This is a genomic window from Flavobacterium cyclinae, assembly GCF_021172145.1.
Lineage (GTDB): Bacteria > Bacteroidota > Bacteroidia > Flavobacteriales > Flavobacteriaceae > Flavobacterium > Flavobacterium cyclinae.
Genome location: NZ_CP089095.1, coordinates 1,786,879 through 1,902,221, shown reverse-complemented (window position 1 = coordinate 1,902,221; position 115,343 = coordinate 1,786,879). Strand labels below are relative to the sequence as shown.

At 31.6% G+C, this 115,343-nt stretch carries 105 protein-coding genes, 2 tRNA genes and 1 pseudogene (2 of these 108 only partly in view); 62 read left to right on the top strand and 46 right to left on the bottom strand.

Features of this window, described 5'->3' with window-relative positions:
- The 4 genes from LOS86_RS08855 to secA all read left to right on the top strand — a co-directional run.
- Positions 1 to 29 carry the end of a PPK2 family polyphosphate kinase gene (locus LOS86_RS08855; RefSeq protein WP_231841745.1) on the top strand. The gene continues 853 nt to the left of window position 1, outside the view, so 29 of the gene's 882 nt are visible here — the last part of the coding sequence; the start codon falls outside the window, past its left edge; the stop codon is at positions 27 to 29.
- Positions 30 to 109: 80 nt separating this feature from the next.
- Positions 110 to 679 carry a cob(I)yrinic acid a,c-diamide adenosyltransferase gene (locus LOS86_RS08850; protein WP_231841744.1) on the top strand — a complete coding sequence of 190 codons (570 nt, stop codon included), beginning with the start codon at positions 110 to 112 and terminating at the stop codon, positions 677 to 679.
- A 167-nt stretch (positions 680 to 846) separates the two neighbouring features.
- A complete protein-coding gene (locus LOS86_RS08845) occupies positions 847 to 1,068 on the top strand; it encodes a DUF2795 domain-containing protein (RefSeq protein ID WP_002986941.1) in 222 nt (73 codons plus the stop codon).
- A gap of 86 nt (positions 1,069 to 1,154) precedes the next feature.
- Positions 1,155 to 4,502, top strand: a complete 3,348-nt coding sequence (secA, locus tag LOS86_RS08840) for a preprotein translocase subunit SecA (RefSeq protein WP_231841743.1) — start codon at positions 1,155 to 1,157, stop codon at positions 4,500 to 4,502.
- A gap of 71 nt (positions 4,503 to 4,573) precedes the next feature.
- On the opposite strand, the gene LOS86_RS08835 is transcribed toward secA, so the two are convergent.
- Positions 4,574 to 5,773: an LETM1-related biofilm-associated protein gene (locus tag LOS86_RS08835; protein ID WP_231841742.1), complete on the bottom strand. Its 1,200-nt coding sequence runs from the start codon at positions 5,771 to 5,773 to the stop codon at positions 4,574 to 4,576.
- Between the two features lie 2 nt (positions 5,774 to 5,775).
- Positions 5,776 to 8,565 carry an excinuclease ABC subunit UvrA gene (gene uvrA / locus LOS86_RS08830; RefSeq protein ID WP_231841741.1) on the bottom strand — a complete coding sequence of 930 codons (2,790 nt, stop codon included), beginning with the start codon at positions 8,563 to 8,565 and terminating at the stop codon, positions 5,776 to 5,778.
- A 345-nt stretch (positions 8,566 to 8,910) separates the two neighbouring features.
- Here uvrA and LOS86_RS08825 point away from each other — a divergent pair, with 345 nt between their 5' ends.
- The 12 genes from LOS86_RS08825 (at position 8,911) to LOS86_RS08765 (ending at position 30,813) form a co-directional block, all read left to right on the top strand.
- A complete protein-coding gene (locus tag LOS86_RS08825) occupies positions 8,911 to 10,983 on the top strand; it encodes a T9SS type A sorting domain-containing protein (RefSeq protein ID WP_231841740.1) in 2,073 nt (690 codons plus the stop codon).
- Between the two features lie 109 nt (positions 10,984 to 11,092).
- Complete coding sequence (locus tag LOS86_RS08820; RefSeq protein ID WP_231841739.1) at positions 11,093 to 13,903, top strand: helix-turn-helix and ligand-binding sensor domain-containing protein; 2,811 nt, start codon at positions 11,093 to 11,095, stop codon at positions 13,901 to 13,903.
- Positions 13,904 to 14,157: 254 nt separating this feature from the next.
- A complete protein-coding gene (locus LOS86_RS08815) occupies positions 14,158 to 17,274 on the top strand; it encodes a glycoside hydrolase 5 family protein (RefSeq protein ID WP_231841738.1) in 3,117 nt (1,038 codons plus the stop codon).
- A 16-nt stretch (positions 17,275 to 17,290) separates the two neighbouring features.
- Positions 17,291 to 18,706, top strand: coding sequence for an Ig-like domain-containing protein (locus LOS86_RS08810; RefSeq protein ID WP_231841737.1), 1,416 nt, complete (start codon positions 17,291 to 17,293; stop codon positions 18,704 to 18,706).
- A 33-nt stretch (positions 18,707 to 18,739) separates the two neighbouring features.
- A complete protein-coding gene (locus LOS86_RS08805) occupies positions 18,740 to 19,552 on the top strand; it encodes a glycoside hydrolase family 16 protein (protein WP_231841736.1) in 813 nt (270 codons plus the stop codon).
- Between the two features lie 99 nt (positions 19,553 to 19,651).
- The gene (locus tag LOS86_RS08800; RefSeq protein WP_231841735.1) at positions 19,652 to 23,128 is read left to right on the top strand and encodes a 1,3-beta-D-glucan phosphorylase, GH149 family; all 3,477 of its coding nucleotides are present in this window, start codon (positions 19,652 to 19,654) and stop codon (positions 23,126 to 23,128) included.
- 12 nt (positions 23,129 to 23,140) lie between these two features.
- Positions 23,141 to 24,433: a glycosyl hydrolase family 17 protein gene (locus LOS86_RS08795; protein WP_231841734.1), complete on the top strand. Its 1,293-nt coding sequence runs from the start codon at positions 23,141 to 23,143 to the stop codon at positions 24,431 to 24,433.
- Position 24,434: 1 nt separating this feature from the next.
- The gene (locus LOS86_RS08790) at positions 24,435 to 25,922 is read left to right on the top strand and encodes a glycoside hydrolase family 30 protein (protein ID WP_231841733.1); all 1,488 of its coding nucleotides are present in this window, start codon (positions 24,435 to 24,437) and stop codon (positions 25,920 to 25,922) included.
- 14 nt (positions 25,923 to 25,936) lie between these two features.
- Positions 25,937 to 27,376 (top strand): MFS transporter, encoded by a 1,440-nt coding sequence (locus LOS86_RS08785; RefSeq protein WP_231841732.1) that lies wholly within the window; start codon positions 25,937 to 25,939, stop codon positions 27,374 to 27,376.
- Positions 27,377 to 27,391: 15 nt separating this feature from the next.
- Positions 27,392 to 28,312 carry a glycoside hydrolase family 17 protein gene (locus tag LOS86_RS08780; RefSeq protein WP_231841731.1) on the top strand — a complete coding sequence of 307 codons (921 nt, stop codon included), beginning with the start codon at positions 27,392 to 27,394 and terminating at the stop codon, positions 28,310 to 28,312.
- Between the two features lie 10 nt (positions 28,313 to 28,322).
- Entirely contained in the window at positions 28,323 to 30,020 is a 1,698-nt protein-coding gene (locus LOS86_RS13675) for a family 16 glycosylhydrolase (RefSeq protein ID WP_309508757.1), read from the top strand.
- Between the two features lie 208 nt (positions 30,021 to 30,228).
- The gene (locus LOS86_RS08765; protein ID WP_231841730.1) at positions 30,229 to 30,813 is read left to right on the top strand and encodes an RNA polymerase sigma factor; all 585 of its coding nucleotides are present in this window, start codon (positions 30,229 to 30,231) and stop codon (positions 30,811 to 30,813) included.
- A 227-nt stretch (positions 30,814 to 31,040) separates the two neighbouring features.
- On the opposite strand, the gene LOS86_RS08760 is transcribed toward LOS86_RS08765, so the two are convergent.
- Positions 31,041 to 31,391: a DUF2200 domain-containing protein gene (locus LOS86_RS08760; protein ID WP_231841729.1), complete on the bottom strand. Its 351-nt coding sequence runs from the start codon at positions 31,389 to 31,391 to the stop codon at positions 31,041 to 31,043.
- A complete protein-coding gene (locus tag LOS86_RS08755) occupies positions 31,392 to 32,039 on the bottom strand; it encodes an endonuclease III domain-containing protein (RefSeq protein WP_231841728.1) in 648 nt (215 codons plus the stop codon).
- 63 nt (positions 32,040 to 32,102) lie between these two features.
- Here LOS86_RS08755 and bcp point away from each other — a divergent pair, with 63 nt between their 5' ends.
- A complete protein-coding gene (gene bcp / locus LOS86_RS08750) occupies positions 32,103 to 32,555 on the top strand; it encodes a thioredoxin-dependent thiol peroxidase (RefSeq protein WP_231841727.1) in 453 nt (150 codons plus the stop codon).
- A gap of 35 nt (positions 32,556 to 32,590) precedes the next feature.
- Here bcp and LOS86_RS08745 read toward each other — a convergent pair whose 3' ends face one another.
- From LOS86_RS08745 to LOS86_RS08730, 4 genes are all read right to left on the bottom strand, one after another.
- A complete protein-coding gene (locus tag LOS86_RS08745) occupies positions 32,591 to 33,436 on the bottom strand; it encodes a hypothetical protein (RefSeq protein WP_231841726.1) in 846 nt (281 codons plus the stop codon).
- Between the two features lie 19 nt (positions 33,437 to 33,455).
- Complete coding sequence (kdsA, locus tag LOS86_RS08740; RefSeq protein WP_231841725.1) at positions 33,456 to 34,274, bottom strand: 3-deoxy-8-phosphooctulonate synthase; 819 nt, start codon at positions 34,272 to 34,274, stop codon at positions 33,456 to 33,458.
- A gap of 104 nt (positions 34,275 to 34,378) precedes the next feature.
- The gene (locus LOS86_RS08735; RefSeq protein ID WP_231841724.1) at positions 34,379 to 34,828 is read right to left on the bottom strand and encodes a 2-dehydro-3-deoxyphosphooctonate aldolase; all 450 of its coding nucleotides are present in this window, start codon (positions 34,826 to 34,828) and stop codon (positions 34,379 to 34,381) included.
- Position 34,829: 1 nt separating this feature from the next.
- A complete protein-coding gene (locus tag LOS86_RS08730; protein ID WP_231841723.1) occupies positions 34,830 to 35,324 on the bottom strand; it encodes a DUF4199 domain-containing protein in 495 nt (164 codons plus the stop codon).
- Between the two features lie 96 nt (positions 35,325 to 35,420).
- On the opposite strand from LOS86_RS08730, the gene LOS86_RS08725 reads away from it, so the two are divergent.
- The 6 genes from LOS86_RS08725 to ytxJ all read left to right on the top strand — a co-directional run bounded on the left by LOS86_RS08725 (position 35,421) and on the right by ytxJ (position 39,771).
- Positions 35,421 to 35,987, top strand: coding sequence for a YeeE/YedE family protein (locus LOS86_RS08725; protein WP_231841722.1), 567 nt, complete (start codon positions 35,421 to 35,423; stop codon positions 35,985 to 35,987).
- A gap of 2 nt (positions 35,988 to 35,989) precedes the next feature.
- Complete coding sequence (locus LOS86_RS08720; protein ID WP_231841721.1) at positions 35,990 to 36,403, top strand: DUF6691 family protein; 414 nt, start codon at positions 35,990 to 35,992, stop codon at positions 36,401 to 36,403.
- Positions 36,404 to 36,480: 77 nt separating this feature from the next.
- Positions 36,481 to 36,747 carry a heavy-metal-associated domain-containing protein gene (locus LOS86_RS08715; RefSeq protein WP_231841720.1) on the top strand — a complete coding sequence of 89 codons (267 nt, stop codon included), beginning with the start codon at positions 36,481 to 36,483 and terminating at the stop codon, positions 36,745 to 36,747.
- A 131-nt stretch (positions 36,748 to 36,878) separates the two neighbouring features.
- A complete protein-coding gene (gene yaaA, locus LOS86_RS08710; protein WP_231841719.1) occupies positions 36,879 to 37,637 on the top strand; it encodes a peroxide stress protein YaaA in 759 nt (252 codons plus the stop codon).
- Position 37,638: 1 nt separating this feature from the next.
- Positions 37,639 to 39,198, top strand: coding sequence for a protein adenylyltransferase SelO (locus tag LOS86_RS08705; protein ID WP_231841718.1), 1,560 nt, complete (start codon positions 37,639 to 37,641; stop codon positions 39,196 to 39,198).
- A 237-nt stretch (positions 39,199 to 39,435) separates the two neighbouring features.
- Positions 39,436 to 39,771, top strand: a complete 336-nt coding sequence (gene ytxJ, locus LOS86_RS08700) for a bacillithiol system redox-active protein YtxJ (RefSeq protein WP_231841717.1) — start codon at positions 39,436 to 39,438, stop codon at positions 39,769 to 39,771.
- A gap of 5 nt (positions 39,772 to 39,776) precedes the next feature.
- Here ytxJ and LOS86_RS08695 read toward each other — a convergent pair whose 3' ends face one another.
- A complete protein-coding gene (locus LOS86_RS08695; protein WP_231841716.1) occupies positions 39,777 to 40,442 on the bottom strand; it encodes a response regulator in 666 nt (221 codons plus the stop codon).
- A gap of 2 nt (positions 40,443 to 40,444) precedes the next feature.
- Positions 40,445 to 42,085, bottom strand: coding sequence for a tetratricopeptide repeat-containing sensor histidine kinase (locus tag LOS86_RS08690; protein WP_231841715.1), 1,641 nt, complete (start codon positions 42,083 to 42,085; stop codon positions 40,445 to 40,447).
- A gap of 140 nt (positions 42,086 to 42,225) precedes the next feature.
- Between LOS86_RS08690 and LOS86_RS08685 the strand changes: the two genes are divergently transcribed.
- Positions 42,226 to 43,599, top strand: coding sequence for a hypothetical protein (locus tag LOS86_RS08685; RefSeq protein WP_231841714.1), 1,374 nt, complete (start codon positions 42,226 to 42,228; stop codon positions 43,597 to 43,599).
- A 56-nt stretch (positions 43,600 to 43,655) separates the two neighbouring features.
- On the opposite strand, the gene LOS86_RS08680 is transcribed toward LOS86_RS08685, so the two are convergent.
- Together LOS86_RS08680 and LOS86_RS08675 are read right to left on the bottom strand one after the other, a co-directional pair.
- Positions 43,656 to 45,692, bottom strand: a complete 2,037-nt coding sequence (locus LOS86_RS08680; protein ID WP_231841713.1) for a M48 family metalloprotease — start codon at positions 45,690 to 45,692, stop codon at positions 43,656 to 43,658.
- 85 nt (positions 45,693 to 45,777) lie between these two features.
- Complete coding sequence (locus tag LOS86_RS08675; protein ID WP_231841712.1) at positions 45,778 to 46,338, bottom strand: DUF6642 family protein; 561 nt, start codon at positions 46,336 to 46,338, stop codon at positions 45,778 to 45,780.
- A 201-nt stretch (positions 46,339 to 46,539) separates the two neighbouring features.
- Here LOS86_RS08675 and LOS86_RS08670 point away from each other — a divergent pair, with 201 nt between their 5' ends.
- The 4 genes from LOS86_RS08670 (at position 46,540) to eptA (ending at position 51,178) form a co-directional block, all read left to right on the top strand.
- Positions 46,540 to 47,376, top strand: a complete 837-nt coding sequence (locus tag LOS86_RS08670) for a DUF4328 domain-containing protein (protein WP_231841711.1) — start codon at positions 46,540 to 46,542, stop codon at positions 47,374 to 47,376.
- Between the two features lie 201 nt (positions 47,377 to 47,577).
- Positions 47,578 to 48,681, top strand: coding sequence for a serine hydrolase domain-containing protein (locus LOS86_RS08665; RefSeq protein WP_231841710.1), 1,104 nt, complete (start codon positions 47,578 to 47,580; stop codon positions 48,679 to 48,681).
- Positions 48,682 to 48,903: 222 nt separating this feature from the next.
- Positions 48,904 to 49,665, top strand: coding sequence for a phosphatase PAP2 family protein (locus tag LOS86_RS08660; RefSeq protein ID WP_231841709.1), 762 nt, complete (start codon positions 48,904 to 48,906; stop codon positions 49,663 to 49,665).
- Complete coding sequence (gene eptA / locus LOS86_RS08655; protein WP_231841708.1) at positions 49,646 to 51,178, top strand: phosphoethanolamine--lipid A transferase EptA; 1,533 nt, start codon at positions 49,646 to 49,648, stop codon at positions 51,176 to 51,178. Before LOS86_RS08660 ends, eptA begins: the two co-directional genes overlap by 20 nt.
- A gap of 56 nt (positions 51,179 to 51,234) precedes the next feature.
- Here the strand turns inward: eptA and ribB are convergent, their stop codons facing one another.
- From ribB to LOS86_RS08600, 11 genes are all read right to left on the bottom strand, one after another.
- A complete protein-coding gene (ribB, locus tag LOS86_RS08650; RefSeq protein ID WP_231841707.1) occupies positions 51,235 to 52,368 on the bottom strand; it encodes a 3,4-dihydroxy-2-butanone-4-phosphate synthase in 1,134 nt (377 codons plus the stop codon).
- Between the two features lie 4 nt (positions 52,369 to 52,372).
- Positions 52,373 to 53,833: an LptF/LptG family permease gene (locus tag LOS86_RS08645; protein ID WP_231841706.1), complete on the bottom strand. Its 1,461-nt coding sequence runs from the start codon at positions 53,831 to 53,833 to the stop codon at positions 52,373 to 52,375.
- 10 nt (positions 53,834 to 53,843) lie between these two features.
- Positions 53,844 to 54,488 carry an outer membrane lipoprotein periplasmic chaperone LolA1 gene (lolA1, locus tag LOS86_RS08640; RefSeq protein ID WP_231841705.1) on the bottom strand — a complete coding sequence of 215 codons (645 nt, stop codon included), beginning with the start codon at positions 54,486 to 54,488 and terminating at the stop codon, positions 53,844 to 53,846.
- Positions 54,489 to 54,495: 7 nt separating this feature from the next.
- Complete coding sequence (locus LOS86_RS08635; protein WP_231841704.1) at positions 54,496 to 57,021, bottom strand: DNA translocase FtsK; 2,526 nt, start codon at positions 57,019 to 57,021, stop codon at positions 54,496 to 54,498.
- 33 nt (positions 57,022 to 57,054) lie between these two features.
- Positions 57,055 to 57,429 (bottom strand): diacylglycerol kinase, encoded by a 375-nt coding sequence (locus tag LOS86_RS08630; RefSeq protein ID WP_231841703.1) that lies wholly within the window; start codon positions 57,427 to 57,429, stop codon positions 57,055 to 57,057.
- A gap of 121 nt (positions 57,430 to 57,550) precedes the next feature.
- Positions 57,551 to 58,048: a thiol peroxidase gene (gene tpx, locus LOS86_RS08625; protein ID WP_231841702.1), complete on the bottom strand. Its 498-nt coding sequence runs from the start codon at positions 58,046 to 58,048 to the stop codon at positions 57,551 to 57,553.
- 64 nt (positions 58,049 to 58,112) lie between these two features.
- Positions 58,113 to 58,757, bottom strand: coding sequence for an alpha/beta hydrolase (locus LOS86_RS08620; protein ID WP_231841701.1), 645 nt, complete (start codon positions 58,755 to 58,757; stop codon positions 58,113 to 58,115).
- 39 nt (positions 58,758 to 58,796) lie between these two features.
- Positions 58,797 to 59,117: a DUF4870 domain-containing protein gene (locus LOS86_RS08615; protein ID WP_231841700.1), complete on the bottom strand. Its 321-nt coding sequence runs from the start codon at positions 59,115 to 59,117 to the stop codon at positions 58,797 to 58,799.
- Between the two features lie 10 nt (positions 59,118 to 59,127).
- Positions 59,128 to 60,387: a dihydroorotase gene (locus tag LOS86_RS08610; protein ID WP_231841699.1), complete on the bottom strand. Its 1,260-nt coding sequence runs from the start codon at positions 60,385 to 60,387 to the stop codon at positions 59,128 to 59,130.
- Positions 60,384 to 62,309 carry a vWA domain-containing protein gene (locus LOS86_RS08605; RefSeq protein WP_231841698.1) on the bottom strand — a complete coding sequence of 642 codons (1,926 nt, stop codon included), beginning with the start codon at positions 62,307 to 62,309 and terminating at the stop codon, positions 60,384 to 60,386. The genes LOS86_RS08610 and LOS86_RS08605 overlap by 4 nt, the downstream gene beginning before the upstream one ends.
- Before the next feature lie 413 nt (positions 62,310 to 62,722).
- Positions 62,723 to 64,069, bottom strand: a complete 1,347-nt coding sequence (locus LOS86_RS08600; RefSeq protein ID WP_231841697.1) for a DEAD/DEAH box helicase — start codon at positions 64,067 to 64,069, stop codon at positions 62,723 to 62,725.
- Between the two features lie 121 nt (positions 64,070 to 64,190).
- On the opposite strand from LOS86_RS08600, the gene LOS86_RS08595 reads away from it, so the two are divergent.
- Entirely contained in the window at positions 64,191 to 66,017 is a 1,827-nt protein-coding gene (locus LOS86_RS08595; protein ID WP_231841696.1) for a BamA/TamA family outer membrane protein, read from the top strand.
- A 169-nt stretch (positions 66,018 to 66,186) separates the two neighbouring features.
- On the opposite strand, the gene hemN is transcribed toward LOS86_RS08595, so the two are convergent.
- Positions 66,187 to 67,551, bottom strand: coding sequence for an oxygen-independent coproporphyrinogen III oxidase (gene hemN / locus LOS86_RS08590; protein ID WP_231841695.1), 1,365 nt, complete (start codon positions 67,549 to 67,551; stop codon positions 66,187 to 66,189).
- A gap of 143 nt (positions 67,552 to 67,694) precedes the next feature.
- Here hemN and trxA point away from each other — a divergent pair, with 143 nt between their 5' ends.
- The 4 genes from trxA to LOS86_RS08570 all read left to right on the top strand — a co-directional run bounded on the left by trxA (position 67,695) and on the right by LOS86_RS08570 (position 69,054).
- On the top strand, positions 67,695 to 67,997 hold the full coding sequence (trxA, locus tag LOS86_RS08585; protein WP_231841694.1) for a thioredoxin: 303 nt from the start codon (positions 67,695 to 67,697) through the stop codon (positions 67,995 to 67,997).
- Positions 67,998 to 68,037: 40 nt separating this feature from the next.
- A complete protein-coding gene (locus LOS86_RS08580) occupies positions 68,038 to 68,427 on the top strand; it encodes a rhodanese-like domain-containing protein (protein ID WP_231841693.1) in 390 nt (129 codons plus the stop codon).
- A 13-nt stretch (positions 68,428 to 68,440) separates the two neighbouring features.
- Positions 68,441 to 68,653, top strand: coding sequence for a YgaP family membrane protein (locus tag LOS86_RS08575; RefSeq protein ID WP_231841692.1), 213 nt, complete (start codon positions 68,441 to 68,443; stop codon positions 68,651 to 68,653).
- 68 nt (positions 68,654 to 68,721) lie between these two features.
- On the top strand, positions 68,722 to 69,054 hold the full coding sequence (locus tag LOS86_RS08570) for a tRNA-binding protein (RefSeq protein ID WP_231841691.1): 333 nt from the start codon (positions 68,722 to 68,724) through the stop codon (positions 69,052 to 69,054).
- A gap of 53 nt (positions 69,055 to 69,107) precedes the next feature.
- Here the strand turns inward: LOS86_RS08570 and LOS86_RS08565 are convergent, their stop codons facing one another.
- On the bottom strand, positions 69,108 to 69,482 hold the full coding sequence (locus LOS86_RS08565; protein WP_231841690.1) for a PUR family DNA/RNA-binding protein: 375 nt from the start codon (positions 69,480 to 69,482) through the stop codon (positions 69,108 to 69,110).
- Between the two features lie 69 nt (positions 69,483 to 69,551).
- Positions 69,552 to 71,318 (bottom strand): ABC transporter ATP-binding protein, encoded by a 1,767-nt coding sequence (locus LOS86_RS08560; RefSeq protein WP_231841689.1) that lies wholly within the window; start codon positions 71,316 to 71,318, stop codon positions 69,552 to 69,554.
- A gap of 192 nt (positions 71,319 to 71,510) precedes the next feature.
- Here LOS86_RS08560 and LOS86_RS08555 point away from each other — a divergent pair, with 192 nt between their 5' ends.
- The 4 genes from LOS86_RS08555 (at position 71,511) to yajC (ending at position 74,405) form a co-directional block, all read left to right on the top strand.
- The gene (locus LOS86_RS08555) at positions 71,511 to 72,614 is read left to right on the top strand and encodes a Glu/Leu/Phe/Val dehydrogenase dimerization domain-containing protein (RefSeq protein WP_231841688.1); all 1,104 of its coding nucleotides are present in this window, start codon (positions 71,511 to 71,513) and stop codon (positions 72,612 to 72,614) included.
- Positions 72,615 to 72,697: 83 nt separating this feature from the next.
- A complete protein-coding gene (gene nusB / locus LOS86_RS08550; RefSeq protein WP_231841687.1) occupies positions 72,698 to 73,639 on the top strand; it encodes a transcription antitermination factor NusB in 942 nt (313 codons plus the stop codon).
- An 11-nt stretch (positions 73,640 to 73,650) separates the two neighbouring features.
- On the top strand, positions 73,651 to 74,109 hold the full coding sequence (locus LOS86_RS08545) for a DUF1573 domain-containing protein (RefSeq protein WP_231841686.1): 459 nt from the start codon (positions 73,651 to 73,653) through the stop codon (positions 74,107 to 74,109).
- Positions 74,110 to 74,135: 26 nt separating this feature from the next.
- Complete coding sequence (yajC, locus tag LOS86_RS08540) at positions 74,136 to 74,405, top strand: preprotein translocase subunit YajC (RefSeq protein WP_231841685.1); 270 nt, start codon at positions 74,136 to 74,138, stop codon at positions 74,403 to 74,405.
- A gap of 66 nt (positions 74,406 to 74,471) precedes the next feature.
- Here the strand turns inward: yajC and LOS86_RS08535 are convergent, their stop codons facing one another.
- The 9 genes and pseudogenes from LOS86_RS08535 to porX all read right to left on the bottom strand — a co-directional run bounded on the left by LOS86_RS08535 (position 74,472) and on the right by porX (position 82,915).
- Positions 74,472 to 76,712 carry a M20/M25/M40 family metallo-hydrolase gene (locus LOS86_RS08535; protein WP_231841684.1) on the bottom strand — a complete coding sequence of 747 codons (2,241 nt, stop codon included), beginning with the start codon at positions 76,710 to 76,712 and terminating at the stop codon, positions 74,472 to 74,474.
- Positions 76,713 to 76,816: 104 nt separating this feature from the next.
- Complete coding sequence (pepT, locus tag LOS86_RS08530) at positions 76,817 to 78,061, bottom strand: peptidase T (RefSeq protein ID WP_231841683.1); 1,245 nt, start codon at positions 78,059 to 78,061, stop codon at positions 76,817 to 76,819.
- A gap of 193 nt (positions 78,062 to 78,254) precedes the next feature.
- Positions 78,255 to 78,437, bottom strand: coding sequence for a GIY-YIG nuclease family protein (locus LOS86_RS08525; protein ID WP_231841682.1), 183 nt, complete (start codon positions 78,435 to 78,437; stop codon positions 78,255 to 78,257).
- Positions 78,438 to 78,571: 134 nt separating this feature from the next.
- Positions 78,572 to 78,751 (bottom strand): annotated as a pseudogene (locus tag LOS86_RS13700) (GIY-YIG nuclease family protein); the annotation flags it as partial.
- Positions 78,752 to 78,858: 107 nt separating this feature from the next.
- A tRNA-Val gene (locus tag LOS86_RS08520) sits at positions 78,859 to 78,933 on the bottom strand.
- 223 nt (positions 78,934 to 79,156) lie between these two features.
- Positions 79,157 to 79,543, bottom strand: a complete 387-nt coding sequence (locus LOS86_RS08515; protein WP_231841681.1) for a DUF4258 domain-containing protein — start codon at positions 79,541 to 79,543, stop codon at positions 79,157 to 79,159.
- A 59-nt stretch (positions 79,544 to 79,602) separates the two neighbouring features.
- Positions 79,603 to 80,799 (bottom strand): alanine dehydrogenase, encoded by a 1,197-nt coding sequence (locus LOS86_RS08510; RefSeq protein ID WP_231841680.1) that lies wholly within the window; start codon positions 80,797 to 80,799, stop codon positions 79,603 to 79,605.
- Positions 80,800 to 80,898: 99 nt separating this feature from the next.
- The gene (gene tsaE, locus LOS86_RS08505; protein WP_231841679.1) at positions 80,899 to 81,312 is read right to left on the bottom strand and encodes a tRNA (adenosine(37)-N6)-threonylcarbamoyltransferase complex ATPase subunit type 1 TsaE; all 414 of its coding nucleotides are present in this window, start codon (positions 81,310 to 81,312) and stop codon (positions 80,899 to 80,901) included.
- A gap of 49 nt (positions 81,313 to 81,361) precedes the next feature.
- Positions 81,362 to 82,915, bottom strand: a complete 1,554-nt coding sequence (gene porX, locus LOS86_RS08500; protein WP_231841678.1) for a T9SS response regulator signal transducer PorX — start codon at positions 82,913 to 82,915, stop codon at positions 81,362 to 81,364.
- Between the two features lie 132 nt (positions 82,916 to 83,047).
- On the opposite strand from porX, the gene LOS86_RS08495 reads away from it, so the two are divergent.
- From LOS86_RS08495 to sucD, 8 genes are all read left to right on the top strand, one after another.
- Positions 83,048 to 84,283: an HD domain-containing protein gene (locus LOS86_RS08495; RefSeq protein WP_231841677.1), complete on the top strand. Its 1,236-nt coding sequence runs from the start codon at positions 83,048 to 83,050 to the stop codon at positions 84,281 to 84,283.
- Between the two features lie 77 nt (positions 84,284 to 84,360).
- On the top strand, positions 84,361 to 85,374 hold the full coding sequence (gene lpxD, locus LOS86_RS08490; RefSeq protein ID WP_231841676.1) for a UDP-3-O-(3-hydroxymyristoyl)glucosamine N-acyltransferase: 1,014 nt from the start codon (positions 84,361 to 84,363) through the stop codon (positions 85,372 to 85,374).
- Between the two features lie 22 nt (positions 85,375 to 85,396).
- A complete protein-coding gene (locus LOS86_RS08485) occupies positions 85,397 to 86,785 on the top strand; it encodes a bifunctional UDP-3-O-[3-hydroxymyristoyl] N-acetylglucosamine deacetylase/3-hydroxyacyl-ACP dehydratase (protein WP_231841675.1) in 1,389 nt (462 codons plus the stop codon).
- Between the two features lie 86 nt (positions 86,786 to 86,871).
- The gene (gene lpxA, locus LOS86_RS08480) at positions 86,872 to 87,657 is read left to right on the top strand and encodes an acyl-ACP--UDP-N-acetylglucosamine O-acyltransferase (RefSeq protein WP_231841674.1); all 786 of its coding nucleotides are present in this window, start codon (positions 86,872 to 86,874) and stop codon (positions 87,655 to 87,657) included.
- Between the two features lie 31 nt (positions 87,658 to 87,688).
- Positions 87,689 to 88,255 (top strand): elongation factor P, encoded by a 567-nt coding sequence (efp, locus tag LOS86_RS08475; RefSeq protein ID WP_231841673.1) that lies wholly within the window; start codon positions 87,689 to 87,691, stop codon positions 88,253 to 88,255.
- Positions 88,256 to 88,329: 74 nt separating this feature from the next.
- On the top strand, positions 88,330 to 89,271 hold the full coding sequence (locus tag LOS86_RS08470; protein WP_231841672.1) for a UDP-3-O-(3-hydroxymyristoyl)glucosamine N-acyltransferase: 942 nt from the start codon (positions 88,330 to 88,332) through the stop codon (positions 89,269 to 89,271).
- Complete coding sequence (locus LOS86_RS08465; protein ID WP_231841671.1) at positions 89,261 to 89,623, top strand: nuclear transport factor 2 family protein; 363 nt, start codon at positions 89,261 to 89,263, stop codon at positions 89,621 to 89,623. Before LOS86_RS08470 ends, LOS86_RS08465 begins: the two co-directional genes overlap by 11 nt.
- Positions 89,624 to 89,707: 84 nt before the next feature.
- A complete protein-coding gene (sucD, locus tag LOS86_RS08460) occupies positions 89,708 to 90,580 on the top strand; it encodes a succinate--CoA ligase subunit alpha (protein ID WP_231841670.1) in 873 nt (290 codons plus the stop codon).
- Between the two features lie 59 nt (positions 90,581 to 90,639).
- Here the strand turns inward: sucD and LOS86_RS08455 are convergent.
- From LOS86_RS08455 to prmA, 3 genes are all read right to left on the bottom strand, one after another.
- A protein-coding gene (locus LOS86_RS08455; RefSeq protein ID WP_231841609.1) for an IS3 family transposase occupies positions 90,640 to 91,907 on the bottom strand; the annotation gives its coding sequence in 2 pieces (ribosomal slippage) (positions 90,640 to 91,568 and positions 91,568 to 91,907; 1,269 coding nt in all).
- A gap of 76 nt (positions 91,908 to 91,983) precedes the next feature.
- Complete coding sequence (locus LOS86_RS08450) at positions 91,984 to 92,259, bottom strand: ATP-dependent Clp protease adaptor ClpS (RefSeq protein ID WP_231841669.1); 276 nt, start codon at positions 92,257 to 92,259, stop codon at positions 91,984 to 91,986.
- A gap of 132 nt (positions 92,260 to 92,391) precedes the next feature.
- Entirely contained in the window at positions 92,392 to 93,225 is an 834-nt protein-coding gene (gene prmA, locus LOS86_RS08445; protein WP_231841668.1) for a 50S ribosomal protein L11 methyltransferase, read from the bottom strand.
- 61 nt (positions 93,226 to 93,286) lie between these two features.
- On the opposite strand from prmA, the gene LOS86_RS08440 reads away from it, so the two are divergent.
- The 4 genes from LOS86_RS08440 to ygiD all read left to right on the top strand — a co-directional run bounded on the left by LOS86_RS08440 (position 93,287) and on the right by ygiD (position 96,654).
- Positions 93,287 to 94,504, top strand: a complete 1,218-nt coding sequence (locus LOS86_RS08440) for a porin (protein WP_231841667.1) — start codon at positions 93,287 to 93,289, stop codon at positions 94,502 to 94,504.
- 92 nt (positions 94,505 to 94,596) lie between these two features.
- A complete protein-coding gene (locus LOS86_RS08435; RefSeq protein ID WP_231841666.1) occupies positions 94,597 to 95,424 on the top strand; it encodes a CvfB family protein in 828 nt (275 codons plus the stop codon).
- Between the two features lies 1 nt (position 95,425).
- Positions 95,426 to 95,710 (top strand): hypothetical protein, encoded by a 285-nt coding sequence (locus tag LOS86_RS08430; protein WP_231841665.1) that lies wholly within the window; start codon positions 95,426 to 95,428, stop codon positions 95,708 to 95,710.
- A 110-nt stretch (positions 95,711 to 95,820) separates the two neighbouring features.
- On the top strand, positions 95,821 to 96,654 hold the full coding sequence (gene ygiD / locus LOS86_RS08425) for a 4,5-DOPA-extradiol-dioxygenase (protein ID WP_231843925.1): 834 nt from the start codon (positions 95,821 to 95,823) through the stop codon (positions 96,652 to 96,654).
- Here ygiD and LOS86_RS08420 read toward each other — a convergent pair whose 3' ends face one another.
- The 3 genes from LOS86_RS08420 to LOS86_RS08410 are packed head-to-tail and all read right to left on the bottom strand — an operon-like array spanning position 96,655 to position 99,392.
- A complete protein-coding gene (locus tag LOS86_RS08420) occupies positions 96,655 to 97,836 on the bottom strand; it encodes a serine hydrolase domain-containing protein (RefSeq protein WP_231841664.1) in 1,182 nt (393 codons plus the stop codon).
- A complete protein-coding gene (locus LOS86_RS08415; protein ID WP_231841663.1) occupies positions 97,826 to 98,272 on the bottom strand; it encodes a PH domain-containing protein in 447 nt (148 codons plus the stop codon). The genes LOS86_RS08420 and LOS86_RS08415 overlap by 11 nt, the downstream gene beginning before the upstream one ends.
- A gap of 1 nt (position 98,273) precedes the next feature.
- Entirely contained in the window at positions 98,274 to 99,392 is a 1,119-nt protein-coding gene (locus tag LOS86_RS08410) for a C1 family peptidase (RefSeq protein WP_231841662.1), read from the bottom strand.
- A 142-nt stretch (positions 99,393 to 99,534) separates the two neighbouring features.
- Between LOS86_RS08410 and LOS86_RS08405 the strand changes: the two genes are divergently transcribed.
- The 11 genes from LOS86_RS08405 to LOS86_RS08355 all read left to right on the top strand — a co-directional run bounded on the left by LOS86_RS08405 (position 99,535) and on the right by LOS86_RS08355 (position 108,771).
- Complete coding sequence (locus LOS86_RS08405; protein ID WP_231841661.1) at positions 99,535 to 99,903, top strand: four helix bundle protein; 369 nt, start codon at positions 99,535 to 99,537, stop codon at positions 99,901 to 99,903.
- A gap of 74 nt (positions 99,904 to 99,977) precedes the next feature.
- The gene (locus LOS86_RS08400) at positions 99,978 to 100,817 is read left to right on the top strand and encodes a 1,4-dihydroxy-2-naphthoyl-CoA synthase (RefSeq protein WP_231841660.1); all 840 of its coding nucleotides are present in this window, start codon (positions 99,978 to 99,980) and stop codon (positions 100,815 to 100,817) included.
- Between the two features lie 157 nt (positions 100,818 to 100,974).
- Positions 100,975 to 101,559 carry an outer membrane beta-barrel protein gene (locus tag LOS86_RS08395; RefSeq protein ID WP_231841659.1) on the top strand — a complete coding sequence of 195 codons (585 nt, stop codon included), beginning with the start codon at positions 100,975 to 100,977 and terminating at the stop codon, positions 101,557 to 101,559.
- A 3-nt stretch (positions 101,560 to 101,562) separates the two neighbouring features.
- A complete protein-coding gene (locus LOS86_RS08390) occupies positions 101,563 to 102,141 on the top strand; it encodes a PH domain-containing protein (RefSeq protein WP_231841658.1) in 579 nt (192 codons plus the stop codon).
- On the top strand, positions 102,134 to 103,636 hold the full coding sequence (locus LOS86_RS08385) for a PH domain-containing protein (RefSeq protein WP_231841657.1): 1,503 nt from the start codon (positions 102,134 to 102,136) through the stop codon (positions 103,634 to 103,636). Before LOS86_RS08390 ends, LOS86_RS08385 begins: the two co-directional genes overlap by 8 nt.
- The gene (locus tag LOS86_RS08380; RefSeq protein ID WP_231841656.1) at positions 103,615 to 104,025 is read left to right on the top strand and encodes a hypothetical protein; all 411 of its coding nucleotides are present in this window, start codon (positions 103,615 to 103,617) and stop codon (positions 104,023 to 104,025) included. The genes LOS86_RS08385 and LOS86_RS08380 overlap by 22 nt, the downstream gene beginning before the upstream one ends.
- A gap of 42 nt (positions 104,026 to 104,067) precedes the next feature.
- A complete protein-coding gene (gene menA / locus LOS86_RS08375; protein WP_231841655.1) occupies positions 104,068 to 104,958 on the top strand; it encodes a 1,4-dihydroxy-2-naphthoate octaprenyltransferase in 891 nt (296 codons plus the stop codon).
- Positions 104,959 to 104,982: 24 nt separating this feature from the next.
- On the top strand, positions 104,983 to 105,660 hold the full coding sequence (locus LOS86_RS08370; protein ID WP_231841654.1) for a metal-dependent hydrolase: 678 nt from the start codon (positions 104,983 to 104,985) through the stop codon (positions 105,658 to 105,660).
- 105 nt (positions 105,661 to 105,765) lie between these two features.
- Complete coding sequence (locus LOS86_RS08365) at positions 105,766 to 106,962, top strand: tetratricopeptide repeat protein (protein ID WP_231841653.1); 1,197 nt, start codon at positions 105,766 to 105,768, stop codon at positions 106,960 to 106,962.
- 79 nt (positions 106,963 to 107,041) lie between these two features.
- The gene (locus LOS86_RS08360; RefSeq protein ID WP_231841652.1) at positions 107,042 to 108,091 is read left to right on the top strand and encodes an o-succinylbenzoate synthase; all 1,050 of its coding nucleotides are present in this window, start codon (positions 107,042 to 107,044) and stop codon (positions 108,089 to 108,091) included.
- Between the two features lie 98 nt (positions 108,092 to 108,189).
- Positions 108,190 to 108,771, top strand: a complete 582-nt coding sequence (locus tag LOS86_RS08355; RefSeq protein ID WP_231841651.1) for a MiaE family protein — start codon at positions 108,190 to 108,192, stop codon at positions 108,769 to 108,771.
- Positions 108,772 to 108,827: 56 nt separating this feature from the next.
- Here LOS86_RS08355 and LOS86_RS08350 read toward each other — a convergent pair whose 3' ends face one another.
- Entirely contained in the window at positions 108,828 to 110,042 is a 1,215-nt protein-coding gene (locus LOS86_RS08350) for a glycosyltransferase family 4 protein (protein WP_231841650.1), read from the bottom strand.
- A gap of 94 nt (positions 110,043 to 110,136) precedes the next feature.
- Here LOS86_RS08350 and LOS86_RS08345 point away from each other — a divergent pair, with 94 nt between their 5' ends.
- The gene (locus tag LOS86_RS08345; protein WP_231841649.1) at positions 110,137 to 110,649 is read left to right on the top strand and encodes an NUDIX hydrolase; all 513 of its coding nucleotides are present in this window, start codon (positions 110,137 to 110,139) and stop codon (positions 110,647 to 110,649) included.
- A 27-nt stretch (positions 110,650 to 110,676) separates the two neighbouring features.
- On the opposite strand, the gene LOS86_RS08340 is transcribed toward LOS86_RS08345, so the two are convergent.
- Positions 110,677 to 110,750, bottom strand: a tRNA-Arg gene (locus LOS86_RS08340).
- A gap of 71 nt (positions 110,751 to 110,821) precedes the next feature.
- Between LOS86_RS08340 and LOS86_RS08335 the strand changes: the two genes are divergently transcribed.
- Complete coding sequence (locus LOS86_RS08335) at positions 110,822 to 111,334, top strand: adenine phosphoribosyltransferase (protein WP_231841648.1); 513 nt, start codon at positions 110,822 to 110,824, stop codon at positions 111,332 to 111,334.
- 64 nt (positions 111,335 to 111,398) lie between these two features.
- Here LOS86_RS08335 and LOS86_RS08330 read toward each other — a convergent pair whose 3' ends face one another.
- The 3 genes from LOS86_RS08330 to LOS86_RS08320 all read right to left on the bottom strand — a co-directional run.
- Positions 111,399 to 113,189 (bottom strand): acyl-CoA dehydrogenase FadE, encoded by a 1,791-nt coding sequence (locus LOS86_RS08330; protein ID WP_231841647.1) that lies wholly within the window; start codon positions 113,187 to 113,189, stop codon positions 111,399 to 111,401.
- Positions 113,190 to 113,298: 109 nt separating this feature from the next.
- Complete coding sequence (locus tag LOS86_RS08325) at positions 113,299 to 114,483, bottom strand: acetyl-CoA C-acyltransferase (RefSeq protein ID WP_231841646.1); 1,185 nt, start codon at positions 114,481 to 114,483, stop codon at positions 113,299 to 113,301.
- Positions 114,484 to 114,486: 3 nt separating this feature from the next.
- Positions 114,487 to 115,343 carry the final stretch of a 3-hydroxyacyl-CoA dehydrogenase/enoyl-CoA hydratase family protein gene (locus tag LOS86_RS08320; protein WP_231841645.1) on the bottom strand. Its footprint extends 1,534 nt past the window's final position, so 857 of the gene's 2,391 nt are visible here — the last part of the coding sequence; its start codon lies off the right edge, out of view; it ends in the stop codon at positions 114,487 to 114,489.

Sequence of the window (115,343 nt, the reverse complement as noted above, 5' to 3'; positions counted from 1 at the left end):
ATCGAGATAAACTGGCAAGTGAACAATAAATTTGAAAGAATCAACAACAATTTTAAGAACAATTTCAAGTTATATGAATAACTAAAATTAAAAACAATAAACTGATAGAATGAAAGTATATACAAAAACAGGAGACACCGGAACCACAGCATTATTTGGAGGAACGCGTGTGCCCAAACATCATATCCGAATTGAAAGTTATGGAACTGTTGACGAATTGAATTCGCATATTGGATTAATTCGTGATCAAGACATGAGCGATTTATACAAAAAAGTACTAATCGAAGTTCAAGATAGATTATTTACTGTTGGAGCTATTTTAGCAACACCGCCCGAAAAAGAAACCTTGAAAAATGGTCAGCCACGCTTGCAAAACCTTGGTATAGTGGAATCGGATATTGAATTTTTGGAAAACGAAATTGATACTATGGAAGAAGCGTTACCTCCAATGACACATTTTGTTTTGCCAGGCGGACACACAACTGTGTCATATTGTCATATAGCACGCTGCGTATGCCGAAGAGCCGAGCGTTTAGCTGTACATTTGAATGACATAGAACCCACAGATGAACGCGTAATTAAGTACCTAAACCGACTTTCTGACTACCTTTTTGTGTTGGCACGAAAGTTGTCCCATGATTTGAACGCTGATGAAGTAAAATGGATTCCTAGAAAATAGTAATAAGTAATCAGTTTTAAGTGTTCAATATGCCCGAAAATAGTAATAAAAAGTCATGTTTTGAACATTAAAAAAAAACGTTCTTAAATTTTAATAAAAAAAGTAAAAAAAAACTTGACTTTTTAAGTAATAAATTTATTTTTGCATAAACTTAAATCGATAAAAAGATGTATTGGACTTTAGAATTAGCATCCTATTTGAGCGATGCACCATGGCCAGCTACCAAAGACGAACTTATCGACTACGCTATTAGAACTGGAGCTCCATTAGAAGTAGTGGAAAACTTACAGTCTATAGAAGACGAAGGGGAAATCTATGAATCAATGGAAGAGATTTGGCCTGATTATCCTACAGACGAAGATTATCTTTGGAATGAGGACGAATATTAAAAATAAATAAACACAACAGAAATAAGTCTCTTTACTGAGGCTTTTTTTTTGGTTATATTTGCAAACTATATTGAAATAACAAAATTATGAGTATCATAAATTCTATATTGAAGGCTTTTGTGGGGGATAAATCGGAGAAAGATGTAAAAGCGATTCAACCTATCATTACCAAAATTAAATCATTTGAAGGCGCATTACAAGCCTTATCGCATGACGAATTACGTGCTAAAACAGCCGAATTCAAAGCTAAAATTCAAAATGCTCGCGCTGATAAAGACGCTAAAATTGCTTCTTTAAAACAAGATGCTGAGCAAACTCAAGATATTGATGCTCGTGAAGATATCTACGCAGAAATCGATAAAATTGAGAAAGAAGCTTATGAAATTTCTGAGAAAGTATTAAATGAAATTCTTCCTGAAGCTTTTGCAGTGGTGAAAGAAACCGCTCGTCGTTTTAAAGACAATACAACAATTACTGTAACTGCTACTCCAAAAGACAGAGAGTTATCAGCTACAAAACCATATATCAATATTGAAGGTGATAATGCTACTTGGGCAAACTCTTGGGATGCTGCTGGTAAAGCCATCACTTGGGATATGATTCACTACGATGTTCAGCTGATTGGTGGAGTGGTGTTGCATCAAGGTAAAATTGCCGAAATGCAAACAGGAGAAGGTAAAACTTTAGTAGCAACATTACCATTATACTTGAATGCGTTAACAGGAAACGGAGTGCACTTAGTAACCGTGAATGATTACTTAGCGCGTCGTGATAGTACGTGGAAAGCTCCTTTATTCGAATTCCATGGATTAACAGTTGATTGTATTGATAATCACCAACCAAACTCTCCAGAAAGAAGAAAAGCATACGAAGCAGATATTACGTACGGAACCAATAACGAATTTGGTTTCGATTACCTTCGTGATAACATGGCGCATGCTCCAGAAGATTTGGTACAACGTAAACACAATTATGCTATTGTCGATGAGGTTGATTCGGTATTAATTGATGATGCTAGAACACCATTAATTATTTCTGGACCAGTACCGCAAGGAGATCGTCACGAATTCTTAGAATTAAAACCAAAAGTTGAAAACTTAGTTACGTTACAACGTAAATTAGCTACAGATTGTTTGACAGAAGCAAAACGTTTATTCAAAGAAGGAAATACTAAAGACGCTGGTTTCTATTTATTACGCTCGCACAGAGCATTACCAAAGAGTAAAGCGTTAATCAAATTCTTATCGGAAGAAGGAGTTAAACAATTACTTCAAAAAACAGAGAATTATTACATGCAAGATAACAACAAAGAGATGCCAAAAATTGATGAGGCATTGTACTTTGTTATCGAAGAAAAAAATAACCAAGTTGAATTAACGGATAACGGAATTCAGTTTTTATCAACAGATACGGATGCTCAATTCTTCGTTTTACCAGATATTGGAACAGGAATTGCCCAAATCGAAAGAGAAAATTTATCTCCAGAAGAAGCAGCTGAGAAAAAAGAAGAATTATTCCGTGATTTCTCTGTAAAATCAGAGCGTATTCACACGTTAACGCAGTTATTAAAAGCGTATACTTTATTCGAAAAAGATACAGAATACGTTATCATGGACAATAAAGTAATGATTGTAGATGAGCAAACAGGACGTATCATGGATGGTCGTCGTTACTCGGATGGTTTACACCAAGCAATCGAAGCTAAAGAAAATGTAAAAATCGAAGCAGCAACGCAAACTTTCGCTACTATTACTTTACAGAATTATTTCCGTATGTATAATAAGTTGGGAGGTATGACGGGAACAGCTTCAACAGAAGCAGGAGAGTTCTGGGAAATCTACAAATTAGATGTAGTAGAAATTCCAACGAATCGTCCAATTGCTCGTAAAGATAAAGACGATTTAATTTACAGAACGGTTCGTGAGAAATTCAACGCCGTTATCGAAGATGTAGTGCAATTATCAAATGCAGGAAGACCGGTATTGATTGGAACAACTTCAGTAGAGATTTCGGAATTATTAAGCCGAATGTTGAAATTAAGAGGTATTCAACACAACGTATTGAATGCTAAAATGCACAAAAGCGAGGCTGAAATTGTAGCGGAAGCAGGTAAGCCTGGAGTAGTTACAATTGCAACGAATATGGCAGGTCGTGGTACCGATATTAAATTGTCTGACGAAGTGAAGAAAGCAGGTGGTTTAGCTATTATCGGAACAGAACGTCACGATTCGCGTCGTGTAGACCGTCAGTTACGTGGTCGTGCGGGTCGTCAAGGAGATGTAGGTAGTTCTCAATTCTATGTGTCTTTGGAAGATAACTTAATGCGTTTATTCGGTTCAGAAAGAGTAGCGAAAGTTATGGATAGAATTGGTCTGAAAGAAGGAGAAGTAATCCAACATTCGATGATGACAAAATCTATCGAAAGAGCGCAGAAAAAAGTAGAAGAAAATAACTTTGGTGTTCGTAAACGTTTGTTAGAATATGATGACGTTATGAATGCTCAAAGAGAAGTAGTATACAAAAGAAGACGTCACGCTTTACATGGAGAACGTTTGAAAGTGGATATTGCGAATATGATGTACGATACTTGCGAATTAGTAGTGGAGCAAAACAAACTGGCAGAAGATTTCAAAAACTTCGAGTTTGAATTAATTCGTTATTTCTCAATCAGTGCGCCAGTTACAACAGCGGAATTCTCAAAATTATCAGTTAGAGAAATCACTGGTAAAGTGTACAAAGCCGTTTTAGCGCATTATGAAGAGAAAATAGCAAGAGATGCAAGTGAATCGTATCCAATTATTAAAAATGTATACGAAAATAATAACGGTCAATACCAACGAATTGTAGTTCCATTTACAGACGGAATTAAAACGTTAAACGTAGTAACCGATTTAGAAAAAGCGTATACAACTGAAGGGCGTTCGTTAGTGGCTGATTTTGAGAAAAACATCACACTAGCAATTGTAGATGAAGCTTGGAAAAAACACTTACGTAAAATGGACGAATTGAAGCAATCAGTTCAGTTAGCGGTTCACGAACAAAAAGATCCACTATTGATTTACAAATTTGAAGCATTCAACTTGTTCAAGAAAATGATTGACGATGTAAATAAAGAAGTAATTTCGTTCTTATTTAAAGGTGATTTACCACATCGAAATGAAAACATTCAAGAAGCAAGACAAGAAACTCGTAAAGAGCAATATACAGAAACTAAAGAAGATTTAAATGCACCAGCTTCAGAAGCTAAAAAAGCTGGAGAAATGGCAAGTCAAAGACCTCAAGTTACAGAAACGATTACGAGAGAGATGCCAAAAATCAATCGTAATGACACCGTTACCATCAAACACGTAATGAGTGGAAAAAGCGAAACCATGAAATACAAAAAAGCAGAAAGCATGTTAGCTTCTGGCGAATGGGTTTTGGTAAACGAGTAATAGTAATTACAAAAATCAGATAAATTAATCCTCAATTACAAATGTAATTGGGGATTTTTTTAAAAGATAATTTAAGAATCTTCTAAATTCTCATTAAAAGCTGAAGGTAATAATTGCGGAATAAATTTTATCAAAATAGGCAATAAAAGTCCGCCACCAGGAAGTAAAAAGATAGTTAGTGATGGAACGGTTTTGCAGATATCGAGTATTTGTTTTTTTACTTTCTTTTTTTCTTCTTTGCTTAAATCCTTTGTGGTGGATTTCGCTAAAAGTTGCATCAATTCGCCACTTTCTTTGATTTCTTTAGTTAATCTATCTTTGTTGCGAATAATAAGTTTGGTTACATTTTTATTGGCTTGATCGTAAAAATGCTTTATTGGATTTGAGTAGTTGAAAAACGGAATTTCTTCTTTGTATTTTGTTATGAAATTATTGATTTCATTAGAACTTTTTTCAAGTAATGATGCATCTAATTCCAAATCCAAACTTAATTGCTTCAAGAAATCAATTTCTTTAGGTTCTAATTTTTCATCACTCCATAATGCCATTTGGGCTATATCAAGTAAATATAATTTTTCCATGAATGAAGAATAGCGAATTAGTTTGATTTCTGCTAATTCAATATTTTCTATAGAATTAAATTTGGTATAACGAATCGAATTTTCAAATAATTTCACCAATAATTCATCGTATTTCGACTTTTTCTCTTTGATTTTTAAAGCCAAGGAAACAATTTTAATACAATCTGATTCTATATTTTTTAAATAATCAGCTGGCAAAGTATTGTTTTTTAAAAAGTGCTCAAATGCTAATACATCAATAAATAATAATGCATTTGTAATAATATGAGAGAAATTCTTACTTATCGTATTACTATTTGTTTGAATTCTTTCGTCAATAATACTTTCTAAACGATAACTTAAGGAACCTTCTGGTAATAATTTCTTAATGAAATTTAAGTTTTCAGGCTGAATTATTTTATAAAATTGATACACTAAGTCAATAAATTCTTCCTTAGATCCATTATTTTTTTCTAAACAATAAACAGAAAATAAAGTATTTAGAAATCCTACTTTTGTTACTTCATCATACGACCATTTTGTGGTGTTAATTTGATTTTGAAGTTGGTAACAAACTACATATCCGTAAATAAAACCAGTGGCTCTACAATCTTCGTAAAAAGACAATGTATTTCCTTGAAAATCAATGAAGTTATCATTATTCTCAATAAAAAATTTGTCAATCCATCCGTTTGCAGAAGGGTTTATCATGTTTATAGTTTTTCTTTTAAGTATTTTCCTGTAACTGAATTTTTATTTTTAGCTACTTCTTCAGGTGTTCCGAAAGCTACTAATTTTCCTCCATTTTCGCCACCTTCTGGACCAATATCTAAAATATAATCAGCACATTTGATTAAATCTAAATTGTGTTCAATCACGATAATTGAATGACCTTTTTCTAACAACGCATCAAACGAAGCTAATAATTTTTTGATATCGTGAAAATGCAATCCAGTTGTTGGTTCGTCAAATACAAACAAAGCTCGGTCTTTAATAGTGCCTTTTACTAAAAAAGAAGCCAATTTTATACGTTGCGCCTCGCCACCAGAAAGGGTAGAAGAGGATTGTCCTAATTGAACATAACCTAATCCTACATCTTGCAAAGGTTGTAATTTTTGCGTGATTTTGGTCTGTTTGTGTTCCGTAAAGAATAATAAAGCTTCATCAATTGTCATTTTTAAAATGTCATCAATGTTTTTGTTTTCGAATGTAACTTCTAACACTTCTTTTTTGAAACGTTTTCCATTACAAGCTTCACATTCTAAGTGAACATCGGCCATAAATTGCATTTCAATCGTTACTTCGCCATCACCTTTACATACTTCACATCTTCCACCATCAACATTGAATGAGAAATGTTTTGCTTGATAATTTCGTAATTTGGAAACGTTTTGTTTGGCAAATAAATCCCGAATATCATCGTAAGCTTTAATATAGGTAACCGGATTCGAACGCGAACTTCTTCCAATCGGATTTTGGTCAACGTATTCTATATGTTTAATGTGTGAAAAACTTCCAGCTAATTCGGTAAATTGACCTGCTTTTTCTCCAACACCTTCTAATTTCTTTTGAATGGCAGGAAATAAAATTTTCTTCACCAAGGTACTTTTTCCACTTCCTGAAACTCCAGTAATCACTGTCAGACATTCTAATGGGAAAGTGAAATTTTCATTTTTCAAGTTATTTTCTCTTGCACCAATAACTTCGATATGATTTTTAAATTTTCTTCTAGTTTTTGGAACTGAAATTTCTTCTTTTCCGTTCAGATATTTAGCTGTTAATGAATCAGCTTTCAAAATTTCATTATACGTTCCTTGCGCTACTAATTCACCGCCATGAGTTCCTGCTTCTGGTCCAATGTCAATAATCATATCGGCTGCTTTCATGATGTCTTCGTCGTGCTCTACTACGATTACGGTATTTCCTAAATCGCGAAGATTTTTTAAAACATCAATTAGTCGTTCCGTATCTTTTGGATGTAAACCGATACTTGGTTCGTCTAAAATATACATCGAACCTACCAAACTACTACCTAATGAAGTCGCTAAGTTAATTCGTTGCGATTCTCCACCAGAGAGTGTATTAGAATTACGATTTAAAGTCAAATAACTCAATCCCACATTGTATAAGAAGTCTAAACGATTGTTGATTTCAATTAATAAGCGTTTGGCAACTTTAGCATCATATTCGTTTAATTCTAATTTTTTGAAGAATTCTATTAAGTTTACAATTGGTAAATCCACTAAATCAGAAATTGTTTTTCCTCCAACTTTAATGAAATTAGCTTCATAACGTAAACGTTTTCCTTTACAAGTGGTACATTTTGTTTTTCCGCGATATCTCGAAAGTAATACACGGTTTTGAATTTTATAATTTTTTTCTTCTAATTCGGCAAAGAAATCATGTAAACCAGTGAAATACGAATTTCCATCCCAAATCAGTTGTTTTTGTTCGTCTGAAAGTTCGAAAAAGGGTTTGTGAATAGGAAAATCAAATTTATAAGCGGTATTTACTAATTGGTCGCGATACCAACTCATGCTTTCACCTCTCCAAGGGAAAATAGCATTTTCATAAACTGATAAAGCAGTGTTTGGAATCACTAAATCTTCATCAATTCCGATAACACTTCCGTAGCCTTCACATGTTGGACATGCACCATAAGGATTATTGAAGCTGAATAAGTGAATGTTCGGCTCTAAAAAAGTAATGCCATCCAATTCAAAATTAGAACTGAATTCTAAACGTTTTTGTGAATCAACTTCTTGTAAATAACAAATACCTTTTCCTTCATAAAAAGCAGTTTGAACGGCATCGGCTAATCGATTATAGAATTCTTCTTCGTCTTTAACTACGATTCGGTCAACGATAAGGAGAATGTCTTTGTTGTCTAATTGATGTTGGTTTATGGTATCCAAACGAACCATTTCGTTATCCACTAAAATACGAGCAAAGCCTTGTTGTAATAATACTTTTAGTTTGTCTTCTAAAGCTCTTCCTTCTTCTAAATGAATAGGAGCTAGTAAAAGCCATTTGCTATCAATAGAAAATGTTTTAATTTCATTAATAACATCCGAAACCGTATCTTTCTTAACTTCTTTACCAGAAATAGGCGAGTAGGTTTTTCCAATTCGAGCAAAAAGCAATTTTAAATAATCATAAATTTCAGTTGAAGTTCCTACAGTAGAACGAGCATTACTAGTATTTACTTTTTGTTCGATTGCGATTGCGGGTGCTATCCCTTTTATATATTCTACTTTTGGTTTGTCTAACCTACCTAAAAACTGACGAGCATATGATGATAAACTTTCCACATATCTACGTTGTCCTTCGGCATACAATGTATCGAATGCCAAACTTGATTTTCCTGAACCCGAAAGTCCAGTAATTACTACTAACTTATTTCTAGGAATAGCAACATCTAAATTTTTAAGGTTGTGTAATTGGGCTCCTTTTATTAAAATGTTTTTTTTGGGTTCTAGTTTTGAAAAATCAAATTTTTTCATGGCAGTTTTTAAATGATGTGCAAAGATAATTAATCTAATTTAAGTTATTACTTTACTACAGTTTTTAGATGTTTGATTTTATTAATTTTACTATTAAGAAATCGTTATAGTTACTAATTTTATCAAATTAAAAACTATACATTAACTATACATTTAAAAAATTTAACATTTTTTAATAAATATAAAGTATTGTAAATCAATATTTTATGTTTTCAATGTTTTTTTCTTACATTATAGCTTTAAAAGTCATGTTGTATAGTTTGTATATATAAATTGTGAATTGTTTAAAAAAAATATAATTTAAATTTACAATTATTATTATTTAACTAATTAAATTTAGATATTATGAAAAAAATTACTTTTTTGTTAACATTAATTACCGCTTCATTAGGTTTTGCTCAAAATCTAGTAACTAATGGTGATTTTCAAACGGGATCTGCAGCTCCTTGGTACAACAATGCTGCGAATGTAGTAGATTTAGGCGGAGGTAACTTTGTAAACGAAGCTAACATTGGTGCCGCTGGTAATCCTTGGGACGTTAATTTAAGTCAAGATGTTGTATTAGAAGATGGTAAAACATATAGATTTACTTTTGATGCATACACTGACCTTATTACAGGTTCAAGAACAATTATTGCTGGTTTAGGTCAAAATAATGCTCCTTATGCCGCTTTAACTTATACGCCAACATTAACTTCAACTCCTCAAACTTTTTCTTATGATATTACTATTAATTATGGTAATACTGTGACAGACAGAGTTATTTTTGATATGGGAGCAGCTGTTGGATATGTTTTTATTGATAATGTATCTGTAGTTGAAGTTGTTAATACTTGTTCTAATGGTATTCAAGATGGAACTGAAACGGGAATTGATTGTGGAGGTACATGTGCTCCATGTTCTACATCAGTGCCAACAACAAATGCACCAACACCTACACATTTACAAGCTAATGTAGTTTCTGTTTTTAGTGATTCTTACACTAGTATAGCAACTAATCTAAATCCAAACTGGGGTCAAAGTGGTTCTGTAAATCCTAATTTTACTGTAACTTCTGGTAACAATATATTAGCATATACAAATTTTAATTATCAAGGTACAGAATTAACAGGTACTAATTTATCAGCAATGGAATACTTGCATGTAGATGTTTGGTCTAATGCAAATCCTGCAAATACTATACTACAAGTAAGTCCAATTAGTAATGCAGGTGGTGCTTCTGAGTTTTTAGTAACAATTAACCACGTTCAAGGACAATGGTATAGTGTAGATATTCCTAAGTCAGCGTTTACAGGAATGACTTGGACTAATGTTTATCAAATGAAATTTGCTGCAAATGGTCCTGGTAGTTCTGTTCCAGCAGATTTTTATTTTGATAATATTTATTTTTGGAAAAATTCTGTAGATCCTACTGCTGATGCAACATTGAGTGACCTTCAAGTAGATGGTTCAACTATTCCAGGATTTGGTTCTACAATTCAAACCTATAATTATGAATTATTAACAGGAACTACAGTTGTACCTCAAATCACTAGTGTTACGACTACAAATGCATCTGCTTCATATATTATTTCACAAGCTTCAACTTTACCAGGTTCAGCTACAATTACAGTAACTTCAGCTAATGGTTTAGAAACAAGTATTTACACTGTTAATTTTGTTTTAACTGGTCCATCTACAAATGCACCAACACCACCAAACAGAGCAACTTCTGATGTTATTTCTTTATTTAGTGATGCTTACACTAATGTTCCAGTATCAGAATGGTCAACCTCTTGGGATGATTCAAACATTCAAGATATAACATTATCTGGTAATGCTATGAAGAAAATTAATTTTGGAAACTTCTTAGGTGTTCAATTAGCAAATTATGAAGATGCAACTTCAATGACTCATTTTCATATGGATTATTATATCGATGCAGGAACTGATTTAGTTGGAAAAGTATTAAATCCTAAATGGTCAAATCATGCAGGTCAAGCTGGTGAAACTTCAGCTTTATTGTTAACGCATTTACCAACTACAACTGGTTCATGGGTTTCTATTGATGTGCCTTTAACATCTTTTGCAGGAGCACAAAGTAGAGAAGCATTATATCAATTTTTGATTACATCAAATTTAGGATCAGTTTATGTTGACAATATTTATTTACATAAAAATACTGTATTATCTAATGATAGCTTTGCAACAACTAAAGTAAAATTATATCCTAATCCTACTTCAAATATTTTAAATATAGAAGCTAATGGAGTTATTCAAAACATAGCAGTTTATAATGTTTTAGGACAAGAAGTAATGAACAAACAAACAGAAGGTACTTCAATTAGTTTAGATGTTTCAAGCTTGAATTCAGGTATCTATGTTATTAAAACTATGATTGACGGAAATGTTTCTTCAACTAAGTTTATAAAAGAATAAATACTATTTTGTATTTTTATAAAAGACTGTCAGAAATGACAGTCTTTTTTTTGCTATCATTTTTTTATAAATAAATTAATACATATCTTTAGTAACAAATTATAAAAAAATGCAATTTTCAAAAACAATTTTCAAGCTCTTTTTAGCTTTATTTTCTTTGTTTGGATTAGCACAGCAGTTGCCTCCTATTGTAAAATACTCAAAAGAAGATTATAAAGCGGGTATTCAGAATTGGATGATTTCACAAGATAATCATCGTTTTATGTATTTTGCAAATAATGAAGGATTACTTGAATTTAATGGTTCAAAATGGATTCTATATCCTTCTCCAAATGAAACTATTATTCGATCTGTAAAATGTATTAATGATGTTGTTTATACAGGTTCCTTCATGGAATTTGGTTTTTGGAAAAGAGCCGAAAACGGTCAGTTGGTTTACACTTCATTAAGCCATGCCATTAAAGATAAAATTAATGATGATGAACAGTTTTGGGGTATATTTCCTTTTGATAATTGGATTCTTTTTCAATCATTAGAGAAAATTTATGCTTATAATACTAAAACAAAATTGTTCACTATCATAAATCCAAATAGTACAATTTTAAAAGCTTTTCAAACAGTTAATACCATATATTTCCAAACAAATAAAGGGTTATATGAAATTGATCAAGGAAAAAGCAAACTATTTTTAAACAACGAAATTATCAATCAAAATAAAATCATTACAATTTTTGATACCAATAATGGTTTGCTACTAGTAACTCAAAAGAAAGGAATTTTTAAATATCAAAACGGAATTTTATCTAAATTTTTCACAAATATTGATGCTGAAATAGAACAAAGTAACATATACAGTTGTCAAATTCTATCGGATCAAAGTATTGCTTTGGGCTCTATTTCTAATGGAGTATTTATTTTATCTAAGGAAGGAAATTTAATATATCATATTACACAAAATTCAGGTTTAAGTAATAATACAGCGCTTTCACTTTTTGAAGATTTAGATAAAAATTTGTGGATAGGGTTAGATAATGGAATAAATTGTTTAAATATAAAATCACCAATTAAAAATTATTTAGATAATACGGGGATTTTAGGTACAATTTATACTTCTATAACACATAACAATAAGTTATATATTGGTACAAATCAAGGGTTGTTTTGTAAAGATTTATTTTCTTCTGCTAAGTTTGAATTTGTAAAAAATACTAAAGGTCAGGTTTGGAATTTATTTTCTTATCAAAACACACTTTTTTGCGGACATGATTCTGGAACTTTTATAGTGAATGATGGGGTAGCAAATTTAATTTACTCCGCTTCTGGTACATGGAAATTTGTTCCTTCAACAGTTTCTAGTAATCTTATATTACAAGGAAATTATAATGGTATCTCGGTTTTAGAGAAAAAAAATAATAACTGGGTTTTTAGGAACAAAATCAACGGATTTAATTATTCCTCTAAACATTTTGAAATTTTAAATTCAAAAGAAGTATTTGTAAGTCATGAGTACAAAGGTGTTTACCGTTTTACAATTGATTCACAATTAACATCTGCTTCCAATATTTTCAAATATAAAAATCCTGAAAAAGGTAAAAATGCCTCTTTAATTAAATATAATGATCATATTTATTATGCTTCTAAAGCAGGTGTATTTAAAATGAATAACAAAACTAAATCATTTGATTTAGATTCATCGTTAAGTTCAATGTTTCAAAATGATGAATATGTAACAGGAAAGATGATAGTGGATAAATCTAACAAACTTTGGTTTTTTACAAAGCATTATATTTATTACTATTCAGCAGGAAAACTGACTCCTGATTTAAAAAGAAATAGTTTACCAATACCATCTTCGTTGACAAATTCGATGCCTGGATATGAAAATATTCTTCAATTAGAAGACGATAATTATCTTATAGGAACAACAGATGGTTTTTATATTTTAAAAAATAACGATTTTAAATTTAATAATTATAAAGTTTCCATTTTTGGGATTACAAATAATTCAATTAATGAAAAATCTACTAATGTTTCTATTCAAGAAGAAGGTAGTTTTGATTATGATGATAATAATCTAGCATTTTACTTTGCTGTACCAGAATATGATAAGTATATCAATGCTGAGTACCAATATAAATTAGAAGGTTTGCATGAAGAATGGAGCGATTGGTCTTTTAATTCACAAGTATTTTTTGAAAATTTACCATCTGGTAACTATCTGTTTAGTGTTCGAGCTAAAGTAGCAAATTCTATGACAGACAACATTGCAACCTATTCTTTTGAAATTAATAAGCCTTGGTATGCGAATAATTTTGCGATGTTTATTTATTTTATTCTGTTAATCATTTTAGCATTTTATATTCATAAATTTTACACCATTTATCATGAGAAAAGACATCAAAAGATAATTGCTGAAAATAATATGCTTCTAGAGCTTAAGGAGTTGGAGAACGAACAACAGATAATGAAAATTAAAAATGAGCAATTAGCTCAAGATGTTGATAAGAAAAACAAAGAGTTGGCGGTAACCAATATGAATTTGATTAAAAAAACAGAGCTACTCAACATCATTAAAGCCGATTTAAAAAACTCAACAGATAGTTCAACAAATCGAAGTATTAAATCGGTAATTTCAACTATTAATAAGAATGTAAAAGAAGAAAATACTTGGAATATTTTTAAAGAAGCATTTGATAGTGCCGATAACAATTTCTTGAAGAAAGTTAAAGAAAATCATCCAACTTTAACGCCTAATGATTTGAGGCTTTGTGCCTATTTAAGATTGAATTTATCCTCTAAAGAAATTGCTCCGCTTCTTAATATTTCAGTAAGAAGTATTGAGATAAAACGATATCGTTTGCGTAAAAAAATGAATCTTCCGCATGAAACAGGTCTAGTGGAGTATTTATTATCAATTTAATACCTTAAAAATACCTATACAACACCTCAACATTTAATATTTAGTTTATGATTTAACAATTAGTTTTAATCTTTTTATTCTTGCTAAATCAATTATTTATGGCGATTTTTTAGGATTTTATAGTACTTTTTTGCGATGTATGTTTTTTGTTGAGGTTAATTTTATCAAAAATGTAATATTTACTAGTTATTTTTATAAAATCATTAGCGAATTCAATTTTTACAGAATATTAATTTTTTAAATCCATACAACAAATGAGAAAAATTATTTTGTCATTAATCTTATGTTATTCTTTTACTATGTATGCTCAAACAGAGAAAGTAGTAATTGAGAATAGCGATTCTGGTATGAAACTTAAAGTCGGAGGAAAAGATTTTATGATTAACGGAATGAACTGGGATTATTTTCCTATTGGAACTAACTATTCCTACAGTCTATGGAATCAATCAGATGATTTTATACGTCAAGCTTTAGATGACGAAATGGGATTACTTCAAAACATGGGGGTTAACTCGATACGTGTTTATTCAGGTATTCCAAAAAAATGGATTGAATACATATATGAGAATTATGGTATTTATACCATGTTAAATCATTCTTTTGGTAGATATGGACTTACTATAGATGGTGTATGGAAACCTAATACTGAATATTCAGATCCTAAAACTCGTGAATTACTTTTAAAGGAAGTTACAGAACTTGCTTCAGAATATAAAGACACTAAAGGATTATTATTATTCCTACTAGGAAATGAAAATAATTACGGACTATTTTGGGATGGTGCGGAAACAGAAGATATTCCTATTGAAGATAGAAAATCAACAGTTCGTGCATACTCAATGTATAAACTTTTTAATGAAGCTACAGTTGCAATGAAAGCAATCGATTCAAATCATCCAATTGCAATTTGTAATGGAGATTTACTTTTCCTTGATATTATTGCTAAAGAATGTAAAGATGTAGATGTTTTTGGTACTAACGTTTATCGTGGGGTTTCTTTTGGAGATTTATTTGAAAGAGTTAAAAAAGAATACGGAAAACCAGTATTATTTACAGAGTTTGGTGCTGATGCTTTCAATGTTCAAACGAATCAAGAAGATCAAAATGCACAAGCTTTCTATTTGAAAGGTAATTGGAAAGAAATTTATGAAAATGCTGCAGGTTTAGGTAAAACTGGAAATGCTATTGGAGGTTATACTTTTCAATTTAGTGACGGTTGGTGGAAATACGGTCAAACTAAAAATTTAGATTTACATGATTCTAATGCTTCATGGTCAAACGGAGGATATCAAAAAGATTATACTGAAGGTCAAAATAACATGAACGAAGAGTGGTTTGGTATATGTGCTAAAGGGCCAACAAACGAAAAAGGGCATTATCAATTATATCCAAGAGCTGCATATTATGTATTAAAAGACATTCACAAATTAAATCCATTTAAAGAAGGTGTTAGTAATCAAGTTATTTCTAGTCACTTTAATGAAACTAATTTAATGGATGCTACCTTGAGAGCACGTGGTGATAAAGCTGCTTTAGCTGCAAATGATGGTGGAATTATAAAATTAAGTAACCTAAGAGCAGAGTTTACAACTTTTAACACAGGTGGAAGTTTACTAACTACTCCAGAGGCTGATGATCCAAATACGAATACCTATCCAAATCGATTAGGTTTTGACCACATGCAATCTTATTTTATTGGTGTAGAAGGAAATCCTTCTGCAAATATGAAAGCAAATGTGAATTTTAATATCTTAGGTCATGTTGCTGAAAATCCAATAAACGAAATTTTCTACGAGAATAGAGGTAGAGCTCAAAATATTGTAACTGACGAAGGCGAAGTTACAACAACTGATGTTAATAGAGTTCAAATTTATAATGCGTCTTATAAATGGACTGCTAAAGATTTTGAATTAAGAGGTTTTTACAGAACAGGTCATTATCATTGGGGTTATGAAGGTGATTTCTTCGGATTGTATCCTGAGGCTAATTACGGACCTAATTTAGATATCTACAACGGAGAAACTCTAGGTTTTGAAATTGATGGTAGAGGAAGTTTAGACGGATTAAAAGCTGCTTTTGGTCCGCAATTATGGTGGGGAGCTAACCCAGCATACTTATTAAAATACAACACAAAAATTGGAAAAGTTAATGCAGCAGCAGTTTATCATGAAGACGTTTCAAGTGCTGCTCAAGCCAATACATCTATTTTTATTCCACAACCAAAAACAAGAAGAGCAACCGTTTATTTCCAAACTAAATTAGGAAATTTAGGTGTTGAAGTTGGGGGTATTTGGGGAGGACAACCTTTAAACGGAAGAGAATTCCAAATGATGGATGGTGATGTAGTTAAAGTAGATAAAATTAACAACAAAGACAATTGGGGAGGAAAAGCAAAATTAACTTTCTCAAAAGGAAGATTCAATGCATACACACAGGGAGCTATTCAAGGATTAGTTGCTAATGGTGGTGGCGATTATACTCAAACATTTACGGGTTGGAGATTAAAAGATAGCGGAAGTGGAAACCAAATGAACTTCTTAGCTGGTTTTACTTATAATGTGAATTCAAATTTACAAATTGCTCCAAACTTCTTATGGCAAAAGCCTCTAGTTGATGCTATGCCAAACGGAGTTGATGCACCAGGTAGATTAAGAAATATTTTAGATGATCCATTTATTGTAAGAGCTAACCGTGAAACAGTAGGAGGAGAGTTATTATTAACGTATGATCCAACACCTGGAACTTGGATGTACGAATGGAACAATGATATGGTGGAAGATGCAAAATTTGCTATCAGTACAGGATTTGTTTATCGTCATTTACCAACAACAATGGATGCTGCCATCGGATTTTTATCAAATAGAACCCAATTTGCGTTTGAACGTTCTGCTCCAGCAAAAGATTTATGGGAATCAAACACAAGAATTGTTTCAAAAATTTCTCCTGATTTAGGTTTTATTGCTAACTTATATTTTGGAAATGGACAAGCTAACGGTGACTCTCAAAGAACTATTAATAGAGCAGGGGGAGATGTTAGAATGATTTACAAAAAAGTTAAAGTAGTTTCTTCTTTGAAATTCAACGATTGGGGACCATTTGACTACCACCGCGATTTTAACTTGACTTATCCTGTTCAAAGTTCAATTGATATTTCTACATCTGTAGGAAAACCAAGCTGGTTCATCTTACCTGATACACGTATAGGAATCATGGGTATTTGGAGATCTTTAGATCAATATTCTCCAAGATATTCACCAACATATGTTCCTGAAAACACTTATCCTCCAGTACCAGTATTAAGTCCGGTAGGTTTTGGTAATGGTTCAGAGTGGGAAATCAGAACATATATTCACATTAATATTGGTAAATAATAAAAAATTGAAAAATATGAAAAATAGTAAGTTTAATTATTTAAAAGCATTTTTTCTTCTTGCAACAGTAACAACAATGATTACAAGTTGCGAGAGAGAATTATCTGATGAAGCTACTGTTGCTACTTTTCCAAAAATTGGAAATATCTTCACCGATGATTTTGTAGGAATGGGGTCAGATTTTTACTTTCCTTATGGAGGGTCTAAAGCAACCGCTTGGTCAATTGATAGATCTGAAGGATATAACAGTAATGTGTCTTTACGTTTTGATGTACCAAATGCAAATGATCCAGAAGGAAATTACGCTGGCGCTATATTTAGAACCGAAGGTGCAGGTCGAAATTTAACTGATTTTGATGCTTTAACTTTTTACATTAAAGCTTCTCAAGGAGTTACAATTGCTGAGTTAGGTTTTGGTGAAGATTTTTATCCAAATAAATACATGGCTACCATTACTAATGTTAGTGTGGGTACGAATTGGACTAAAGTAATTATCCCAATCCCAGATCCAACAAAGCTTGTACAAGAAAGAGGTATGTTTCGTTATGCAGCTGGAACGCAAGGAACAAATGGAATGGGATACACTTTTTGGATTGATGATTTAAAATTTGAAAAATTAGGAACAATTAGAACAATTAGTGCTTCTATAATGGATGGAAATAATGCTTCTATCAATACGTTTGTTGGAGTTAACTCAAGTGTAACTGGAATTATTTCTACTTTCAATCTTCCTAGTGGTCAAAATCAAATAGTAAGTTTAAGCCCAGGTTATTTCGAATTTTCATCTTCAAATCCATCTGTTGCAACAGTGGATACTAATGGAATGGTTACTTCTCTTAGTGCAGGAACTGCTGTAATTACTGCTACTGTGAATGGTGTTCAAGCAACTGGTAGTTTAACTATCAATTGCGCTGGTAATTTTGTTCATGCGCCAACACCTTCTAGGAGCCAAGCAAATGTAATTTCAATTTTCTCAGATGCATATAATAATGTACCGGTTAATTATTACAATGGTTATTGGCAACCATGGCAAACAACAGTTTCTAACGATTTTTCGGTAAATGGAGATAATATTTTAAATTATACCATTTTCAATTTCGTAGGTATAGAATTTAGTGCTCCTACTGTAGATGCAACTACTATGACACATTTTCACATGGATGCATTCATTCCTGGAACAATAGCACCAGGTAGACAATTGAGAGTTATTATTGTTGATTTTGGAGCTAATGGTGCTTATAGTGGAGGTGATGATACTAGACATTCTACAACTTTTACTGCTCCTTTTGTGGTGTCACAAAATTGGATGTCAATTGATATTCCATTCTCAGCAATGCCTGGACTTGCAAGTAGATCTCATCTTGCGCAAATCATCCTTGAAGGCGGTGATGGTTCTGTAATTTATGTAGATAACGTTTATTTCTACAACTAGTATCAGTAAGTAATTTAATTTAAACTAAACATCATGAGTATAAAATATAGAACCATAAAGTCTTTAGCATTAATTACTGTTATAGTATCCATTATGGGATGTTCTACAGATGAAAAACAAACGGTTACTACTATGAATAATTTAGTAATGCAAGATGAATTTGATGTAGATGGTGCGCCAAATAGTGCCTATTGGAGTTATGATATTGGTACAGGTAATAACGGCTGGGGAAATAATGAATCACAGTATTACACTAGTCGTCCTGAGAATATTGTTGTAGAAAACGGAATGCTAAAAATTACCGCTCGACAAGAATTATATATGGGATCGAACTACACTTCAGCTAGAATTTTGACTAAAGGTAAAGTAGAACAAAAATATGGTAGAATTGAGGCTAGAATCAAATGTCCGTTAGGACAAGGTTTATGGCCTGCTTTCTGGATGTTAGGTGAAGATATTGACGAAGTAGGTTGGCCTAACTGTGGTGAAATTGATATTATGGAGTATTTAGGAAGTAATCCAATAACTGCTTTTGGTACCGTTCATGGTCCTGGTTATTCAGGAGGAGCTTCTATTTCTAAAAATTTCACTTTAACCAATAGTCGTTTTGATACTGATTTCCACATTTTTGGAATTGAATGGGGTGAAGATTACATCAATTATTATATAGATGATAAACTTTACAATCAAATTACTCCAGAAGATGTTCCTGGCGAATGGGTTTTTAATAAACCATTTTACATCATTTTAAATATGGCTGTGGGTGGAAATTTACCTGGATCACCAAATAGTGAAACAACTTTCCCACAAGAAATGTTAGTGGATTACGTAAGAATTTACCAATAAAATAAATTTTGATATAATTTAAATTCATTTACTAGACTTTTTTACATAAAAAAGTCTAGTAGTGGATTTCTATGCAAAACAAATTGAAGCAACGCAATTATGATTTTAGGAATGAAAGACAATGTTAATGTAGCTTTAGAAAACAATAATAAATCGGTTTCTATGGATGTCGTAACGTTTAACGGTGAACAATTTTATAAAATAAGCAATAGCGATTGCATGCGACCATTTTTTATGAGTATCGTAAGCGATTCCAATCACTGGATGTTTATTTCAAGCAATGGCGGATTAACTGCCGGAAGAAAAAATGCAGAGTTTGCTCTTTTTCCATATTACACCGATGATAAAATTACCGAATCTGCAGAAATTACAGGTAGTAAAACTATTTTTCAAGTTTCGTACAACAACCAAACATTAATTTGGGAACCATTTTCTGAACGTTTTACAGATAAGTATTCCATTTCTAGAAACTTATATAAAAACTTTTACGGTAATAAAATTATATTCGAAGAAATCAATCACGATTTAGAACTTTCTTTTTCTTACGAATGGAATTCAAGTAATAAATTCGGATTTGTAAAACAAGCTTCCATTAAAAATTATTCCGATAAATCCTATCAAATTTCTGTTTTAGACGGAATTCAAAACATCATGCCACACGGAGTAAGTAGCGATTTACAAGCATCAACCAGTAACTTAGTAGATGCTTATAAAAGAAGTGAATTACATCCAAACAGTGGATTAGGAATTTTCGCTTTAAGTGCTATCATCGTTGATAAAGCCGAACCAAGCGAAGCATTAAAAGCCAATACGGTTTTCTCTTTAGGATTTGATAACCCAACGTATTTATTATCATCGCTACAACTTGCTAATTTCAGAAGAAATCAAAATGTACTTCCAGAATTGGATATCAAAGGAGAGAAAGGCGCTTATTTCATCAATACAACTTTTAACTTAAATCAAAATTCAGATAAAAATTGGATGATTGTTGCTAATGTGAATCAAAATCATGCTGACATCATTCAATTAATCGAAACTATTTCTAATGATGGAACTTTAGAATATCAAATTAAAGAAGATATAAATCTTGGTACTCAAAAATTAATTGAAATCAATGCGTCATCTGATGCACTTCAAGCTACCGAAGATCATCTTCGCGATACAAGACACTTTTCAAACACGCTTTTCAATATTATGCGTGGAGGAATTTTCGATTACAACTACCATATTGAAAAACAGGATTTTATAGTATACATTAAAAAAGCAAATACTGAAGTCTATCGTTTGTTAGCAGATAAAATCGGACAATTACCTGAAATATTTTCGCTTCAATCCTTAAAAGAATTTGCAAAAAAACAAAACAACTTAAATTTTGAACGTTTAAGTTTTGAATATTTACCTTTAAAATTTAGTAGAAGACACGGTGATCCAAGCCGACCTTGGAATAAGTTTTCGATTAATACTACCAATGAAATAGATGGTTCTAAAATATTAGATTATCAAGGTAACTGGCGTGATATTTTCCAAAATTGGGAAGCGCTAGCGCATTCGTATCCAGAGTTTATCGATAATATGATTCACAAATTCTTAAATGCTTCTACTTTTGATGGGTATAATCCATATCGTGTTACCAAAGATGGTTTCGATTGGGAAGCGATTGAACCTGATAATCCTTGGTCATATATTGGATATTGGGGCGATCACCAAATCATTTATTTGTTGAAGTTCTTAGAATTTTGTGAAAAATATGCTCCAGGAAAACTAAACGATTATTTTGAAACCGATTGTTTCGTATATGCAGCTGTTCCGTACATCATTAAACCGTATGATGAAATTCTAAAAAATCCAAAAGATACTATTGAATACAGTCATTCTTGGGAAAAATTAATCAACGATAGAAAACAACAATTAGGTGCGGATGGTGCTTTGTTACACAGTAACGATAAGAGCATTTATCACGTAAATTTCATCGAAAAAATATTAGCTACGGTTTTATCTAAAATGTCCAACTTTATTCCAGAAGCCGGCATTTGGATGAACACACAACGACCAGAATGGAACGACGCCAACAACGCTTTAGTAGGTAACGGAGTTTCGATGGTTACGTTGTATTATTTGAGACGTTTCTTGAAGTTTTTCGAACAATTATTAGACAATTCGAACTTAGAGAACATCAAAATTTCTAATGAAATGGTCGAATTCTATCATGAAGTTAGAGAATGTTTGTTAGAAAACGAACACCTACTTTCAGGTAAAATCGACGATGTTACCAGAAAAGCAATATTAGACCGATTAGGAAAAGCAGCTTCAGATTACCGTTACCAAATTTACAACAGCGGATTTTGGGGTAAAAAAAGAACACATTCTATGCAAGGTTTGAAAAACTTCACTAAAGTTAGTTTGAAATTTATCGAACATTCTATTGAAGTTAACAAACGTGCTGATGATTTATATCATGCCTACAACTTAATGACGATTGAAAGTAACAACTCAATTTCAATTTCTTATTTAAGTGAAATGTTAGAAGGTCAAGTGGCTGTTTTGAGTTCTGGTTATTTGTCATCAAAAGAAAATCTAAAAGTTTTAGATGCATTAAAAACAAGTAAATTGTTTAGACACGATCAATACAGTTATTTATTATATCCGAATAAAGAATTACCAAAATTCATCGAAAAAAATACTATATCCAAAGAAGCGGTTGCAAAATCGGAATTATTACAAAATTTATTAGCGAATAAAAATGCTCAAATCATTAATCAAGATGTTTTAGGAAATTATCATTTCAACGGAAACTTCCACAATGCCAACGATTTGAAAAATGCTTTAGCAGAAGTAAAACAAAATACCACTTTTAAAGCATTAGTTGAAAAAGAAGAAAATGTAGTTTTAGAAATCTTTGAGGAAATATTCAATCATAAAGCATTTACTGGTCGTTCAGGAACATTTTATGGTTACGAAGGCTTAGGTTCAATTTATTGGCACATGGTTTCAAAACTACAATTAGCCGTTCAAGAATGTTGCCTAAAAGCCATCGAAGAAAACGAATCACCAGAAGTTATCGGACGTTTATTAGAGCACTATTACGAAATAAACGAAGGAATTGGCGTTCACAAATCGCCAACACTTTACGGTGCTTTCCCAACCGATGCTTATTCGCACACACCAGCAGGAAAAGGCGCACAACAACCTGGAATGACAGGTCAAGTAAAAGAAGATATTTTGAGTCGTTTTGGTGAACTAGGTGTTTTTATTAAAGATGGAGTTTTACATTTTAACCCGTGTTTATTAAGAAAAGATGAGTTTTTAACACAACCTAAAACGTTTAATTATGTAAATGTTCATTTCGAACACAAAACGATTGAATTAAAAGAAAATTCATTGGCGTTTACATTCTGTCAAATTCCTGTTGTATATCAATTGTCAGAGTCATCTTCTATCGAAATATTTGATAATCAAGGAAATTCAAAAATAATGAACCAATTATCTTTAGATGGTAAAACAAGTCAAGATGTCTTTGGCAGAAAAGGAATTATTGAGAAACTAATTGTAAGTGTAGTTGCTACCAATTTAAAATAAAAGGATTACAAAATGAAAATCAAAACAAACATAGCTATTTCATCATTTTCAAAAGTTTTTCTTTTGATGGGAAGTTTGTGTTTGCTTTTTTCATGTAATTCCAAATCAGAAAGCCAAGAAATGAATGCTAAACCAATGGAAATAACGGCTAAACAAATATTAGGAAATCCCAACTATCAAGCTATTTGTTATGGCGGTTATCGCAAAAACACACGCGAAATTGAACCTACAATTGCTGAAATTAAAGAGGATTTAAAAATTTTAGCCGCATTAAATATCAAAATAGTTAGAACGTACAATGTTCATTACAAAGAAGTTTCGAATTTATTAGAAGCAATTACCCAATTAAAAAGGGAAGATTCCAATTTCGAAATGTATGTTATGCTTGGAGCTTGGATAGATTGTAAAAACGCTTGGACAAATTTAGAACCCATTCATAACGAAGAAAGCGATAGAAATGCCATTGAAATTGCTGAAGCAGTTCGTTTAACAAATGCCTATCCAGAAATTATAAAAATTATCGCTGTTGGAAATGAGGCAATGGTAAATTGGGCAACCAGTTATTACGTTACACCCAATATCATTTTAAAATGGGTGAACCATTTACAAGATCTTAAAAAACAAAATAAATTACCGAAACAGGTTTGGATTACTAGTTCTGATGATTTTGCTTCTTGGGGTGGAGGCGATACAAGTTATCACACTAAAGATTTAGAGGAAATCATAAAAGCGGTTGATTATGTTTCAATGCATACGTATCCGTATCACAACACGCATTACAATCCTGATTTTTGGCAAACGTCAAGTAATGAAAATCATTTTGATGAATTACAAAAAGTGGAAACTGCAATGATTCGAGCACAATTATTTGCTCAAAAACAATATGAAAATGTAAAAGCTTATGTGCACACTATTAGTCCAAACAAACCTATTCATATTGGAGAAACGGGTTGGGCTTCTAGTTCAGATGGCTTCTACGGAATTGAAGGTTCAAAAGCTTCAGACGAATATAAACAAGCTTTGTATTACCAAAGTATGCGAGCTTGGACAAATAAAGAGAAAATCACATGTTTCTATTTTGAAGCATTTGACGAACCTTGGAAAGACAGTCAAAATCCAAAGGGTTCAGAAAATCATTTCGGGATTTTTACGGTTGATGGAAAAGCAAAGTTCACGTTGTGGAATTCAGTAGATGATAAGGTTTTTACCAATTTAAAAAGAAATGGGCAGCCAATTGAAAAAACGTTTTCAGGCAATAAAGAATTAGTTATGAGAACCGTTTTAGCACCACCAAAAAAAGGATAAAATGAAGTTTGTTCATTACATAGTAAGTTTTTTAATTCTTGTAACAATGATGAATTGTAAAGGAGTCGATAGTGCGATAGAAGTAACGGTTTATGAAACTTCTGAAAGTGGGAATGCTTTGAAAAAAGTAAATGAATTTTCTACATCTGAAAACAAAATTGAAATTCATCTTATTCCTGAAAAAAAATTTCAAACGATAACTGGTTTTGGAGGTTCTTTTACAGAAGCTTCTGCACATTTATTGAATAAATTGAGTAAAGAAAATAGAAAGAAAATTTTAGAGGCCTACTTCAGTGAAAATGGTGCCAATTACTCACTAACAAGAACAACTATAGCTTCTTGCGATTTCTCTCTAAAGAATTATACTTACGCTAAAGTTGAAAACGACTTAGCCTTAGAACATTTCACTATCGAAGACGATAAAGACGATATTATTCCCATGATTTTAGAAGCAAAAGCAATTTCTAAAGAAGGATTTAACATTATCGCTTCTCCTTGGTCATGTCCACCTTGGATGAAAGACAACAAAAGTTATGTTGGTGGAAAATTGCTGCCAGAATATAACGACACTTTTGCTTTGTATTTTTCAAAATATCTAGAAGCTTACAAAAAAGAAGGTATTGATATTTGGGGTTTAACTGTTATTAACGAACCTCATGGCAATGGAAATAATTGGGAAAGTACATTATTTTCACCTGAAGAAATGACTTTGTTTGTCCAAAATCATTTGGGACCAAAATTAGAAAAAGACGGTTGGAATGCTATTAAAATTTTAGGTTACGACCAAAACAGAGCTGGTCTACAAGAATGGGTAGATGCGATGTATAAAGATGAAAATACATCAAAATACTTCGCAGGAACAGCAATTCATTGGTACGAAAGTACGTATGAAGTTTTCCCAGAAGCCTTACAATATGCTCATAATAAAGCACCAAACAAACATTTGATTCAAACCGAAGCTTGTGTAGATTCAGAAATGCCACATTGGCAAGACGACGCATGGTATTGGAAAAAAGAAGCAACCGATTGGGGTTGGGATTGGGCAAGTGAACAAGATAAATATTTACATCCAAAATACGCTCCCGTTAATCGCTATGCAGAAGACATTATCGGTTGTTTGAATAACCAAGTTGATGGTTGGGTAGATTGGAACATGGTTTTAGATAGACAAGGTGGCCCAAATTGGTTCAAAAATTGGTGTGTTGCTCCTGTTATTGTAGATGATAAAAACGATGAGGTTTACTTCACGCCATTGTATTATGTGATGTCGCATTTTAGTAAGTTCATGCGTCCAGGTGCTGTTAAAATAGGTTGCGAAATCAATAATAATGATTTAAAAGCAACCGCTGTTCAAAATCCAGATAACTCAATTGCTTTGGTCATTTTTAATCCTACAGAACAATCTCATTCAATTGAAATAACGGTAAATAACAACAAAAGTGAAATTTCCATTCCTGCAAAAGCTTTGCAAACAGTGGTGATAGAATAAATAAATTTTATATTATGAAAGAAATTGTTTCAATATCAACAAGAAATAAAGTGCCTTTTACTCAAAAAATGGCATTTGGTTCAGGACATTTAATTAATAATTTAATACCAGGATTGCTAGGTGTATTTGTTGTGTTTTTAAAATCTCCTGAAGGTTTTGCAATGAATACAATATTAGCTGGTTTAATTGTTGGTATCCCCAGAATATTTGATGCATTAACCGATCCAATAATGGGTTATATTTCTGACAATACAACATCTAAATATGGAAGGAGAAGACCTTATATTTTTATAGGTTCAATATTTACAGGAATTATTTTTATTATTCTTTGGCAAATTCATGATACAAGTCCAGAAATGTACAATTTTTGGTATTTACTTATATTTTCGATTTTATTAATTTTTGGTAATACAATTTTTTCAACACCATTAATTGCATTAGGTTATGAAATGACTTCTGATTATAAGGAAAGAACTAAACTAATGGGATTTGCTAATACAATAGGACAATTAGCTTGGATGATTGTTCCTTTTTTATATGTTTTAATTCCTGATAAAGATTTATTTACAAGTCAAGCTCAAGGTGTAAGAATTATAGCATTAGTAGGAGGGATTATCATAATCATTTTAGGTATTTTACCTGCAATTTTTTGTAAAGGAATTGATGATAGTAAAATTGAAGGTAGAGAACAAATGACATTTAAAAATGTTCTTTTAAGTGGAGCTAAAATATTTTACAATATTAAACAAATATTAAAAAACAAACCTTTTGTAAAGTTATGTTTAGCAACTTTTTTAGTTTTTAACGGTTTTCAAATTGTTGCTGAATTTGGTGTATTTATTATAAATTATTATATGTTTAATGGTGATTGGGGTGCATCAAAATGGTGGATAGCAATTTTTCCAGCTGTAACAGCATTTTATACTGCGTTTATTGCAATTCCAATTATCAACATCATGGCAAACAAGTTTGGTAAAAGAAAAGCATTTATATATGCAACTGCAATTTCTATTTTTGGATATATATTAAAATGGTGGGGATTTGATCCAGAAAATCCTTATATGTTATTTTTACCTATTCCATTGATGGCATTTGGAATGGGATGTTTGTTTACACTTATGATGAGTATGACAGCCGATGTTTGTGATTTAGATGAGTTAGAAAATGGTATGCCAAGAAAAGAAGGAACATTTGGTGCTGTTTATTGGTGGATGATAAAAGTTGGTCAAGGAATAGCTTTAGTTTTTTCAGGAATAATATTAAGTGTTTTAGGTTATGATCCAAAGGCATCAACTCAAACGGCAGAAGCATTAACAGGTATGCGAATTACTGATATTGCGCTTCCAGTTTTAACTGCTGCTTTAGCAATTTGGGTAATGTGGTCATATAGTTTAGATGAAAAAAGAGCTAAAGAAATTAAAGAAGAGTTAGAAAGTAGAAGAGGAATACTTTAATAAATATATAAGACTATGTCATTTAGAACCGATTATATTTTATATGCTAAGAATAATGAGAATGCTAATACAGAATTTAGCAGCGGCCTTAATTTAACAGATACCTCTCCAGAGGTGTTATCTGTAGTTTTTTCTCAATGCCTTCAAAGTGGTATGCATGGCCTATGTTTTAGTATGTACGAAGAAGGCCAAAAACCAGGTGACCAAATTTCTGAAGAACAGGTGAGAAGACGTTTAAAAATAATGGCTCCTTACACCAAATGGGTTCGTTCTTTTTCATGTACTGAAGGAAACGAATTTGTTCCGAAAATTGCACGTGAACTAGGAATGAAAACTCTTGTTGGAGCATGGTTAGGTGATGATGCAGAGAAAAATGAAAAAGAAATGGATGCCTTAATTCAATTAGCAAATGAAGGTTATGTTGATATTGCTGCTATAGGAAATGAAGTTATGTATCGGAAAGACTTAACTGAAGATGAACTTTTGGCTTTTATAAAAAAAGGAAGAGACGAAATACCAGCTCACATTCCAGTGGGATATGTAGATGCTTATTATGAGTTTACCATTAAGCCTCGAATTACAGAAGCATGTGATGTAATCTTAACCAATTGTTATCCGTATTGGGAAGGAACCAATCAAGAATATGCATTAGCACATATGAAAAGTATGTATCATCAAGCTTTAGCTGCAGCCAATGGTAAAAAAGTGATTATTACAGAAACAGGTTGGCCAAGTCAAGGCGAAAGTTTCAAAGATTCACATCCTTCAATTGAAAATGCAATGAAGTATTTTATCAATACTCAATTATGGTCAAAATCAGAGCAAATCGAGATTTTTTACTTTTCTTCTTTTGACGAATCTTGGAAAGTAGGACCCGAAGGAGAAGTTGGAGCTCATTGGGGTATTTGGGATAAAAATGAAAAAATAAAATTTTAAAAATCAACACGTGCAAAATTTTCTAAAAGTTATCGGCATCATCTTATGTTTTTTGAATTTTCAAGAGATTACCTCTCAAGTAGATGTAATTTACTCTGATTTAGTTTGGTCTGATGAATTTGATGGAAATGGAGCAATCAACAGTTCAAATTGGCATCATCAAACTCAAATACCACCAGGTGGAAATTGGTACAATGGAGAAGAACAGCATTATACTAATGAATTAACCAATTCTTTTGTAGAAAATGGAGTACTTAAAATTGTAGCTAAAAAAGAAGTCTATACTAGTCAAGGATATACTAAGCAATATTCTTCTGCTCGTTTAAATTCTAAATTTGCTTTTACTTATGGTAGAGTTGACATTCGTGCTAAAATACCAACTAATCAAGGTACGTGGCCGGCTTTATGGATGTTAGGTAAGAATATTATAGAACCAGGAGCCTATTTTTCATCTACATATGGAACAACTTCTTGGCCTGCTTGTGGAGAGATAGACATTATGGAACATGGAATTACTTCATGGCAACCTGCTGGATATGTTCAAAGTGCTATACATACACCATCTTCTTTTGGAAGCACAATAAATCATGGCGGAACTATAGCAAACAATTTAGGAAGTGATTTTCATGTGTATTCTATGAATTGGTCACCTAATCAAATTACATTCTTGCTTGATGGTGTTGCCTTTTATACCTACAATCCAACGGTCAAAAATGCTTCCACTTGGCCTTTTAATGCCGAACAATATTTGTTGTTGAACATTGCTATGGGTGGTGTTGCAGGAACAATTCCTAGTAATTTCACACAAGCTACTATGGAGATTGATTATGTTAGAGTTTATCAAAATGTTGCTGTTGATAATCAAGCACCTACAAATTTTACTGCTTCCATAGGAAACATTACAAGTTCTTCTATCGAATTGTTATTGAATGCTTCCGATAATTTTGGAACTGTAAATTATGATATTAATTATGGAAGCAATTCGATTAATACATTTGGTACCTCTGGAGTTCAAAAATCAGTTATCGTTCCAAATTTAACTCCGAATACCAATTATACTTTTTCAATAGCAGCTTCCGATCCAACGGGTAATAATGCTGCTAACAATGCCATTGTATTAAATGCAACCACTTTAGGATTTGTAGGATGTTCAGGAACTAGTAACGAGGCATCTCAAGGAGCTTTTTCAACAGGTTATACTTATTCCTTTGAAACCCTTGGAACGAATTCTGTAAAAGTTACATTTGAGTTGTTAGATACAGATAAAATAGGTGTAGTTGCTTATTTATGGAGACAAACACCATTTGCAGAAACTCCAATGTCTAATGATTCAGGAAATACATTTACTTATACTTTAACGGGTCAAATTCCGGGGGCAACAATCAATTATGCAGTTAAATTTGCTTATTCAAATGGCATGTCAGTAACACGTTATTTTTCTTATGTTGTAGGAAATAATTGTTCGTTACATCAAGAAACAAATACATTTACTGATTTTACTTTCACAAATCCTTCTCATGATTTTATTTCTATTGCTTCTGATTTTTCAATAGACACTGTTGAAATATTTAATCTTATTGGAAATAAAGTTATAACACAATCTGAAAATACAAATCAAATTGATGTGAGTAATTTGTCTAAAGGAATATATCTTATGGTAGTATATTCTGAACATAAAAAAGGAATTAGAAAAATTATTATAAATTAATTTCTTCCAAGTCATAATGCTTTCAGATTCCAATTTTGTAAGCATTTTTCTTTTTTTATTGCATTCAAAGTGTTAAATTTTTAATTAAAATTTGTTTTTTAATTAAATTTTATGTTAAATTTGACTTATTAATCTCATAAAAACGATTGCCTATACAATAAAAATACTTTTTAGAACCCGAATCTTAAATTAACTAAAAGGTATTGTTATGGCTAATCTTGTACTTCCAGATGCGGTATTGGTGAAAAATTATATAAGCGGCGATGAGTCAGCTTTAGCTTCATTGATCGAAAGACATCAATCAAAAATCTTCGGATTTATTTATTCTAAAGTGAACGATAGAGATTTATCTGACGATATTTTTCAAGATACGTTTATCAAAGTAATCAAAACACTAAAATCGCAATCCTATAACGAAGAAGGTAAATTTTTGCCTTGGGTTATGCGTATTGCTCATAATTTGGTGGTAGATCATTATAGAAAAGCTAAAAAAATGCCTTATCAACGTGAAACTGAAGAGTTTTCCATATTTAATTATATGACGGATAATAGTTTAAATATAGAAGGGCAAATGATATCTGAACAAGTAGAAAATGATATTGTAAAATTATTAAATGAACTTCCAGATGATCAAAAAGAAGTACTTATGATGCGCATGTATCAAGATCTTAGTTTTAAAGAAATTGCTGATTTAACTGGTGTTAGCATTAATACAGCTCTAGGTAGAATGCGTTATGCAGTTATTAATTTGAGAAAATTAATTGAAAAAAATCAAATTATTTTGACCAACTAATACTAAAAGTATTTTTTTGTCGTTATTGAATTAATAATACTAATAACATATATGGCAAAACTCTACTCGAAACGTAAATTAGTGACTCAAAAAATGAAACCTAAAAAAGAAACGATTTCGTTTATACTTAATTATTCAAAAGCATTGAGTATACATAAAGTGGGAAATTCTAATTTTGAAATCATCGCTAATTAAAGAAAATGCCTCAAAGAGATTTGAGGCATTTTTTATTTTCTTAAAATTTTATCCATTGTTTTTCCTTTGGCTAATTCGTCAATTAATTTGTCTAAATAACGAACTTTTTTCATTAAAGGATCTTCAATTTCTTCAATACGATAACCACAAATAACACCTGTAATTTTAGAAACGTTTTCGTTTAATTGTGGCGCTTGTTCAAAAAAGGTTTCAAAATCTACTTTTGTATCAATTTGGTTTTGAAGGCTTTCAAGTGTATAACCTGTTAACCAACAAATAATTTCATCAACTTCAGCTTTTGTACGGTTTTTCTTTTCTGCTTTAGCAACATAATGAGGATAAACTCCAGCAAAGATCATTTTATTAATACTTCTTGATGCCATCTATTTTTTAATTTCATTAATAATACTTTTTCTTCCAATGGTTCTCGTAATAATATCTTTTTCTAAATTCCATCCTCGAGCTGGTGAATATTCACGACCGTACCAAATAATTTGCAAGTGTAAATCATTCCAACATTCTTCTGGGAAAATACGTTTGGCATCTTTCTCAGTTTGTTGAACACTTTTGCCATTTGTTAATCCCCAGCGATACATCAAGCGATGAATATGTGTATCAACCGGGAAAGCAGGAACTCCAAAAGCTTGACTCATAACCACACTCGCCGTTTTATGTCCTACTGCTGGTAAAGCTTCTAAAGCTTCAAAACTTTGAGGAACTTCACCGTTGTATTTTTCAATCAATATTTCTGATAAACCGTGAATTCCTTTTGATTTCATTGGAGATAATCCACAAGGACGAATAATCTCTTTGATTTCTTCTACACTCATTTTAACCATATCATATGGATTATCTGCTTTCGCAAACAAAATTGGCGTAATTTGATTCACACGAACATCGGTACATTGAGCAGAAAGTAATACCGCAACAAGTAAAGTATAAGGATCTTTATGGTCTAAGGGAATAGGAATTTCGGGATATAATTCATTTAACGTATTTATAACAAATGTTACTTTTTCACTCTTTGTCATTTTTATAATTTTATGCTTAACTTTAAACAAATTTAAACTTTAAACTTTTAAACTAAAAATAAAATGACAACATTAAAAGCAGGAGATAAAGCGCCAAACTTTTCTGGTTTAGACCAAAATGGTGCAACACATACATTAGCAGATTACCAGGGAAAGAAATTAGTAGTTTTCTTTTATCCAAAGGCAAGTACGCCAGGTTGTACAGCAGAAGCTTGCGATTTAAGAGACAATTTTGATCGCTTTAAAGCTAACAATTATGCTTTGTTAGGAGTAAGTGCGGATAGTGCTAAAGCGCAAGCGAAGTTTATTGAAAAATATGATTTACCATTTCCATTATTAGCAGATGAAGATAAATCGGTAATTCAAGCCTTTGGTGTTTGGGGTCCAAAGAAATTCATGGGAAAAGAATACGATGGAATTCACCGAACTACCTTTGTAATTGATGAAAACGGAATTATAGAAGAAGTAATTTCAGATGTAAAAACCAAAGCTCACACAGCCCAAATTTTAAAATAAAAAAAAACTCGAAGTATTACTTCGAGTTTTTTACTTTAGATTCTAAAGATTCCTCCTATAGTAAGGATTCTTTGTAGGAACCAAAAATTTTGTTCGGCTGAATCTGCTGTATCTTTTGTGGTTCTGATATTATTCATTTCAATGTAACCTCCTTTTAATTCGGTTTGAATGAAAAAGTATTTGAAAAAAGTAAAGTTTAACCCCACTTTTGCACCTAAACCAAATCCTGCAACATTAAAATCATCATGACGTTCTTTCCCTAATAGGGTAGTGTTTGTTTTTGGATATAAAAATCCTCCTCCAAATCCTTCTGTAAGGTTAATTTGAAATTTATCTGTGTTACGAATTCCAAATAGCTTTGAAATATCATCTACTCTAGCAATTTCTGTATTAATGTAATTTAAACCATCCGTATGTTCAAATAATAAAAAATCTTCGGTTAGCGTTAATTCGTTTCCAGTCGGATTTTCGCCATAAGTACCAGCATTTGGATAATATCCAGAATAGCTAACACGTCTGTCATTATACATTACATATTTCATATGATCTAATCCAATGGAAATATTGTAATGGTCTGAAATAAAATACCCAATTCTTACATTGGTTTGAGGAATAGTCATTCGTAACGGATTAAAGTAATCCAAATGAAATCCTTTAGGTTTGTCATGCGCTTGAATATCATACAAAGTAAAGTCGTAATCTGCCCCTTTAAATCGAACATCTGATTTAGAGTATGATTCGCGATTACCTCCCCAAAAAATATAAAATTTTCCTTTGTTGTGTGCTGTGTATTTTTCAGGATTTTCGACTGTTTCTTGCGAAAAGGTGTACTGTGAAAAAACACAAAAAGTTAGTACAGCCATTAAAAATGGATGTTTCATTAAAATAAAAAATATGTAATTAGAATTGATTAACAGTTTTTCTGATAGCAACAAGCTTTGTCATTAAACTTTCAAAATAGTCTAAATGTAACATGTTGGCACCATCACTTTTGGCATTTGCAGGATCAAAATGAGTTTCAATAAAAATACCATCAACCCCAACAGCAATTCCGGCTTTAGCGATAGTTTCAATCATATCCGGACGACCACCAGTAACACCTGTCATTTGGTTAGGTTGTTGTAACGAATGTGTAACGTCCAAAACCGTAGAAGCATATTGTTGCATGGTTGGAATTCCTCTAAAATCTACTATCATGTCTTGATAACCAAACATGGTACCTCTATCGGTAACCATAACATTTTGGTTATTGCTATCTAAAACTTTTTGAACGGCATGTTTCATACTTTCTGGACTCATGAATTGTCCTTTCTTTAAGTTTACCGTTTTTCCTGTATTAGCAGCTGCTACTACTAAATCAGTTTGACGAACTAAGAAGGCAGGAATTTGCAAAACATCCACATAAGCAGCCGCCATTTCCGCATCTTCGTTAGTGTGAATATCAGTAACCGTAGGTACGCCAAACTCTTTTGATACTTTTTGTAAAATTTTTAAAGCTTTTTCATCTCCAATTCCAGTAAAACTATCTACTCTTGAACGGTTTGCTTTTTTAAAAGAACCTTTAAAGACATAAGGAATTTCTAATTTATCAGTAACCGTTACAATTTTTTCAGCAATTCGCATAGCCATTTCTTCTCCTTCAATGGCACAAGGTCCAGCTAATAGAAAAAAGTTGCCGCTATCGGTATGTTTTATTTGTGGAATGTTTTTTAAATTCATTTTGTGTTGATTTTGAAGTTGCAAAGATAAAAATAAAAACCTTTTCTACAGCAGTTGAAAAGGTTACATATGTTACTTATAAGTAAAAAAGTTTTAATTATTGATTACAGTAGTTTTTTTATGGTAAAACCCTTTGGACATAAAATTTTACCTTTTTCGTAAATATTGAAGTAAAGCATTGTCTTTTTATCATTTCCCTCAAAAGTAACCTCGTAAATTCCTAATGTACCAGCTCCCATTGTAGTGTTTTTTGAAGGAAAAGGGCAACACGTATCTACTTTTTTAAATGAGATTTTTTCTCCTTTTGGACCTTCTAAACCATTAAAATAATAGGCAATATTGATATCTTCTTGATTTTCTCTAATATTACCAATGTTAATAGGATAATCTGGATCATATCCATATTTGCCATCTGTGGCATATTCAGTTATGACATAAGCTTTATCTTTAACCAAAGGGCGAATTGCCGTAGGATCTACGTTTTTTAAAGTTGATTTAGTACTCACACAACTTGTTAAAAGTATAACTATAGCAATAGAAAATAAATGTTTCATTTTACAAGGTGTTTTTTAGTTCTTTTGGTTTTAAAAAGTAAGCAATAATCGCGCCAATTACTACTCCAAATGATAATCCACCAGAAATACTTTGCCAAATGTAGGCTGTTAAATTAAAATAATTTTGAGCTTGTTCTAAAGTCATTCTTTTACTTTCTACTGATAAGGAAATCATTTTTTCAAAGAATAATGGTGTAATAAATTCGTGAGTTATGAATTGAATGATAGGTGATAAAAGAACAATGATAAATGAAATTACGACTCCAGAAATAAATCCTTGTCTCCAATTCATAATTCCATTGTAATAGTTTTTCTTTTTATCAATTAATGCTAAATAGTACAGAACAAAATTGGGAAATACAATAAGAAGATTAAATAGAATTTGCCATTTTAATTTATCATCATGAAATCCTAATTGTTTTTCTAATGTCATCCAAGCTAAATATATAAAGGATATAATGATAGACCACTTAAATTCAATTTTAAATTTTTTCATTGTTTTACAAATTTGCTGTTCAAAATTAGCCAAAATAGTCATATAAGTTACCATAACCCATCTATAATTTCTATTTTTGCACAAAATTGCAATAAAATGGAATATATTTATGGAACTTGGCATTGGGCTATTTCTGGTTTTTTAATTGGAATAACAATGCTACTACTGACTTATTTTGGGAAATCTTTTGGGATGTCATCCAATCTTCGTACCTTATGTACAATGGCAGGAGCAGGGAAGTTTAGTGATTTTTTTAAGTTGGATTGGCGAGAGCAAAAATGGAGTTTAGCCGTTGTTTTAGGCGCTTTTTTTGGAGGATTTATCGCTTTTTATTTTCTTTCTAACGGAAGTGGCGTTAATCTTAATCCCGATACAGTTTCACAATTACAAATCTTAGGTATTGATGCTCCAAATGGAAAATTAATGCCTGACACAATTTTTAGTGTAGAAACGTTGCAATCGCCTAAAGGTTTTGCTATTTTATTGATAGGAGGGTTATTAATTGGTTTTGGAACTCGTTATGCTGGTGGTTGCACTTCTGGACATGCCATTTCAGGTTTGAGTAATTTTCAATTACCTTCTTTAGTAGCCGTAATCGGATTTTTTATTGGCGGATTAACAATGGCTCATTTTATTTTACCTCTAATTTTTAAAACAATATAATCATGAAATTAGCTCGATTTTTTTTAACCGGTATTTTCTTTGGGATTGTTTTAACAAAGGCGGAAGCGGTATCGTGGTATCGTATTTACGAAATGTTTCAATTTCAATCTTTTCATATGTTTGGAATCATTGGAGTAGCTTTGGTTACAGGGATTATTGGACTTCAATTGTTCAAAAAATTAAAAATCAAAGACTACAATGGTTTTCCCATTACAATCATTGAAAAAGAACGTGGATTTTGGCGTTACATTATTGGAGGAACTTTGTTTGGTTTAGGATGGGCAATAGTAGGTTGTTGTCCAGGTCCAATATTTATTTTACTTGGAACTGGAACCTATGCAATTGCTGTAGTTTTAATTGGAGCTTTGTTAGGTACTTATATTTACGGTTTAGTAAAAGATAAATTACCACATTAAAATTAAGTTAAAGTAACTTTTGTTACCTATCATTTCCATTTGAAATTAGTAAATTTGTTAATATAAATTTAATATCGATGGAAACTACAATTCATATACAAAATTTAAAGTGTGGTGGCTGTGCCAATACTATTTCTAAAGGAATTTCTTCAATTGAAGCTATACAAAATGTACTTGTTAATGTCGAAGAAAGCACCATTACTTTTTCTTATGACAAAGAAGAACAAGTAGAAGAAGTAAAAAATAAATTGAAATCATTAGGTTATCCCGAAGATGGTGAAGCCAATACACTAGGTTCAAAAGCAAAATCGTATGTGAGTTGCGCTATTGGAAAAATGTCTTAGTATGCTCTCCCGAATTATTTCGGGAGTTTTTATTTGTAATGGTATCATAAGTATTATTTATGGTTTGTTAAATTTCATTTGCTCATATTTTCGTATTTTTGAAAGTGTAAGTTAAATACCCTATTATTGTTATGAAAATTGTTATCTCACCAGCCAAATCTTTAAATTTTGAATCGCCACTTCCTTCCCAAAATTTTACTGAAAGTTCATTTTTAAAAGAAGCGGAAACCATTCAAAAAACATTAAAAAAGAAAAAACCAAAACAGTTAATGGAGTTGATGGATATTTCAGAAAAGTTGGCTGATTTGAATTGGGAACGCAATCAAAATTGGTCATTACCTTTTACGCCTGAAAATGCACGTCCGGCTGTATATGCTTTTGATGGTGATGTATACACTGGATTAGATTCTTATACGATTTCAGAAGATAAAATGCAGATTTTACAAGATAAATTACGCATTCTGTCAGGTTTGTATGGTATATTAAAACCACTAGATTTGATGCAACCGTATCGCTTAGAAATGGGAACTTCTTTACCAATTGGTACGAAAAAAAATTTGTACGAGTTTTGGAAAAAGAAACTAACGAAAGCACTAAATGACGAATTGCAGCCGAATGAATTATTTTTAAATCTAGCAAGTAATGAGTATTTTTCTGCAGTTGATGCTAAAGCTTTAAAAGTACCAGTTATTACTCCAGAATTTAAGGATTATAAAGATGGAAAACTAAAGATGATTAGTTTCTTTGCTAAAAAAGCAAGAGGCTTAATGGTACGATACATTATTGATACCAATACTGAAACGATTGATGATTTAAAAAAATTCAATTACGAAGGGTATGCTTTTGATGCTAATTTGTCAAAAGGGAACACCTTAGTCTTTACCCGATAACATGAAATTACATCTAAACGATACATTTAACAAGCAACTTCCAGCTGATGCTGAAACTTCTAACAACAGAAGACAAGTTTTTGGAGCTTGTTTTTCTTATGTAACGCCACGAGTTCCAAGTAGTCCTAAATTACTTCATTTTTCGGCTGAGGTAGCAGATTTGATAGGATTATCAAAAGAAGATGTGGCTTCAAATGATTTTTTGGAATTAATTTCAGGAAGTAAAGTATATCCTGAAACCCAACCTTATGCTATGGCGTATGCCGGTCACCAATTTGGGAATTGGGCAGGTCAATTAGGTGACGGAAGAGCGATTAATTTGTTTGAAGTAGTAAATAATAATCAACGTTGGGCATTACAGTTAAAAGGAGCAGGGGAAACGCCATATTCTCGAAATGCTGATGGTTTGGCAGTGTTGCGTTCTTCTATTCGGGAGCATTTGTGTAGTGAGGCGATGTTTCATTTGGGTGTTCCTACAACGCGTTCGTTGTCTTTGGTAAGTACAGGCGATAAGGTGTTGCGCGATATTTTATACAACGGAAATCCTGCTTATGAAGATGGAGCGGTAGTATGCAGAGTAGCGCCTTCTTTTATTCGTTTTGGGAATTTCGAATTGTTAGCAGCTCGAAAAGATATTCTGAATTTACAAGCTTTAGCAGATTATACCATTCACTATTTTTATCCCGAAATTACCTTAATTGGTAAAGAGAAGTATTTGGCTTTTTATCAAGAGGTGGTGAATCGAACGGTGGATATGATTTTGGAATGGCAACGCGTGGGTTTTGTTCACGGGGTAATGAATACCGATAATATGTCGATTTTAGGACTTACGATTGATTACGGTCCGTATGGATGGTTAGAAGATTATAATCCCGATTGGACTCCAAATACTACCGATGCAGAAGGTAGAAGATACCGTTTTAGAAACCAACCTGATATTGCGTTGTGGAATTTGATTCAGTTAGGAAATGCATTGTATCCTTTGATTGAAGATGTTCCAGCAATGGAGGCTATTTTGAATAGTTATAGTCATCGTTTTGATGCGAAGTTTCCTGTTATGATGCAAGAGAAATTGGGTTTAACATCAGAATATGATACCGATTTCCAAGATGAGTTGACTACGTTGTTAACCGCTTCTGAAACGGATATGACGATTTTCTATCGCAACTTAGCTAATATATTAAAATCAGATACACCAGAAATAGCGATATCGAAAATAGAATATGCGTTTTATAAGCCTGAAGCTTTGGTAGCTACATTGAAAACGAATTGGATGAATTTGATGGAACGTTATTTGCAAAAGTTAAATGATGAATCGCTTTCGGATGCTGATAGAAAAGCTAAAATGAATCAAGTAAATCCGAAATATGTATTACGCAATTACATGGCTCAATTGGCTATTGAAGCCGCAGAGAAGGAAGATTATTCTTTGATAAACGAACTTCATGAGTTACTGAAAAAACCTTACGATGAGCAGCCAGAAAATGAAAAATGGTTTGCAAAGCGACCTGATTGGGCGCGAAATAAAGTAGGGTGTTCGATGTTGTCTTGTAGTTCTTAGTTTTAGTAGCACTAAGTTGCACAATGTATTCACAAAGTCACACAAAGGTTAATTTAAACATATAACATATAAGAAAAAAGAAGTGTATTGTTTCGGATAATTAAGTTCATAAAAGAGATGCTTGACAGCATGACAAACTATACGGATAGTTTGTGTGTACTATGAAAAGTGAAACGCCTAAAATCAACATAAAATATAGACTTATGTGTCTATGTGTTAAAAAAAAAAATATAAAATATGAAAAACTGGAATCCCATTACTACTGAACAACAGGTAAGAGAAATTGTTGAAAAATCAAATGAAAAACCGCAAATCATCTTTAAAGACAGTGTGACTTGTGGTATTAGTGCTTATGCGAAGGAACGCTTGGTTAGTGGAAATGATGTGTTAATTGCTAAAGCCGATTTTAATTATTTGGATTTGCTATCCTATAGAAGTGTCTCTAATTTTATTGCCGATGAATTAAATGTGATTCACCAATCGCCACAGATCATTGTGTTGAAAGATGGGGTAGTGGTATATCGTGTTTCCCATCATAGTATACAGGCGGAAGAAATTGCGAAGTATTTGTAGTTTTTTTAAATAATGCCCAAGTCCTTTGATAGTGAAACTAAATGTATGGTTGTTTTGGCTTTAAAGATGTCTTTAAGTTTACTGATACGTTTCTCAATATAACTTTTACTATTGGGTTTAATGTCTTTATTCTTAAATAAATGTTCCATTTCTTCTATGGTAACACCATCTGATAAATGCTTTAAAATCTGAATATCATAATCTTCAATTTCATTAAATGTGTTTTCTTTTAAAGCATGAGCCAAGTTTTGTGATATAAAAGTGCCTCCAAAAAGTATAGTTTCCATGGCAGTTTTAAGTTGGCTGATGCTGTTACGACCTTTATGAACAAAAGCATTTACCTTTAAGTCTTCTACTAATGATTTGATTACAAAAGATTTATCTTCTACAGTATAAACTAAAACAGGTAGCGAGGGTTGAATTTGTCTCACTGCAGCAATTAAGGCTTCTCCATTTTTCAAAGCTACAGTTCTGTAATCTGTTTCAAATGATAAATCGCTTATCAATAAATCAAATGGAGCTTTGTCTTGTAGTGCTTTTTTTGCTTTCAATAAGGCATCATCACAATATTTAGCGTGTTCAATTTTCGTAACGCCCATACTTTCTAGGGTTTGAATTAACGCTATGTTAATGCTGTCAAAATCTTCGGCTATTAATACTTTTGTAAACATATTTATTTCGGAATTGAAAATTTTACTTTAAACCCTTTATTAGGTTCTGTTTCAAAAGTAAGGTTTCCGTTGATAGAAAAAATGCGGTTTTCCACATTTTGTAAACCATTTTTTACTTGTAATTGATTTTCTACGCCTTTTCCATTATCCGAATAGGTAATTTCTATTGTTGTGGGAAGGTTTTTAAATGCTATTGCAACTAAAGTAGATTCGCTGTGTTTTTTCATGTTAACCATGAGTTCCTGCAATACGCGATATAAAGCAATTTTGACTTCTTCTTTTAATTGAATATCATGTAATGCTGCAGTATTTAATATCACATTTATTTTTTCTGAACTATAGGAATGAATCATGTGCTTCAATTGCTCTACATAAGCTTCTCCAGTATTGATTTGTTTGTTTTCATTGGAAATGTTGCGCGCACGTTGGTAAATAGTATCTAAATTTTCCAATAAAGTTTCTTTGTTTTGTTCGTTTTCTAAGTTTTGGGTTTCGGCAAAAGCTATAGTATTGTGTACATCATTAGCCAATTCGTCATGCAAGCGTTTGGCAATTTTAGTCTCTGTGGCATATTGAGTTTCTAAAATTTTACGTTTGTTTTTTTGAATGGTTAAACGATAAAGCAAAATGAAAATAGCGATACTTAATATCAGTAAGGCGATAAAAGCATACATTTTATATTGATAAGCAGTTTTCTCATTTTCAGCTTTTTCAGAATCATATTTGATTTTTGCAAATTGGTTTTTAGCTTGTTGTCTTGCCTTTTGTAAGCTATCATTAATATGAATATAAGTATGGTGATATTCGTTTTTTAGGTTGTTGTTTGTTGTAGTTGTAAATAAAAGGTTTAGAGCTTCTAATCGGTCATCGGGAATAAAAGCTTTGGTTGCTGCATGATAGGCTTTTTCAGCCCAAAGTTTAGCCGTTTTAACATCTTTATTTTGGTGATATTCTGCTAAGTGAACATACGATGAAACAATTTGCGAATTGTCGTTATTGGCTTCTCTAATTGCTTTAGCTTTTTGTAGATAAGATAGAGCAGATAAATCATTTAAATGAAACAATGCAATTCCTTTGTTATCTAAAACGCGAGCAAAATCTAATGGCGAATCTTGTAGTACTTTCTCATTTTCTACTTCAGATAAAAGGTAAATGGCTTTTTTATATTCTTTTTGCTTAATATAAGAATAGGCAATATTATTTTTTGCAATATAAACAGTAAGGGAATCATCTGTAATTTGCATTGATTTTTTAAACATCTTATGAGCTTCTTCATAATTTGCAAGATGCAAATAATTTAACCCTAAAGAAGTATATGCATTAGTTTGATAGGCAACAGGAATACTTTTGTTAAACAATTGAATTGCCTGTGTGGTAGTTGCTTCACTTCCAATGTAATCACATTCAATACTTTCAATGTGTGCCATTCTTAATAAGTTGTAAACCGCCCTTTTTGTATTATTTTCATTTTGATTGTATAGAAAAGATTGGTTGTAATGATAATATGCTTTTCTAAATTCTTTATTAGAGTAAAGTTGTTCGGCTTTTTCTAAACTACTATCTAATGGTGGGTTTTCTTCTTGATTTTTACAAGAAATTAGAGTACAAAAAAGAAAAAATAGTAGTTGTTTTTTTAGGTACATTTTTTTGTTTCTAAGGAAAGACTAAAGTAGTAATTTTTGATTTAATCTTGAATTTTTTGTTTTAGAATGTAGAATTTCTAAATGTTTTGTACTAATTGTAATTTATTAACGTTTTTAATAGTAACCAAATTTTAGTTATTATGAAAAACCTACATTATTTACTCTTGGTATTAATATCAATGAGTTACTTTTCTTGTAAAGAAAATGAAAAAGAAAGTAAACTTCAAACAACAAAGGAGCAATTAGTTCCACCCATTCCTGCTGCAGATATAATTGCAGATGAATTTCAAATTTTACCACAAAAAGACACTGTGATTTATCATAAATCAGGTTCAATAATCACGATTCCTAAAGAAGCTTTCTTAGATGAAAGTGGCAATGTAATTACAAGTCCGGTTGACTTAAAATTTAGAATGTTTTCTAATCCTTTGGAAATTTATTTAGCGGGAATTCCTATGAATTTCACCAATTCAAATGGGGAAGAATTGGTATTTGAATCAGCAGGAATGTTTGAAATTACTGCTACAAATAAGGGTAATTTAGTTCAGGTAAATCCAGAAAATAAAATAAAAGTTGCAGCTGTGAGTTTTACAAAAGATCCAAAATTTAATCGTTATGATTTAGATCCAAATACTAATTCTTGGCATGAATTAGGTAAAGATCAAATAATTTCAACATCAAAAACAGAAGAGATATCACAATTGCCAGAAGCACCAATTCCTCCTAAAGAAGCAGGAAAATTTGCTTTTCAAGTATTTGATGATTTAAATGAAAAAGATAAATTAGAAGAATATAAAGATGTATGGTTTGAGCCTGTTGATGGAAAAAAATGCGGATTTAATTTTACAAAAGATATTTTGGTTGAAGATTTAAAAAATGGCACATATAAAGTAACTTTTGTACCATGGGGAAAAATATCTGATACAACAAAATCATCATGTATTTGTTATTTGAGTTTTAAAGATAAAGTTCAATATTCTAAAGCCTTAACAAATTATCAAAAAAAATATGCTAAATTAATTTCAAAATTAGAGAAAGAACGAAAAAGAATTAATGATGTTTGGGAGATTTATGATAAAAAAGTCAAAGAATATAATTTCTTCATTGATAAAAATGAAATAGAAAAACTAACAGGTAATAATAAAATATTACGAACATTGGAAATTAATCAATTTGGTTTAGTAAACCTAGATTATCCTCATTCGTATCCAAAAGGAGCAAACATTGAAGTAGTTTATTTAGATGAAAATGGTAATAAACTTGACTTAAAACAAGTTGTATTAGTAGAAATTGGGAAGAATGCTTTGTATCGTTACACAAATTCAATTCATTTTAATCCTGAAAGTCAAAACATATTATGGGGATTAACTAAAACTAATAAATTAGCTTATTTTACAATTGAAGATTTTAAAGCATTAAAAGAGCTTTCAGGTAAAGTGAAATTAAAAATGAGAGTTCATCCAAAGGAATTAAAAACTTACGAAGACATAATGAATGTGTTATTTAAGAGTTAAGCATTCTTAGTTAGATTTTCCCCAAATACAATTTGTAATTTTGGGGAAAATTTAAGTTAAGCTAATAATTGTAATTGATAATCAAGCCATTCTTTTTTGTGTAAAAAGAAAATTCTTTGGTTCAAAAATTGAAAAGAATGAATCATTTTAAACAAAATTTGTAATTGATCATCTTTGTATTCTTTCCCCACAAAATAGCTTAAATATTCATTTGTAAAGGATTCGATTTCTTTCAATAATTCAGGATTTGATTCGTTTTGATAAACACTTAAATTTATAAGTTTATTGAGTTCCTCTTTTAATCTTTTTTCTAAAGGACGAAATGTTTCAAAATGTTCTCTTATTATTTCATAAGGTGTTTCTTTACTAATGAATTCTAATGCATTTGATATTTTGCTGTGTAATTCAAAATTTTCATCAAAATTTTTGTCAAAACTCAGATATTTTTTGGTAACTGACTCAAATTCAAGTTTTTTGTTTTTTTGAGAGGCTATTGTATGAAAATAATCATAAATATTTTGATCATGAAGTTTTAGTTTTTCTTGGAGTTTTTTTATTTCTTCTTCTATTTTTTGAATAGCCTTAGTAACTTCATTTTTACTATATTTTACTCCTTCATAATCAAAAGTATTAATATCGTAATTGCCTTCTTTAATGCCTTGAAGTATCATTATATCTTGTTGTGCATTTGCTAATTCTCTTGGAATATTAGCTACTTCATCGTTAAATAAATTATCAAATGAATCCGTTGATGTAGTAGTATTTACCATTGAAAAATTTGTTGGACTATGTTGGTTGTAGTATCCTTTAAAGACTTCATCAAAACTTTCTTTTATATAATCTGCTTCAAATTGTTCTTTAAATTTTTCAAAGTTTATAGTAATACTTTCTGATGTGTAATTTACATTACCAAATAATTTTTGAGTTAATTTTTCTTCCGTATCAATTGCATTAACAAATATGTTACTTGCTGGTTCAATATTTGGATTAGTTTTTACAATTCCAATTTTTTCTAGTGCTGCAATACGTTCATCCATTTCAGGATGCGATGCCCATTGGTTTTTAATTACCAGTTTTGAGGTATTGAAAAAGTTAGTATTTTCAGGTTTAACTTCTGGTAATTGATCTATAATTGAAATACCTTGTTTTTTAGCGTAAAAGTTCATAATGAAAGAGTGTTCTTTAAATATGTTTTCACTAATCCAACCCTCATTGTATTTACTTTCATAAAATTCTAAAACACTATTATAACTTTTATCGGCTAAATCCATACGTAATAATGAAGTTTTTAATGGCAAATAACCAGTTACATTTGCTGCAACTTCATCGGCATGAAATTCCATTTCTCTAGATAATGCCATGTAGTTTTTATTTACTATGCCATACATTTTTTGAAGTATCCACTGAATTCCTTGTATGATTTTTACTGCAGCTGCTACAAATATGGAAAAGTAACCACTTATATTGGCCCATTTTTGGATTAAATTTCCATAAGAATCATTGTCATACAGCATGTTGTAAATAATTTGATTTACATTGTAAACAAAACTGCCAACTTTCATTGTTCTTTGCGAAAAATGTCCAAATTCATGAGCTAAAATGGCTTTTAGTTCATCATGTGTTACACTATTTACTAATCCCATTCCTATATGTAAGTTCTTTTTTATAGGCAAGAACATACTCCAAAAATTAGAATCATAGAACACACTGGCATTTACTTCTGTAGAAAGAAATACTTTTTTTGGAAAATTGGTATTTGTTTCTGCAACAATTTCATCAATAAATGCAAATAATTTGGGTTCTTGAGAACGTTTTACTTCGGTAAATTTAGATAAATCTGTTTTGTTTCTTTTGAAAAGAAATTTGAATAAAAATATGATAATCATGACACCCAAGCTCGCTAAACCAATTCCTAATGCTAGAGTAATAAACATGGGTCTTGCTACAATTATTGTTATACCACCGGCAATACAAGCAATTGTGATTAAAAAACCTAATACTATTAATAGCAAATAAACTAATATAAAAAGTACAATTGCTATTATAGCTTTACTTGTTTGTTTTTTAAATTCAGGCGAAATTTGAATGTCCATAATTAAGAAAAATTGAATTACAAATATGGAATTTATTTGGGAAAATTATTGAATAGAAATAAAATTTCTTACAAAAATTTGTTTCCTAATGATACAAAGTAAATCCCATTCCTTTTGCTAAGGTATAATGCTTTTCTAATAATACTTCAACTATATCATGAACATCGTCATATTCATAACATAAAGCAAAGAATAAATTATCTATAATAGTGCTAAGTATTGGCGCTGTGTTACTATAACCAGATACGGAAATGGCACCTGTAACATCTAAAAAATACTGAGCAGTTTCGGTATCTAAGTTTAGTTGAAAGGTATTAGCAAAATGAATTCGTTTATTAATTAGTTTACCTTCAAAGAATTCGGCAATTTCTTCTAAACTATATAAATAATTGTCAATGATAATATTATTGTTACTTCCTTGAAATACAAAATATAAGATTTCATAATCTTTAAAGTATCGATCTTCATAAAGTAGTGTAGATAAACTTTCTTCTAATCCTTCAATACTATCACACGTTTGGTATATATTAGTTATGTTGTATTGAATGGCTAATTTTTCTAAAGAAGGTAAAATAGTACTGCTGTTAGTTTGAGAAATAACATCAGAAACGGTTTCTAAACAAAATAGTTTGGTGTTAGAATGCATATTTTTTACAGATATATTATATGTAAAATATTTACAAGATATTTAATAATAAGCAAGGTAATAGTTTTTCAATAATATTCAATCTATTTAATTTTTCTAATTCATCACTTTTACTTAATTTTTTGGATCTCAAAATCTAAATATTTCTATTATTTTATTATGTTTGGCAAATTGTTTAATAATTAGTGTAAATATTATCTTATGACTGAAGCACAAATTTTAGTTTGTCAAACATGTTTGAATCGTAAAAAAGGGGATTTTGAACCAGAAGCAATTTGTAATATTAGAGGCCATCGATTGGAACCAGATGAAACTTGTACCCATTATATGAATGATACTTCAGTAATTACAGATAAAGCCCAACAAAAAATAGCAATCAGACCAAATGCTCAACGAGCTAAAAATGCAATGATAATGATTATGATTGTTATGGTTTTAGATGTTATTTCTGGGTATTCTTCTTATTTACAATTGGGTTTATTAAATGATTTAAATGAAGGTTTTTATGTGCCTGAAGAAGTGTTAACAACAAATGATCTTAGAGAGCAGATTATCGGAATTATTTATTTGATTGCAATGATAATTAGTGCTGTATTTTTTATTCAATGGTTTAGAAGAGCCTATTATAATTTACAAGTTCGAACAGGGACTTGTGCTCATAGTGATGGTTGGGCTGCTGGAGGTTGGTTTGTTCCAATAATTTCATTATTTAGACCAGTACAAATAATGAATGAATTGGACAGTAAAACAAGTAAATTAATTGGCAAAGCAACTGGAAATGTAATTCCCACGAATGGTATTGTAATTGGTTTTTGGTGGACGCTTTGGATTATTTCTAATTATTTAGGAAATTATGTTTTTAAAATGGCTTTTAAAGAGGAAACGGTTGAGAATTATATTAATTTAACTACAGGAGAAATGGTAAATTCAATTTTAGGAATTCCGTTAGCTATTTTGGCATATTTCGTTATTAAGAATTATGCTCAAAAAGAAACTGAATTAGAACAAATTGAAGCTCGTTCTACTGTCACTGAATAAGATTTTTTTACATAAAAATTATAAGCCAATCTTTGTATTGGCTTTTTTTATACTTTATGGTATCTCAAAATTCTCCCCCAAGGTTTTTTATTACCTATTATTTGTCTAAAAGTAAGGTTAGTTGTACATTTGAGAAATGAAGCTACTTTATTTTCATATAAAGTTGGTTTGAAAACACAATTTCAATTTTTATCATTTAATATGAAAAACTCATTTCGTTTTGGATTTAGATTATTGGGAATTATTCTTGTTAGTCATTTATTATTATCTTGTCAGTTAGGCCGATTTGTATTTTATAATTTTGCGGATATTAAGGATCATAAAAAATTTAAATCTCGTCCACTTATTGCCCCAACACAATCAGATACTTTTTCAGTTGCTACAACTGGTAAATTTCCAAAAACTCTTAATGCTATACCGTTTGACCAATATCTTGAAGATAATAAAACAGTTGCTTTTTTAATCATAAAAAATGATACAATTCAATATGAAAAGTATTTTAAAGGTTATGAAGAAACTAGTATTGTTCCTTCGTTTTCAATGGCAAAATCAGTCGTGTCGATCTTAATTGGATGTGCCATTGATGATGGGTTGATTGATTCTGTTGATGAACCAATCATTAAGTATCTCCCCGAATTAAATAACAAAGGTTTTGAAAAAGTAAAAATAAAACATCTTTTACAGATGACTTCAGGAATAAAATTTAATGAGAGTTATTTTAATCCTTTTGGTGATGCCGCTTCTTTTTATTATGGATTAAATCTTAGAAAGTTAATAAGTAAAATGAAAATGCAATCTGAACCAGGTAAAAAGTTTGAGTACAGTAGTGGTGATTCACAACTTTTAGGTTTGATTTTAGAGCGTTCACTAAAAGGAACAACTGTTACTTCTTATTTACAAGAGAAATTATGGACACCTTTAGGAATGGAGTTTGATGCTTCTTGGAGTATTGATAGAAAAAATAATGGATTAGAAAAAACATTTTGTTGTATTAATGCAAGAGCTAGAGACTATGCTAAATTAGGGAAACTTTATAAAAACAAAGGAAAATGGAATGGTAAACAAATTGTATCAGAAAAATGGATTACACAATCTACCCAAAAAGATACAACTGAAGGAAGCGTAAGTTATTACCAATACCAATGGTGGTTACCAACACCAAACGAGGATTTTATGGCTCAAGGAATTTTAGGTCAATATATTTATGTTCATCCTACTAAAGACCTAATTATTGTAAGATTAGGTAAGAAAAATGGAAATGCAGATTGGTGGAGTATTTTTACTTCTCTAGCTAAATATTATTAATATTGAAGGTAATTTCCGTTTTTAAAATCTTATTGACTTTAATAGAATTATGTTCCTTTTTAAAATTTTAACTGGAAACTTAATTTATTCTTAATTCTCAAATTTAAATATCAAAATTTTAAGATATTTATTTATTTTTGTTAATAAATTCTTAAAATGAACGAAGTTGTAATTACTAATTTGAACAAAATTAGACCTAGGTTATTTTTTATTCCCCTAATAATGATACTATCTATCGTTCTATTTCTTTTGGTAAATGATGCTTTCAGTGTTCAAGGGTATGTGAATATTCAAAAGGATTGGTTTTATGCATTGAATCAATATTTTGGTCAGTATTCTAAAACAGCATTTAATTTTACCCAATTAGGAGATGCGTCTATATTTCTTTCGTTTATTATTCTATTGGTAATTTACGCACCTAAAGTGTGGGAATCATTAATTTCTGGACTTTTGGTTTCTGCTATCTTATGTAAATCTTTGAAAGATTTATTTATGGTTCCAAGGCCTGCAGAAATTTTAGATCAAGATAGCTTTACAATTATCGGTCGTACATTGCATGGTTTTAGTAGTTTGCCATCAGGACATACAATAACAATCTTTACCATTTTAATAATCGTTATGTTTGCCTTTATGCCAAAGAAAATCGGTTATAAATTAGGTTGGATTTTTCTTATGTTGTCTTTGGGATATCTTATTGGATTGTCTAGAGTAGCGGTAGGTGCTCATTTCCCACTTGATGTACTAATTGGAAGTATTGTTGGTTTTATATCGGCATTGCTTGGAATTTTTATTAGTAGAAGATATAAAATTTGGAACTGGATTTGTTTAAAGAAATTTGCTCCAGTATTTATTATTGCTATAGCAGCTTGTTGTGTTTCAATTTCGATAAAATTATATAATGAGAAAATTATAGTGTTTTATTTAGCATTAATTAGTTTATTTGTAGCTCTTTATAAATTCATTTATGTTTACATTAAAAAATAACTTCAAGATTCTACCTTTTGTTTTAATAATCAGTAGTCTTAACTTCTTATTTTTTCATATTCCTTTTTTTAATTTCGTATTTGAAAACATCAATTATAAGTCCATTAGCGGAGTTTTTGTAATCACGAGTTTAGTAATACTCATGATTGTATTAAACGCATTCGTGTTTTTTTTATTCTTGTTTTTATCGCAACGTGTTGGAAAGATTTTATTGGTATTGTTCTTTTTAATGAATGCTATTGCGGTTTATTTTGTAACTACTTATGGAATAATAGTAGATGAAAGTATGATAGGTAATGTGTTGAATACCAATTATGAAGAGTCAAGTAGCTATTTTTCATATAAGATGATATTATATCTTATTTTTTTAGGGGTTATACCTAGTTATTTTATTATAAAAAGTAAAATTGAACGTGTTTCTTTTAAACGTTTCTCGATATTATCATCTCTTACATTATTGTTTGCGCTTGTTCTAGTTTTTGTTAATGCAAGTAATTGGCTTTGGATTGATAAAAATTCAAAAAGATTAGGAGGTTTAGCTATGCCTTGGTCGTATGTAGTAAATACATCCCTTTTTTATATTCACCAACATAAAAAAAATGAAAAAGAAATTTTACTACCAGATGCAAAAATTAAGGATAATGAAAAAGCTGTAGTGATTTTAGTCATAGGTGAATCGGCTAGGAGACAAAATTTTTCGTTATACGGATATTCTAAAAATACGAATCCGATGTTGTCAAAAACTCAGAATTTATTCCACTTTAATGCTACTTCTAGTGCCACATATACAACAGCTGGAGTAAAGAGTATTTTAGATCACAAAGAAACAGATGATTTATATGAGATATTACCAAATTATTTATACCGTAATGATGTAGAGGTAATTTGGCGAACTTCAAACTGGGGAGAACCACCTGTTCACATTAAAAACTATCAAGATAGAGCTTATCTTCATACCAATTGTAAAGAAGATTACTGTAATTATGATGAGGTTCTTTTACACGGTTTAAAAGATCAAATTTTGGCAAGTAAAAAGAATAAAATTTTAATTGTTTTGCATACAAGTACAAGTCATGGACCAAGTTATAATAAAAAATATCCTCCACAATTTGAACAATTTAAGCCTGTTTGTGAAAGTGTAGAATTATCGAATTGCTCTCAAGCTGAACTTATAAATGCATATGACAATACCATTGTTTACACCGATTATATTTTACACAAGACTATTGAAGAATTAAAAGGACTTAATTCGTTTAAAAGCACTATGCTTTTTGTATCTGATCATGGAGAATCTCTAGGTGAAAAAAACTTATATATGCATGGTATTCCAATGAGTATTGCACCTAAAGAACAATATGAAATTCCTTTTATTGTTTGGATTTCTGATTCCAGTAACAAAAAAGTGAAGTCATTAAATAATTTATCTCAATACCACGTATTCCATAGTGTATTGAATTTTTTAAATATCGAAAGTCCTATTTATAATGAGGAAATGAATATTTTTCAGGAATAAGTAAAGTTGTAATAATAAAAAGCCCCAAAATATATAAATTTTGGAGCTTTTTTTATTTAGTAATTTACGTAATCGGTAATTTCTAAACCGTATCCTATCATCCCAACACGTTTGGTAGGAGCAGAGCTGTTAGATAACAATTGAATTTTTGAAATGTCTAAATCATGAAGAATTTGAGCACCAATACCAAAATCTTTTGTATCCATTTTGATTTGAGGAGCTCGCATTTCTCCTTGTGATTGTAATATCTTTAATTCGGCAATACGATCAAGTAATTCTAAAGATTTCACTTCTTGATTGATAAAGATAATAGCACCTTTTTCTACTTCATTTATTTTTCTAAAAATATCATCCAGTTTTTTATCTGTCGTATCTGTAAGGGTACCTAAAATATCATTATTTACTTGTGTGGTATTAATACGAGTTAATACAGGTTCACCAGAATTCCAAGTCCCTTTAGTTAAAGCAATATGAACTTGTTTGTTTGTGGTTTGTAAATAAGCACGCATTCTAAAAGTTCCAAAACGAGTTTGAATATCAAAATCTTCTTTCTTTTGTATTAAACTGTCGTGTTGCATACGATAAGCAACTAAAGCTTCAATAGAAACCAGTTTTAAATCAAACTTTTTCGCTACTTCAACTAATTGAGGTAAGCGTGCCATAGTACCATCTTCATTCATGATTTCAACGATAACACCAGCAGGTTTAAATCCGGCTAAACGTGCAAAGTCTATAGCAGCCTCAGTATGACCTGTTCTTCTTAAAACCCCACCTTGTTTTGCAATAAGAGGAAAAATATGTCCAGGGCGGGCTAAATCATAAGGTTTTGTTTCAGGATCTATTAATGCTTGAATGGTTTTAGCCCTATCAGAAGCAGAGATACCTGTTGAAACGCCATTTCCCTTTAAGTCTACTGAAACAGTGAATGCAGTTTCCATGTGATCAGTATTATTACGAACCATTGCATGTAAATCAAGTTCTTTACAACGAGATTCAGTCAAAGGAGCACAAATTAAACCTCTACCGTGAGTAGCCATGAAATTAATCATTTCGGGAGTTACTTTTTCGGCAGCGGCTAAAAAATCACCTTCATTTTCACGGTCTTCGTCATCTACAACTATGATTACTTTTCCTTGACGGATGTCTTCAATAGCTTCTTCAATAGTGTTGAGTTGTATGTTGTTTGACATGGTATTAGTTGTTGTCGTCGTTAGATTTATTTATTTTATTTATAAGATTTTTAAAAGGCTCAGTTAACCAATCAAAATTGATCATTAATCCAATATCATTTGTAGCTCTATAGGTAAGAATTATTGCAAAAGGTGTCATGATAAACGATGACATCCAAGCTCCTAAAAATGGTGGAATGGTATCTTCTTGCGCTAGTTTTCTACCAAAAGTATTGATAAAATGGAACGAAATGAAAATTAACATCGCAAAAACAATTGGAAGACCTAATCCTCCTTTTCTAATAATTGCTCCAAGTGGTGCTCCAATAAAAAACATCAATAAACAAGAAAATGCAATCACAAATTTTTCATGTATTGCCATCCAATGGTTGCTAATATTTTTAGATTTTGTCTCTAAATCTTGCTTATTGCTGTGAACAGAAAATTCGTTACTAGTTACAACACTTTTAGCTGTTTCTAATATTTGTTTAAGTTCGGTTTGACTAAATATCGATACAACATCTTCTGGAGCTTTTTTATTGGATTTATTTTGTACAGTAGTATTTGTATTGATTCTTCTTCTAAATATATTGTCATTTCGTGAAGCTAAATTCTCAGCATAGGAAACAACATCTTTTGAATAACTTTTTTGTAATGAATCTATAGTGTATTTCAATTCAGGAACTGTTAACATTTTTTCAGATGTAATATTACCATCGTCTATTTCTGCCTGATTTAATTTAGTTAAATCGATATTAATAACATACTTCTTAAAACTACTTTTGGCAAACGGAACTTTTTTACGATCTTCATAATTTTTAGGATGAATGTCTTCATAATAGTGTCCATCATATAATTCTAATTGTAAATAGTTAGAATCATCTTCACTTGTGAGTAATCCGCTTTTAGCTTTAATAATAGTATTGGCACCTAATCCCATGTTGTTATTTTTAACATGCATGGTAACTCCTTCTAAAATTTCACCATTATCCCCCGATTTCTTATCTACTTTTATATTTGAAGTTCCAATCATATTAAATTGTCCTTCGGTAATTGCCATCGCTGGTTTTTGTTGCACAATGTTTTTTCTAAGGTTGATAAAACGAAATTGTGCATCTGGAATTACATTATTAGCAAAAAAGAAAGATACAAATGCTAAAATTCCAATAGTGATAGTTAGCATTTTCATAGCGCGCTGTAATGAAATACCAGAGGATTTCATGGCTGCAAATTCATAGTTTTCGGCAAAACTACCAAAAGTCATGATTGAGGCTAAAAGTACCGATAAAGGTAACACCATAGGTACAATTGTAGGCGCATAAAAAGTTAGAAATTTCACTATCGTTAAAAAGTCTAAGTCTTTACCCGCTAATTCGGCAATAAAAAGCCAAATACCTTGTAAAACGAATATAAAAAACAAGATTACAAATACCGTAGTAAATGTAATCATGAAAGATTTAATGATGTATTTATCTAAGATTTTCACCTATTCGTAATTAGTCTAATTTATTGATGTAATAATTAGGATATTTTGATTTGGTAAAGGTAAAATGATTTTTTGATAATGGCTGATTTGTTTTAAAAGAATTAACAGTTAATGTAGTTTTTGTCCCGTTTTTACCCACTTCAATAATGGTGTAAATGTGTTTGGTTTGCACATCGATTCCAACCAAAATTTCTTTTCTTTGATCTTTACTACTAAAAGGGGTTAATTTTACATATTGAATTTTTCTTCCTTTTACATTTTGAAGAATATCCCATGAATATTTATAACCCGAATTAAAAAAGGTTAGCATTTTGTTAGGAGAAATAGCATTGTCATCTTTTTCATCAAAGTTTGCAATGGTAATTTCTTCATCTTCTGGAACAATAGTATACACTTTTTTACCATCAAAAATTTTAGTAACTCCCATGAAATTAAGGTTGTATAAATTGCCTTGAAGCATAACATTTCCTTTACTTTCTTGGTTGATATTTTCTTTTGGATTGTGTAATGAATATTTGAAGTCGATTACAATATTATTGTACGATTTTACTTTTGCTGAAACTTCATCTAGTAATTCTTTAGCTTTTTTGGCATCTTGAGCTTGTATGGAAAAACCAATGAAAAGAGCAATTGCAATTTGTAAAAAACGTGTCATTTTAAATTTATTTGTTTTGTTCATTATTAAAAAAGTGTTCCAATGCTACTAAATCAGGTATTAAAACGGAACGGGCTTTACTACCTTCAAACGGACCTACAATTCCAGCGGCTTCTAGTTGGTCAATTAAACGGCCGGCTCTATTGTACCCTAATTTCAGTTTACGTTGTATTAAAGAGGCACTTCCTTGTTGGGCTGTTACTATAACTTCTGCAGCTTCTCTAAACAAAGAATCTCTTTCTGATATATCAATATCAAGTTTTATGCCACTTTCTTCTCCAATATATTCTGGCAGTAAATAGGCTTCAGGATAGGCTTTTTGAGATCCAATGAAATCACAAATTTTATCAACTTCTGGTGTATCAACAAATGCACATTGAACACGAGTGATATCGTTTCCTTGAGTATATAATAAATCACCTCTTCCTATTAATTGATCAGCACCTTGACTATCTAAAATGGTTCTTGAATCAATCTTTGAAGTTACACGAAACGCAATTCGAGCAGGGAAATTAGCTTTAATGATACCTGTAATTACATTAACAGATGGACGTTGAGTGGCAATAATCAAGTGAATTCCAATAGCACGGGCTAACTGAGCTAAACGAGCGATTGGTGTTTCTACTTCTTTACCCGCTGTCATGATTAAATCGGCAAACTCGTCGACTACTAATACAATATAAGGTAAAAAGCGGTGACCATTTTCTGGATTTAGTTTACGGTTTTTGAATTTCTCGTTGTATTCTTTAATATTTCGAACCATGGCATCTTTTAATAAAGAATAGCGATTGTCCATTTCAATACATAACGAGTTTAAGGTATTGATTACTTTAGTGTTATCCGTAATAATAGCATCACCACCATCGGGAAGTTTTGCTAAATAATGACGTTCAATTTTATTGAATAAAGTTAACTCTACTTTCTTAGGGTCCACCAAAACGAATTTTACTTCAGCCGGATGTTTTTTATAAAGCAATGAAGTTAACACCGCATTCAATCCAACAGATTTTCCTTGACCAGTTGCACCCGCCATTAATAAGTGAGGCATTTTCGCCAAATCTACTACAAAAGTTTCATTGGAAATGGTTTTTCCTAAAGCGATTGGTAATTCCATTTCGGCTGTTTGGAATTTCGGTGAAGCAATTACACTCTTCATCGAAACCATGGTTGGATTGTTATTTGGTACTTCAATACCAATTGTTCCTTTACCTGGGATTGGCGCGATGATACGAATTCCTAATGCCGCTAAAGACAATGCAATATCGTCTTCTAAGTTTTTAATTTTGGAGATACGAATTCCCGCATCAGGTACAATTTCATAAAGTGTAACAGTAGGACCAACCGTAGCTTTAATTTGTGAAATTCCGATACTGTAATTTTTTAATGTATCAACAATTTTATTTTTGTTTTCTTCTAATTCGGCTTGATTGATGGTAATTCCACCTGAAGAATACTCTTTTAATAAATCGATAGGAGGGAACTGGTAATTCGAAAGTTCTAATGTTGGGTCAAATAGTCCAAAATCTTGTACCAATTTAGCAGCTAAGTTTTCTTCAACAACTTCTTCTTCCGCTACTTTTTCAATTACAAAAGCATCTTCGTTTACGAATTCTTCTTGTGGAATGCTTTTATCTTCGATAGAGAAATTATGTGCTTCGGTAGTTTCAACTTTTGGTTTTGGATCTAAAGTAAGTTCAGATGCCGAAGCAATTGTAGGTTTTAAAGCTTCTTTATTAACTTCAAATGAAGATGGATATGTTTTTAATTCAAAATTCCCCATTTCCTCCTCATCTTCAGTCAAGATAAAATCGTCTTTAGATTTAGAAGTAGGAGAAACTGGTAAAACGGTTTGGTCTTCCTCTTCAGTTGTTGGTTCTGAATTGTTTTCAGTTTCTGAAATAGCCACTGCTGATGTTGCTAAATCTTCATTCAATTCTTCTTGTGGTTTTTCAAAAACTTTTGTAAAACTTTCCGGTGATATCTTGATTTTAAAAACTAAGAACAAAACAATTCCAAATAACAGAACTAAAAGTGTTCCTGTTTTTCCAATATAATCTTGAATGTAAAGATTCATTTCAAATCCAATGGTTCCACCTAACTGAGGCATATATTCCCAGAAAAATCCAAATATGACAGAAATGAAAATTATCAAATAAAAATCCCAAAAAAAGCTTTTTTTAAGTTTCGAAAGGGACATGTCTAAAATTAAATATGCACCAATTAAAAATAGGACTCTAACAAAGATAAATGAAGCAACCCCAAAACTTTTATATAGAAAGAAATCGGCCAAATAAGCTCCAAACTTTCCCAACCAATTTTCAGCTTTAGCATTTCTATTTGCTAATTCACTTACGATGTTTTGATCGTTAATTCCAGTAACGAAATACGATATAAATGAAAGCAAAAGTGCTAAGGAAAAGAAAATCAATAAAATTCCGAAAACAAATTTCTGTTGACGACTTAAACGCCAAGAGAATTTTTCTTTGGTTTCAGTAGGATTATTAACGGAGTCTTTGCTAGTTTTTTTGGCCATGTAAACGCGACAATTTTTACAAAAGTAGCGAATTTAAAATAAATATGGAAAATAAATAATACAGCCTATAGCAATAGCAGTTAAGGCAGCAAAAAACACAGCTCCAGCAGCTATATCTTTGATAAAACCGATGCGCTCATGAAAATCAGGATGAACAAAATCAGCTATTTTTTCAACAGCTGTATTGAGGCCTTCTATTCCAAGCACTAAACCAAAAACTAAGATTTGCATCATCCATTCAAAACGGTTGATGCCAAAATAAAAACCAGCAATTGTCATAAGTACAGCTAATGAAGATTGTACCATAACGCTATGCTCTGTTGTAATTAATTTAATTGCACCTTTAAGTGCAAATCCAATACTTTTTAATCGGCCTGTAAAAAGGGTTTCGTCTTTTTCGAATTTCATTTAAATGCTATTTATTTTTTTGATTCTCAAGTGTAATCAAATCAAAATGAATTTGCCATTCAGAACTCGTTTCAGAATCAATTTTTAAAACTGAAACGAATTCAAAATGACTTTTGTTTTATTATAATACTGCTAAAGCGGCTTCGTAATTAGGCTCGTCAGCGATTTCGTTTACTTGTTCAGTATGTAAAATAGTTCCGTTTTCGTCTAAAACGATTACCACACGCGAATGTAAACCAGCTAAAGGTCCGTTTGTAATTTCTAAACCATAGTTTTTACCGAAACTTCCGTCTTTAAAATCAGAAAGGTTGATTACATTTTCTAATCCTTCAGCACCACAAAAACGTTTTTGAGCAAAAGGTAAATCTCTAGAAATGCATAACACTTTCGTATTTGCTAAAGTACTTGCTTTTTCATTGAATTTTCTAACCGATGCAGCACAAGTCCCAGTATCTACACTTGGAAAAATGTTTAATACTACTTTTGAACCTGCAAAATCAGCCAATGAAGCAGTTCCTAAATCGGTTTTAACTAATTTGAAATCAGTAGCTTTTGAACCTACTGTTGGCAATTCGCCATTTGTGTGAACAGGATTTCCTCCTAGTGTAATTGATGCCATACCTAATTTTTTTTTTTGGATTACAAAAATAGGAATAATTGCTTAAAGTTTTGCTAACCTTTACTTAAGATTGTTTTACTAACCAATTTTTAAAATCATAAAAGTTTTGTGGTGCTACACCATGACCTACTGGATATTCATGATAAACCACTTCTAAACCTAAGTTTTCTAAAGCTGGTTTGGCTTTTCTAGCCCATTCCACCGGTATTACTTGATCAACCGAACCATGCGAAACAAAGAATTTTAAATGTGAAACGGCATTTTTGTCTATAACCTCGGGCATGATTTCTTGATTAAAATATCCGCTTAATGCAACCACTTTTGAAATTTTATCAGGAAAGGTTAGGGCAGTAGCATAACTTAAAATAGCGCCTTGACTAAATCCAATTAAGTTAACATTTTTAGTATCGATAGGATATTGTTTTACTACTTCATCAATAAAATCTGAAATTAATTCTACTGACTGTTTAGCTTGTACATTATCTGAAAACTTATTTTCATCCGCATCAAAATGAATCGCATACCAAGCATGCCCGTAAGGTTGTAAATCATAAGGAGCACGCACCGAAATCACATAATGATCTTGTGGTAATTCAGAAGCGAAAGAAAATAAATCTTCTTCATTACTGCCATAACCATGAAGTAATATAAGCAACGGATTTTTATCGTGCTTAATTTTAGGTTCTTGGATTAAATAGTATAAATTCATTATTAATAAAGATTTTGATGTTTGGAAGTTTAAAAAAGTTTAGAAACTTTTAAATAATTTTTGATACAATTCTCCTAAAAAAGGAACAGGTTTTTGTTCTCCATTTAAGGCATTCATAAAACCAAACAACCATAAAATAAATATAAAAGTCCAATAAGACGCCGTTATCATCCAACTATCAAAATAACCAATTGGATAACCTAATAGAAAAAAAGTCACGAAAATTCCTAAAGCTTGACGAATATGAAAACTAGCAAAAGAATTTTTAGTTTCGTTATTCATAAAAATAGCTATTACGGAACCAATTATAGTTAAATAACTTACAATTGCGGTTTGTTTTCCTTGTTCAATTTCGTTCATTTTGAATAATTTATGAGTTTAAAATCAGTTGTCCATTATTGTAAATTCCGATCGCTTTCCCTTTCATTTTTTGTCCTAAGAAAGCTGAATTTTTTGATTTGGATAAGATGTTTTCTTTGCCAAATGTCCAATTATCTTCAGTAGTGAAAAGTGAAATATCAGCTTTTTTTCCAATTGCTAATGATGGATTTTCTACATTGAAAACCAGTTTATTAGCGTTTAATTTTTCAACTACAACTTCAAGTGGTAAAATAGTTAGTAAAGCACCAAAAGCACTTTCTAAACCAATAGTTCCATCTTTCGCTAAATCAAATTCTAATTTCTTATGTTCAATATCTAGTGGATTGTGATCAGAAGTTATACAATCAATTGTTCCATCTAAAACAGCTTCTACTAAAGCTTTTCTGGTTGCTTCTTCGCGTAATGGAGGTAATACTCTGTATCTGGTGTCAAATCCCATTAACATTTCGTCATTTAAGACTAAATTATGAACAGCAACACTACAGGTTACTTGTAATCCTTTTGCTTTAGCTTCTTTGATTAATTTGATGCTTCCTTGAGTTGAAATGGTTGGGATGTGTAATTTTCCGCCTGTGTATTCTAATAAAAATAAGTTACGTGCTACTTGCAATTCTTCTGCTAAAGCAGGGATTCCTTTCATACCTAGTTTTGTACTAATCACACCTTCATTTGCAATTCCAACTCCTTTTAACGTACTATCTTGACAAAAAGCAATCAACATACCGTCGAAATCTTGTACGTATTGCAAGGCAATTTTTTGAAGATTGGCATTTTGTAACGCTTTTTTGTAATCACCAAACGCTATGGCTCCAGCGTTTTTCATGTCGAATAATTCCGCTAAATCCGTTCCTTCGCTACCTTTGGTTAAAGCTCCGATTGGATATAAAGTTGTGGCTTGGTTTTTAGCTCTGTCCAAAACAAATCCCACTTGCGCTTGATTATCGATAGTTGGGTTTGAATTCGGTTGTAAAGCTACTGCTGTAAACCCGCTTTTAGCAGCAACTTTTAATCCGTTTTCAATAGTTTCGCGGTCTTCGTACCCTGGTTCTCCGAAAGAAACTGAGCTGTCCATCCAACCTTTTGAAACGTGTAAATTCGGGATATTTACAACTTCAAAACCCGAAGTAGCTGTGATTTCTTTTTCTATTTGTGTTATCGTTCCGTTTTCAATTTTAATATCCATCACTTGGTTGTGAAACGGACTTGAAGCGTCGATGATTTTGGCTTGTTTTAGAATAACTTGCGTCATTTTACAAATTTTTGGATTAGTAGTTCTGTTATTAAAAATAGTAGTGTTGCGATGATAAACCATTTCCAAACTTCATTGCTAGTTCGTTCAGACGCAATGTCATTTAAAACAGTATTTATATTGTTAACTTTTTTGAATTTTTCAAATGTTGAAGAGGAAAGTTTTGATAAGTCACTTTCCGTTCTTGGATAGTTAAAACTGATTTTTTTAAGTGAATTATTGCCTTTTAAAACTTCAAAATTTCCAGCTTCTTCAGGATAATCACCAAATGAAAGTTTGCATTTGGTATTCAAAATTTGTTGCATTGGAATAAAGCTGTAGCCTTCTTTTTGAACTGTTACCACTTCATCTTTTGCTAAAATCGTTTCTAGAATTAGGTTTTCATTTTCTCCAATTGTATAAGCGTTAATTCCCGTTTTTCCTTGATTTTGTCCCATGTTGTAAAAGGTTGGGACAATTAAAGGTGCGTTTTGGAAGTTACTATTCTGTTTGTTAATCGGAGCTGAAAAAGCGTAAAACGTTCCCAATCGATTGGTAGTCGAACCTACGAAAACTGAATTATCTTCGTATTGTAAAATGTTCGTAATTCCTGATAAAGTGAAGCTTTCTTTCACATTTGGATATTGAAAATTAGTCACTTTCTTCTCAAAAACCGTTTGGTATAAAGGATGATTAAAGTTGATTTTCGTGATTTGTTTTCCAGAAGTTGAAAGTTGGGAATAGCTCATTCCACCGAAGTTTTTAACGAAAGCGTTTAATAGACTAGGCGTATTTTTCGCATTCGGAATCAAAACAATATTGCCCCCTTTTTCATAAAACGATTTTAGTGTTGTTCCTAAAGCAACTGGTAAATCTTCCAATTCATTTAACACAATCGCATCTTGATTTTCGATTTGATTATAATCTAAAGTAGCCAATTCCGTGCTTTGAAAATTAAACTCATCAGCTGTAAAAATACGACTTAAGAAATTGTTTTTATCTGAATTTCCGATGGCGATTACATTTGCTTTTTCTGGTTTTGAAATGCTTAAATAGTAATCGTTGTCATAGCTTAAGCTATTATCTTCGATACTAATATTTCCGTGAAAATCGTTTTTTGGAATGGTGATTGCAATTTCTGTTTTTTGATTTTCAAATTTTGCGATGGTTTTTGCAATCGCTTTATTGTTACTGAAAACAGAAAGTGGCACTTCATTTTCGTTTTCTCCAAAAGCTTGAAGCGTGATTTTTAATTCGTAAAACTGATCCAAAACTTGTGAAATCACGACTTTATCAATGCTGATATTGGTTTTGTTTTGCGCTTCGGGTTGTATGAAATATACGATATTATTTTCTGCTAAATCCAAGGCTTTTTTGCTTTCGGATTGTATCGCATCGGTAATGATAACGTAATCTTTTTTAGTGTTTTTCTTTTTGGTTTCGACTTGATTAATCAAATAATCAAATTGAAACGGCATCGCAGAATACTTCAAATTCTGCAATTCTTTTTGAATCGATTTGATATCAGTGTCCCAAAACACTTCGGAATTCGTAAGTAATGAGAATTGTTGGTTTTCGGGTAATTCTTCTAATAAATCTTGAATGCTACGTTTGAGTAATTCGCCTTTTGCACCTTTGGCCTGCATCGAAAACGAGTTGTCTAATAAAATGATGAGTTCGTTTCCTTTATTTGTGGTGTCTTTGGCGTTGAAAAAAGGCTGTGCAAAAGCTAAAATCAAACAAGTTAATAACAATAAACGTGTCGCCAACAACAACCATTTCTTGATTTTAGAACTTTTTCGGGTTTGAATTTGAAGTTCTTTAAGCAGTTTTACGTTAGTAAAATATTCTTTTTTAAAACGACGTAATTGAAATAAATGCACCAAAATTGGTATAACCAACAGAAAAAGGAAGTAGAGAATTTCTGGATGTTTGAACTGCATTTATTATTAGAATTTGTCAAAAGTACGAAATTCCATTTAGATTACTATAGATATTGGAGTCATTTTTTTGGAACGCGGATTACACGGATTGGAGAAATTTTTAAGGATTTTTTACTGAAATAGTTTAAAAAATCTAATTTCACAATCGTCACTTCGAGTGTTTTGCATTTGTAAATCCAAAGATTTACAAATGCAAAATGTATCGAGAACTAATGAAAAGTAATCGTTTCTACAGTTCTCGATACAATTTTTAAAAGAAAAAATTAGCATTTTTCCTTTTAAAAATCACTCGAAGTGACGGTGGTGTTATATCGTTTCTATAGTTTTCGACACAATTTAAAATTTCAAAAACTAGGGTTTTTAAAATATAAAATCACTCGAAGTGACGGAAGTAGAATTTTGAGTTCTTAAGACTATCTCTTCTTTTTCTTCTCCGCGCGTTTTCTTTCCACAGCACGGTTTCTGGATTCTGTTTTTCTTGGAGTACGTTTTCCTGGACCGCCTAGGTTGACTTTTTTGTTTTTGTCTTTCTTTTCATGGAATGCTTGACCACCCTCTCTTTTAGGGGTTTTTAGTAAGAACTTCATTTTTTTCTTTTCCTTTTCGAAGTCTAAATAGCGTTCTTCTATTTTTAAATCTTCTGGTATTGGAAGTTCTTTGATTTCGGTATTCATTAATAATTCTACCTCAATTTTTGGTTCTACTTCGCTTGGTGAAATCAAACTTATAGCAACACCTGTTTTATCAGCACGACCGGTTCTACCGATACGGTGCATGTATTTTTCAGGTTCTTCGGTAAATTGTAAGTTGATAACGTGCGTAATATCAGAAATATCCAAACCACGTGCCATGATATCGGTTGTAACCAAACCTCTTAATTCGCCCGCCTGAAATGCAGCCATCGTATTCAAACGATAATTTTGTGATTTATTAGAGTGAATTACTCCAAATTGCTCTGGAAATTCGCTTTCTAAGGTTTCGGAAACTAATTCTACGATACGTTTGTTGTTCACGAAAATCAACACACGATCCATTCCTTCCGTTTCGTGAATTAAATGTTTTATTAGATTTAATTTCGTTAAGAAATTCGGAACTTGATATACTATTTGCTCGATTTGCTCTAAAGGTGTTCCGCTTGGTGCTAAGGAAACTTCTTCAGGAAAATCAAAATATTCATCTAACATTTCATCAACTTCTTCGGTCATGGTTGCCGAGAATAAGATATTTTGTTTTTTACCACGCATCATGGTTAATATTGAAGTCAATTGCGCACGGAACCCTAAGTTTAAGATTTCGTCAAATTCGTCAATGACTAATTTTTGAAGCGAATCAAAACGTAAAACACCGTCAAGTGCTAAATCCATAACACGTCCAGGCGTCCCTACTAAAATATCAACTCCTTCTGCTAGTGCTTTTCTTTGTGTATTTATGTTAACGCCACCATATATACCAAGCGTTCGTACACTCATGTATTTGGTTAGTTTTTCAACTTCTTCTGCTACTTGTACTACTAATTCACGTGTGGGAACTAAAATAACTACTCTTGGTGATTCGTTATTTTGAAATTTCCATTGTTTTAGGATAGGTAATAAGTAGGCGAAGGTTTTACCGGTTCCGGTTTGTGCAATTCCCATTACGTCTCTTCCTGATAGAATTACAGAATGCGATTTTTCTTGAATAGGTGTAGCGTGCACAAAACCTAATTCGTCTAATGCTTTTTGTAATGATTTTGGTAAATCGAATTCTAAGAAAGTTTTCATATGCGTAAATAAAATTATTTGCAAAGGTACGCAAAGTTTTTATATTGATTTTTTAATGAATTTCGTTGTATTATTTAAAAATTACTTACTTTACGCTAAATTTAAAATTGCTCGTTTTTTAATGAAATTTAAGTTAATAGTTTTTGTTTTAATTATTTGTTTGAATAGTAAGTGTTTGCATGCACAAACTAAAGAATCAGATAGTACAACAACTATTTATTATGATATTCATGAGTTATCTAAAAAAAGTAAATTTAACAAGTTTATTTACAAATTATTATTTCGTTCATCTGCCTTAAAGGTTGAAAATTTTATTCCTGAGACAAAACCTAAAGTTGCGCCTCATATTACCAACAAAACCAATGGAAAAGTTATTCGGAATATCTATATAGAAACTTTAGATCCTTTCGGTTATTCAGTTACTAATGAGACAAAAAAACCAAAAAATTCCATTGAAAAATTTGGTAATTTTACTCATATCAAAACCAAAAATCATACCATACGAAATCTGTTGCTTTTTAAGAAAAACAGTAAATGTGATTCGTTATTACTAAAAGAATCTGAACGTTTAATTCGTAGCCAACGTTTTGTTCGTGAAGTTATTATTACTCCAGTTGCAATTGAAAATAGTAATGATTCTATAGATGTTAAAGTTCGCGTATTGGATTCTTGGACGTTAATACCTACTGGTAGTTTGTCTTCTTCTGAAAGCAGTATAAAATTAACAGAGCGTAATATTTTAGGATTTGGACATTTGATAAGTGGTAATATAAAAAATCGTTTTGAAACTAAGGAAAGAGCAACTTATGCGCAATACTCCATAAATAACATAAAAAATACGTACATTCGATTGGATCTTAATTATGCGAATGATTATAACAATGATAGCAGACGAAGTATTAATTTAAACAGACCATTCTATTCTGTAATTACAAAGAATGCGGGTGGATTTTATTTTGAAAACCGATTGCAAACTGAACTTTTTCCAGTATTGGATATTTTTTCATTAGAAAAATATTCTTTTGATTTTCAAGAATATTGGTATGGAAGAGCTTTTAAAATTAATTCAAAGTCAAATCCAGAGCGTCATTATACCAATTTAATTTTAGCATTAACATACAATCAAAAAAAGTTTCAAAAATTACCAGGTCCAATTTCAGATCCTTCGTTTTATTTTTCAAATGAAAAAAATTGGATTGGGATGATTGGTATTTCTAAACAAAAGTTCTATCAAGATACCTTTGTTTTCAATTACAATATTACTGAAGATATTCCGTATGGAAAAAATATCGCTTTTATCATTGGACATCAGGAAAAGAATAGTACAACCCGAATGTATTCAGGTTTAAGTTTTTCTTATGGTAAAAAATGCTCATTTGGATATGCAAGTGGTTTTGCCGAGTGGGGTAGTTTTTACAATAGTGGATTTACGGAGCAAACAACTTTTAAAGCAGGAGTTAATTATTTTAGCCCTTTACTAAATTGGGGTAAATGGCGATTTAGACAGTTTATAAAACCTACTTATACTTGGGGAAATAATCGTGATGCCTCTTTTAAAGATAGATTAAATTTACTAAGTGGAGATGGTTTAGAAGGTTTTGACAATCGATTAAGTGGTACTCAAAAATGGACACTTTCATTTCAAACACAATCTTACATACCTGGAAGTTGGTATGGATTCCGATTTAGTCCTTATTTTAATATGACTTTAGGTTCTTTAGCTAATGAAAAAGCTTTGTTTTTAAGTAAAGTGTATTCGAAATTTAGTATTGGTGCCTTAATTAATAATGACTTTTTGGTATTTAATAGTTTCCAAATTTCTTTTTCATATTATCCAACTATTCCTTTTGAAGGTGATAACATAAATAAATTTAATTCATTTGAAAATACGAATTTATCCCTATATGATTTCCAATTGTCTAAGCCAGGATATATTCGTTATGAATAGTTTTTAGTTTCAGGTTTCAGGTTTCAAGTTTCAAGTTTTTGGAATACAGATTTAAAAAATGTGAGTAATCTTTAAAATCTTTTATGGCCTTGATTGAATTTAACGATTTACTTATTTTTCTTTAGATGACTTATATGTTTTAATTTTTGTTTTAAGTTTCATGTTGAACTTAAATCGTCATTGAAAATAGTTTAGTTTCTGGAGCTTTTCGGATTAATCTTAAATCGAATGCCATACAAATATTACGTACAAATGGTTTTCCTTTTTCTGTGACTGAAATTGTATTTTCTTGAATGTTGACAAGTCCATCTTCTTTCATTTCTTCTAAGCTTTCTAAAACTTTTGGCAATTCATTAAAATACAAAGTTTTATCATTCCAAGAAGTTGAAAATTGGCACATTAAATTTAATATATGTCTTCTAATAATTAAATCTTCTTCTGTTAGTACATGACCTCTAAAAATAGGTAATTGATTTTCTTCTAAATGAGTGTAGTAATCTTCAATTGTTTTTTCATTTTGTGCAAAACTGTACCAACTATCGCTAATGGAAGAAACTCCTAATCCAATCATTAATTGGGTTTTAGAAGCAGTATATCCCATAAAATTACGATGTAAAGTTCCTATTTTAAAAGAATTATACATGCTATCATTTTCTAGGGCAAAATGATCCATTCCTATTTCATGATATCCATTTTGAGCTAACTGTTTTTTACCTTCTTCATACAATTTACGTTTTTCATCATCTTTTGGTAAGTCTTCATCTTTGAATCCACGTTGTCCATTACCTTTTATCCAAGGAACATGTGCATAACTATAAAAAGCTAAACGATCTGGAAATAGGGATTTAGTTTTATCAATAGTATCTTTTACATCTTCTAATGTTTGGAATGGTAAACCAAAAATTAAATCATGTCCAATCGAAGTATAACCTATTTCTTTAGCCCAAAAAGTTACTTTAGCTACATTATGAAAAGGTTGGATTCTATGAATGGCTTCTTGCACTTGAGGCGAATAATCTTGTACGCCAAAACTAACTCTTCTAAATCCTAAATCGTATAATTTTTGTAGGTGTTGTTTTGTTGTATTATTGGGATGACCTTCAAAACTAAATTCGTGTTCATCTGCTTTATTTGCATATTGAAAAATTCCATTGATAAGTCGTTCTAAATTTTCAGGTGAAAAAAATGTAGGTGTACCACCTCCCAAGTGAATTTCTTTGATTATAGGTTTTCTAGGAAAAATGTCGCAATAGAGTTTCCATTCCTTAATTACTGCTGTAATATAAGGATCTTCAACTTCATGTCTTTTGGTTATACGTTTGTTACAGCCACAAAAAGTACATAAACTTTCACAAAACGGAAGGTGAATGTATAAGCTAATACCTTCTGTATTATTAGTTTCTTTAAAAGATTGTAAAAGAGTATTTTTCCAATCATCTAAATGAAATTTATCTTCCTCCCAGTAAGGAACAGTAGGATAACTTGTATAGCGTGGTCCTGGAACGTTATATTTTTGGACTATTGAGACTGACATTGGTATAGAATTTTAGCACCATACAAACTTATACTGCTTTGGAACAAAAAAAAATGATAATTATCATATTACGTTTGTGTAACATATATTACATAAAATAGCTTTTTCAAATTGTACCTTTGAATAACAAAATAGATAAAATTATGAATGCAAAATTTAATGATATTATTAATAGTAACGATTTGGTTTTAGTAGATTTCTATGCTGATTGGTGCGGACCTTGTAAAATGATGTCACCAATATTGCAAGAAGTAAAAGCAAATTTAAAAGAAGGAGTTAAAATAATTAAAGTTAATGTGGACCAACACCAAGATTTGGCTTCTCATTTTATGGTTAGAGGTGTTCCTACTTTAATGTTATTTAAAACCGGTAAAATGTTATGGCGTCAATCGGGGGTGTTAAGTGTTAGAGATTTAACATCAATAATTAGTAATCATTTAAATTAATTTTTTAAATTTATATTCAAAACCAAATAATTAGAAAAGAATGAAGATAAAAGTATTAAGTTTAGTATTGCTTTTAATAGGAGTTACTTCTTGTTTAAAGAATCAAGTTGAAGGTGTTCAAGTATTGGATGTGTCTAAATACGAGAAAAAAATGACACAACCTGATGTTCAAATAGTTGATGTTAGAACTCCGGAAGAATTTGCTGAAGGGCATTTAGAGAATGCTATTAATATTGATATTACTGCAGATGATTTTGATACCAAAATAACAGCTTTAGATAAAGAAAAACCGGTAATGGTTTATTGTAAAGCAGGAGGAAGAAGTGCAAAAGCCTCTTCAAGATTAAATGAATTAGGATTTAAGAATATTTCGGATTTAGAAGGCGGAATTATCAATTGGAATAGTGAAAACAAACCTATAGTAAAATAATAAATGGCTAATTATGAAAAAAAATATTGGTACTGGTGATCGTTTTTTACGAGTTATGATTGGAGTTATTGCTCTGATTTTTGGACTTTCAGGACTATTAGAAGGCACTTTAAAATGGGTTGTATTTGGTGTTGGAGCTATTATGATTCTTACAGCATCAATTCAATTTTGTCCACTATATACTTTGTTAGGTATTAATACTTGTAAAATAAAAGAGAAAAAATAATTTAGTAATAAATAGTATTGTAAAGTATAATTTACTTTTGTGAATTATACTTTTTTTATTTTAAGAATATGATTACATGGCAAGACTTTGAAAAGGTAGAAATGCGAATTGGAACTATTGTAGAAGTTAATGATTTTCCTAAAGCAAATAAACCTGCATATCAATTAACAATTGATTTTGGTTCAGATTTAGGAATTAAAAAATCATCCGCACAAATTACTAAGCGATATTCAAAAGAAGATTTATTAGGAAAACAAATAGTGGCTGTTGTCAACTTTCCAAAAAAGCAAATTGCGGATTTTATGAGCGAATGTTTAGTGTTAGGATCAGTAGGCGATAAGAACGATATTGTTTTATTAACTTCTGATATACCTGTTGAAAATGGGTTGCGGATAGGATAAAAAAAATCCCAAATTCTAAAAATGAGTTTGGGATTTATATTTTTTCTTTCCGATTAAATATCGTCAAAATCAATATTTGTAAAACTTTCAGCTGATTTTACTTCATCATTAACTTCGTTGTACGATTCTCTTTTGAAATCTTTTTGGTGTCTTTCAGAAATTACTTCTTCACCTTTTTGATCTAAAACAAAATCAGTCATTTCGTCTAAAATTTCACGGAATGCAGCGAAATCTTCTTTGTACAAATAAATTTTGTGTTTTTTAAAGTGAAATGAACCATCTTCTTCAGTAAATTTTTTACTTTCTGTAATAGTAATGTAGTAATCATCTGCTTTTGTTGCTCTTACATCAAAGAAATACGTTCTTCTTCCTGCTCGCAATACTTTAGAAAAAATATCTTCTTTTTCTAACATGTCATTTTCTCTCATAATCCTACTGTCAATTAATTAGTGTTATAGCGTCTCAAAAATCTAAAAAAAATCGGATAAAACAAAATTTTAGTCAATTTCTTTTTCTGAAAGTTGTTTTAAGTATAACTCTTTGTAATAACCATCATGGTCTAGTAGTTGAGAATGAGTGCCTTGCTCTTTTATTTTTCCTTCTTCCAAAATAATAATCCAATCTGCATTTTTTGCAGATGAAACACGGTGACTCACAATTATTGTCGTTTTGTCTTTGCAATAGTCTAATAAATTATTCAAAATGGTTTCTTCTGTTTCAGTATCCACAGCGCTTAAACAATCGTCTAATAACAATATTGGTGCGTTTTTTATTAAGGCACGAGCAATAGAAACACGTTGCTTTTGTCCACCCGACAAAGTAATACCTCGTTCACCCAAAATCGTTTCATATTGCTGGTTGAAATTCATAATATTGTCATGAACTACGGCTTTTTTAGCTGCTTCCATTACTTCCTCCTCAGTCGCATTTTCATTTCCAAATTTGATGTTGTTTTTGATACTATCCGAAAACAAGAAAGCATCTTGGGGAACAACACTGATTTGATTTCGTAAGTCAAATAAATTTAAATTTTTGATCTCTTTATTATCAATATAAACTGTGCCTGAAGTCGTATCATACAAACGACTAATTAAGGTTAAAAGTGTCGATTTTCCAGAACCTGTTTTTCCTAAAATAGCCAATGTTTTTCCTTTTTTAACTTCAAATGAAATTTCGTCTAAGGCTTTAATTTTGGTGTCTTCGTATTCAAAAGTAACCTTATCAAACGTAATTGAACCTTCAATAGAAGTAGGTTGATTAACTGTATTTTTAATTTCGGGCTCTTCTTTTAAGAATTCATTAATTCGTTTTTGTGAAGCTTCTGCTTCTTGTACTAATGAAGAAACCCAACCCAAAGATGCCACAGGCCAAGTCAACATATTGATGTATAAAATAAATTGGGCAATTACCCCAATACTCCCAATTTCAGGATCATGATTGATATACATAGAACCTCCAACATATACTACAACTAAGTTACTTAATCCAATAAGTAAAATCATTAATGGGCCAAAAAGCGAATTTACTTTGGCTAAATTCATGGCTTTAACTTTACTTTCATTGCTTAAATTAGTAAATTCTTGTTGTTTTTTATTTTCAATAGCATAAGCCTTAATAACTCGAATTCCAGAGAAAATTTCTTGAGTAAATGAAGATAACGTAGATAAATTCTTTTGAAACTCGCCACTTCTTTTATGAATCATGGAGCTGATTTTGAAAATACTGTACGATAAAAGAGGTAATGGTAATAATGAGTACAAAGTTAGTTTTGGGGAAATGTTGTACATGTATATCACCACAATAGTAAAACGCATTAACGTATTTAAAGAATACATAACGGCTGGGCCTACATACATTCTTACTTTTCCAACATCTTCACTAATACGATTCATTAAATCTCCAGTGCGATTGCGTTTGTAGAAACTTTGGGTTAAGGTCTGATAGTGATTGAATATTTCATTTTTCAAATCAAATTCTACATGGCGCGACATAACAATTAAAGTTTGACGCATTAAGAAAGTGAAAAATCCAGCAATAATAGTTGTTCCTAAAATCAATAGAATATTGTGAAATAATGATTTTTGGAAACTAAGTAGATCACCATCAGGACTTTTTACATAATCTTCAATTACTTTTATAGAGTTTCCTATTAACTCAGGAGTGAATAATGAAAAGATTTGTGCAACAATGGTGATAACTATTCCAAGTAGGAAACGATATTTATATTTGACAAAGTATTTGTTTAAATATTGTAATTCTTTCATAGTATTCTTAAGTGCGATAACATTTCTACATCAAATTCATTAAAAAGGTAATCAATTGATAATGAATGATTATCGTATTTTACAGCATTTTATTGCTAAATTATTAAAATAAATATAATTTTTTGAATCATTTTAAAATTATTCGTAATATTGTAATTAAATATTGAATAATTTTCAACCAACTCAAATCGCATGACAACAGAATTATTAAAAGCAAATGAGCTTCATAAAGTAGATCCAGTTTTTGGTCAGGTATCTTTTGATGGTCATGAACAAGTTGTATTTTGTCACGACAAAGATACAGGATTAAAAGCAATTATTGGAATTCATAACACAGTTTTAGGACCTGCTTTAGGAGGAACTAGAATGTGGAATTATACTAACGAATGGGAAGCATTGAATGATGTTTTACGTTTATCAAGAGGAATGACCTATAAAAATTCTATTTCAGGATTGAATTTAGGTGGAGGAAAAGCCGTAATTATTGGCGATGCTAAAACTCAAAAATCACCTGAATTAATGCGTCGTTTTGGACAATTTGTAGATTCATTATCTGGAAAATACATCACTGCAGAAGATGTAGGAATGGAAACTAAAGATATGGATACTGTTAACGAAGTAACAAAACACGTTGCTGGAATTTCTGTTGATAGAGGTGGTTCTGGAAATCCTTCTCCTGTTACTGCTTACGGTGTTTTCATGGGAATGAAAGCAGCTGCTAAATACAAATTCGGTTCTGATAATTTAGAAGGTAAAAGTGTTTTAGTACAAGGAATTGGTCACGTAGGTGAAGTATTGGTTCAACACTTAACAGAAAGTGGTGCAATCGTTACTATTACCGATATCAACGAAGATAGAGTTCACCAAGTAGGAGCAAAATACGGAGCTAAAATTTTTACAGGTTCAGATTTGTATAGTGCCGATGTAGATATTTATGCACCATGTGCTTTAGGAGCAACAATTAATGATGCTACTATAAACAATATCAAAGCTTCAATTATTGCTGGTGCGGCTAATAACCAATTAGCAAATGAATCGGTTCACGGAAAATTATTAAAAGAAAAAGGAATTTTATATGCTCCCGATTTCTTAATTAATGCTGGTGGAGTAATTAATGTGTATTCTGAATTAGTAAAATGGTCTAATGCTCAGGTTATGGAAAAAACAGAAAATATCTACAATACTGCGTTAGAAATTTTCAAATTTGCAGATGATAATAACATCACTACACATCAAGCTGCTTTTTCAATTGCACAAAAAAGAATTGATGATGCAAAAAATGAATTAAAGAAGTAATTCGTTTTAAATAATATTGTATTTTTGCAGAGCGAAAAAGGTAACTTTTTCGCTCTCTTAATTTTATAAAGTTCTTAATTAGTATGTTAAACAGAAGACATATTCGTGTAAAAGTAATGCAAAGTATTTATGCTATGCACCAACATCAATCTGATAATCTAGATAAAGAAGAAAAATTTCTTTATCAAAGTATCGAAAATACTCAAAACTTATATCTTTTATTGCTTTCAGCCCTTATTGAAATCAAAAATAAAGAAGAAGAATATATCGATTTAGCTTCAAAAAAACACTTAGCTACTAAAGAAGAACGAAATCCAAATTTTAAATTTATTAAGAATAAAGTTTTGGTTTTATTATCAGAATCAGAAACTTTGAATGAAGCTATTCAAGATAATCACATCAACAATTGGAAATTAAATGATGATATTATATTATCATTAATTGATACAATTAAAGAAAGTGAAATGTATCAAGAATATATGCAAAAACCTGAAGGGAGTTTTGAAGATGATAAAAAATTCCTAATTGATTTGTATACAGAAGTAATTGCACCAAGCGATCGTTTATATGATTATTTAGAAGATTATAAATTAACTTGGTTAGATGATTTACCTTCAATTAATACATTGATAGTAAAACAATTGAAACAGTTGAAAGGAGAAGAAGACTTCTTTAGTGTTCCTAAAGTATATAAAGACGAAGATGATAAGGAATTTGTTAAGAATTTGTTTCGAAAAACTGTTTTAAACGAATTAGAGTTATCTAAGGAATATATTGATAAAACACCTAATTGGGATGTTGAACGTATTGCAGAAATTGATACTATTATTTTAAAAATGGCAATTTGTGAGTTGTTGAAATTTCCATCTATTCCGGCTAAAGTAACAATTAACGAATATTTAGAAATTGCAAAAGAATATTCTACACCAAAAAGTAGTATTTTTATCAACGGAATTTTAGACAATTTGGTAAAAGAATTTACTCAAAACGGTAAATTAAAAAAATCAGGTAGAGGTTTATTATAAAAATTAAGGATATGATTAGAAAATCAATTAATTTAATGTTAGTTTCATTTGTATTTATGGCAACATCTTGCAAACAAGAAAGTGCTGCTGATATAATTACAGAGGCTGACATGAAAGCAATTCAAGAACAAAATGCAATCGCAGGAAGATTAGCAAAAGTTGAATTCGATAAAGAAGTACACGATTTTGGAACAATAGCAGAAGGTGCCATAGTTGAAACTGAATTTATGGTTAAAAATGTTGGCGATTCTGATTTAATTATTCATGAAGCTAAAGGAAGTTGTGGTTGTACTGTTCCTCAACCTCCTAAAGATCCAATTAAGCCAGGAGATTCAGCTCCAATAAAAGTATCTTTTGATTCTAAAGGAAAACCAGGATCACAAGAAAAAACGGTAACACTTAAAACAAATACCGCAAACGGACATGAAATGTTCAAAATTAAAGCCAATGTAACACCAGCTGCTAAATAATTTATTTGCAGCATAATTAATATAATATGAATCCAAGTTTAGCAATACAATTAGTATTAATGATTGCTGTGTTTTATTTTTTATTGATAAGACCACAACAACAAAGAGCAAAAAAAGAAAAAGCATTTGAAACCGGTTTAAAAGTTGGAGATAGAATTATCACAAAAGCTGGAATTCACGGTAAAATTGCTGAAATGAATGAAGAAACTGTTGTAGTTGAAACTATGGCAGGAAAAATTAAAATGGAAAAATCTGCCATTTCAATGGAAATGAGTGCTAAACTAGCTTCAAAATAAGATTTTTTTAAATAAAAAAGCCGAATTTCATTTTTTGAAATTCGGCTTTTTCTTTTATATGAAATTTTAAAACTTAACTTTAAGCGTTAAAGGTTTTCCATTTCGCATTACGATTACATCTTTTTCATCACCAACACTTAATTTGGATAAGCAATCCATATAACCGTATACTTCTTTAATTTCGCAATCACCAATTTTTACTAAAATATCACCCGCTAATATTCCTGCTGCATGAGCTGGACGATTATCGGTAACACCATCAATATGTAAACCATCTCCATGATCGGTGTAATCAGGCATAATTCCTAAAGTTACTTTGTATTTTGGAACAACTTTTTCTGAATTCATAGTTGTTTTAGTAAACTCAATTTTTTCTAACTTTTCAATTTCAGAACATACTCTAAATACATAATCCGTGATGTTTCTTACACCATAATAATTAATTTTATCTTCATCATCACTTGGTTTATGATAATCCATATGAGTTCCAGTAAAGAAAAACAACACTGGAATATCTTTTAGGTAAAAAGAGGTATGATCAGAAGGACCTTGTCCTGCATTGTCTAAAGTTACATTAAAACCAGCTGGTTTATTTTTAGTTACAATATTCGAAAATTCTGGCGAAGTTCCCACACCACCAACAGTCAAAGCTTTATCTGCATTTAAACGTCCAATCATGTCCATGTTAATCATGGTAACAACATTTGGATATAAAGACTTCAAAGTTTCTGCCATATGTTTTGAACCAATTAAACCATCTTCTTCACCTGAAAATAAAGCAAAAATATAATTTGCATTTTCTTTGGTTTTGTTTGTTGATAGCATACGAGCTAATTCCAAAACTCCAGCAACACCGGAAGAATTGTCATCAGCACCATTATGAATTTCACCATGTGAATTAGGTTTAGTAGAATGGTTGTGTTCGTTTAATCCTAAATGGTCGTAATGTGCTCCAATAATAATGGTTTTAGAAGCTTTATTGTCTAAGAATGCAATAACATTAGTTCCGTGATTGGCTTTATCACCAGAACCATCTGTAGCATGAGGATTTAATTTTATTTTGTAATTGAATTTTTGGAAATAACTATTGTTAGCATAAGGTTTTAATCCTAAAGTTTTGAATTCTTTTGCAATGTAATCGGCTGCTTTTTTCTCGCCTTCAGAACCTGTTAAACGTCCTTGTAATTCATCGGAAGCTAAATAACTAATGTGTTTTTTTAGCGATTTTGGTTGAGCAATTTCAGCTGCATCTCCTTCAACCCAATCTGCTATGAATACATTGGTTTCTCTAGGTTTGCTTTGCATTCTGTTACTTGAGAATACCAATTTTTTTCCATCAGGTGAAAACATTGGAAATGCATTAAATTCGCTTTCCCAAGTTATTTGTTGTAAGTTTTCACCGTTAATATCAATCATAAACAATTGAAAATCGTATCCACGTGTTGAATGATGATTTGAAGAAAAGATAATTTTCTTATCAGAAGGGTGGAAGTAAGGTGCCCAATTAGCTTTTCCAAGATTTGTAATTTGTTTTAAATCAGAACCATCTATGTTACAAGTGTAGATTTCCATTTCAGATGGAGCTACTAAATTTTGTGCCAACAAATCTTTATATTCTTTAATCGCTTCAGGAGTTTTTGGACGAGACGAACGGAATACAATTTTCTTGCTATCATGCGAAAAGAAACAACCTCCATCATATCCTAATCCAGAAGTGATTTGTTTTAAATTACTTCCATCGATATCCATTACATAGATTTCTAAATCGCCACTTCTAATACTCGTAAAAGCAATTTTCTTTCCGTCTGGAGAAACTACAGCTTCTGCATCATATCCAGGAGAATTTGTTAATTGTTTTACGATATTCCCTTTTAAATCTGCCATGTAAATATCGAATTCTGGATAAATTGCCCATAAATATTTTCCATCTATCGGTTTTGGAGGAGGAGGACAAGCATGGTCAGCCGCATGTGTTGAAGCGTAAATAATATGTTTTCCATCTGGCATATAAAAAGAACAAGTAGTTCTTCCTTTTCCGGTAGAAACCAATTGCAAACTCTTTTCGTTGAATTCTCGTGCTTGTAAATCCAACATGTAGATTTGGTCACATGAAACTCCAAATGCTTTATTGGTTACTTGAAGTGTTAATTTATCACCTTTTGGATTAAAATAAGCTTCTGCATTATCGCCACCGAAAGTTAACTGTTTAATGTTTTTAAGGTGTTTTTCTTGTGCAATAGACAAAAAAGAAAGGGTTGAAATTAAGGCGAATGTCAAGCCTTTTTTAAGGTTTATTTTTTCAAACATAATTGATTAAATTAATGATGAATTAGAATAGAATTGCGAATATACGAAAAAAGACAAGCTGTAAATAACTTGTCTTTATAATAGTTATCTATTTAGAAATAGATTTATTTTTTAGTTGTAGCTGTAATTTCAGCAATTTTTACAATTACTTCAGTAGCTTTTACCATGCTTTCAACAGGAACATATTCGTATTTTCCATGAAAATTGTGACCTCCAGCAAAAATATTAGGACAAGGTAATCCTTTGTACGATAATTGACAACCATCAGTTCCTCCTCGAATTGGTTTTATGATTGGTTTAATACCTAATTCTTTCATGGCTTTTTCAGCAATTTCTACGATATGAAAAACAGGTTTTACCTTTTCTTTCATATTGTAGTATTGATCTTTAACTTCGGCAATTACTATTTCTTCTCCAAATTGTTTTTGCCATTTTTTATTGAATTTATTGGCTAATTCATGAATGAACTCTTTACGTTCTTTGAATTTTTTTGCACTATGGTCGCGAATGATTAATTCAACCACTGTTTCTTCAATACTGCCTGAAATTCCAACAACGTGGAAGAAACCTTCGTAACCTTTAGTTTTTTCAGGAATTTCTTTCTTTGGTAATTTAGAAATGAATTGGTTGGCTAACAACATTGAATTAATCATTTTTCCTTTAGCATATCCTGGGTGAACGCTTTTTCCTTTAAAAGTGATTTTAGCTCCAGCTGCATTGAAATTTTCATATTCTAGTTCGCCAATTTGACTTCCATCCATAGTATAGGCCCAATCACAACCAAATTTTTCTACATCAAATTTATGTGCACCACGACCAATTTCTTCATCAGGTGTGAAACCTACTCTAATTTTTCCGTGTTTGATTTCTGGATGTTGGATTAAGTACTCCATTGCCGACATAATTTCGGTAATTCCGGCTTTGTCATCAGCACCTAATAAAGTTGTTCCATCGGTAGTGATTAAAGTTTGTCCTTTGTATAAAAGTAAATCTTTGAAATAACTTGGTGATAAAACAATATTTTGTTTTTTATTTAAGATGATATCACCACCGTCATAATTTTTTACAATTTGTGGTTTTACATTTGCTCCAGTAAAATCAGGTGTAGTATCGTAGTGAGAAACAAAACCTATAGTAGGAACTTCGTGTTTTACATTACTTTCTAAAGTAGCCATAACGTAACCATTTTTATCGATAGTTACATCGGTCATCCCCATTGATTTTAGTTCTTTTACTAAAAGATTGGCTAGATCTAATTGTTTTTTTGTACTTGGAGTAGTATCTGAGTTTGGATCAGATTCGGTGTCTATAGTAACGTAGCTTATAAAACGATCTATAATATGTTGCATGATTTTTAAATTTTACACAAATATAAGAAATGAAGAAGTTTTATTCATCTGCTTTTTGTGAAAAGTTCAGGATTAAATTCTTTGTACTTTTAGTTTACTATTTTACACTGAAACAACAGAGCTATTAGCTTTTTTTTTGAATTAATTCTTGAATTTTGATTTTATTTTTCCAGTTTTTGATTTGTTTTTCTCTTTAAATATCTTCGCTTTGGGAATTAAATTCTTCTTGGTAAACCAAAATCCAATCGTTGGTTGAACCAGTAAATCTTCTGCTTTTTTGATTATGACGTATTATTCTTGTAGCTAAATCGGCTGTGTATCCAATGTAATATTTATCTCGAGTGAGACTGTGTAGAATGTAAACTGTGTAAGGCATATAATTAAAATTTTGGTATAAAAAAATCCTACTAAAAGTAGGATTTAAGTGGGCAATAACTTGTTCCGAATTTCGGAAAGGGATTCGAACCCCTGACCCTCCCGATATAGTCGGGATGCTCTGAACCAACAGAGCTAATTGCTATTTTTTTGAATTAATTCTAGAATTTTGATTTTACTTTTCCAGTTTTTGATTTGTTCTTCTCTTTGAATAGCTTCTCTTTGGGAATTAAATTCTTCTTGGTAAACCAAAATCCAATCGTTAGTTGAACCAGTAAATCCTTTGCTTTTTTGATTGTGACGAATTATTCTTGTAGCTAAATCGGCTGTGTAGCCAACGTGATATTTATCTCTAGTGAGACTGTGTAAGGCATATAATTAAAATTTTGGCATAAAAAAATCCTACTAAAAGTAGGATTAAGTGGGCAATAAGGGATTCGAACCCCTGACCCCCTCGGTGTAAACGAGGTGCTCTGAACCAACTGAGCTAATTGCCCCAATATAATTTTTTTGTCACCCTGACCCTCCCGATAAACGGGATGCTCTGAACCAACTGAGCTAATTGCCCCAATATATTTTTTGTCACCCTGACCCTCCCGATAATTCGGGATGCTCTGAACCAACTGAGCTAATTACTCCTCTGACGTGCTATACTAATTCTGTATTGCGAGTGCAAATATACAAGGTTTAATTGTATTTGCAAGTAAAATAGTTATAAAATTACTTTTTTTCTATCTTTTCTAAAAGTACTTTATTTGTGTAATTTACCATAGTAATGGTAATCTCTTCATTTTTAGAAGTTTTGCCTTCTATAACATAAATTTTACCTTTTCTGTAAGCTTCATTACTTTTTGAGAAATCAACATCGCCATAACGTAAACTATTACGAATATCTTCTAATGTAACCCATTTTCCATCTAAAGATTTTTGAGCAAGCGAATCAATTTCGAGCGATTTACTTCTCAAATCTTTCAAAACTCTACAATTTGGAAAATAACAAAATTCTACTCCTTTGTCAGTTGCTTTTGATTTTAAAAACCACATTACAAAAACACCTCCTAAGAATAATCCAAATAAATAATAGGCTAATCGAAACTGAAACTTCATATCATAATAATTTGTGCAAATTTAGTTTAAATTATACACATTCACCATAGAATTTAACTTTAAAAAACAATCAAGTTGATATCGCGATATTCTAAATTAAACCAATCTGCTATAGCTTTATTAGTTAGTAGGCCATGATAACTGTAAATTCCGTTTTTTAAACCTCTGTTACAACGTATTGCACTTTCAATTCCGCCATCTTCAGCAATTTGTAATAAAAATGGGGAAATAATATTACTAATTGACATGGAAGCCGTTTTAGAGTATCGAGAAGGTATATTGGGTACACAGTAATGAATAACGCCACTTTTTATAAAAGTAGGTTTCTCATGCGTGGTAACTTCAGAAGTTTCAAAACATCCTCCAGTATCAATACTAACATCTACAATTACAGCACCTTTTTTCATGTGTTCTACCATAGTTTCAGTAACTACAACTGGAGCTCTATTTTTTCCTTTCATGGCGCCAATAGCAACATCGCAACGTCTTAATGCCTTTAAAAGTGATTTTTCTTGAATGGTAGAAGTGAAAATTCTTTGATTTAAAGTGTTTTGCAAACGACGTAATTTGGTAATAGAATTATCAAAAACTTTAACATGTGCGCCTAATCCTAAAGCGGTTCTGGCAGCATATTCGGCTACTGTTCCAGCTCCTATAATGACAACTTTTGTTGGTGGAACTCCCGTAATATTACCAAAAAGTAAGCCTTTTCCAATATTTTCACCAATCATTAATTCTGAAGCTATTAATATGGAAGCCGTACCAGCTATTTCAGATAATGATTTTACAGTAGGATAGGATCCATCTTCATCTTTGATAAATTCAAATGCTAATGCAGTTATCTTTTTTGCTGACAATGCTTCAAAATATTCTTTTTTCTGTGTTTTTAATTGAATTGCAGAAATGATAATCGATTGGGGATTCATTATCTCAATTTCGGCAAGAGTAGGTGGTTCTACTTTCAAAATCATCGGACAACCCAAAACTTTTTTGGTGTCTTGTGTAATTTCGGCACCCGCATCACTGTATTCTTTATCGGTATAACTTGAAGTTTCTCCAGCACCAGCTTCTAACATTACGCGGTGTCCGTGTGATACTAATGAAGAAACAGCATCTGGCGTTAAGCAAATTCTTCTTTCTTGATACGAGGTTTCTTTTGGAATCCCAATAAATAATTCGCTTTTATGACGCGCTACTTCAAGTTTTTCTTCTTGCGGAAGTAATTGTGAAGCAGAAAATGGAGTATATATCGACATTACTTTTGATTTTGAGGTTCTAAATTAGGAATAATTTTAGACTTGGGAAATAGATTCACAAAAAAAGAGAATAGAAGTTGATTTTCTATTCCCTTGGTATTAATTTTTGAGCGTTAGTTCACGTTTACCATTTGATAAAATTTTTATGGAAATACTCGCATGGTCAATCGGAATTAAATTTGGCGTTTTTTCAGGCCATTCGATAAAGCACCAATTATCAGAATAGAAGTATTCGTCTAATCCCATATCATAACCTTCTTCTTCCGAATTTAAGCGATATAAATCAAAGTGATACACCGTTTCGCCTTCAAAAGTTCTGTATTCGTTTACTAAAGAAAATGTTGGACTGCTTGAATTATCTTTAACACCTAATTCTTTTACTAATTCTTTAATCAAAGTAGTTTTACCTGCTCCCATAGAAGCATGAAAAGTAATGATTTTTTTTAAAGAAGGTGTTGCCAGGATTTGTTTTGCAATGGCATTAATTTCTTCTAAACTGTATATTATGGTCATACTTAATTTAACTTTTACTGAACACTTTTTTCCTAAATACTGAACACTCTTACCTTGGCTCTAGAACTAAAAATGGAATAATCATTTCTTCTAAAGAAATTCCACCATGTTGGTAGGTGTTTCGGTAATAACTCACATAATGATTGTAGTTATTTACGTAAGCCAAAAATAAATCGTTTTTCGCAAAAATAAAAGAGCTACTCATGTTTAGCGCTGGTAAACCAATTTTCTTTGGATCTTTCACCGCATAAACATCTTTGTCTTCATATGTTAAGCTTCTTCCTGTTTTATATCGAAGATTTAAACTCGTGTTTTTATCTCCAATAACTTTTGACGGATTTTTACAATTGATAGTTCCGTGATCAGTAGTTAAAATTAATCGGAATCCTTGCTTTTGAGCTTGTTGAATAATATCTAATAAAGGTGAGTTTTTAAACCAACTTACCGTTAAAGAACGATATGCTTTATCATCAGAAGCCAATTCTTTAACAACTTCCATTTCAGTTTTAGCGTGTGATAGCATATCCACAAAATTGTAAACAATTGTCGTTAAATCATTGTTTTTTAATGATTTGAAATTCTCAGCTAGTTTTTTTCCGTCTTTAAAGTTGGTAATTTTATAATATTCCTGTTTGATGTTTAATCCCAAACGTTTTAATTGCTCTGATAGAAATTCACCTTCATATAAGTTTTTTCCACCATCATCAATATCATTTTTCCAATATTGTGGAAATTTTTTCTCCATTTCTAAAGGTAATAATCCCGAAAATATTGCATTTCTTGCATATTGTGTTGCAGTAGGAAGAATAGAGTAGTAGCTTACTTCTTTTTCTAATTTAAAATGATTGTTTACAATATTTTCAAAAGCTTTCCATTGATCATATCGTAAATTATCAATTACAATAAATAGAATAGGTCTATCTTTTTTTCGAATTTCTGGCGCTACATATTGTCCAAATACTTGATGTGATAATACAGGTGCATCATCCGGATCTTGTATCCAATCTTCGTAATTACGTTCAATAAATTTTCCAAATTGCACATTAGCTTCGGTTTTCTGACTTTCTAAAATCTCAACCATGCTTTGATCTTCAATGTTTTCTAATTCTAATTCCCAGAATATGAGTTTTTTGTATAATTCTACCCAATCTTCATAAGTACGAATCATAGCCATATCCATTGCAATTTTTCGAAATTCTTTCTGGTAATCCAAAGTTGTTTTCTCTGAAATTAATCGCGAATGGTCTAAATTTTTCTTCAAACTCAATAAAATCTGATTTGGATTAACCGGTTTTATCAAATAATCGGCAATTTTAGAACCGATGGCTTCTTCCATTATGTATTCTTCTTCACTTTTGGTAATCATAATCACCGGAACCGAAGATTTCTTTTCTTTTAATTCAGATAAAGTTTCCAAACCACTTAAACCAGGCATGTTTTCGTCTAAGAAAACAATGTCAAAATTATTTTCTTCGAACAAATCGATAGCGTCTTGTCCGTTATTACAAGTGGTTACGTGATAGTTTTTCTTTTCTAAAAAAAGGATATGGGGTTTTAGTAAATCAATTTCATCATCAACCCAAAGTATTTTTATTTGGCTCATATTTCTTAATTTGTGTGCAAGTTACTATTTATTAAACGACGTTTGTATTAAATATTGTATAAAATTTTGAATACTTTTTAACGATTTAATTTTGTAAAAAATCGCTACATTTGTTACTAAAATTATCAAATTGTGAGCCAAACCAACAAACTCAAAATATTCAACGATCCTATTTATGGTTTTATAACCATTCCCAATAGTATAATTTACGATTTAATTCAGCATCCTTATTTTCAGCGTTTACGAAGAATATCCCAAATGGGCATGTCGTATTTGGTTTATCCTGGAGCACATCATACGCGTTTTCATCATGCGTTAGGTTGTATGCATATCATGCAAAAAGCGGTTCAAACGCTTAAATTTAAGGGAGTTTCTATATCGGAAGAAGAAGAAAATGCGTTGTATATTGCTATTTTGTTGCATGATATTGGTCACGGTCCTTACAGTCACGCTATGGAGCATAGTATTGTAGAAGAAGTGCATCATGAAGAATTATCGTTGTTGTTCATGGAGCAATTGAATAAAGAATTTGATGGAAAATTAGCATTAGCAATCCAAGTTTTTAAAGGCGAATATCATAGAAAATTCATGTTGCAATTGATTTCAAGTCAGTTGGATATGGATCGAATGGATTATCTAAAACGTGATAGTTTTTATAGCGGTGTAGCTGAAGGTAATATCAACAGCGAACGTTTAATCCAAATGATGAACGTACAAGATGATTTTTTGGTTATTGAAGAAAAAGGGATTTACTCAGTTGAAAAATTCTTAGTGGCAAGACGTTTGATGTATTGGCAAGCCTATTTGCACAAAACCAGCGTTGTGGCTGAACTAATATTGACTAAGATTTTAAAACGTGCTAAAGAGTTAACACAAAAAGGTACAGTTTTATCTTGTAGCGAACCATTGCAGTTTTTTTTACAGAATAAAATATCTTTAGAAAATTTTGATAAAAATGTTTTGGATAAGTTTTCCTATTTGGATGATTATGATGTATTAGGAGCAATAAAATCATGGCAATTTCATGATGATTTTGTGTTACAGTCACTATGTAAAATGATTTTAAATCGTGATTTATTAAAGATTCAAATGAGTGATGATAAACCGAACAAAGAGAATTTGTTGGGTATAAAAAATAAATACATTTCAATTGCGGGAATTTCGGAAAAAGAAGCTGATTATTTTGTGTTCAAAGGCAAATTGAAAAATCAAGCGTATAGCAAATCGAGTGAACCAATTCGAATTTTGAAAAAAGACAAAACAATTGAAGATGTAGTAGAAGCTTCAGATCAATTGCATTTAAAAGCTTTGTCTAAACCTGTGACAAAATATTTTATTTGTTTTCCAAAAGTCATCTTAGAACGTTAACATTTTAATTTAATTTTATATTTTTGCCAAGATGAAGTGGTTTCATGTGGTTTGATACAATCGATTAAAACAAATAAATGAAGTTTACAGCAGCTCAAATAGCAGGAATCTTGCAAGGACAAGTAGTTGGAAACCCTAATGCAGAGGTTTACAAATTGTCAAAAATTGAAGAAGGTACAGAAGGATCTTTAACATTTCTTGCAAATCCTAAATATACGAATTACATCTATTCAACATTAGCAACAATTACCATTGTTAGCAATACTTTTGAACCCGAACAAGAAATTTCTACCACTTTAATAAAGGTTGAAGACGCTTATAAAGCTTTTTCTCAATTGTTAGAATACTACAATCAAGTTAAATTGATGAAATCTGGAATTGAGCAACCTTCAGTAATTTCAGATGGTGTTACTTACGGTTCCGATTTATATTTGGGAAGTTTTTGTTATATTGGAAAAAATGTAGTTATTGGAAACAATGTAAAAATTTACCCAAATAGTTTTATTGGTGATAATGTTACAATTGGCGATAATTGTGTCTTTTTTGCTGGAGTACGAATTTATTCAGAAACTGTAATAGGGAATAATTGTACAATTCATTCGGGAACTATTATAGGATCTGACGGATTTGGATTTGCACCTCAAGAAGATGGAACGTACAAAAAAGTTCCTCAAATAGGAAATGTTATCATAGAAGATGATGTAGAAATTGGAGCTTGTTCTACTATTGATAGAGCTACTTTAGGTTCAACTATTATAAGAAAAGGAGTAAAATTGGATAATCATATTCAAGTTGCTCATAATGTTGAAATTGGAGAAAATACTGTAATTGCTTCGCAAACAGGTATTGCGGGTTCAACAAAAATAGGTAAAAATTGTATGATTGGCGGACAAGTTGGAATCGTTGGTCATATTACTATTGGTAATAATGTAAAAATTCAAGCGCAATCGGGTATTGGTAAAAGTTTAGGTGATGGCGAGGTTGTTCAAGGAAGTCCTGCTTTCAACTATGGAGATTTTGCAAAATCATTCGTACACTTTAGAAATTTACCTAAAATAGTGGCAGATATCGAAAATTTAAAAAAACAATAATTCAAAAATAAATATAGTAATCATGGTTAAACAAAAAACCATCGCAAACGAAATTTCTTTAAAAGGTGTTGGATTGCATACAGGTCAAGAGGTTTCTATGACATTTAAACCTGCACCAGTAAATAATGGTTATACATTTGTTAGAGTTGATTTAGAAGGTCAACCTATAATTGAGGCAGATGCAAATTATGTAGTTAACACGCAACGTGGAACAAATTTAGAAAAGAAAGGTGTTATGATTCAAACACCTGAGCATGTGTTGGCAGCAATTGTTGGTTGTGATTTAGATAATGTTATTATTGAATTAAATGCTTCTGAACTTCCTATTATGGATGGTTCTTCAAAATATTTTGTTGAAGCAATAGAAAAAGCTGGAGTTGTAGAACAAGAAGCGGAAAGAAAAGTTTATGTAGTAAAAGAAGTAATTTCTTATTTAGATGAAGCTACTGGTAGTGAAATTACGGTTATTCCTTCAGATGAATATTGCGTAACTGCAATGGTTGATTTTGGTACAAAAGTATTAGGTACTCAAAATGCAACAATGAAAGGAATTAAAGATTTCAAGTCTGAAATTGCAGATTGTAGAACATTTAGTTTTTTACATGAATTAGAAGCATTATTGAATAATGGTCTAATAAAAGGTGGTGATTTGAATAATGCCATTGTTTATGTGGATAAAGAAATTTCAACAGAAACGATGGAAAATCTTAAGAAAGCATTTAATAAAGATTCAATTTCGGTTAAACCAAATGGAATTCTAGATAATTTAACACTACATTTTCCTAATGAGGCAGCTCGTCATAAATTGTTAGATGTAGTTGGTGATTTGTCACTTATTGGAACTCGAATTCAAGGAAAAGTTATAGCAAATAAGCCGGGTCATTATGTAAACACACAGTTTGCTAAAAAAATGGCAAAAATTATAAAGTTAGAAGAACGAAACAATGTTCCTCATTATGATATTAATAAAGAACCGGTATTGGATATTCATGGCATTATGAATTTATTGCCTCATCGTCCACCTTTTTTATTGGTTGATAAAATTTTAGAATTGACAGATACTCATGTAGTAGGATTAAAAAATGTTACTATGAACGAAGATTTCTTTGTAGGACATTTCCCTGGAGCACCAGTTATGCCCGGAGTTTTACAAATTGAAGCAATGGCTCAAACAGGAGGTATTTTAATTTTGAGTTCTGTTCCAGATCCTGAAAATTACTTAACTTATTTTATGAAAATTGATAATGTTAAATTTAAAAATAAAGTGTTGCCGGGTGATACCTTATTCTTTAAATGTGATTTATTATCACCTATTAGAAGAGGAATTTGTCATATGCAAGCGTATGCCTATGCAAACGGTAAATTAGTTTCTGAAGCCGAATTAATGGCTCAAATTGTTAAAGTAAAATAGTAAAACACAGCAATTAGAATTTAGAATTAGTTTAACTTTATAAAAAACTAATCACGAATCACTAATTACTAATAACTTAAAAATATATGAATCAACCATTAGCTTATGTGCACCCTGGTGCTAAAATAGCAAGAAACGTAGTAATTGATCCTTTTACTACCATTCATAACAATGTTGAAATAGGTGAAGGAACTTGGATTGGTTCAAATGTTACCATTATGGAAGGAGCTCGAATAGGTAAGAATTGTAATATTTTTCCAGGAGCTGTTATTTCTGCTGTTCCACAAGATTTAAAATTTGGTGGAGAAGATTCTCTAGCTGTAATTGGTGATAACACAACTGTTAGAGAATGCGTAACAATTAATAGAGGAACTGTAGCTTCGGGTCAAACTGTTATAGGTAAAAATTGTCTCATTATGGCAACAGCTCACATTGCACACGATTGTCATATTGGTGATAATGCCATTATTGTAAATGGTGTTGCTTTAGCTGGACACGTTACAGTTGGAAATTTTGCAATTATTGGAGGTTTAGCAGCAGTACACCAATTTATTTCAATCGGAGACCATGCTATGATTTCTGGTGGTTCATTAGTGCGAAAAGATGTGCCTCCATATACAAAAGCAGCAAAAGAACCGCTGTCTTATGTAGGAATTAATTCTGTTGGTTTAAGAAGAAGAGGTTTTACAACTGAAAAAATTAGAGAAATTCAAGATATTTACAGAATTTTATATCAAAAAAATTACAATACATCTCAAGCAGTGAGTATAATTGAAGCCGAAATGGAAGCAACTCCTGAAAGAGACGAGATTTTAGATTTTATTAAAAATTCTTCTCGTGGTATTATGAAAGGATATACTAGTTCAATTTAAAATTAAATAGAAATAAACATAAATAATTACAATGGCAACAACTGCAGATATTAGAAACGGATTATGTATTAAGTACAACAATGATATTTATAAAATCATTGAGTTTTTACACGTTAAACCAGGTAAAGGTCCTGCTTTCGTAAGAACTAAATTAAAATCATTAACAAATGGTAAAGTATTAGATAATACGTTTTCGGCTGGTCATAAAATTGAAGAAGTTCGTGTTGAAACTCATACATTCCAGTATTTATATGCGGAAGGAAGTGATTTTCACTTTATGAACAATGAAACATTTGAACAAATTACATTAAATAAAAATGTATTAGATGCTCCAGATTTATTAAAAGAAGGAACTAACGTAATGATTCAAATTAACGCTGAAACTGAAGCTCCATTATCAGTTGATATGCCAGCTTCTATCGTTTTAGAAGTAACATATGCTGAGCCTGGTGTAAAAGGAAACACAGCAACTAATGCAACTAAACCAGCTACTGTTGAAACAGGAGCTACTGTAAACGTTCCGTTGTTTATCAATGAAGGTGATAAAATCAAAATTGATACAGCAACCGGAAACTATATGGAAAGAGTAAAAGAATAGTTTTCAGTTTACAGTCTCACTTGGCAGATTCCAATAAGTACTGAAAACTGTGACTAAACACAAATCCTTGTTAAATGAAATTTCCTAAAGTTTATCCTCTTAAAGATATTGCCCAAATTATCAATTGTAATTTTGTGGGTGATGCTAATTTTCCTGTTCATGGTATGAATGAAATTCATGTTGTTGAGCCTGGAGATATTGTATTTGTTGATCATCCTAAATATTATGATAAAGCTCTTCAATCGGCAGCGACTATTGTTTTAATTAACAAAGAAGTGGAATGTCCAGAAGGAAAAGCATTATTAATTTCAGATGATCCTTTTAGAGATTTCAATAAACTAACAAAACATTTCAGACCTTTTCAAGCTTCGAATGCTGCGATTTCAGATTCAGCTAAAATCGGAGAAGGAACGGTAATTCAACCAAATTGTTTCATTGGACATAATGTTCAAATAGGTAAAAATTGTTTGATTCATGCTAATGTTACGATTTATGATAACACTGTAATAGGTGATCATGTAATGATTCATGCCGGAACCATTTTAGGAGCTGATGCTTTTTATTACAAAAAGCGTCCAGAAGGATTTGATCAATTATTGTCTGGTGGTAGAGTAGTTATTGAAGATAATGTTGGAATAGGCGCATTATGTACTATCGATAAAGGGGTTACTGGAGATACTACTATTGGAGCTGGAACAAAAATTGATAACCAGGTTCATGTGGGACACGATACAGTAATTGGAAAAAAATGTTTAATTGCATCTCAAACTGGAATTGCAGGTTGTGTTGTAATAGAGGATGAGGTTACGTTATGGGGGCAAGTAGGAACAACAAGTGGAATTACCATAGGTTCAAAAGCAATTGTAATGGGACAAACTGGAGTTACTAAATCCATCGAAGGCGGAAAAACGTATTTTGGAACACCAATTGAAGAATCTCGCGAAAAATTAAAGCAACTAGCTAATGTAAAGCGTATTCCTGAAATCATTGAAAAATTAAAACAGAATGACAAATAAGGCGAAAATTGAATTTTTGTATAAAGAGGATGGTATAAGAAATGTAGATTTTTTATCCGACCTTTTGCATGATGATTTTATTTTGGATTGGGATAGTTCTCAAGGTAATGTTAAAATGTATAAATCAGATATCATTAATTTAGCTAAGGAATTAAAAAACAATTATGTAGATTCAATTATGGAAATTTCCCATATAATTGAAGAAAAAAATACAATTGTAGTAAAATATAATCACAAAGCTACTACAATAGAGAATCCAAAAGAGATTGTTTTAATTGCAAAATTTGTTGTTATTTGGGAATTTGAAGGTGATAAAATTAAAAAAGGATACCAAATTAGCAAACCTAATTAAAAAAACACAATAAAAATGAGGTGATTATTTGGTAAAAAACTTACTTTTGCATCACTAATTTAAACACAATTTAATTCATATATCATGAGCGTTTTAGTTAATAAAAATTCAAAAATAATTGTTCAAGGATTTACAGGTAGCGAAGGAACTTTCCATGCTTCTCAAATGATTGAGTACGGAACCAATGTAGTGGGTGGTGTTACTCCAGGAAAAGGAGGATCTACTCATTTAGACAGACCCGTATTTAACACGGTTAAAGATGCTGTTGAAAAAGCTGGAGCTGATACTTCTATTATCTTTGTTCCGCCAGCATTTGCTGCTGATGCAATTATGGAAGCTGCTGAAGCTGGAATTAAAGTAATCATTTGTATTACTGAAGGTATTCCTGTTGCAGATATGATTAAAGCGTATGACTATATTAAAAGTAAAGATTGTCGATTAGTAGGTCCTAACTGTCCTGGTGTAATTACTCCAGAAGAAGCAAAAGTTGGTATCATGCCAGGTTTCGTTTTCAAAAAAGGAAAAGTAGGTATCGTTTCTAAATCAGGAACTTTAACTTATGAAGCAGCTGATCAAGTTGTAAAACAAGGTTTAGGAATTACTACTGCAATTGGTATTGGTGGTGACCCAATTATTGGAACAACTACTAAACAAGCAGTTGAATTATTAATGAATGATCCTGAAACAGAATGTATCATTATGATAGGTGAAATTGGTGGACAATTAGAAGCAGATGCTGCTCGTTGGATTAAAGCTGATGGTAACCGTAAACCAGTTGTTGGATTCATTGCAGGAGAAACGGCTCCAAAAGGAAGAACAATGGGACACGCTGGTGCAATCGTAGGTGGTGCTGATGATACTGCTGAAGCTAAAAAACGTATCATGAGAGAAAACGGAATTCACGTGGTAGATTCTCCAGCTGAAATTGGTAAAAAAGTAAAAGAAGTTTTAGGATAATCCTAGAAGCATATTGAGTTGTCCTAAAAAAGGTTGACTCGTTAATAATCCAAATATAGTTAAATCGTAACAGAATTAATTCTGTTACGATTTATTTTTTTCCATTGTTTTAAATGTATTATTTTTTGTTGATGTGCTTGGTTTGGAGTTATCATATTAATTGACATATGTATTCTAAAATTGTTGTATAAAGTTATGGCCTGTGTAACTTGTTTGTTTAAATTTTGATAGTTTTCAAATATTTCATGTAAACCAAATTCTTCTTTTAAAATTCCATTTACTCTTTCTGCCACTGCATTTTCATATGGGTCGTATTCTTGCGTCATACTAATTAAAATATTGTTTTTCTTTAACAATTCGGTATACTCTTTACTACAGTATTGTAAACCTCTATCAGAATGGTGAATGAGTTGATTTTTTGTTTTCCTCTTAATCAAAGCCATTTCTAAAGCTTTTACAGTAGTTGAGCTCATTAAATTATCTGACAATTGATATCCTACAATTTTCTTGGAACACGCATCAGTGAGTAAATGCAAATAATATGTTTTCTCTTTTGTTCGTAAATATGTTATATCAGCAACCCAAACCTGCTCAGGTCTGTTAAGTACTAAATTGCTAATTAAATTTGGATAGCGTTTCATCCAATGTCTTGAATTTGTTGTTTTGTAATATCTTCGAGCTTTAGGAACTTGTAAATATTCTGCTTTTAAAAAATCTAAAAAATTATCCCGACCAATTGATATATGGTGTTTTATAAATTCATCTTGTAACATTACATGAAGTTTTTTACCACCTGTTCGGGGTAATTGCTTACGAATAGTAACTACCAAACTTCGTAATAATTCTGAGTTGTATTTAGGTGTTTTTACCTTTGACTTTCGCTTGTAAAATGCTTGTTTTGTGTATCCAAACAGTTCGCATAACTCATAAATAGTCAATGAACTATTTATATTTATTTCTTCGACTGCTTGGAACCAGACTTTTTTACAATATCAATTTTAAGTTCACGTTCAGCTATTTCAATAAATCGTTTAAATACTTTTAATTCTTCTTCTTTTTTCGCTAATTGAGCTTCTAGCTCTTTTATACGCTGTTGTTGAGGATCTTTCATAGGACGACCAATAGTTAATTTATCTTCATAGGTAAATTTACCATATTTTTTTAACCATCTTGGTATACAACTACTACCTAAAATATTGTAACGTCTTCGAAGCTCTGCTTTTGTAAATAAACCCCTCTCAAATTCACTTACAACTTGACGTTTAAATGCTTCGCTGTAAATTTGTGGGACAGTTGGAATTTTTGAAATTTTCTTTTTTGTTGACATATTATGTGATTTTTAGTCAACTTTTTTCAGGACAAGACATATAAAACAAAAAGTCCCGATTTAATCGGGACTTTTTTTATATCAATTCAGCACTTAAACCTGCATCTAGCAATGCTGAGCATTGCGGTTTTAATTCTTCTAACGAACCTGTTTTTACAGTACATTTTCCTTTGTAATGTACTAAAATTGCACATTGCTCAGCTTGTAAATCATCATGATTACAAACTCGAATTAAAGTGTCAATTACATGATCAAAGGTATTAACATCATCATTGTGTAATACAATTTCATGATTTAAGCCTATTGCTTCTTCAACTAAAATTTCTTCTTGTACTTTTTCTATCGTGCTCATTTCCTTTTCGTTTGAAAGTTCCTTACAAAAATATTAAAAAAATGTTTCAAGTTCAATTTCAAATTCAAAAATCAATTTTAAGAATAAAAAAATTAAACTTCAAACTCTAAACTCCCAACTTCTATCTCTTAACTATTTAACAAACTTTAATGCAACCCAATTATTACGCTCAAATTGTTTTACATACGTTAATCCTTTAGAAGTACAACTTTCTGAAATTACCTGAATATCTTCTGTATAAAAACCACTTAAAAATAAAATTCCATTTTCGTTTAAACAATCTACATATTGTTGCATATCATTTAATAAAATGTTTCGGTTAATATTAGCAATAATAACGTCGTATTTTTTGCCAACTAACAAAGAAGCTTCGCCTTCATATACTGAAATATGTTTGCAATTGTTGCGTTCTGCATTCTCAATGGAATTCAAATAACACCAATTATCAATGTCAATTGCGTCAATTGGTTGAGCACCTTTCATTTCAGCTAAAATAGCTAAAATAGCAGTTCCACAACCCATGTCTAATGTTTTCTTTCCTACTAAATCAGTTTCTAATAAATGTTGAATCATCATGTGTGTTGTTTCATGATGACCTGTTCCAAAACTCATTTTAGGTTCAATAACAATATCAAATTCGGCATTAGTTTTTTCATGGAAAGGAGCTCTCACATGACATTTTCCATCAACATCAATGGGTTCAAAGTTTTTTTCCCATTCTTCATTCCAATTCACTTGTTCAATTTCTTCAAAAGTGTAAGAGATTTCAAATTCAGGATTTGATAATATTTGAATATCTTCTAAAATAGCTTCATTCCATAAATCCTTTTGTACAAAGGCAGAAATACCAGTTTCTGTTTCAATAAAACTTTCAAAAGCTTTTTCTCCAAGTTCTGCAATTAATATTTCACTTCCTAATTCTAATGGTTTTATAGTAAAATGGTATCCTAAATAAATATTTGACATAATTTATGTTTTTTGCAAAGGTAATGTTAAGTTTGCAAAATAATAAACAACAAAATAACAAATGAAAAAAATAGTAATTGTTTTACTTCTTTTTGCTTCTGTATTTTCAAGTGCACAAGAAATAAAACCCGTGTTAAAAGACAACGATTTAAAATTAGCAGCAATTCCTTATTACAGTTACGGAAAAGGATTAGGAATAACTTCTCCAGATAGTTTATTTCAATTGAATATTCGTTTTAGAATGCAAAATAGGGTTACTTTCATTCAAAATGATGGAGCAGATGCCGCTTATTCAGGCGAAATTAGACGCTTACGTTTGCGCTTTGACGGATATGTAGGAAATCCTCATTTCTTATATGTAATTCAATTATCCTTTGCTCCAGGTGATGTGGGTGAAATCGAAGAAGGGGAGAATATTAATATAATTCGTGATGCAGCTATTTTCTATCGTCCTAATAAACATTGGAGTTTCCTTTTTGGCCAAACTAAATTACCAGGAAACCGTCAGCGTGTAAACTCTTCAGGTGCACTTCAATTGACAGATAGAAGTATCAATAATGCGCGTTTTACAATTGACCGTGATTTTGGTTTTCAAGCGTATTATTTGAATGAAAATAAAGATAAGTTTTCATATAATATAAAAACAGCTGTAACTACAGGAGAAGGAAGAAACTGGACAAAATCATCAGATGATGGGGTTGCTCTAACAGGAAAGTTAGAATTGATGCCCTTTGGTTCATTTAAAAAAGACGGAACTAATTTTGAAGGAGACGTTGCTCGAGAAGAAAAACCTAAGTTATTAGTATCGGGAGCATTCAGTCAGAATAATTTATCAAAAAGAACACAAGGTCAATTAGGAAAAGATTTATTTGAATCTAAAACTACTAAAGCGGTTTTTGTAGATGCAATGGTAAAATACAATGGTTGGGCTTTTATGTCGGCTTATATGTCGCGTTCTGCAAAAGATCCTATTGCTTACAATCCAGAAGATATTACAGAGTTTAACTTTGTTCCTGTTGGAAGCGGAATGGACTATCAGTTGAGCTATGTTTTCCCAACGAATTATGAAATTATTGGTCGTTTTTCAACACAAAAAATGCATAAAGATATTCAAATGTTAACTCCAAATTCAAAACAGTATTCCATTGGTTTAACAAAATACTTATGGGAACATGCATTCAAATTACAAGGCGAAGTTACTTTAAGTGATTTGAATTATTTTGATGGTTCAAACAAACAAAACTGGTATGTTAGATTTCAGTTAGAAATTGGTATCTAATACATTTTTTTACCTATAATTTAAATCCAGTTCTTGTAACTGGATTTTTTTTAACTTCTAATTGCTTACATTTGCATCATATTTTTTACTTCATGATACAAATAGGCGAATACAATACATTACGAATTTTAAGAGCAACTAAAGTAGGATTATTTTTAGGAAACGATACTGAAGATATTTTATTACCCAATAAATATGTTCCTAAAGATTTTCATATTGGAGATGATATTACTGTTTTTGTTTATCTAGATCACGAAGAACGTCAGGTTGCAACCACGTTAAAACCTTATATTAAGTTGAATGAATTTGCTCATTTGAAAGTAAATTACATTAATAAATTTGGGGCATTTTTAGATTGGGGATTAGAGAAAGATTTGTTTGTTCCATTTAAAGAGCAAGCACGCCCTATGGAAGAAGGAAAGCGTTATTTGGTTTACATGCATTTGGATGATAAAACCAATCGATTAGTAGCTTCTAGTAAAACCAATCAGTTTTTGAGTAACGAAAATTTAGACTTACAGCGAAATGAAGAAGTAGACATCTTAATTTCTCATATTACCGATGCTGGAATTAATGTTATCATCAACCAAAAACACAAAGGTTTAGCGTATAAAAATGAAGTATATGATGATGTAAAACCAGGAATGAAAACCAAAGGTTACATTAAAACTATTCGCCCTGATGGCAAAATTGATGTTTTACTTCGTAAAATAGGAGTAGAGGCAATCGAACCTTCTTCGCAAGTGATTTTAGATGAGTTAAAATCGAATCGTGGTTTCTTACGACTAACCGATAATTCACATCCAGAAGATATTAAAACAGTTTTGAAAATGAGTAAAAAGAATTTCAAAAAAGCTGTTGGAAATTTATACAAACAAAAACTTATCGAAATCAAAGAAGACGGTATTTATTTGGTTTAATATGTCAACAAAAAACAAAATATATCTTTTATTAAGTATTGTCGTTTTATTAATGACGTTTGTTGCTATATTTCAAAATTTTGAAACTATCTACATCATAGGTTTTGAAACTGAAATCATTTGGATTCCGATTTGGATAGGGGTTGTAATTTTACCTCTTTTAAATCTATACGAAATCGCTACAAATACAGATGACTTTAATAAATATTATTGGTTAGCACTTTTTTTCAATCTCATAACAATATTTTTTATAATTCGTTATTTCAAAATTAATTTACTTCCTTAATTTTTGTTAATTTACTTTTCAATCATTTTATTTATTATCACATTTGTATATACAAATATTAATTTATGAATCGAAAGAATTTCATAACTTTACTTACAGGAGGAATTGCTATGGCAAGTATACAACCGTTCTATGATTGGACAAAAGGATTAGGAGAAGAGGAGGAGAAGATGCCTGTTTTATTCATCGGACATGGTTCGCCAATGAATGCTATTGAAGATAATGAGTTTTCAAGAAGATGGAAACAAATGGGAAAAGATATCCCATTACCAAAAGCTGTTGTTGTAATTTCAGCGCACTGGTTAACAAAAGGTACAATGGTTACGGCAATGCCAAATCCAAAAACGATTCACGATTTTGGAGGCTTTCCTCAAGCGTTATTTGATCTTCAATATCCAGCGCCAGGAGATCCTGAATTGGCTGGCGAAATTCAAAAATTAATCACAAATCCAGCAGTGGAATTAGACCACGATTGGGGATTAGATCACGGTACTTGGTCGGTAGTGAAACACATGTATCCTGATGCGGATATTCCGGTTTTACAATTGAGTATTGATTATTACAAACCTGCTGCTTATCATTATGAATTGGCAAAACAATTATTAGCACTTCGTAAAAAAGGTGTTTTAATTATCGGAAGTGGCAACATGGTGCATAATTTACGAATGGTAGCTTGGGATAAACTCAACGAACCTGAATACGGATTTGATTGGGCGTTAGAAATGAATGACATCTTCAAAAATAAAATCTCAAACGGCTTTCATAAAGAATTAATCCAGTATGAAAAATTAAACAAAGCAGCAACCTTAGCTGTACCATCACCAGACCATTACTATCCCTTACTATATATTTTAGCATTACAAACTGATAATGATAAAGTAGAATTCTTTAACGATAAAGCTGTTGGAGGTTCGTTAACAATGACTTCAGTAAAGATTGGCTAATTATTCGCTTTCTTCTGCATTAAATTTAAACGGATAATCTCCAAATTCTGGCGCTAAGCGTTTTGTTTGATATGTTTTACGAGTAAACTTATTTGAAATCGAAATTATGGTAACTGAATCTTTTCTAAGTGTTACAAATGACGATGTATTTCCATGCCACCACCCATTATGAAAAAAGTACTTTTGTCCAGTTTCAAATTCTAACATTCGAATTCCTAAACCGTAGTTTTTGGTTCCTTTTCTTTCATAGCTGTATCCTTTATACATTTCGGATTTCATTTCAGCACTTAAAAATTTATCAGAATATAAGGCCAAATCAAATTTCAATAAATCACGCGGAGTAGAGTAGATGTTTTTATCGCCATAAACTTGATCCAAAAACTCAAAAGCCAAACGCAAATAGTTGTTTTTGTAAGATTGACTCACTTCGTCTTTTTTGTTTAAATCATCAAAAACAAACGTATTTTTCATATCTAAAGGATCAAAAATCATTTCTTGAAGCACTTTTGGATATGTTTTATTCGTTACTTTTTCTATGATTAAAGCCAATAAAGCATAATTTGTATTGCAATAACCAAAACGCGTTCCAGGCTTTGATTCTAATCCAATATTTTTAGTAGCTAATAATGTTAAAACATCTTGATTGGTTAGTGTTTTTTTCTTATCCCAAACGCCTTTATCATCAGTGAAATAAGCATAATTTCTCAAACCACTTCGGTGATTTAATAACATTCTAACAGTAGTTTCTTCGTGAGGAAATTCAGGTAAAATGGATTTTACAGTAGCGTCTAATTTTACTTTCTTTTGGTCCACTAATTTTAAAACCGTAACTGCTGTAATTACTTTACTCACAGAAGCAATATGAAGTGGCGTATCTTGTTTAATTGAATCCCCTTTTTCTTTAAAGGCATAGCCACTATAATTTTCATATAAGATTTCCCCATTTTTAGCAACTAAAAATGAACCACTAAAGTCTTTGGAATTGAATTTTTTATCGTAAAAAGCCTCCATTTCATTTCCCATTCTTTTTTTATAAATGGTAGTTAAAGGTGTAAAGTTTATGGCATATTCAGAAACATTACCTTCTTTATCTTTTAAGGTAGATTCTTTGTTTTCGTCGGGTTTATTTTGGCAATTAAAAAGTAGTAAACTTAAACTTACAAGTACTATTTTATTCAACATAAGGCGTATTCTTAAACGTAATATTGGGATTTAGGCATTGCAATGTAGCAATAAATTCTTGTTGTTTTTCAGGAGAAATGTAAATATCATCATATTTATTGTAAGTAATGATTAAGCCAATATGACTCAATGCTGGTTTCCAAATAGTTGGCACAATTATCCCTTCGTGATATTCAATTTTATTGATTTTCGTTATATCGATTTTGCCATAAAAAGGACCCGATTTCCAAAATAAATTTGTGCTATCAATCTTGTAGAAAGTAGTTTTATATATCCAAACTAAGATTAGTATTACTAGAAAATTTATTAAAAATATTGCTATGAAGGGTTCATTTGAATCCTCAAAAAAGGCAGGAATGGTTAGGACTAATAGCAATAGTATTACGCCCCAATAAATATATTTATTTAATTTACTAATTGCCGATTTGAATACCATTTTACAATCCTAATTTCTTCTTAGTTTCTTTTGAAATTCCATCTTTATGAACCATCACAGAAATAGCTTTTAATCTCAAATAAGTTACACTCATGTAAACATAACCACCATTAGCAACTTTCTTTTCATCACTTCCCCATGAATTTTTTACTTTGTAGTACACATTACCTTTTTGGTCTTTTGCTTTTCCCACAATATGCATTAAATGATCATCAGTAGTAGATAAATTTTCAAATTCTTGTTGGCGAAATTCAGGTGTAATTTTCTTTTCAATTACTATTTCAGCCAATCCGGTTTTAGTATCTTCTTCTTTTTCAGGAATAAATGCGATTCCATATTTTCCTGAAAAGGTTGGCTCTGACACATCACAATCTAAGGAAAGTGAATAACCGTTTGCTAAAGCATTATCAATATTGGCGATAAATTCATCTAAAGGCAAATTATACATACTCCCATTTGAAAAATTATCTGGAATATTTAAAATGAAGGGTTTGTAATAAGCTTCATGAGTAAACGAAGTTAAAGTAACATAATTTTCTGGCTTGATTTTAGCGAATTCTGCAAATGATTTTGGCGTGTAATTTTTGCCTTCGTATTCAAATTTAGTTGGAACACTTCCTAAATAGATATCTAAAACAGCACTAATTGCTTGTTTCCAATTTTGAGATAATTTTCCTGAAGGATTTGATACATACGTTTTCAACATTGCTTCTAAAACCGCCACCATTTCAGCATGATTGTGTTTGGTTGTTCCATCGTTTAACCCATCATAAATGCTATTAGGAACCAATCCATATTTTGAGACACTATTAATTACATCATGAGCCAAAGCACCTTCACTGAAATTCGCTTTTCCCTGACGTAAAACATAATTTTCTGCTTTTAACGGATATGTAGTTCTCGCTTGATACATTTCAGAAAGGTCGATTTTCTTGCCTGTTAAACGAATAATTTCCGATTCTAAAAACGAAGAAGTAGAGAAACTCCAACATGTTCCGGTGATATCTTGAGAGATGACAGGCAAACATTCTACATTATTAACGTTCTGAAATTCATAGTTTTGAGCCGTAGCAGAAAATAGTCCAGATGCAAACAGCAATCCAATATATAGTTTTTTCATAAATCTTATTGTTTTGAACTTGCAATATAATGCAAAAAATGAATTATTTTTACCAAAACAAATACAAAAATCAAGATCAATAACAAGTTCAAAATCAAATTCAAAAATCAAGTTTAATCTTAAATAGTTTAATCAAAAAATAATGGAATTAAATGAACCAACGGAAAGAATATTTAATTTAGATGAGAGATTAGTAAGATTTGCAGGTGAATCGATTTTCTTTGTTAGAAAATTAGCAAAAGCTTATGAACTTGAATATTATAAAAATCAATTAATTCGTTCTTCTGGAAGTGCTTCTTTAAATTATGGTGAATCTCAAGGAACAATTACCGATAAAGATTACGTTTTTAAATTATCTTTAGTTGTCAAAGAATTAAAAGAATCAAGAAATTCACTAAGAGTTTTAAATTATATTAAAGAAGGAAATGAAAAAGATAGAAATTGGCTCTTAGCAGAAGTAGAAGAATTAATTGCTATCACATCAAGAATGATGTTGAATAAAATGAAATAGTATTTTAAATCAATAATTTTGAAATTGAACTTGAATTTGCCCTTGTACTTGAAAAATAAAATAAATTTAAAAATATGAACACAATTAATTGGAAAACCGTTAGAGAATTTGAAGATATTACGTATAAAAAATGCAATGGCGTTGCAAGAATCGCTTTCAATCGACCAGATGTTAGAAATGCATTTCGTCCAAAAACAACTTCTGAACTAATTCAAGCATTTTACGATGCTCAAGAAGATACTTCAATAGGAGTAGTTTTGCTTTCTGCTGAAGGACCAAGTTCTAAAGACGGAATCTGGAGTTTTTGTAGTGGTGGCGACCAAAAAGCACGTGGACACCAAGGTTATGTTGGAGAAGACGGTTATCACAGATTGAACATTTTGGAAGTACAACGTATGATTCGTTTTATGCCAAAAGCGGTAATTTGTGTCGTTCCAGGATGGGCTGTTGGTGGCGGACATTCGCTTCATGTGGTTTGTGATTTAACGTTAGCGAGTAAAGAACACGCTATTTTCAAACAAACGGATGCTGATGTTACTAGTTTTGATGGTGGTTACGGTTCGGCTTATTTAGCTAAAATGGTGGGACAAAAGAAAGCGAGAGAAATTTTCTTCTTAGGTAGAAATTACTCGGCTCAAGACGCTTTTGAAATGGGAATGGTAAATGCGGTTATTCCTCACGCTGAGTTAGAAGATACGGCTTATGAGTGGGCTCAAGAAATTTTAGCAAAATCACCAACCTCAATTAAAATGCTAAAATTCGCAATGAATTTAACAGATGATGGAATGGTTGGCCAACAAGTATTTGCTGGTGAAGCCACTCGTTTAGCATACATGACTGATGAAGCTAAAGAAGGAAGAGATGCGTTTTTAGAAAAACGTAAACCGAATTTTGAAAAGAAATATTTGCCTTAATTTGGTGATGCATGAAAGGTAATGGGTGATGGGTGATGGGTTACTGTCATTCCGAGCTTGCTAGGAATCTCCTACGAAGTAGGTTAACCCTTGAGCGAAGCAAAAGCAATTGCCCTTTTATTTGTTTTTAGAACTTGAATATTGTAATTACAACACAATGAAAAACTATTTTTTAGCCTTATTTTTAGTTTGTTCCAGCTTTTTATTTGCCCAAGAGGAAACTAATAAACCAACAAAATTTCAAGTAGGAGTTCACTATGTTGGAAATCTTCGAAATGAAAACATCATCAGTGACGGCTTTAATGGTGTTGTTGGAGTTTCTGGAAATTATGCGGTTTATCAAGACGAAATGATTTCCGTTTTTGGAGGTATAACTATCGATTATTTGAAGACCAGAGAATACTTTTTACAGAACGATATACTAATTTGGAATCCCAATGCTAGTATTGAAGTAGATGTCTTTAAAGGTAAATTAAAACCTTTTTTTGGATTAGGTTATGCTTTTTTCTCTAATAATTTTAAATATGCATCAGGCTTATTTGATCCAATGGATCCAGCTATCACTGTAAGAGAGAAAAAATTAAGTTTTAATGGATTTACAATTAATCTAGGTTTGAAATATCATATTTCTGATTTGCTTTTTGTAGAAGGTAGTTACAAGTATTTTCCTGTAAACTCGGATGATATTGAAGGAACCGCAAACACACATTTTATTTATTTAGGTCTTGGTTTTAAATTTTAAAATATGAACGAATTCACCAATAATACCATAGAAATTAACCAACTTCCTAAATTTGAAGAAGTGCTATTGAAAGGCTTAAATCCTAAATATATTACGGTTTTACTTTTTAATTTTTCACTGCTTTTAGTATTTGTGATTTTAGGTTTTTCGGCTTTGTTTTATTTTAAACAAGATGCATTTTCTAATACCATTTGGACGATAATTTTAGTTGCAATTGTTGTAATTTTAGCAGGAGTTGTAGTATTTGCAAAGTTGAGCTTTCAGAAAAAAGGCTACGCTTTTAGAGAGCATGACGCTATTTATAAATCGGGATTAATTTCTGAAACTACAACGATTATCCCTTTTAATAGAGTGCAACATGTGGCTTTGCATCAAGGATTTATTTCTCGAAAATTAGGGTTAGCTTCTGTCGAATTGTTTACTGCTGGCGGTAGTAGTTCTGATTTAGAAATTCCAGGTTTGCTTTTGGAGGACGCACAAATAATTAAGAATTTGGTTTCCCAAAAAATCAATCCGCTTAAACTAGACGAACCAATTGAAGTAGTGTCAACAGAAACTCCATTAACTGAAGAACATGAATAAATCTGTCGATTTTTCTCAGCCGCAACGACAATCGCTTCCGGGGATTTTGGTCATGTTTGCCAATTCCTTGCAGAAGACGGTTCGTGCTTTGTGGCCTATGTTGTTGATTTGGTTAGTTAAGTTTGATTCGCTTAATAAATTGGTTTTCTTCGGAAGTGTAGCGGGTGTTGTTTTGATAATTGCAATTATTTCGTACTTGCAATATTTGTTTTTTACCTTTCACATAGATGAAGAAAATGGCGAATTTGTAATTCAGAAAGGCGTATTAAATAAAACTAGAATTACGATACAGTTGCATAAAATTCAGCAAGTTAACATCAATCAAAGTTTGATTCAACGTATAGTTGGTGTACATAAATTAGAAATTGACACGGCTGGAAGCGATAAAAAAGAAGCCTCAATTAGTGCTATTTCTCACGAGTTAGCAACAATTTTAAAAGAACGATTAATTAATCATTCCCAACAAGAAACTTCTGATTTTACTGATGAAAATAGGGAAGATATTATTCCAATATCTTTTATAAAAATAGGATTACCAAGCTTAATTAAAATTGGTTTTACATCAAACTACATTAAAAGTTTTGCATTAATTTTTGTCTTTTTTACCACAATTATTGAGAATCTCCAACAGTTAAATACTGAAGTAATTGATGAAGATAAAGTTACTAATTACCTTGACACACTGCCTATTATTTATTCATTTTTATTAGTTGTTGGATTTTTCATCGGACTAATTTTAGTAGTGAATTTAGTTCGAACGATTCTTAAATATTTCGATTTCACCATTCAAAAAAGTAAACAAGCAATTATTTTATCTTACGGATTGCTTTCAACAAAAAACACCTTATTGAATCCGAATAAAGTTCAAAAAATTAAAGTTACGCAAAACTACTTCCAAAAGAAATTAGACGTTACAACTATTGGGATTCATCAAGCATCTAGTGATGTGCAAAAAGTAAAAGAAAAAGACCAAATTGAAGTTCCAGGTTGTACTGAAAACGAACGTGATGCTATTTTAAAATTGTTATTAGGGCAATTGCCACAAAAAGAAAAAATGTATTTACCTAATTGGAGAAAATTAGCCGTAAATTCATTTTTCTTTCTTCTGCTTCCAATAGTCATTACTTTATTTTTAAACCAAATAACAGAATTTGTTACATGGAAAGAATGGATTTTATATACTTCTATATTTACGGTTTTTACAAGTATTTTACTTTGGTATTCTTTTAAAAATTATAGACTTTTCGTATCTAATGAATTTGTCATCAAACAAAATGGCGCATGGGATATCGATACGACATTTATTGAACCCTATAAAATTCAAGCCATCGAAACCCAACAATTTTTTTGGCAAAAAGCAACAAATATTGGTTCGGTTACGCTATCAACAGCGGGAGGAACCGTAAGTTTTACCACAGGAAATTTCACCGAAATTAAGCAATTAGTGAATTATTGGTTGTATCAAGTGGAATCATGGGAAAAGAATTGGATGTGATGGAGTTGGTTTCAAAATATATCATCATTTGTTTTGGGTTGTTTTTAATATACTCCGGGTTTCTTATGTTTTTAAACCCCGAAAAAGTGAGGGTAATAATTGGTAAAGCAGGAAGTACATTTGCAATTAATTATGGTGAATTGATTATTCGTTTAGTATTAGGAATAAGTTTTGTTATTACATCTAAAACGAATTCTCATGAACAATATTTCACCATTTTTGGTTACTTTTTAATCATTTCTGCAGTAATTTTGATGCTTACACCAATGAAAACGCATCATAAATTTTCAACAAAAGCAGCTCAAACATTAAAACCAATATACTTGAGAATTTGTGCACCATTTTCTATAGTTTTTGGTTTATTAATATTTGTTGCAATTATGCAATGATTTCAACAAACTTGAAACCTGAAACTTGAAACAAATAAAATAATGAAACACTGGATACAAGCCGCACGATTACGAACCTTACCACTTTCTGTTTCTGGAATTATCGTGGGAAGCGCTTATGCCCATTACCAAGGATATTCCGATTGGAGAATTGTGGTTTTGGCATTGTTAACTACATTAGGATTACAAGTATTATCAAATTACGCCAACGATTACGGAGATGGTGTGAAAGGAACCGACGCTAACAGAATAGGCGAAAAACGCTTAGTTGCTGCCGGAGTTATCACAGCCGAGCAAATGAAAAAAGCAGTAATTATCACAGCCATTTTGACTTTCATTATTGCTCTGTTATTGATTTATATAGCTTTTGGAAAAGAAAATTTTGCTTTGAGTTTGATATTTATCTTATTAGGAATCGGTTCCATCGGAGCAGCCATTAAATATACCGTAGGAAAAAGCGCTTATGGATATAGCGGTTTTGGAGATGTATTTGTATTTATTTTCTTCGGATTGGTTTCTGTAGTTGGTTCTAACTTTTTGTTTACTCATTTTATCGATTGGAAATTGTTCTTACCCGCAACTGCCATCGGATTATTAAGTGTAGCGGTACTGAATTTGAATAATATGCGCGATATTGAAAACGATAAAATTGCAGGAAAAAATACGTTGGTAGTGAAAATGGGTTTAAAATGGGCAAAAAAATATCATGAAATTATTTTAGTAACAGGTATGTTGTCTTTTATGGTGTTTTTAATGCTGATTAAATCTTCACTACTTCCTGTTTTATTAGTTAATATCCCAATAATTATGAATATGAACAAAGTGAATAAATCGGAAAAATATCAAGATTTCGACCCAGAACTAAAGAAAGTGGCTTTAAGTACATTTGCATTAAGTATATTATTTTGGTTAACTTTAGTGTTTTTAAACTAATCATTTTTTAATAAAAAATAAACTATGAAAATTACATTTTACGGACACGCTTGTATCGGAATTGAAGTAAATGAAGTTCACATTTTAGTTGACCCCTTCATTTCAGGAAATCCAAAGGCTTCTCATATTGATATGAATAAGTTAAAAGCCGATTATATATTATTAACTCACGCGCATCAAGACCATATTTTAGATGTGGAAGCAATTGCAAAACGTACCGAAGCTGTTATTGTTTCTAATTACGAAATTGCCTCATATTACGGAAACAAAGGTTTTAATTACCATCCCATGAATCACGGCGGAAGTTGGGATTTTGAATTCGGAACCGTGAAATATGTAATCGCACATCACACGTCTTCTTTTCCTGATGGAAGCTACGGTGGTCAACCAGGTGGGTTTGTTATTGAAGGTGAACACAAAAACATTTATATTGCAGGTGACACGGCTTTAACGATGGATATGAAGTTAATTCCAACGCGAACCAAATTAGATTTAGCCATTTTACCAATTGGCGATAACTTCACTATGGACATTGAAGATGCTATTATTGCTTCTGATTTTGTAGAGTGTGATAAAGTGCTAGGCTATCATTTCGATACGTTTGGTTATATCGAAATCAATCATGAAGAAGCGAAACGCAAATTTTTCGATAAAGGAAAAGATTTGATGTTATTAGAAATTGGAGCAAGTATTGAATTGTAAATTTGGTACAAAAATTGGAATCTGGATTAAACACATAGAGACTTAGATTTTACTCTTCAAATTGGTGAAAATTTGTGCAATTTGTGTTTAAATTAATAAATCAAAATGAATAAAATAGTTCACTTCGTATCTGCCTTATTATTTTCGATATCAACTTTTTCTCAGAAAGATGGTTTTTGGGATAAAGAACGCGCAACCACAAAAGAAATTACACTTTCAGCTGGAAAACGCGCTTTAATCAAAACAGAGGATTTGCCTGTTGGAACCACAGAATTTGTATACAGAATTACCGTTTTAGACGAAAATCAAAAGTTAACTTCGAGTTTGGTTTCGGTATTGAAAGCTATTCCTGATCCAAGTGGAATTAGTCAGGGAACTGCCGGGGCGATTCATTTAACATCGGCTATTTCAGGTGATGACAAATGTACGTTTGCTTTGTTCCAAGAAGCAAATGCAGCTAATTTGTTTTTAAAAGAAGGTAAAACCGATAGAGCGTGCTGGGAACAAAAAGAAAAGGTTAACAAAGATGCCAAGTTGATTTCGTCTTCTTCGTTATGTTTGACCAATTTACCTAATTTATGGTTCGGATTTGAAAGTCAAAATTGGGTCATGAATCAAAAAATTGTTTTAGAAGTGGTGCCTTGGGTCGATTATAAAGCAAGCAGAGGTTGGGATAAAATCACTAAAAATGAAATTTTAAACTTGGCTAAAAAGCTTCCAGTTGTTTCAAAATTGACCAAAAAAGACGCGTTTTATGCTGCTTTTATTGAAAATATCAGTAAAAAGTACACGTATAGAGAATATGCCCAACTTTTAGCAGTAGAGAAAAACAGTGCAATTGAAAAACTTACTGAAGAAAGTTTAAAAGGAACGGGAGAAGTAAAAGCCTATTATGATATCATCCGAGAGAAATCAAACGCTGCTTTTCAAAAAGGAAATTATGAAGAAGCCATTTCCATTATTTCCACTGAAATGTTTGCCAAAAATAGAGCGACTTATCTCGATTATCGAATTTTAGGCGATTATTATTTGTATTCCAAACAGTTCACAAAAGCCGAAGAAACCTATAACAAAGGTTTAAAATTAAATCCATCCGAAATCCATTTTCAGTTGAGTTTGGCCCACGTTTATTTGTTTATTGATAGAATTTCAGAAGCCAAAGATATTCACAAAAAATATGCTCACGAAAGCTTATCCAATGGGAAAACCTGGATAGCACAAACAAAATCCGATTTCAAGGAATTCGAAAAACACAGATTACCAACCGATAACTTCAAGAAAATCTTGAGAATTTTAGAATAAAATATCAATTACAAGTTCATGTACAAAAATCAACTTCAAACTTTGAAATTTGTTCTTGAATTTGCTCTTGCACTTGAATATGAAAGCAACTTGCAAAAAATACATTCTCAATTTCAAACGTCCAAGTGGCACTTCTCGCGGCATAATGACGGTGAAAGAAACTTGGTTTTTAATCTTAGAAGAAGATGGGAAAATCGGAATAGGTGAATGTGGTATTTTACGAACCCTTTCCATTGATGATCGACCCGATTATGAAGAAAAATTGCAATGGGTTTGTCAGAACATTCATTTGGGTAAAGATAAATTATGGGACGAATTGATGGAGTTTCCTTCGATTCAATTTGGAGTAGAAATGGCGTTTTTGTCGTTGCAATCTAAAACACCTTTTGATTTATTTCCTTCGGAATTTACTTCAGGAAAAAAGAATATGTTAATCAACGGTTTGGTTTGGATGGGAGAGGAGCACTTCATGAAAACCCAAATCGAAGATAAATTAGCACAAGGATTTTCGTGTATCAAACTGAAAATTGGAGCGATTGATTTCGAAAAAGAATTAGGATTATTGCGATTTATTCGTCAAAATTTTGATGCTAAAACCATTGAAATTCGAGTAGATGCGAACGGTGCTTTTGATTCAAAAGAAGCTTTAAGTAAATTAAATCAATTAGCTGAATTTGAATTACATAGTATTGAACAACCAGTCAAAGCTAATCAGTTCCAAGAAATGAAATTACTTTGTCAACAAACACCTTTTCCAATCGCGTTAGACGAAGAGCTAATTGGTGTTTTTGGTGTTGAGAATAAACGAAAATTACTAGAAGAAATTCAGCCCCAATATATTATTTTAAAACCAAGTTTAGTTGGTGGTTTCAAAGGAACTTTAGAATGGATTTCGATTGCAGAAAGTTTAAATATCGGTTGGTGGATTACTTCCGCATTAGAAAGCAACATCGGATTAAACGCAATTACCCAATTTACATTCACCTTACATAATCCCATGCCGCAAGGTTTAGGAACTGGTGGTTTGTATACGAATAACTTCGATTGTCCATTAGAAATTGATAACGGACATATTCAGTTTAATATCGATAAACAATGGGATATTTCTAATTTAGGAATTTCACTTTAAATACAATAATTTTGCACTATTAATTTGGTGTAAGTGATAGTTTTAAAGTTTTTAAAATCAACTTTTTACTTTTCACTTTTCACTTTTTACTTGAAAATATGTTTCGTTTAAAATTACCAACTGACCCAAGATGGGCCAACATAGCCGAAGAAAATTTAGAAGAAATTCTAACCGATCACGCTTGGTGTGAATTGAAAGCCTCTTCTAATGCTATTATGTTAATCAATATGTTGCCTGAGTTTACTGAAATTACTACCGAGTTGACTAAAATCGCGAAAGAAGAAATGGATCATTTTGAGCAAGTGCATGAAATCATCAAAACGCGTGGTTGGGTCTTAGGTCGCGAGCGAAAAGATAGTTATGTAAACGATTTATTCAAGTTCATGAAGCCTGGAAATCGCAAGCATTTAATTGTGGAACGCATGTTATTTGCCGCCATGATTGAAGCCAGAAGTTGCGAGCGATTCAAAGTGTTATCAGATAATATCAAAGACGAAGAATTGGCTGTTTTCTACAGAGAATTAATGATTTCAGAAGCCAATCATTATACTTCTTTCTTGCAATTTGCTAACGAATTAGCGGAAGAAGGTTACGACGTTAAAAAACGTTGGGAAGAATGGTTAGAGTACGAAGCAAAAGTGATTGCAAGCTACGGAAAATCGGAAACGATTCATGGGTAAAAGTTTGCAGTCTCAGTCTCAGTGTTCAGATATTCTGCGACTGTCAACTGAGACTGTCAACTATTCTTCGCTTCAATCCATTTACTCATATATTTCGTGCTCTGTAGACTTTGATGTTGCAAGATTTGTCCGAAGAAGTTTTGGTTTCTGTGTGTTTTCAAATTTTCTTGAAGATTTGCTACTTGATTCATGAAATCACTTTCAAATAATTCTTTTTTGAAACGATTTTCAATGATTTCATAACCGTTTTTTTGAGCGGTTTCCCAAAGCGATTTATCGTTATACAATTCTACTGCTTTCTCAATAAAATCATTTTCATCGGTAGAAATAAATCCGTTCCAATCTAAATTTCCATTCATTCCTTCGGCGCCCATTTTGGTCGTTACAGACGGTAATCCCAATTGCATGGCTTCAAATAATTTTCCTTTCAAGCCTGCTCCGTAGGGAATTGGGGCTAACAACACTTTTGCTTTTGAATAAACATCAACAACACTTTCAGCTCTCCCTTTGATTAAGAACCCTTCTTTTTCGTTATGCAATTGTTTGGCTTTTTCCGAAACATAAGCGCCGTACACGTGAAGTTCAGCTTCGGGAAGTTGTTTTTTGATGGATTTCCACTGTTTTTTTAATTGCAAAACGGTTTGCCAATTGGGTTCGTGCAAAAAGTTGCCGATGCTTACAAAATGGTTTCGTTTTTCAAAATTTGGAACATTCGGATTAATTTCTTCCGATAAAAAAGGCAAATAATGCAAAAGTGAAGCATCAATTTTAAACGTTTCAGTAGCCAACTGCATTTCGTATTCGGAAATCAACAACGTCAAATCACAGCGATAAATAGAAGCCATTTCACGTTTGAAAGTATCGGAAATGTAATCTTCAAATATTAATTCACGATTTTTTTTGAACGCCACTTCTCTGGCTTTTCTTAGGAAATGTAAATCTTCGGTATCTAAAATTCGTAAAGCATTTGGGCAGTTTTCCATTACACGCCAGCCATATTGTTCTTCGATCATAAAACGGTCAAAGAGTACTACATCTGGATATAATTCTTTTATGAGGGTATCGAACGAACTGTCATTTAATTGAATTGCTTGCGTTTTAACTGAAATGGTACTTAAATCAAAAGAGAAATCCGATGGCATAGCCGAACACAAAAACGTTATGTCATAGTCTTGCTTTTGAAACAAGGCAATGAGTTGCAACATTCTGCTTCCTGCTGCTGTTGAATTGGGTTCTGGCCATACGGCTCCAATGATTACTAAATGCTTCATGAGGCAAATATAGGTATTAAGTAAAAAGTAAAAAGTAAAAAGTAAAAAGTAAATTTGCACTAATCACTAATCACTAATCACTAATCACTTAAAAATGAGTTTTTTCAAATTTTGCCCAAGTTGCGCCTCAACGCATTTTATGTTTCCTGATAATCGTCGGTTTTTATGTGAGGATTGTGGGTTTACTTATTATCACAATATTGCTGCGGCTGTAGCGCTTGTTTTTACCTTTGAAGACAAAGTGTTGTTTACAGTAAGGAATGTGGACCCAGATAAAGGAAAATGGGATTTACCAGGCGGATTTATCGATCCGAATGAAACTGCAGAAGAAGCAGCTTGTAGAGAAATTAGAGAAGAATTGGGAATTGAAATTTCAAACAACGATTTAAAATACATTACAACTTCACCAAATAATTATTTGTACAAAAATGTTCCCTATCGAACGATGGATATATTTTATGAATGTAAATTAACTTCTGATATTATCAATGTAGCTGCTGAAGATGAAATTCAGGATTTAATTTGGTTAAAACGCTCAGAAATTGAATTGGATAAAATTGGTTTTGTTTCAATTAGAAAAGTAATAGGAGAAAAGTATTTAAAATAAAAAAGCCCTGCATTTGCAGAGCTTTAGTGACGTCGACAGGATTCAAACCTGTAACCTTCTGAGCCGTAATCAGATGCGCTATTCAGTTGCGCCACGACGCCGATTTTGTGAGTGCAAATATAGATATAATTGTGTAAATTGCAAACCCTAACAAGAAAAAATGTAAATAAAAATGAACTTACAAGACTATATTCGTGATATTCAAGATTTTCCGAAACCTGGAATAGGCTTTAAAGATATAACTCCGTTGTTGCTTTCACCTGAAGCGACTGCTATTTGCTTAGAAACATTAGTCAATTCGTTGCAAAATCAAAAAATTGATAAGGTAATAGGAGTGGAGAGTCGTGGTTTTTTCTTTGGAATTTTATTGGCGCAAAAGTTAAACGCGGGTTTTATTCCAGTGCGTAAACCTAAAAAATTACCTTTTGATACCATTAGCGCATCTTATGAATTGGAATATGGAACTGATACATTAGAAATGCATGTAGATGCTATTCAACCTGGTGATAAAATATTAATTCACGATGATGTTTTGGCCACAGGAGGCACGGCAAAAGCGGTTTGTGAATTAGTAGAGCAATTAGGTGGCGAAATTGTGCAAATGAATTTCTTAATGGAATTATCGTTTCTAAACGGAAGAGAAAAGTTAAGAGATAAGGAAATTTTTGCGGCCTTAACGTATTAAAATAAAAAACCATCCGCTACAACGGATGGTTTTTTTATACAAACTAAACCAATTAATTGCTGTATTAGAAAGCGTATTTGTTTTCGCTAATAATTTTTGCAGCAATTTTTTCACGAAGACCAATTACATTTGGCATGTTCGTATATTTTGTAAAACGTTTTAATCCCATTAACATCATACGTTGTTCATCGCCTTCTGCAAAAGAAACGATTCCTTCTTTTCCTTTTTGGTTCACGATATCCACGGCATGATATAAGTATAATTTTGCCATTGCAATTTGCTCTTGCGCTTTGTCTTCACCTACTTTTTTGGCTAATTTCTCCGTTCTAAGAATAGTACTTTCAGCCATGTAGATTTCGATTAAGATATCAGAAGCAGCCATTAATAATTGTTGGTGTGATTCTAGCTCTGGTCCATATTTCTGAACCGCAGCACCCGCAACCATTAAGAATACTTTTTTCAATTTAGCAATCATTTCTTTTTCTTCAGCAAACAATTCAGAATAATCTGGAATGTCAAATGATGGAATTCCCATTAATTCTTCAGCCACAGCCATTGCTGGACCTAATAAATCAACGTGACCTTTCATTGCTTTTTTCACTAACATGCCCACCGATAACATTCTGTTGATTTCATTAGTTCCTTCGTAAATTCTTGCGATACGAGCGTCTCTCCAAGCACTTTCCATTGGTGCATCTTCAGAGAATCCCATTCCACCAAAAATTTGAATTCCTTCGTCAGTACAAGCTTGCACATCTTCAGAAACTGCTACTTTTAAAATAGAACATTCGATAGCGAATTCTTCAACACCTTTTAATTCAGCTTCTTGGTGTGAATTTCCTTCACTAACTCTAATGTTGATTCTATTTTCAATATCTGCAGCCGCTCTGTAAGTTGCACTTTCACCTGCATAAGCATTTGTTGCCATTTCAGCAATTTTAGCTTGAATTGCTCCAAAACTTGAAATTGGCGTTTTAAACTGAACTCTTTCATTAGCATAGTTTACTGCTCCAGTAATTGTTCTTCTTTGTGCTTCTAAACAAGCAGCAGCTAATTTAATACGACCAACATTCAAAGCATTCATTGCAATTTTGAATCCTTCACCACGACCAGCTAACATATTTTCTACAGGAACTTTAGTTTCATTAAAGAAAACCTGACGAGTAGAAGAAGAGCGAATACCTAATTTGTGTTCTTCATCTCCTAAAGAAATTCCGTTTGATGGATCATTTTCAACGATGAAACCTGTGATGTTTTTATCATCTTCGATACGAGCAAACACAATAAATAAATTACAGAATCCAGCATTAGAAATCCACATTTTTCCTCCAGTGATTTTATAATGTGTTCCATCCTCTGAAAGAACGGCTTTTGTTTTTCCTGAATTTGCATCTGATCCAGCCCCTGGTTCTGTTAAACAGTAAGCACCAAACCATTCGCCAGAAGCTAATTTTGGTACATATTTTTGTTTTTGTTCTTCCGTTCCGTATAAGGTAATTGGCATGGTTCCAATTCCAGTATGCGCTCCAAAAGCTGTTGAAAACGAACCCGTTGCTCCCGAAATATAATCACAAACTAAAACTGTATTTACGAATCCCATTTCCATACCACCGTAAGCTGCAGGAACGGCAACGCTTAAATAACCAAGTTCACCCGCTTTACGCATTACTTCTTCGGTAAGGGCGTAATCTTTCTTTTCGAAACGCTCTTTGTTTGGCCATAATTCTTTATCTACGAATTCGATAACCGAATCACGCATCATGATTTGCTCTTCATTGAAATCTTCTGGTGTGAAGATATCTTCGCATTTTGTTTCTTTTACAAGGAATTGTCCTCCTCTGATGATATCTGACATAACTTATATTTTTTAGAGAAAAGAAATTAAAGAATAGAAAAGAGACTTTTCAGGATTCAATATTTTCATTTTCAGTTTATCAATATTCTATTTTCTTTGTTCTATTATCTTATTTCAAAAATTCAAAAATTCCGGCAGCTCCTTGACCAGTTCCCACACACATTGAAACGATTCCGTATTTGCTGTTTCTCAAGCGCATTTCGTCAAACAATTGAACTGATAGTTTAGCACCAGTACAACCTAGAGGGTGACCTAAAGCGATAGCTCCACCATTAACGTTTACGATTTCTGGATTTAAACCTAATTCTCTCACAACAGCTAAAGATTGTGCTGCGAAAGCTTCGTTTAACTCAATTAAATCAATTTGCTCTTGTTTTAGTCCCGCTTGTTTTAATGCTTTTGGAATTGCTGTAACTGGTCCAATTCCCATGATTCTTGGTTCTACTCCTGAAGCTGCGTAGCTAACCATTCTTGCAATTGGTTCTAAGTTTAATTCTTTCACCATTTCTTCGCTCATGATTAAAACGAAAGCTGCTCCATCACTCATTTGAGAAGAGTTTCCAGCTGTAACTGAACCATCAGCAGCGAATACAGGTCGTAATCCTGATAAAGCTTCTACAGAAGTTCCAGCTCTTGGACCTTCGTCTTTATTTACAACGTAAGATTTTGTTTCTTTTTTACCATTTTCGTTGATGAACGTTTGTTCCACTGTGATAGGAGCAATTTGTTTATCGAATTTACCTTCTGCTTGCGCTTTTAAAGCTTTCATATGTGAATGATACGCAAACTCATCTTGATCAGCACGAGATACATTGAATTGTTTTGCAACTGCTTCTGCAGTTAATCCCATTCCCCAATAATAATCTTCGTGACCTGCAGCGGCAACTTTGTAATCTGGTGTTGGTTTGTAACCTCCCATTGGAATATAACTCATACTTTCGGCACCACCTGCAATGATACAATCTGCCATTCCTGATTGAATTTTTGCTGTTGCCATAGCAATAGTTTCAACTCCAGAAGCACAATATCTGTTCACGGTAACTCCAGGAACATCGGTGATTTTTAATCCCATTAATGAAATTAAACGCCCAACGTTCAAACCTTGTTCAGCTTCTGGCATGGCGTTTCCTACCATTACATCATCAATGCGTGCTTTGTCGAAATCAGGCAAATCCTTCATCATGTGTTCGATGGTTTCTGCTGCTAATTCGTCAGGTCTTTTGAATCGGAATAAGCCTTTTGGAGCTTTTCCAACTGCTGTTCTATATCCTTTTACTATATATGCTGTTCTCATTTCTTAGTTTCTTAACGGTTTCCCTTTGGTTAACATGTACTGAATTCTTTCTAAAGATTTTCTTTCTCCAGTTAATGATAAAAATGCTTCTCTTTCTAAATCCAATAAATATTGTTCAGAAACTAAAGTTGCTTCTGATAAATCACCACCAGCCATTACATAAGCCAGTTTGTTTGCAATTTTCTTATCGTGTTCAGAAATGTATTTTCCTGCTTCCATCTGGTCAGTTCCTACTAAGAACATACCTAAAGCTTGTTTACCTAATACTTTGATGTCTTTTCTTCTTACTGGTTGGGTGTAACCTTGTTCTGCCATTTGTAACGCTACTTGTTTAGCAGTTGCAATTTGACGGTCTTTATTTACAACCACCATATCTCTTCCTTTTTGTAAAACGCCAGTATCAAATGCCTCATAAGCAGAAGTAGCTACTTTTGCCATTCCAACCGTTAAGAAATATTCTTGTAAAACGTTTAATTCAACATCGTTTTTGCGGAATAAATCTGAAGCTCTTAACGCCATTTCTTTAGAACCACCACCTCCAGGAATTACCCCAACACCAAATTCTACTAATCCGATGTAAGTTTCAGCAGCAGCAACAGCTCTGTCGGCGTGCATGGTTAATTCGCAACCACCACCTAATGTCATTCCGTGAGGTGCAGCGATAACTGGAATTGCAGAATAACGACAACGCATCATCGTGTCTTGGAACATTTTGATCGCCATGTTTAATTCGTCATATTCTTGCTCGACAGCCATCATGAAAATCATTCCTAAGTTTGCTCCAACAGAGAAATTAGCACCTTGGTTTCCAATTACTAAACCATTGTATTCTTTCTCAGCTATATCTATTGCTTTGTTGA

Bases quoted from the DNA above. Each gene is read 5' to 3' on its own strand.
- LOS86_RS08430 (WP_231841665.1), top strand. From the start codon at position 95,426: ATGTCAACAAAAAACAAAATATATCTTTTATTAAGTATTGTCGTTTTA.
- LOS86_RS08415 (WP_231841663.1), bottom strand. From the start codon at position 98,272: ATGGTATTCAAATCGGCAATTAGTAAATTAAATAAATATATTTATTGG.
- LOS86_RS08795 (WP_231841734.1), top strand. From the start codon at position 23,141: ATGAAAATCAAAACAAACATAGCTATTTCATCATTTTCAAAAGTTTTT.
- LOS86_RS08620 (WP_231841701.1), bottom strand. From the start codon at position 58,757: ATGAATTTATACTATTTAATCCAAGAACCTAAAATTAAGCACGATAAA.
- LOS86_RS08725 (WP_231841722.1), top strand. From the start codon at position 35,421: ATGGAATATATTTATGGAACTTGGCATTGGGCTATTTCTGGTTTTTTA.
- LOS86_RS08780 (WP_231841731.1), top strand. From the start codon at position 27,392: ATGTCATTTAGAACCGATTATATTTTATATGCTAAGAATAATGAGAAT.
- LOS86_RS08735 (WP_231841724.1), bottom strand. From the start codon at position 34,828: ATGAAACATTTATTTTCTATTGCTATAGTTATACTTTTAACAAGTTGT.
- lpxD (WP_231841676.1), top strand. From the start codon at position 84,361: ATGAAGTTTACAGCAGCTCAAATAGCAGGAATCTTGCAAGGACAAGTA.
- bcp (WP_231841727.1), top strand. From the start codon at position 32,103: ATGACAACATTAAAAGCAGGAGATAAAGCGCCAAACTTTTCTGGTTTA.
- LOS86_RS08335 (WP_231841648.1), top strand. From the start codon at position 110,822: ATGAACTTACAAGACTATATTCGTGATATTCAAGATTTTCCGAAACCT.
- pepT (WP_231841683.1), bottom strand. From the start codon at position 78,061: ATGCAACATATTATAGATCGTTTTATAAGCTACGTTACTATAGACACC.
- LOS86_RS08385 (WP_231841657.1), top strand. From the start codon at position 102,134: ATGAATAAATCTGTCGATTTTTCTCAGCCGCAACGACAATCGCTTCCG.
- sucD (WP_231841670.1), top strand. From the start codon at position 89,708: ATGAGCGTTTTAGTTAATAAAAATTCAAAAATAATTGTTCAAGGATTT.
- LOS86_RS08765 (WP_231841730.1), top strand. From the start codon at position 30,229: ATGGCTAATCTTGTACTTCCAGATGCGGTATTGGTGAAAAATTATATA.
- secA (WP_231841743.1), top strand. From the start codon at position 1,155: ATGAGTATCATAAATTCTATATTGAAGGCTTTTGTGGGGGATAAATCG.
- LOS86_RS08720 (WP_231841721.1), top strand. From the start codon at position 35,990: ATGAAATTAGCTCGATTTTTTTTAACCGGTATTTTCTTTGGGATTGTT.
- LOS86_RS08745 (WP_231841726.1), bottom strand. From the start codon at position 33,436: ATGAAACATCCATTTTTAATGGCTGTACTAACTTTTTGTGTTTTTTCA.
- LOS86_RS08695 (WP_231841716.1), bottom strand. From the start codon at position 40,442: ATGTTTACAAAAGTATTAATAGCCGAAGATTTTGACAGCATTAACATA.
- LOS86_RS08845 (WP_002986941.1), top strand. From the start codon at position 847: ATGTATTGGACTTTAGAATTAGCATCCTATTTGAGCGATGCACCATGG.
- LOS86_RS08835 (WP_231841742.1), bottom strand. From the start codon at position 5,773: ATGATAAACCCTTCTGCAAACGGATGGATTGACAAATTTTTTATTGAG.
- LOS86_RS08380 (WP_231841656.1), top strand. From the start codon at position 103,615: ATGGGAAAAGAATTGGATGTGATGGAGTTGGTTTCAAAATATATCATC.
- kdsA (WP_231841725.1), bottom strand. From the start codon at position 34,274: ATGAATTTAAAAAACATTCCACAAATAAAACATACCGATAGCGGCAAC.
- LOS86_RS08365 (WP_231841653.1), top strand. From the start codon at position 105,766: ATGAATAAAATAGTTCACTTCGTATCTGCCTTATTATTTTCGATATCA.
- yajC (WP_231841685.1), top strand. From the start codon at position 74,136: ATGAATCCAAGTTTAGCAATACAATTAGTATTAATGATTGCTGTGTTT.
- LOS86_RS08560 (WP_231841689.1), bottom strand. From the start codon at position 71,318: ATGAAAGAATTACAATATTTAAACAAATACTTTGTCAAATATAAATAT.
- LOS86_RS08370 (WP_231841654.1), top strand. From the start codon at position 104,983: ATGAAAATTACATTTTACGGACACGCTTGTATCGGAATTGAAGTAAAT.
- menA (WP_231841655.1), top strand. From the start codon at position 104,068: ATGAAACACTGGATACAAGCCGCACGATTACGAACCTTACCACTTTCT.
- LOS86_RS08680 (WP_231841713.1), bottom strand. From the start codon at position 45,692: ATGGACATTCAAATTTCGCCTGAATTTAAAAAACAAACAAGTAAAGCT.
- LOS86_RS08575 (WP_231841692.1), top strand. From the start codon at position 68,441: ATGAAAAAAAATATTGGTACTGGTGATCGTTTTTTACGAGTTATGATT.
- LOS86_RS08410 (WP_231841662.1), bottom strand. From the start codon at position 99,392: ATGAAAAAACTATATATTGGATTGCTGTTTGCATCTGGACTATTTTCT.
- LOS86_RS08825 (WP_231841740.1), top strand. From the start codon at position 8,911: ATGAAAAAAATTACTTTTTTGTTAACATTAATTACCGCTTCATTAGGT.
- LOS86_RS08330 (WP_231841647.1), bottom strand. From the start codon at position 113,189: ATGTCAGATATCATCAGAGGAGGACAATTCCTTGTAAAAGAAACAAAA.
- prmA (WP_231841668.1), bottom strand. From the start codon at position 93,225: ATGTCAAATATTTATTTAGGATACCATTTTACTATAAAACCATTAGAA.
- ygiD (WP_231843925.1), top strand. From the start codon at position 95,821: ATGGCAAGTATACAACCGTTCTATGATTGGACAAAAGGATTAGGAGAA.
- LOS86_RS08350 (WP_231841650.1), bottom strand. From the start codon at position 110,042: ATGAAGCATTTAGTAATCATTGGAGCCGTATGGCCAGAACCCAATTCA.
- eptA (WP_231841708.1), top strand. From the start codon at position 49,646: ATGTTTACATTAAAAAATAACTTCAAGATTCTACCTTTTGTTTTAATA.
- LOS86_RS08510 (WP_231841680.1), bottom strand. From the start codon at position 80,799: ATGTCGATATATACTCCATTTTCTGCTTCACAATTACTTCCGCAAGAA.
- lpxA (WP_231841674.1), top strand. From the start codon at position 86,872: ATGAATCAACCATTAGCTTATGTGCACCCTGGTGCTAAAATAGCAAGA.
- hemN (WP_231841695.1), bottom strand. From the start codon at position 67,551: ATGTCAGTCTCAATAGTCCAAAAATATAACGTTCCAGGACCACGCTAT.
- LOS86_RS08485 (WP_231841675.1), top strand. From the start codon at position 85,397: ATGGTTAAACAAAAAACCATCGCAAACGAAATTTCTTTAAAAGGTGTT.
- LOS86_RS08595 (WP_231841696.1), top strand. From the start codon at position 64,191: ATGAAATTTAAGTTAATAGTTTTTGTTTTAATTATTTGTTTGAATAGT.
- LOS86_RS08820 (WP_231841739.1), top strand. From the start codon at position 11,093: ATGCAATTTTCAAAAACAATTTTCAAGCTCTTTTTAGCTTTATTTTCT.
- trxA (WP_231841694.1), top strand. From the start codon at position 67,695: ATGAATGCAAAATTTAATGATATTATTAATAGTAACGATTTGGTTTTA.
- lolA1 (WP_231841705.1), bottom strand. From the start codon at position 54,488: ATGACACGTTTTTTACAAATTGCAATTGCTCTTTTCATTGGTTTTTCC.
- nusB (WP_231841687.1), top strand. From the start codon at position 72,698: ATGTTAAACAGAAGACATATTCGTGTAAAAGTAATGCAAAGTATTTAT.
- LOS86_RS08755 (WP_231841728.1), bottom strand. From the start codon at position 32,039: ATGACAAAGAGTGAAAAAGTAACATTTGTTATAAATACGTTAAATGAA.
- LOS86_RS08810 (WP_231841737.1), top strand. From the start codon at position 17,291: ATGAAAAATAGTAAGTTTAATTATTTAAAAGCATTTTTTCTTCTTGCA.
- LOS86_RS08660 (WP_231841709.1), top strand. From the start codon at position 48,904: ATGATACTATCTATCGTTCTATTTCTTTTGGTAAATGATGCTTTCAGT.
- LOS86_RS08760 (WP_231841729.1), bottom strand. From the start codon at position 31,391: ATGGCATCAAGAAGTATTAATAAAATGATCTTTGCTGGAGTTTATCCT.
- LOS86_RS08565 (WP_231841690.1), bottom strand. From the start codon at position 69,482: ATGAGAGAAAATGACATGTTAGAAAAAGAAGATATTTTTTCTAAAGTA.
- LOS86_RS08635 (WP_231841704.1), bottom strand. From the start codon at position 57,021: ATGGCCAAAAAAACTAGCAAAGACTCCGTTAATAATCCTACTGAAACC.
- LOS86_RS08470 (WP_231841672.1), top strand. From the start codon at position 88,330: ATGAAATTTCCTAAAGTTTATCCTCTTAAAGATATTGCCCAAATTATC.
- LOS86_RS08360 (WP_231841652.1), top strand. From the start codon at position 107,042: ATGAAAGCAACTTGCAAAAAATACATTCTCAATTTCAAACGTCCAAGT.
- LOS86_RS08390 (WP_231841658.1), top strand. From the start codon at position 101,563: ATGAACGAATTCACCAATAATACCATAGAAATTAACCAACTTCCTAAA.
- LOS86_RS08690 (WP_231841715.1), bottom strand. From the start codon at position 42,085: ATGTACCTAAAAAAACAACTACTATTTTTTCTTTTTTGTACTCTAATT.
- tpx (WP_231841702.1), bottom strand. From the start codon at position 58,048: ATGGCATCAATTACACTAGGAGGAAATCCTGTTCACACAAATGGCGAA.
- LOS86_RS08615 (WP_231841700.1), bottom strand. From the start codon at position 59,117: ATGAACGAAATTGAACAAGGAAAACAAACCGCAATTGTAAGTTATTTA.
- LOS86_RS08730 (WP_231841723.1), bottom strand. From the start codon at position 35,324: ATGAAAAAATTTAAAATTGAATTTAAGTGGTCTATCATTATATCCTTT.
- LOS86_RS08525 (WP_231841682.1), bottom strand. From the start codon at position 78,437: ATGCCTTACACAGTTTACATTCTACACAGTCTCACTCGAGATAAATAT.
- LOS86_RS08535 (WP_231841684.1), bottom strand. From the start codon at position 76,712: ATGTTTGAAAAAATAAACCTTAAAAAAGGCTTGACATTCGCCTTAATT.
- LOS86_RS08405 (WP_231841661.1), top strand. From the start codon at position 99,535: ATGGAATTAAATGAACCAACGGAAAGAATATTTAATTTAGATGAGAGA.
- LOS86_RS08685 (WP_231841714.1), top strand. From the start codon at position 42,226: ATGAAAAACCTACATTATTTACTCTTGGTATTAATATCAATGAGTTAC.
- LOS86_RS08785 (WP_231841732.1), top strand. From the start codon at position 25,937: ATGAAAGAAATTGTTTCAATATCAACAAGAAATAAAGTGCCTTTTACT.
- LOS86_RS08630 (WP_231841703.1), bottom strand. From the start codon at position 57,429: ATGAAATTCGAAAAAGACGAAACCCTTTTTACAGGCCGATTAAAAAGT.
- LOS86_RS08705 (WP_231841718.1), top strand. From the start codon at position 37,639: ATGAAATTACATCTAAACGATACATTTAACAAGCAACTTCCAGCTGAT.
- LOS86_RS08815 (WP_231841738.1), top strand. From the start codon at position 14,158: ATGAGAAAAATTATTTTGTCATTAATCTTATGTTATTCTTTTACTATG.
- LOS86_RS08610 (WP_231841699.1), bottom strand. From the start codon at position 60,387: ATGACGCAAGTTATTCTAAAACAAGCCAAAATCATCGACGCTTCAAGT.
- LOS86_RS08545 (WP_231841686.1), top strand. From the start codon at position 73,651: ATGATTAGAAAATCAATTAATTTAATGTTAGTTTCATTTGTATTTATG.
- LOS86_RS08790 (WP_231841733.1), top strand. From the start codon at position 24,435: ATGAAGTTTGTTCATTACATAGTAAGTTTTTTAATTCTTGTAACAATG.
- LOS86_RS08345 (WP_231841649.1), top strand. From the start codon at position 110,137: ATGAGTTTTTTCAAATTTTGCCCAAGTTGCGCCTCAACGCATTTTATG.
- LOS86_RS08605 (WP_231841698.1), bottom strand. From the start codon at position 62,309: ATGCAGTTCAAACATCCAGAAATTCTCTACTTCCTTTTTCTGTTGGTT.
- LOS86_RS08600 (WP_231841697.1), bottom strand. From the start codon at position 64,069: ATGAAAACTTTCTTAGAATTCGATTTACCAAAATCATTACAAAAAGCA.
- LOS86_RS08800 (WP_231841735.1), top strand. From the start codon at position 19,652: ATGATTTTAGGAATGAAAGACAATGTTAATGTAGCTTTAGAAAACAAT.
- LOS86_RS08670 (WP_231841711.1), top strand. From the start codon at position 46,540: ATGACTGAAGCACAAATTTTAGTTTGTCAAACATGTTTGAATCGTAAA.
- LOS86_RS08440 (WP_231841667.1), top strand. From the start codon at position 93,287: ATGAAAAAAATAGTAATTGTTTTACTTCTTTTTGCTTCTGTATTTTCA.
- LOS86_RS08805 (WP_231841736.1), top strand. From the start codon at position 18,740: ATGAGTATAAAATATAGAACCATAAAGTCTTTAGCATTAATTACTGTT.
- ytxJ (WP_231841717.1), top strand. From the start codon at position 39,436: ATGAAAAACTGGAATCCCATTACTACTGAACAACAGGTAAGAGAAATT.
- LOS86_RS08400 (WP_231841660.1), top strand. From the start codon at position 99,978: ATGAACACAATTAATTGGAAAACCGTTAGAGAATTTGAAGATATTACG.
- LOS86_RS08555 (WP_231841688.1), top strand. From the start codon at position 71,511: ATGACAACAGAATTATTAAAAGCAAATGAGCTTCATAAAGTAGATCCA.
- LOS86_RS08665 (WP_231841710.1), top strand. From the start codon at position 47,578: ATGAAAAACTCATTTCGTTTTGGATTTAGATTATTGGGAATTATTCTT.
- LOS86_RS08420 (WP_231841664.1), bottom strand. From the start codon at position 97,836: ATGTTGAATAAAATAGTACTTGTAAGTTTAAGTTTACTACTTTTTAAT.
- LOS86_RS08515 (WP_231841681.1), bottom strand. From the start codon at position 79,543: ATGAAGTTTCAGTTTCGATTAGCCTATTATTTATTTGGATTATTCTTA.
- efp (WP_231841673.1), top strand. From the start codon at position 87,689: ATGGCAACAACTGCAGATATTAGAAACGGATTATGTATTAAGTACAAC.
- tsaE (WP_231841679.1), bottom strand. From the start codon at position 81,312: ATGACCATAATATACAGTTTAGAAGAAATTAATGCCATTGCAAAACAA.
- LOS86_RS08715 (WP_231841720.1), top strand. From the start codon at position 36,481: ATGGAAACTACAATTCATATACAAAATTTAAAGTGTGGTGGCTGTGCC.
- LOS86_RS08355 (WP_231841651.1), top strand. From the start codon at position 108,190: ATGTTTCGTTTAAAATTACCAACTGACCCAAGATGGGCCAACATAGCC.
- LOS86_RS08580 (WP_231841693.1), top strand. From the start codon at position 68,038: ATGAAGATAAAAGTATTAAGTTTAGTATTGCTTTTAATAGGAGTTACT.
- LOS86_RS08450 (WP_231841669.1), bottom strand. From the start codon at position 92,259: ATGAGCACGATAGAAAAAGTACAAGAAGAAATTTTAGTTGAAGAAGCA.
- porX (WP_231841678.1), bottom strand. From the start codon at position 82,915: ATGAGCCAAATAAAAATACTTTGGGTTGATGATGAAATTGATTTACTA.
- yaaA (WP_231841719.1), top strand. From the start codon at position 36,879: ATGAAAATTGTTATCTCACCAGCCAAATCTTTAAATTTTGAATCGCCA.
- LOS86_RS08850 (WP_231841744.1), top strand. From the start codon at position 110: ATGAAAGTATATACAAAAACAGGAGACACCGGAACCACAGCATTATTT.
- uvrA (WP_231841741.1), bottom strand. From the start codon at position 8,565: ATGAAAAAATTTGATTTTTCAAAACTAGAACCCAAAAAAAACATTTTA.
- LOS86_RS08465 (WP_231841671.1), top strand. From the start codon at position 89,261: ATGACAAATAAGGCGAAAATTGAATTTTTGTATAAAGAGGATGGTATA.
- ribB (WP_231841707.1), bottom strand. From the start codon at position 52,368: ATGTCAAACAACATACAACTCAACACTATTGAAGAAGCTATTGAAGAC.
- LOS86_RS08395 (WP_231841659.1), top strand. From the start codon at position 100,975: ATGAAAAACTATTTTTTAGCCTTATTTTTAGTTTGTTCCAGCTTTTTA.
- LOS86_RS08675 (WP_231841712.1), bottom strand. From the start codon at position 46,338: ATGCATTCTAACACCAAACTATTTTGTTTAGAAACCGTTTCTGATGTT.
- LOS86_RS08325 (WP_231841646.1), bottom strand. From the start codon at position 114,483: ATGAGAACAGCATATATAGTAAAAGGATATAGAACAGCAGTTGGAAAA.
- LOS86_RS08570 (WP_231841691.1), top strand. From the start codon at position 68,722: ATGATTACATGGCAAGACTTTGAAAAGGTAGAAATGCGAATTGGAACT.
- LOS86_RS08435 (WP_231841666.1), top strand. From the start codon at position 94,597: ATGATACAAATAGGCGAATACAATACATTACGAATTTTAAGAGCAACT.